Below are 115,343 nucleotides of genomic sequence, written 5' to 3'. Positions count from 1 at the left end.
CCGTACAACGCCGCCAGGGCTGCGTAGTAGACGAAAATGTTGTGGTCCTTGGAACCGTAACCGACGGTGTAGCCCGGGTGCATGTTCAGGTTGGCCAGACCGAAGCGCGACGGCGAGATCATCTTCGCGGTCTCGGTGGCGGCTTCCAGCGGACACTGGGTGGCGACGACGAAATGCAGGGTCTTGGTGGCCGGGTCGTACCAGCCGTTGCCGTTGTCCGGCTCCATCGCGGCAGGTTCGATCGACGGGGTCTTGTAGCGCTCGTCGAACACCAGCCAGTTGTCCGGCGGAGTGTCGATCTCTTTCTTCATGCGGTCGGCGTAGAACAGGCCACGCTCGGTCAGGTTGCCGTGCAGGTTCGGCTGGGAATTCCACACCGGGCGACGGTTTTTCAGCATCGGGAACAGGATCGAGTCCTTGAGGCTGGCGAACTCGTCTTCATCCGCCGATGTCGGGCCACCGACGCGCACGTAGCGGAAACTGCCATAGGGATCGCCTTCGTAGAACGGCACTTTTGCACCGTAACGAATCGCTTTGTCATTGAATTTGAGTTTGTTCTTGGCCTGGCGGAAACGCTCGAAATCGTTCCAGATCAGGATCGCCACCGGGTGACCGATGAACATCGGCACCTTGCCTTCCGGCAGCAATGGATCCGGCGCGTGCTCTTCCGGGAATACGATGCCGTCCTTGTCCAGGTCGGCCGCAGTGACAATGCGGTCAGGCTGCAGATCGGCGCCGAGCCACGACAGGTCATAGCCGTCGTAGATGCGGTCGGCCTTGATGGTTTTCAGCAACATGGCATGGCCTTGCTGCTGGGGCCAGCCCGGCATGTCCTTGGAACGGATGTCGCGGGCAAACACTTTGCTGCCGCAGACCTTGGACAAGGCATCGTTACGCTGGCGCGCCTTGCCGTTATTGCCGAGCCACTGCTCGGACGGCACGGTCACGCTGTTTTCCATCAAGGCAGCCAGCGCCTGACTGCTGAGCGGCGTGAGCGTAACGCTCACACCCGCCACCAGCCCGCCCTGAAGGAACGAGCGCCGGGATATTTCACGGTTGGACATGGATCATCCTCTGGGCGGTTATGGATCCGCCCTTCTGGTTATCTACTGGGAATCTCGAGTCTTGCAGAAGCCCTTTTTGGCTAAACAAAGGGCGTGATGACAGTGCAAAGCTGACCGAAAGGTTAACTTTAAAGGTTTCTGCGCTCGCAGCAAACAACCAGTTACAAAAATCTGACTAAAGAATCAAAAATCAATGTGGCATTGCATCGCAGCGACCCGATGACGCAGAGGATATTGCCGCGCGGACTACTCGCATTCGTCGCGAGACAAGAGAGGAGGAATTTGGGAAAGGTCAAATTTCAGACACAAAAAACCCCGGCCTTTCGACCAGGGTCTTTGCTATCGACTCCGAATCAACCAACGGTTGCTTTCGGTGTTTCAAGGCGTTCAGTGGTCCTTGAAACAGATATGGCGCAGCGGACGGGACTCGAACCCGCGACCCCCGGCGTGACAGGCCGGTATTCTAACCGACTGAACTACCGCTGCGTATCGCTTTGAGCTGATGCTCAAGTAACTCGTTTGACTGAAAGCTTCGGTGCTTTTCAATCGCGAACCAGACAGTGTCTGACTCGTTGAATATGGCGCAGCGGACGGGACTCGAACCCGCGACCCCCGGCGTGACAGGCCGGTATTCTAACCGACTGAACTACCGCTGCGCGTCGGTGGAGGCACTTTCAGCCTACCTCTTGCTTTCGCAAGTCTCTCGGGGAGTGGTGGGTGATGACGGGATCGAACCGCCGACATTCTGCTTGTAAGGCAGACGCTCTCCCAGCTGAGCTAATCACCCGTTTGCATCTCCGAGGCCGCGAAATTTACGCAGGTAGCGAACCTAAGTCAATAGCAGGATTGAAGTTTTTCTCAAAAAGACAAAAACATGTCATTCCGAGTAGATCATCTTCTTGGTCATACCGCCGTCGACCACGAATTCCTGCCCCGTCACAAACCCGGCATTCTTCGACAGCAGCCACGCCACCATCGCTGCCACATCCTCGACCGTCCCTACCCTGCCCGCCGGATGCTGGGCATGATCGGTATCGGTCAGCGGTTCGGCGCGCCGTGTAGAAGGATCCCGCGCGTCGATCCAGCCTGGACTGACCGCATTGACACGAATCTCCGGCCCGAGGCTGATTGCCAACGCATGAGTCAACGCCAGCAAACCGCCCTTGCTCGCTGCATAGGCTTCGGTATCGGGTTCTGACTGCGCCGCACGGGTCGAGGCCAGATTGACGATCGCCCCGTTGTGCGCCCGCAGATACGGCGCACAGTGCTTGGCCAGCAACATCGGCCCGCTGAGATTCACCGCCAGCACCCGGTTCCAGTAGGCCAGATCCAGGCTTTCCAGAGTGATGTTGTGCGGATCGGCCACCGCCGCGTTACACACCAACGCATCCAGACGACCGAACTGCCCCAGCACTTCCGCGACGCCGAGCGCCACCTGGCTTTCATCCGCCACGTCCATGGCGATGAACCAGGCATTTTCACCCAGCACTTTCGCCACTTTGGAACCACGCGCCCGATCCAGATCAGTCAGCACCACCTGCCAGCCTTCGCTGATCAGCCACGCTGCGATCCCCAGACCAATGCCGCGAGCGGCACCCGTGACCAGCGCAACGCGGCCATGGGTGCCCGTATTTGGCGTGGACAACTCGATCACAACGCCGCCAGACCGCGCGCCAGGTCGGCTTGCAGGTCAGCGACGTCTTCCAGACCGACCGCGATGCGGATCAGGCTGTCACGAATCCCCGCCGCTTCACGCTCCTGCGGCGCCAGACGGCCGTGGGACGTGGTGCTCGGGTGAGTGATGGTGGTTTTGCTGTCACCCAGGTTGGCAGTGATCGAAATCAAACGGGTCGCGTCGATAAAGCGCCAGGCGCCCTCTTTGCCACCCTTGACCTCGAAGCTGACGACCGCGCCAAAGCCCTTCTGCTGACGCTGGGCCAACTCATGCTGCGGATGGCTCTTGAGACCGGCGTAATGCACTTTCTCGATGCCATCCTGCTGCTCCAGCCACTCAGCCAACTGCTGGGCGTTGGCACAGTGCGCCTTCATCCGCAGATTCAGGGTTTCCAGACCCTTCAGGAAGATCCAGGCGTTGAACGGGCTCAGGGTCGGCCCGGCAGTCCGCAGGAAGCCGACGATTTCTTTCATCTGCTCGCCACGACCGGCCACCACGCCACCCATGCAACGGCCCTGGCCATCGATGAACTTGGTGGCCGAGTGCACAACGATGTCTGCACCGAGCTTCAGCGGCTGCTGCAACGCAGGCGTGCAGAAGCAGTTGTCGACCACCAGCATCGCACCCTTGGCGTGTGCGATTTCCGACAGCGCGGTGATGTCCACCAGTTCAGCCAGCGGATTGGACGGCGACTCGACGAACAGCAACTTGGTGTTGGACTTGATCGCCGCATCCCAGGCCGACAGATCCGCCAGCGGCACGTAGTCGACCTCCACGCCGAAGCGCTTGAAGTACTTCTCGAACAGACTGATGGTCGAACCGAACACGCTGCGCGACACCAGCACATGATCGCCGGCGCTGCACAGACTCATCACCACCGCCATGATCGCGGCCATGCCGGTCGCAGTGGCTACGGCTTGCTCGGCGCCTTCCAGCGCAGCAATGCGCTCTTCGAACGAGCGAACGGTCGGGTTGGTGTAACGCGAGTAAACGTTGCCCGGCACTTCCCCGGCAAACCGTGCAGCGGCGTCGGCGGCTGTACGGAACACGTAGCTGGAAGTGAAGAACATCGGATCACCGTGCTCGCCTTCCGGCGTACGGTGCTGACCGGCACGTACGGCCAGGGTATCGAACGCTACGCCTTCGAGGTCGCTGTCCAGCCGACCGGCATCCCATTCCTGACTCATGCTGTCACTCCTTGCCCTGTTCTCGATAAATAAAAGTCTTTTGCCAGATACAAAACCGGCCCCTAAGGGCCGGTTGAAACTCAGTTGTTGTACAGATCGATGATCGCACTGACCGCCTGGGTCTTGACCTTCGAGGCATCGTTGCGTGCCTGTTCGATCTTGTTCAGGTAAGCCTCGTCGACGTCGCCGGTGACGTACTTGCCGTCGAACACTGCGCAGTCGAAGTTTTCGATCTTGATCTTGCCGCCGCCGACCGCTTCGATCAAGTCAGGCAGGTCCTGATAGATCAGCCAGTCAGCGCCGATCAGGTCAGCGACATCCTGAGTCGAACGATTGTGTGCGATCAGCTCGTGAGCGCTCGGCATGTCGATGCCATACACGTTCGGGAAGCGTACAGCTGGAGCGGCCGAGCAGAAGTAGACGTTTTTCGCGCCGGCTTCGCGAGCCATCTGGATGATCTGCTTGCAGGTGGTGCCGCGAACGATCGAGTCGTCCACCAGCATCACGTTCTTGCCGCGGAACTCCAGCTCGATGGCGTTGAGCTTCTGGCGTACCGACTTCTTGCGCGCGGCCTGGCCGGGCATGATGAAGGTACGGCCGATGTAACGATTCTTGACGAAGCCTTCGCGGAATTTCACACCCAGGTGGTTCGCCAGTTCCAGTGCCGCAGTGCGGCTGGTGTCCGGAATCGGGATGACCACGTCGATGTCGTGCTCTGGACGCTCGCGCAGGATCTTTTCGGCCAGCTTCTCACCCATGCGCAGACGAGCCTTGTAGACCGAAACGCCGTCGATGATCGAATCCGGACGCGCCAGGTAGACGTGTTCGAAGATGCACGGAGTCAGGGACGGGTTGGTCGCGCACTGACGGGTGTGCAGCTTGCCGTCTTCAGTGATGTAGACCGCTTCGCCCGGCGCCAGGTCGCGAATCAGGGTGAAGCCGAGCACGTCCAGCGAAACGCTTTCGGACGCGATCATGTACTCGACGCCTTCGTCGGTGTGACGCTGGCCGAACACGATCGGGCGGATGCCGTGCGGATCACGGAAGCCGACGATGCCGTAACCGGTCACCATCGCCACGACTGCGTAGCCACCGACGCAACGGTTGTGCACGTCAGTCACGGCAGCAAACACGTCTTCCTCGGTCGGCTGCAGCTTGCCGCGCTGGGCCAGCTCATGGGCGAACACGTTGAGCAGCACTTCCGAGTCGGAACTGGTGTTGACGTGACGAAGATCGGATTCGTAGATCTCTTTGGCCAACTGTTCAACGTTGGTCAGGTTGCCGTTGTGCGCCAGGGTGATGCCGTACGGCGAGTTGACGTAGAACGGCTGGGCCTCGGCCGAGGTCGAGCTGCCGGCAGTCGGGTAACGGACGTGGCCGATACCCATGTGGCCGACCAGGCGCTGCATGTGACGCTGCTGGAACACGTCACGCACCAGGCCATTGTCCTTGCGCAAGAACAACCGGCCATCATGGCTGGTCACGATACCGGCAGCGTCCTGGCCGCGGTGCTGGAGCACGGTTAGCGCGTCATACAGCGCCTGATTGACGTTCGACTTACCGACGATACCGACGATGCCACACATGCGACGCAACCCCTACTTAATGGATCTGAACTGAACAACACTCACTGAGGCGTTTTGGCCGACGGCAAGAGTTGCTCCTTGAACGGAATATCAGCGGGTACGCTGATTCCGCTGGCAAGCCACTGACTGCTCCACCCGAGAATCAGGTTCTTGGACCAGTCGGCGACCAATAGAAACTTTGGCACGAGCTGTGATTCTTTCCACCACCCGTCCTGCTGTACCGGCCCGAGGCTCAACAGCCCGACCGCCACGACCACCAGCAACACGCCACGCGCAGCGCCGAAGGCCATGCCGAGGAATCGATCGGTCCCGGACAACCCGGTGACGCGAACCAACTCGCCGATAAGATAATTGATCATTGCGCCCACGATCAGTGTGGCGACAAACATGATGGCACAGCCCGTGATCACACGAGCCGACGGTGTTTGAATGTATCCGGCGAGGTACTCGGACAGTGAGCCACCGAACATCCAGGCAACCGCTCCTGCGATGATCCAGGTCACCAGCGATAGTGCTTCCTTGACGAAGCCGCGGCTCAAACTGATCAAAGCGGAGATGGCGATGATTGCAACGATCGCCCAGTCAACCCAGGTAAATGGCACAGTGCAGCCTACAGACGGATAAGGCGGCGCATTTTAGCAGAGCGCATGGCTGTCGGTAAGCTGCGATTGTCAGTGCATTTCAATCGAGGTGATAGTTTTCAGCCACGCTCGGGCTGGAAGCGCACCACAAACCCCTTGAGGTTCTGCTGGCGGCTCAGCAGATCGCGCAAACGATCGGCTTCGGCGCGCTCGATCAGCGGACCGACAAACACCCGATTCTTGCCATCGGCGGAGCGGATGTAAGCGTTATAACCCTGACTGCGCAGGGTTTTCTGCAGGCTTTCGGCGCTGGCGCGGCTCGACAGACTGGCCAGTTGCACCGACCAGCTTACCGATAGGCCGTTGGCATCGACGCGGCTCTGGGTGGTGTCCGGCTTGGCAGACAGTGCGGCGATCGGCTGAGCCGGGGCAGCAGCCGGCTTGGTCACGGGAGCAGGTGCCGGAGCAACCGCGACTGGCTTGGCTACCGGCGCTGGAGCCGGTGTCGGCGCAGCAGGCGCAACCGGTGCCGCTGGCGCCGTTTGCTCGGCAACTTCGTAATCGCTAGGCACCGGCTCCTGAGGCAGAACCTGTGGCTCAGGCACCGCTACCGTCTCCATCTGAATCTGCGCCACGGCAGGGGCCTTCGGAGCAGCCGGCGCATCGACGGTCACCTGACGCTGTTCGTCCTGACGGGAAAACAGCATCGGCAGGAAAATCACCGCCAGCGCCACCAGCACCAGGGCACCGACCATGCGCTGCTTGTACGCTTTATCCAGCAAAGCCATTTGCCGCTTCCTCCGTGGAGCGCCGGGCCAGCCATTCAAGGGCCTCGGCGACACAATAAAATGATCCGAACAGCAAGATCTCGTCGTCGCTGGTGGCCACTGCGCACTGCCCTTCCAGGGCGGCCGCCACGCTGTCATAAGACGTGACCGACGCACCAAGGTTCTGCAATGCAACATTCAATTCAGCCACCGGACGCGCTCGCGGTGAATCCAGTGGTGCCACCGCCCAATGCTGGACGCTGGCATTCAACTCACCGACCACCCCATCCAGATCCTTGTCCGCCAACAGGCCGAACACCGCCAGGCGCTTGCCGACCGGCGGGCGAGCCGCCAGACGCCGGGCCAGATACTCCGCCGCGTGCGGGTTATGACCGACATCCAGCAACAGGTTCAGGCGCTTTCCATTCCATTCGAACGAGCGACGATCCAGACGACCGACCACGCGAGTTGCCTGCAAGGCCGCAACAATCTGTTGAGCATCCCAAGGCAGACCGAGCAACAGATAAGCCTGCAACGCCAACGCAGCGTTTTCCATCGGTAGATCGAGCAGCGGCAAATCCCGCAGCTCGACAACCTGACCGTCAGCACCGGTGCCGCGCCACTGCCAGAATTGATCAGTGATGCCGAGATCGAAATCACGCCCTCGCAGGAAGAACGGGCAAGCAAGCTCGCGCGCCTTGTCCAGCAAAGGTTGTGGAGGATTCAGATCGCCGCACAGCGCTGGTTTGCCCTGACGGAAAATCCCGGCCTTCTCGAAGGCCACGGATTCGCGAGTGTTGCCCAGATAATCGGCATGATCGACACCAATGCTGGTGACCAGCGCGATGTCGGCATCGACCACGTTGACCGTGTCCAGACGCCCGCCCAGACCGACTTCAAGCACCACTGCATCGAGCCCGGCCTGTTGAAACAGCCAGAACGCCGCCAGGGTGCCCATTTCGAAGTAAGTCAGGGAAGTCTCACCACGCCCGGCCTCGACGGCCGCGAAGGCTTCGCACAGCTGTGCATCAGTGGCTTCGACGCCATTGAGCTGCACCCGCTCGTTGTAACGCAGCAGGTGCGGGGAATTGTAGACACCAACGCTCAGGCCCTGCGCCCGCAGCAGCGAAGCCACGAAAGCGCAGGTCGAACCCTTGCCGTTGGTGCCGGTGACCGTAATCACCCGAGGCGCCGGCTGGCCCAGCCCCATGCGGGACGCTACCTGTTGCGAACGCTCCAGCCCCATGTCGATGGCCGAGGGATGCAACTGCTCGAGGTAGGCGAGCCACTCGCCAAGGGTGCGCTCGGTCATACGTTGGCAGGCACCGGCGGAACGACGATCGGCTCGATCGGCGCGGCAACGAAGGTCGGCGTCGGCTGGCCGGTCAGTTGCGCCAGCAGGTTGCCCAGACGTGGACGCAGCTCGCGGCGGTCGATGATCAGGTCGATTGCGCCGTGTTCCAGCAGGAACTCGCTGCGCTGGAAGCCTTCCGGCAGTTTTTCACGAACGGTCTGCTCGATCACGCGCGGACCGGCGAAGCCGATCAGGGCTTTCGGCTCGCCGACGATCACGTCGCCCAGCATCGCCAGACTGGCGGAAACGCCGCCGTAGACCGGGTCGGTCAGTACGGAGATGAACGGAATGCCTTCTTCACGCAGACGTGCCAGCACAGCCGAGGTTTTGGCCATCTGCATCAGCGAGATCAGGGCTTCCTGCATCCGCGCGCCACCGGAGGCGGAGAAGCAGACCATCGGGCAACGGTTTTCCAGGGCGTAGTTGGCGGCGCGCACGAAGCGCTCACCGACGATGGCGCCCATGGAGCCGCCCATGAAGCTGAATTCGAACGCCGAAACCACGACAGGCATGCCCAGCAGGGTGCCGCTCATGGAAACCAGTGCGTCTTTCTCGCCGGTCTGCTTCTGGGCAGCCACCAGACGATCCTTGTACTTCTTGCCGTCGCGGAATTTCAGACGGTCAACCGGCTCCAGGTCGGCGCCCAGTTCAACACGACCTTCGGCATCCAGGAAGATGTCGATGCGTGCACGTGCGCCAATACGCATGTGGTGGTTGCATTTAGGGCAAACGTCCAGGGTCTTTTCCAGCTCCGGACGATACAGCACGGCCTCGCAGGACGGGCATTTGTGCCACAGACCTTCAGGCACCGAGCTCTTCTTGACCTCCGAACGCATGATCGAAGGGATCAGCTTGTCTACCAACCAGTTGCTCATGCTTTCTTTCTCCAGTACCGGCGGCCCGAACGCTCTGGTTCGCGGCCCCGCGTATGCCCTTCAGCTAAATTCATGTGTGGCGATGATCGATGGACTGCCGGGTCAGCGGAACTGACCTGCGTACAACCCGAAAAGACCCTCAGCCTCTTTTCTACAGAGCTGTGGACGGCGGCAGTCTGCCAGCCGTCACATCAACGTACGGCGTTGATGAACGCCCGAATCTTTGCGTGATCCTTGATGCCCTTGCTCGCCTCTACCCCGCCACTGACGTCCACGGCGTACGGCCGCACCCTTGCAACAGCATCGGCGACGTTCTCCGGTGTCAGGCCACCAGCCAGAATCAGCGGCTTGCTCAAGCCTTGCGGAATCAATGACCAGTCGAACGCCTCGCCGGTTCCGCCAGGCACGCCTTCGACGTAGGTATCGAGCAGTACGCCGCTGGCGCTCGGGTAGGCATCGCAGGCGGCGGCGATGTCATCGCCCGCCTTGACCCGCAGGGCCTTGATATATGGCCGGTGCCAGCCTTCGCACTCGGCAGCGGTTTCATCGCCGTGAAATTGCAGCAGATCCAGCGGCACGGCATCGAGGATTTCCCCGAGCTCGCAACGGCTGGCATTGACGAACAGTCCCACCGTGGTCACGAACGGCGGCAACGCGGCGATGATCGCCCGCGCCTGCTGCACCGTAACCGCACGTGGACTTTTAGCGTAGAACACGAACCCGATGGCATCGGCCCCGGCCTCGACGGCTGCCAACGCATCTTCTATGCGGGTAATCCCGCAAATCTTGCTGCGAACGGCCGACATGTCGATAAAAACCTCAAGGCAAATCCGGGAAAGTCCCGGATGGTAACAAATGCATTCGAGGGCGTCAGCCGTCAAGTTCCGAGAAACCCGTAAGGAAATGTGGCCCGATGAAACGCTCGGGCAACGGGAACTCGTCGTGGTACTCGACCTGCACCAGATACAGCCCGAACGGATGCGCCGTGACCCCGCCGGAGCGCCGCTCGCGGCTTTCCAGCACTTCTTTCATCCACTCCGGCGGCCGCTCGCCGGCACCGATCGTCATCAGCACCCCGGCGATATTGCGCACCATGTGATGCAGGAAGGCATTGGCGCGGATGTCCAGCACGATCATTTTGCCGTGACGGGTCACACGCAGATGATGCATCTGTTTGATCGGAGACTTGGCCTGACACTGACCGGCACGGAACGCACTGAAATCATGGGTACCTATGAGGTACTGCGCGGCTTCAGCCATGCGCTCCACGTCCAGCGGACGATGATTCCAGGTGATTTCTTCATTGAGATGCGCCGGACGGATCTGATCGTTGTAGATCACGTAGCGATAGCGCCGGGCAATGGCCTTGAACCGCGCATGAAAGTGCGCAGGCATGACCTTCGCCCAACTGACACTGATGTCGTGGGGCAGATTGATGTTGGCGCCCATGACCCAGGCTTTCAGTGAGCGGTCGACCTGGGTGTCGAAATGCACGACCTGCCCACAGGCATGCACACCGGCGTCGGTGCGCCCGGCGCATTGCAGCGAGATCGGCGAATTGGCGACCTTCGACAAGGCTTTTTCCAGGGTTTCCTGCACGGTGAGCACACCCGTGGACTGGCGCTGCCAGCCGCTGTAGCGCGAACCCTTGTACTCAACGCCCAGGGCGACGCGAAAAAAGCCTTCGGGGGCCATTTCGGCGGCCGGGTTATCTATGTTTGCCAAGTCGGTACAGCCTGCTGATCTACAAAGGCGGGCATTATAAGGCGGCGCACCGGGGATACCAGACCCAAACAAAAACGGCAGCCTCGATGGGCTGCCGTTTTGTTTACTGCCGAACGCTGACTCAGGCCAGGTGCGAAAGCATTTCCTTCGCTTCGCTCTTCTGCTTGTCATCACCCTCGCTGAGCACTTCGTTGAGGATGTCGCGCGCACCGTCGTTGTCGCCCATGTCGATGTAGGCCTGGGCCAGATCGAGTTTGGTGGCGGCTTCGTCGGTACCGGCGAGGAAGTCGAAGTCCTCGTCATTCAGATCACCACCCAACGCTGCGTCGGCTTCGGTGAAGCTCGGCTCGTTGATGCTGCCCGACAGGCGATCCAGCTCGGCATTGACGTCGTCCAGCTCGGCGGCGAAGGCATCCGGTTCAGCCGGGGTCGCATCCATTTCGTCGGCCAGGGACAGGTCGAAATCGGCCGGCAGCTCCAGATCATCCAGCGGCGCTTCAGCCACCACTGGCGGCTCGACCGGCGGCAGGTCCTTCACGCTCTCGTCGAGATCCAGCAGGAAATCGTCGTCAGCCAGTTCAACCGGTACAGGCGCAGGATCAGCCCCGAGATCCAGGTCCAGATCGAAGTCAGACAGGTCGTCGAGGTTTTCCTTGATTTCGGTCTGTTGCTGCAGCACCGACTCGAAGCTCAGGTCGTCATCGGCCGGGAATTCGTCCAGCTCGACCGGCGCTTCAGGTTCGACAGCAGCCACAGGAGCGACAGGCTCCACCGGTTTGATGTTGTCGAGATCATCCAGGCTCAGGTCAAAAGCGCTGTCCAGATCGTCGTCCACCTTGGCGGCTGGCGCTTCTGGCTCATCAAGCAGCAAGTCCTTGACGTAATCCTCGTCCAGCTCGGCCGCAATGGCCGCTGCCGCCAGACCGGCAGCCGCAACGACCGCCATGGCCGGAAAGCGGCTTTTCAGCTCTTCGACCTTGGCGAAGTTGTCGCCATTGGCAACCAGTTGGCGCTCCTGGCCGACGAAAGCATCACGATCACCCTGGCGACCGTAGACTTCCATCAGTTTCAGACGCAGGTCACTGCGCTGCGGCTCCAGGCTGACGCCCTCCTCCAGCAACGCTGCTGCCTGATTCAGGCGGCCGCCATCGATGTGCGACTGCGCCTTGTCCAGCACGTCGTCGGAACGCTCGGCAGCCGGGGCTACCAGCGGCGCGGCGATCGGTTCCGCCATCACCACCGGAGCCACCACAGGGGCAGGTGTCGGGGCTGGAGCCGGTGCAGGCGCAGGCGTGAGCTTGACGCTTGCCGCCGGCACTTCCAGGCCTTCGAAGCTGTCTTCCGGCAGATCGAGCTCTGGCGAGAACGACTGCTCTTCCAGGGCGCGAGCCATGCGCAGGTGTTTCTCGGCTTCCTGTTGCGCCTTGCGACGACGGGCCAGCAGCAACAGCAGAAGCAGGAACACCACCGCACCACCACCGACCAGACCCAGCAGGATCGGGTTGGTCAGCAGTTCGTTGAAGGTCTTGTCTTCGTCGGCAGCAGGCTTCGGCTCGACCACTGGCTCAACCGGTGCCGGTGCGGCGGCTTCAGGCGCAGGTGCAGCAGGTGCCGCTTCGGCCGGAGTCGCCGGTGGAGTCGCTGCCAGTTCCGCAGTAATGGCCGGAACCGGCGCAACGGCTGGCGCAGCCGCGTCAGCTGCCGGCGCCGGGGCAGTGCCCGGGCCTTCAGCCTGCATTTTCGCCAGTTGATTGTTCTTCAGTTCAATCAGACGTTGCAGTTTGTCCAGCTGGCTTTGCAGATCAGCCATGCGGCTTTTCAGTTCTGCATTGTCACGACGGGTGGTGTCGAGGCTTTCCTGGGTCACCGCCAGTTTGTTGCTCAGGGCCTTGGCATCGCCAGCCGGGCCTTTGCCGCGCCCCTTGGCACCTTCAGCGGAGACCAGGCTCAGATTGTCCTTGGCATTCTTCGCAGGACCGGTGTTGGCGCGACCGCGATTGGTGGCATCCAGTTGCTGCTGACCGGTGCCTGGCTTGGCCACGTAACGACGCCCCTGACGCCAGGCCTCGTTTTGTGCGGCCACTTCGGCAATCGCTTTCGACTGCGGCAGCGCAGTGCTTTGCACCTGATCCGGCAGACGCAACACCTGACCGGTTTTCAGGCGGTTGATGTTGCCGTCGATGAATGCGTCAGGGTTCAGAGCCTGAATCGCCAGCATGGTCTGCTGGATCGAACCGCCAGTGCGCGCCTTGGCTGCGATTTCCCACAGAGTGTCGCGCGGCGTGGTGGTGTGGCTCGGATGCGTTGCACCCGTGGTCGGCGCGGTGATGGTTTGTGCCGGCGCAGGCTGAGCGGCGGCATCAGCGGTCTGCGGCGAGAACTTCGACGGATCCAGTAGCACGCTGTAATCGCGCAGCAGTCGGCCGTTCGGCCACATCACCTGCACGAGGAATTTCACCATCGGTTCCGACAGCGGCTTGCTCGAGGTTACGCGCAGCACGCTTTTGCCGCTGGCGTTGAGCACCGGAGTGAAGGTCAGATCATTGAGGAAGGCCTGGCGATCAACGCCGGCCTTGGCGAAATCTTCCGGCGAGGCCAGGCTCGGCACCACTTCGGCAGCGGTGAGATCCTTGACATCGAGCAGCTCGATTTCCGCCACCAGCGGCTGGTTCAGGGTCGACTTCAGGGTCAGCTCCCCGAGCCCGAGGGCATGCGCCATACCGGAGGACAGCGCCGAGGCGGCCGCTATTGCTAACACCAGTTTGCGAACTTGAACCATAGCCTCTTCCTTTGTTTGAACGTTCCTCGGCGAGCGAGAAGATGTTGATTGTCGCTGCCGTAAGGCATTGCGCGCGACGACGACAGCATGCCGCGCGCGATCATTTCTTTGATGCCCCGGAAAGTCCCGGAGGGTATTACGTCATCAAGCGGTCTGGCCAAGCATAGCGCCCGGCTAGAATCAGTCGACAAATTGTTGCCAAGTATCTTTTACAGCAGGTCTTTTATCAACAACTCGGCCACTTGCACCGCGTTGAGCGCCGCGCCTTTGCGTACGTTATCTGACGTCAGCCACAGATTAAGTTCCGACGGCTCGTCGACACCGGCGCGCACCCGCCCGACATAGACCACGTCCTGCCCCACCGCGTCACCGACCGCGGTCGGGTAATCGCCGGCCTCGACCAGCTCGATCCCCTCGGCGTCTTCAAGCGCGGCATTGACCTTTTCCAGGTCGACCGCGCTCGCTGACTGCAAGGTCACGCTAAAGCTATCGCCAAAAAACACCGGGGCTTGAACGCAAGTTGCGGAAATCTTTAATGAAGGTTTGGCCAGCACCTGACGCAGCTCGCGCACCAGACGCTTTTCCAGCAGCGTGTGGCCGTGCGCGTCCGGCGTGCCGACCTGAGCCAACAGGTTGAACGCCATCTGCCGATCGAAGAATGTCGGCTCCAGCGGACGCATGTTCAGCAGCTCCGTCGTCTGGCGAGCCAGCTCGGCAACCGCTTCGCGGCCCTGGGCGGAAACGGCCAGATTGGCGGTGACATGCACATATTGCAGATCGACCAGATCGAGCAACGGCGCCAGCACCACGGCCAGCGTAGTGGCCGACGGGCTCGGGCTGCTGACCTGGAACGGCACTTTCAAACCGGCCAGCAAATCGGCATTGGCCTCAGGCACCACTTGCGGTGCCTGATCCGCCGGCAAGGCGCCGGACAGATCCACCAGCGAGCAACCCGCCGCATGGGCGCGAGCCGCGTAGCTCAGGGTGATGGCCGGGCCGGCGGCAAAGAACGCCAGTTTGACCTTGCTGAAGTCGAACTCGTCGACTTCGCGCACGCGCACGTTCTTGTTGCGAAACAGCACCGAGCTGCCGGCGGATTCGCTGCTGGCCAGCAGGTGCAGGTTGCCGACCGGAAAGTCGCGCTCCTCGAGAATCTGCACAAGGGTTTCGCCGACAATACCGGTGGCGCCGATCACGGCAATATCAATGGGCTGGCTCATGGTGCGACCTCTGGTGGAACGGGGGGAGCGGCACTTTACCGGGTGGCTGCCAGACAGGCAAAAAAAACCCGCGCCTCTTGCAAGGCGCGGGTTCGTTCATTGCTTCAAGCGATCAACGCTCCAGCAGGATCCGCAGCATGCGACGCAGCGGCTCGGCCGCGCCCCACAACAGCTGGTCGCCGACGGTGAACGCGCCAACGAACTGCGAACCCATGTTCAGCTTGCGCAGACGACCGACCGGTACGTTCAGGGTGCCGGTGACTTTCGTCGGGCTCAGCTCCTGCATGCTGATTTCACGATTGTTTGGCACCAGCTTGACCCAAGGGTTGTGCTGGCTGATCAGCCCTTCGATGTCGGCGATCGGCACGTCTTTGTTCAGCTTGATGGTCAGCGCCTGGCTGTGGCAACGCATGGCACCGATGCGCACGCAGATGCCGTCGACCGGGATCGGGCTCTTGAAGCGGCCGAGGATCTTGTTGGTCTCGGCCTGGGCCTTCCACTCTTCGCGGCTCTGGCCGTTCGGCAGTTCCTTGTCGATCCACGGGATCAGGCTGCCGGCCAGCGGTACGCCGAAGTTTTCGGTCGGGTACGCGTCGCTGCGCATGGCTTCGGCCACACGGCGGTCGATGTCGAGGATCGCGCTGGCCGGGTCGGCCAGTTGATCGGCAACAGCGGCGTGGGTCGCGCCCATCTGCTTGATCAGTTCACGCATGTTCTGCGCGCCGGCACCGGAGGCCGCCTGATAGGTCATGGCGCTCATCCACTCGACCAGACCGGCCTCGAACAGACCGCCCAGGCCCATCAGCATCAGGCTGACGGTGCAGTTGCCGCCGATGTAGTTCTTGGTACCCGCATCGAGCTGCTGGTCGATGACCTTGCGGTTGACCGGATCGAGGATGATGACGGCGTCGTCGTTCATCCGCAGGCTGGAAGCCGCGTCGATCCAGTAACCCTGCCAGCCGGCTTCGCGCAGCTTCGGGAACACTTCGCTGGTGTAGTCGCCGCCCTGGCAGGTCAGGATCACGTCGAGGGTCTTCAGCTCTTCAATGCTGTAAGCGTCCTTGAGCGGAGCAATGTCCTTGCCCACGGACGGGCCTTGGCCACCGACATTGGAAGTGGTGAAAAACACCGGCTCGATAAGATCGAAATCCTGCTCTTCCAGCATCCGCTGCATGAGCACGGAACCGACCATACCGCGCCAACCGATCAGACCTACACGTTTCATCGCAACTACACCTTCTTGAAAAGTGGGCCGCTGCTTTGTATTGAATTTCGCAGCGGGCCCGAGAGATTACAGATTCCGCAGCGCGGCGACTACTGCGTCACCCATTTCCTGCGTACCGACTTTAGTGCAACCGGTCGAAAAGATGTCGCCGGTGCGCAGGCCTTGATCCAGCACCACGCTGACCGCTTTCTCGATGGCATCCGCGGCTTCGTGCAGATTGAAGCTGTAACGCAGCATCATCGACACCGACAGAATGGTCGCCAGCGGGTTGGCAATGCCTTTGCCGGCGATGTCCGGCGCCGAACCGTGGCAAGGCTCGTACATGCCCTTGTTGTTGGCGTCCAGCGAGGCCGACGGCAGCATGCCGATGGAGCCGGTGAGCATCGACGCTTCGTCGGACAGGATGTCGCCGAACATGTTGTCGGTGACGATCACGTCGAACTGCTTCGGTGCGCGCACCAGTTGCATGGCGGCGTTGTCGACGTACATGTGGCTCAGTTCGACCTCAGGGTAATCCTTGGCCACCTGCTCGACCACTTCACGCCACAACTGACTGGACGCCAGCACGTTGGCCTTGTCCACCGAGCACAGTTTCTTGCCACGGACCATGGCCATGTCGAAACCGACACGGGCGATGCGGCGGATTTCGCTTTCGCTGTACGGCAGCGTGTCATAGGACTGGCGCTCGCCGTTTTCCAGGGTACGGGTGCCGCGCGGCGCGCCGAAATAGATGCCACCGGTCAGCTCACGGACGATCAGGATGTCCAGGCCGGAAACGATTTCCGGCTTCAGGCTCGAGGCATCGGCCAGTTGCGGATACAGGATCGCCGGACGCAGGTTGCCGAACAGGCCCAGTTGCGCACGGATTTTCAGCAGACCGCGCTCAGGGCGGATGTCACGCTCGATGGTGTCCCATTTCGGGCCGCCCACGGCGCCCAGCAGCACGGCGTCAGCGGCGCGGGCACGGTCCAGGGTTTCATCGGCCAGCGGCACGCCGTGCTTGTCGATGGCGGCGCCACCGATCACGTCATGGCTCAGCTCGAAGCCCAGGCTGTACTTGTCGTTGGCCAGCTCCAGCACCTTGACCGCTTCGGCCATGATTTCCGGACCAATACCGTCGCCTGGGAGAATCAGAATCTGCTTGCTCATGCTTTCCTCGTGTCTTCAGTCGGTGCGCCAGCGACTGGCGCGCCCGGAAAAATACTTATTGTTCCAAGATTACTTTTCAGCCCAGAGCACCAGTACATCTGTACTGAACGAACCATCGGCCTCAATCTCAAAATATTCGCGCACTTCATTGCCCATCGATTGCTGCAACTGGCGGATCGCGGCGCGCATCACCTCGGGCGTGCGCATGCGCTCGACCCAGCTGTTGTACTCCAGACGCAGGCGCTGACGCGTGGTGCTGCGGGTGTGCAGACCGGCCTCGCTGACCTGACGCAGCCACTCACCGGCAGAATAATCGCGCACATGACTGGTGTCGCGCAGCACTTCGACGCTCTGCAGATAGGTGTCGAACAACGGACTGCCCGGCGACAACACATCAATGAACGCCGCCACGCCACCCGGTTTCAGCACCCGACGCACTTCGCGCAGGGCCACGCCGAGGTCGCTCCAATGGTGCGCCGAGTAACGGCTGAACACGAAGTCGAACTCGCCATCGGCGAACGGCAGGCGCTCGGCCGCACCGTTGACCGTGGAAACGTTGCTCAAACCACGATCAACCGCAGCGGCGGCCACCACGTCGAGCATTTGCTGCGACAGGTCGTAGGCCACCACTTCCTTCACCAGCGGGGCGACGTGAAAACTCACGTGCCCGGCGCCGCACCCCAGGTCCAGCACCCGAGCCTCGCCCTGCCCCGCCAGCTCAGCCTGCAGCAGCGCAAATTCAGTGCCTTGAGCGTGAACGGCGCTGCTCAGGTAGGCGGCGGCCTGTTCACCGAATTGCTTCTGTACAACCTGACTGTGCTGGGCGGTGCTGGTCATGGGGACTTCCTTTTTTGGGGTTTCAACCTTTCAAATTCACGCGTCGCGGAACAACCACGGCTGGCTCGCACGATGCTTGGCTTCGAACGCCGCAATCGCATCGCCGTCCTGCAAGGTCAGGCCGATGTCGTCCAGGCCGTTGAGCAGGCAGTGTTTGCGGAACGCGTCGATCTCGAAGCGGTACACCTTGCCGCTCGGGCTGGTCACGGTCTGCTCGTGCAGATCAATCTGCAACTGATAGCCCGGCGCGGCCTCGACCTGCTTGAACAGTTCGTCGACTTCCGCGTCGCTCAAGATGATCGGCAGCAAGCCGTTCTTGAAGCTGTTGTTGAAGAAGATGTCTGCGTAGCTCGGCGCGATGATGCTGCGGAAACCGTATTCTTCCAACGCCCACGGCGCGTGTTCACGGCTGGAACCGCAACCGAAGTTTTCGCGGGCCAGCAACACGCTGGCGCCTTGATAACGCTCGGCGTTGAGCACGAATTCCTTGTTCAGCGGACGCTTGGAGTTGTCCTGATACGGCTGGCCGACATCCAGGTAACGCCACTCATCGAACAGGTTCGGGCCGAAACCGGTGCGCTTGATCGACTTCAGAAACTGCTTCGGGATGATCTGGTCGGTGTCGACGTTGGCACGATCCAGAGGCGCGACAAGACCAGTGTGCTGGGTAAAAGCTTTCATGCTGCGCTCCTTTAGATCAATTCACGAACGTCGATGAAACGACCATTCACCGCCGCCGCAGCGGCCATGGCCGGGCTGACGAGGTGGGTACGGCCACCGGCGCCCTGACGGCCTTCGAAGTTACGATTGGACGTCGAGGCGCAATGCTCGCCGGACTCCAAACGGTCCGGGTTCATCGCCAGACACATCGAGCAACCCGGCTCGCGCCATTCGAAACCGGCTTCGAGGAAGATCTTGTCCAGACCTTCGGCCTCGGCCTGCGCCTTCACCAGACCCGAGCCCGGCACCACGATGGCCTGCTTGATGGTCGACGCGACCTTGCGGCCCTTGGCGATCACCGCAGCAGCGCGCAAGTCTTCGATGCGCGAGTTGGTGCAGGAACCGATGAAAACGCGGTCGAGCTGAATGTCGGTGATCGCCTGATTGGCGGTCAGACCCATGTATTTCAAGGCGCGGACGATCGAGTCGCGCTTGACCAGATCCATCTCCTTGGCCGGGTCCGGCACGTTCTGATCAACAGCCAACACCATTTCCGGGGAAGTGCCCCAGCTGACTTGTGGCTTGATCTGCGCAGCGTCGAGTTCAACCACAGTGTCGAAATGCGCGTCGGCGTCGGACACCAGGTTTTTCCAGGATTCGACCGCCAGATCCCACTCGGCGCCTTTCGGTGCGAACGGACGACCCTTGACGTAATCCACAGTCTTCTGGTCCGCCGCCACCAGGCCCACACGGGCGCCGGCTTCGATGGACATGTTGCAGATGGTCATGCGGCCTTCGATGGACAGATCGCGAATCGCGCTGCCGGCGAACTCGATGGCATGGCCGTTACCGCCGGCGGTGCCGATCTTGCCGATCACGGCGAGAACGATGTCCTTGGCGGTCACGCCGAACGGCAACTGGCCTTCGACGCGCACCAGCATGTTCTTCATTTTCTTGGCGACCAGGCACTGGGTGGCGAGCACGTGCTCGACCTCGGAAGTACCGATACCGTGGGCCAAGGCGCCGAATGCGCCGTGGGTCGAGGTGTGCGAGTCGCCACAGACCACGGTCATGCCTGGCAAGGTCGCGCCCTGCTCCGGGCTGATCACGTGGACGATGCCCTGACGCACGTCGTTCATCTTGAATTCGACGATGCCGTATTCGTCGCAGTTGTCGTCGAGGGTCTGAACCTGCAAACGCGAGACCTGGTCGGCAATGGCGCTGATGCCGCCCTTGCGCTCCGGGGTGGTCGGTACGTTGTGGTCCGGGGTCGCGATGTTGGCATCGATGCGCCATGGCTTGCGCCCGGCCAGACGCAGGCCTTCGAAGGCTTGCGGCGAGGTCACTTCGTGGATGATGTGACGATCGATATAGATCAGCGCCGAACCATCGTCGCGCTGCTTGACCAAATGCGAATCCCAGAGCTTGTCGTAGAGCGTTTTGCCGGCCATCAGACGTTTCCTCATCAGCTTGTTTCTATGCCCTGGGCTTATCAATAACCCTTTGGCTTGTGAGGCCGATCCTATGGGGTTAGATTGAATAACTCAAATTCATATTTTTTATGCTTTGGATAACCAACTGGAATACGAACATGGATCTGGCCAACCTCAATGCTTTTATCGCCATCGCCGAGTCCGGGAGCTTCTCCGGCGCGGGTGAACGCCTGCACCTGACGCAACCGGCGATCAGCAAACGCATCGCCGGGCTGGAGCAACAATTGAATGTACGGCTGTTCGACCGGCTGGGCCGTGAAGTGGGCCTGACCGAGGCCGGCCGGGCTTTGCTGCCACGGGCCTATCAGATTCTCAACGTGCTGGATGACACCCGCCGCGCCCTGACCAACCTCACCGGCGAAGTCACCGGCCGCCTGACTCTGGCCACCAGTCACCACATCGGCCTGCACCGTTTGCCGCCCCTGTTGAGGGAATACACCCGCCGTTACCCACAGGTGGCGCTGGATATTCAGTTCCTCGATTCGGAAGTGGCCTACGAAGAAATTCTCCATGGTCGCGCAGAACTGGCGGTCATCACCCTGGCGCCAGAGCCGCACACACTGGTCAAAGCGACGCCGGTCTGGGATGACCCGCTGGATTTCGTGGTCGCCCCGGAACACACATTGATCAGCAACGGCGCTGTCACATTGGCCGATATTGCCGGTCATCCGGCAGTTTTCCCCGGCGGCAACACCTTTACCCACCATATTGTCCAACGCCTGTTCGAGGCTCAGGGCCTGACGCCGAACATCGCCATGAGCACTAACTATCTGGAAACCATCAAGATGATGGTGTCGATCGGCCTGGCCTGGAGCGTTTTGCCGCGCACCATGCTCGATGAACAGGTGACGCGCATACCTTTGCCGGGCATACAGCTCAGTCGCCAGCTAGGCTATATCCTGCACACCGAACGGACGCTGTCGAATGCTGCACGGGCGTTTATGGCCCTGCTGGACGCGCAAATCGATCTGCCAGGGACTCTCGGCTGACTTGTGCTACTCCTATAGAGCTGCCGTCCCCTGTGCCTAACGCCCAAATCAGCTCAAGGCCCCTTAACAATGCCGAAATCTGTTGACCGTATTCCGCCGATGCCGCGTATTCAGGCCATTGATCCACGGCGTTCCGAACAGAGCTGGGAGAGCGCGCCGCAATTGCTCGCGGCGCTCAACGGCGCCCGCCTCGGCGCCTGGTATTGGGACATCGAGCGCGGGCAGATCAGTTGGTCGCGGGGCACCCAGGCCCTGTTCGGCTTCGATCCACGGCAGCCGTTGCCGGAAGACCTGGAATACCTCGACCTGCTGCCACCGGAGGACCGGGCGAAAACCATTCGCGCGTTCCACGCGGTGATTGCCGGCGCGCCGCTGGAACAGGCGATGCACCACCGCATTCGCTGGCCCGACGGCAGCCTGCACTGGCTGGAGATCAATGGCAGCCTGCTGCCGGACAAACATGGTCGCCCCCGAATGATCGGGGTGATCCGTGAAATCACCCACCAGCGGCAACGGGAACAAGCCCTCAGCAGCTCGGAGAAACGTTTCGCCACACTGTTTCACCTGTGCCCGAACATGGTGCTGCTGACCCGCCAGGAAGACGGCCTGATCAGCGAGGCCAACCAGTATTTCGAGAGTCTATTCGGCTGGCCGGTGCAGAGCGCCATCGGGCGCACCACCCTGGAACTGGGCCTGTGGGTGCATCCCGAGCAGCGAGCGGAGCTGGTCAAGAAAACCAAGGCCAAGGGCGAGCTGATCAGCATGGAGGTGCAGTTCCGCGCCAGTAACGGTCAGGTTCACGACGGCATTCTCAGTGCGCAAAAGGTCGAACTCGAAGGCCAGCCATACCTGCTGAGCACCTTTCTCGATACCACCGAACGCAAAGCCGCCGAACACGCCCTCAAGGATAGCCAGGAACGCCTCGATCTGGCACTTGACTCGGCGCAGCTCGGCACCTGGGACTGGCACATACCCAGCGGCATGCTTTACGGCTCGGCCCGGGCCGCGCAATTGCACGGGCTTGAGCCGATTCCGTTTCACGAATCGTTCGACGAATTCTTCGAAGGCGTACCCGGCGAGGAACGCGACAGCATGCGCGACGCCTATCGCAGCCTGCGCGAGGGCCCGGCGGGCAACTATCAGCTGACGTACCGCGTGCAACTGCCGGACGGCAGCTCGCGTTATCTGGAAAGCCGCGCCCGCCTCTATCGCGACGAAAACGGCGCGCCGCTGCGCATGGCGGGCACCTTGCTCGATATCACCGATCAGGTCGAGCGCGAACAACGGCTGGTGGCCTCGGAAGAAAAATTCGCCACCCTGTTCCAGGTCAGCCCCGATCCGATCTGCGTGACCCGCCAGGAAACCGGGGAGTTCATCGAAATCAACTCCAGCTTCACCCAGACTTTCGGCTGGAGCGCCACCGATGTCATCGGCCATACCGCCGAAGAAATCGGCCTGTGGGACGCCTCGGCGAAAAGCCTGCAACGCATCGAACGGGTGATCCGCGAACAGGGCCTTAGCAACGTCGCGATCATCGTCCAGCACAAGGACGGCCAATCGCTGACCTGTGTGATTTCCAGCCGCCAGATCAGCGTCGGCAATCAGCCGTGCATCGTCACCACGCTGCGTGACATCACTCAGCAACAGCGCTCGGAAGCGGCGCTCAAGGCCAGTGAAGAGAAGTTCGCCAAGGCATTTCACTCCAGCCCCGACGCGATCACTATCACCGAACGCGACACCGGGCGTTATCTGGAGGTCAACGACGGTTTCTGTCGCCTGACCGGCTACCGCGCCGACGAAGTGGTGGGCAAGACCGTGTATCAGGTCGGCATCTGGGCCGAGGAAAAACAGCGCTCGGGATTGCTCGCCGAGCTACAGATCAAGGGCCGCGTGCATCATCAGGAAATGCTCGGGCGCAACAAACGCGGTGAATTGCTGACGGTGGAAGTTTCGGTCGAGCCGATCACCCTCAACGAAATCGCCTGCCTGCTGATGACCGCCCGGGACGTCAGCCTGCTGAAGAACGCCGAAGCGCAGATCCGCCATCTGGCCTATCACGACCCGCTGACCAACCTGCCCAACCGCGCATTGCTGATGGATCGCCTGAGCCAGCAGATCGCCCTGCTCAAGCGCCACAATTTGCGCGGCGCGCTGCTTTTTCTCGATCTGGATCACTTCAAGCACATCAACGATTCGCTCGGCCATCCGGTCGGTGACACGGTGCTGAAAATCATCACCGCGCGCCTCGAAGCCAGTGTGCGCATGGAAGACACCGTGGCGCGGCTCGGCGGCGATGAATTCGTGGTGTTGCTCAGCGGGCTGGAAGGTACGCGCAACGAGGTCAGCGTTCAGGTGCGGGAGCTGGCGGACACCATCCGCGAATTGCTGTCGGAACCGATGTTCCTCGACGGCCAGCGCCTGCAAGTGACGCCGAGCATCGGCGTGGCACTGATTCCCGATCATGGCTCGACCCCGACCGACCTGCTCAAACGTGCAGACATCGCGCTGTACCGGGCCAAGGACTCCGGGCGCAACACCACGCAGATGTACCACAACACCATGCAGAAAGCGGCCAGCGAACGGCTGCGCATGGAGACCGATTTGCGCCTGGCGCTGTCCCGCGGCGAATTCAACGTACATTTCCAGCCACAAGTGGACGCCCGGGACAACCGCATCATCGGCGCCGAAGCGCTGGTGCGCTGGAATCACCCGGAACTCGGCGCACAATCGCCGACCGAATTCATCAAGGTCCTGGAAGACAGCGGGCTGATCCTTGAGGTCGGCACCTGGATTCTCGATGAGGCCTGCGATGCCTTCAAGCAATTGATCGCCGACGGCCTGATCGATCCGCTGGCGTTCAGCCTGTGCGTGAACATCAGTCCCCGGCAATTCCGCCAGAACGACTTCGTCGAACGTATCGAACACAGCATGACCAGCCATGGGCTGCCCTGCTCGCTGCTGAAACTGGAAATAACCGAAGGCATCGTGATCCAGAACCTGGAAGACACCATCAGCAAGATGCGCCGCCTGAAAAAGCTCGGCGTGAGCTTCGCCATGGACGATTTCGGCACCGGTTATTCATCGCTGACCTACCTCAAGCGCCTGCCGGTGGACACCCTGAAGATCGATCAGTCCTTCATCCGCGACGCCACCAGCGACCCCAACGACGCCGAGATCATCCGCGCCATCGTCGCAATGGCCCGCAGCCTGGAACTGGAGGTGATCGCAGAAGGCGTGGAAACCCCCGAACAACTGGCGTTCCTGCAAGGGCTGGGCTGCCATTTGTATCAGGGGTATCTGCACAGTCGGCCGGTGGCGCTGGAGGTGTTGAAAGGCTTGCTGGTTTGACAGGCACAAAAAAGGGCGCCTTTCGGCGCCCTTCTTGTCGGTCGGCTTATTGCAGAGCCGGCTTCTGCGCCCCGTTGATCGGGATGCGTTTGGCTTTCGCTTCTTCCGGGATCACGCGCAACAGATCGATGCTCAGCAGGCCGTTGCTCAGGCCGGCAGCCTTGATCTCGATGTGATCGGCCAGGCGGAAGGACAGCTTGAATGCACGCTGGGCGATGCCCTGGTGCAGGAAAGTGACGCCTTCGTTCGCGTCACGCTTGCCGCCACTGATGGTCAGCACGCCCTTCTCGACTTGCAGCTCCAGGTCTTCTTCCTGGAAACCGGCCGCCGCCACGACGATGCGGTATTGATCGTCACCGTGCTTTTCGACGTTGTAAGGCGGATAGCTGCTGCCTGGCTCGTTGCGCAGGGCTGTTTCGAACAGGTCGTTGAAACGGTCGAAACCTACCGAGGAACGGAACAGTGGAGCAAGGGAAAATGCAGTACTCATGGTTCAAATCTCCTGAAAACAATCAGCAAGGTTTTTTGTCTCCGCGACCCGAATTCGGCATCGCGTACCCCTTAGATAGGGACCTGCGTTTTGTTTTCAAGAGATTATTCGAAGATTTTTTCAAGCCGCTTCGGCGACCGGCAAGCCCAGCAAGCGCGAGACCTGATCCGGCTCGGTCTCACGCCGAAGCACGGTAAACAGCTCGGTGGCCTCGGGATAATTTCGGGTCAGCATCGCCAGCCATTGCTTCAGGCGGCCCGGCGATTGGCGCGCAGTCATCTGCGCTTTGGCTTGCAGCCAGAAGTCCTGGATCAGCGGCATCAGCTCGGCCCAGGTCATCTCGACGACTTCCTCGCCGGCACGGGCGGCAGCGATCTGTTTGGCCAGATCGGGACGCGAAACCAGGCCGCGACCGAGCATGATGTCCTCGACACCGCTGATTTCCCGGCAACGGCGCCAGTCTTCGACGCTCCAGATGTCTCCGTTGGCGAACACCGGCACTTTGACCACGTCCTGAACGCGCGGGATCCATTCCCAGTGGGCCGGCGGCTTGTAGCCGTCCATCTTGGTCCGGGCATGAACCACGATATGCTCGGCGCCGCCTTCGGCCAGCGCCGTGGCGCAGACCAGCGAGCCGTCCGGGCTGTCGAAACCCAGGCGCATCTTGGCGGTGACCGGGATGTGCGCCGGTACCGCACGTCGCACGTGTTCGACGATCTGGTTGAGCAGTTCCGGCTCCTTGAGCAGCACCGCACCGCCACGGGATTTGTTGACGGTTTTCGCCGGGCAGCCGAAGTTCAGATCGATCACTTCGGAACCCAATTCGCAGGCCAGCGCAGCGTTTTCCGCCAGGCACACCGGGTCGGAACCCAGCAACTGCACGCGCAGCGGCACGCCGGAAGCGGTGCGGGCACCGTTGAGCAGTTCAGGGCCGAACTTGTGGAAATAGGCCGGAGTCAGCAACTGGTCGTTGACGCGGATGAACTCGGTCACGCACCAGTCAATACCGCCGACACGGGTCAGGACATCGCGCAGGATGTCGTCGACCAACCCTTCCATCGGCGCCAGAGCAATTTGCATGGGAAACACACACTCAAGGAAAAACGTGCGGCAGTTTACTGGGTTTCGCGGGTTAAACCCATGTCCGCTGTCTGGATGGCCGGACCGTAACCTTCAATGAACTCGGCGGGCATGCGCTTGGGCTTGCCGGTGGACAGTTCGATGCAGACGAAGGTGGTCTGGGCGCGCAGCAGCGTGGTGTTGTCGCTGGGGCGGATCAACTGGAAGTGACGGGTCATTTTCAGGCGCTGATCCCAATCGACGATCCAGGTCGCCAGTTGCAGTTCGTCACCTTCGTAGGCGGCCGCCAGATAATCGATTTCGTGCCGCACCACCGCCATCGCCCGATCCAGACGCCGGTACTCGACCAGATCCAGACCCAGCCGCTGCGAGTGGCGCCAGGCGCAGCGTTCGAGCCAGGACACATAAACCGCGTTGTTCGCGTGCCCCAGCCCGTCGATGTCCTCGGCGCCCACTTGCAGATCAATGGTAAACGGCGTTGCCCGATCCCAGCCCATGCCCTACTCCCGGTCAAATGATTCAACCGGGGCAGTGTAACGGATGACTAGGCCGATTGCCGCGCCTGAAGGCTGCGCCCGGCCAGCAGTGATAACACGCCATCAATCACCCGAGGGTCGGCCAATACCCGCTGATGGCCGCCGGCTTCCAGGCGCAGCAGTCGGCTGTCGAACCAGGATTCGTGGATCAGTTGGGACTCCTTGACCGAGACGAAGGTGTCGTCTTCGGCATGCACGATCAGGCCTGGCATATCCAGTTGATAGTGAGCGACATCGAGGGTTGCGGCGCGCATGCCGACGTCCTGTTCAACCTGGCGGATGAAGGCAGAACGAGCTCTGGGCGGCATGCCGACGTAGCGGGCGAATCCACGCAATACACCCAGAATTCGGGCCGGTGCGGCAATGCTGACCAGGGTTTCGGTGCGCAGACCCAGTTGCACCGCGAGCATGGCGCTGGCGCCGCCCATGGAGTGGCCGATGACGGCTTGCAGCGGAGGCAATTCAGCGGCGGCTTCGAGCATGGCCCGCGCGAACAGCACGACGTTGGCTTCGCGTCCCGGTGATCGCCCGTGGGCCGGGCCGTCGAGAGCGACGACGGTGTAACCTGATTCGACCAACGCGGTAATCAACGCGGCAAACTGGGTCGGCCGCCCTTCCCAACCGTGCATCAGCAGAACCGTCGGGCCTTGCCCCCAGCGCAATGCAGAGAGGCCGAAACGCAAAGTGATCCGCTCGGATTTAGCCAGCAGCGGCAGTTCCCAATCCCGCGGTGAATTTGCGCGGGGCGTCATGAATGCCAACCGCATTTTGCTTGCCACCAGTTTCGGTGCAAACCAGCCCAAGGTGCCATTAACGCCGCGAACCCACTTCAACGTGCTCATCGCTCTCTCCTCAGGCTTGCTGCCTTCAGGTCAACGCACCGCCGATTTGGCAGCGCGCAGCAATCGATCGGACAAATCACCAGGCCCCAACGCCCTTGAGAGCGCCAGACCACCTACCATCAAGGCCACGTCGGCCAACGCTTTATCGATGTCTTCAGGGCTTGAAGCCAACTGCGCAATCATCAGTTCCAGGTGCTCGTTCAGCGCTATGCGGAATTCTTCCGGCAGCCGTCCCAGCTCGCCGATTGAAGCCGGAATCGGGCAGGCCGAGTCACTGGAATCACGGTGCTTGCGCGACAGGTAGAACGCGGCCACCAGGGCGCGGCGCTCTTCGCCGGTCAACTCAGAGTCCATGTCGGCAATCAGGTCCCGGCGGCGACCCAGCAACTGCTTGAACGCCTCAAGCATCATCGCGTCCTTGCTTTCGAAGTGCGCATAGAAGCCACCGACAGTCAGGCCGGCGGCGCCCATCACTTCACCCACGCTCGGCTCAGCCGGGCCACGCTGGATCAGAGCGGCGCTGGCAGCCTTGAGGATGCGTTCGCGGGTTTGAGCTTTTTTGTCGTTCATCGTTGCCTCCGAATATTACGATTAGAATATTATTCTCATAATAATATTCTGCAAGTCGAAAATATGACCGCTGGTCTGAAGCACAGTTTAAGGAAAAAGGAGATTTGGCCAAACGCCAGACAAACAAAAGGGCCATTCAATAATTGAATGACCCTTATAAATCCCGCAAGGCGGGTAATCGTGGCGTCCCCTAGGGGACTCGAACCCCTGTTACCGCCGTGAAAGGGCGGTGTCCTAGGCCACTAGACGAAGGGGACACAAACCTTCTATACAACTGATCAGTGCTGAGATCTGATCGATTCAAGGCCGGTGTGGCCAGACCTTGAACTGTAAATTGGTGGAGCTAAGCGGGATCGAACCGCTGACCTCCTGCATGCCATGCAGGCGCTCTCCCAGCTGAGCTATAGCCCCGGATTTTTCGCCTCGCGGCGGAGCGACTACTTGTAACATCGCTTCTGTAAAACTGGCGTCCCCTAGGGGACTCGAACCCCTGTTACCGCCGTGAAAGGGCGGTGTCCTAGGCCACTAGACGAAGGGGACGCAAACCCTTCTATACAACTGATCAACGCTGAGTGTTGATCGCTTCGAAGCCGGTGTGGCCAGGCTTCGAAGTGTAAATTGGTGGAGCTAGACGGGATCGAACCGTCGACCTCTTGCATGCCATGCAAGCGCTCTCCCAGCTGAGCTATAGCCCCTCATCGTTGATGTCATCGCTGAGGACGGGGCGAATCTTAAGGGCGTATCGAAAGCCTGTCAAACTTATTTTTGAAAAATTTCAAAATTTTTTGTCGGCATAACAATCACTTACCGCCCTCCCCCCGTAAATTCGGGGGAAAACGCCGAAGGACGGGATCAAAAGATCCTGGCCTGCGGCGCGTCCTGCAGAGTCAAACGCAATCAGGCGATAGCGCCCAACAGCTTTTCCCACTCTTTGTTTTCTTTCTTCGACACGCCGCCCAGCAAGTCAATCGCCTGGCGCAGACGGAAACGGGTCAGATCCGGCCCGAGGATTTCCATCGCATCGAGCACCGACACCGAGCTCGCCTGACCGGTGATCGCCGCAAACATCAACGGCATCGCATCACGCAGCTTCAGCTCGAGAGATTCGACCACCGCCTGAATCGTCGCGGTGATGCTGTCCTTCTCCCACTGACGCAGGCTTTCCAGTTTCCACAGGATCAACTGCATCAGTTGACGAACCTGATCACCCGAGAGCTTTTTCGACTCGAACAGCTTGGCATCAGGATTAACCCCGCCAGCGAAGAAGAACCCGGCCAGCGGTGCGACCTGGCTGAAGGTTTCGACGCGGCCCTGAACGTGTGGCGCGATCTTCATCATGTATTCGGAGTTGAACGCCCACTTCTGTACGCGAGCGGCGAACTCTTCCACCGGCAGGTCACGCAACCACTGGCCGTTGAGCCACGAGAGTTTCTCGATGTCGAAAATCGGCCCGCCCAGCGACACGCGCTTGAGGTCGAAGTTGTCGACCATCTCCTGCAGCGAGAACTTCTCGCGCTCATCCGGCATCGACCAGCCCATACGGCCCAGGTAGTTGAGCATCGCTTCCGGCATGAAGCCCATGCGCTCGTAGAACGTCACCGAGGTCGGGTTCTTGCGCTTGGACAGCTTGCTCTTGTCCGGGTTACGCAGCAGCGGCATGTAGCACAGCTCCGGTTGTTCCCAACCGAAGTATTCGTAGAGCAGGATCAGCTTCGGCGCCGATGGCAGCCATTCTTCACCGCGCAGCACGTGGGTGATGCCCATCAGATGGTCGTCGACCACGTTGGCCAGGAAGTACGTCGGCAGACCGTCGGTCTTCATCAGTACTTGCATGTCCATGCGATCCCACGGGATCTCGACATCGCCACGCAGCATGTCCGGCACCACGCAGACGCCTTCGGTCGGCACTTTCATGCGGATCACATGGGGTTCGCCGGCAGCCAGGCGGCGCGCGACTTCTTCCTTGGACAGCAGCAATGCACGGCCGTCGTAGCGCGGGGTTTCGCCGCGTGCCATTTGCTCGGCGCGCATCTGGTCCAGCTCTTCGGCGGTGCAGAAGCACGGGAAAGCGTGACCCATGTCGACCAGTTGCTGGCAATACTTCTGATAGATGTCGCCGCGTTCGCTCTGGCGATACGGACCGTGCGGGCCGCCTACGTCCGGGCCTTCGCTCCAGTCGATGCCGAGCCAGCGCAGAGCGTCGAAAATCTGCTGTTCGGACTCGCGGGTCGAACGCAGTTGATCGGTGTCTTCAATGCGCAGGATGAACTCACCGCCGTGCTGCTTGGCAAAGCAGTAGTTGAACAATGCGATGTAAGCGGTACCTACGTGGGGATCCCCGGTAGGCGATGGCGCGATGCGAGTGCGGACGGTGGTCATGGCATGTCTCGAAAAGAATGAAAAGCAAAGAACAATCAAGCGGCGAATGGTAACAGGCGACACCCGCCCCGCTCCAGCGGGCAGGGCATTTAAGCCAATTTTGCGTCTGTAACGCCCGTAGGCCGTGGTGAATGGCTGAATATCAGCAGACGGCATTTACCGTTCATCGGCTGTATGCCAGATTCGCCTGCTGATAACTTTCCTTACAATTCCTCGACTACAGTTTGCCCATGCCTGCCCAACTCAAGCGTCGCCTGTTCATTTTCCTGCTGCTCGTCCTGCTGATTGCCGGGGGCTTTTTCGCTCATTGGTTTTTCAAGGGGCGCTTTTATGAAAGCACCGACAACGCCTATGTCCAGGGTGAAATCACCCGCGTGTCGAGCCAGTTGAGCGCGCGCATCGACGAAGTCCTGGTGCAGGACAACCAGCACGTGGAAAAAGGCCAGTTGCTGGTGCGTCTCGAAGGCGACGACTTCCGCCTCGCCGTCGATCGCGCCATTGCCGCCCTCGCCACCCGTGAAGCCGAGCGCCTGCAGGCCCAGAGCAAACTGACTCAACAATCCAGCCTGATCGCCGCCAGCGAAGCGCAAGTGGCAACCACGCAAGCGACACTGGGCCGTTCGCAAATCGATCTGTCCCGCGCAGAAGCCCTGCGCAAACCCGGCTTCGTTTCCGAGGAACGGGTCACCACCCTCTCCGCCGACAACCACATCGCCCGCTCGCAAGTGGCCAAGGCCCAGGCCGATGCGCAGAGCCAGCGCCAGCAGGTCAGCGCACTGAATGCCGAGATCAAGCGCCTCGACGCACAGATCGCCAACGCCCGCGCCGACCTCGCCCAGGCCGAACTGAACCTGACCCGCAGCGAAATCCACGCACCGATCAGTGGTCTGGTCGGCCAGCGTGCTGCACGCAATGGGCAGATTGTTCAGGCCGGCGCGTACCTGCTGTCGATCGTTCCGGACGAAGACATCTGGGTGCAGGCCAACTTCAAGGAAACCCAGATCGGTCACATGCAGCCGGGCCAGAAGGCCGAGCTGGTCTTCGATGCTTACGGCGATACGCCGATCGAAGCCCGGGTCGACAGCCTGTTCGCGGCTTCCGGCGCGCAATTCAGCCTGTTGCCGCCGGACAACGCCACCGGCAACTTCACCAAAGTCGTGCAGCGGATTCCGGTCAAGCTGACCTTCAAGGCCGACAACCCGCTGCACGGCAAAATCCGTCCGGGCATGTCGGTCACCGCCACCGTGAATATCAAAGACGCCCCAGACAATGGCCGGTGATCAACTGATCCGTCCGGTCGGCGAACCGACCCGGCGGGACTGGATCGCAGTGATGAGTGTCATGCTCGGCGCCTTCATGGCGGTGCTCGATATCCAGATCACCAACTCGTCACTCAAGGACATTCAGGGCGCCCTGTCGGCGACCCTGGAAGAAGGCTCGTGGATTTCCACCTCGTACCTGGTGGCGGAAATCATCATGATCCCGCTGACCGCGTGGCTGGTGCAGTTGCTTTCAGCGCGAAGACTGGCGGTGTGGGTCTCGCTGGGGTTTCTGATTTCGTCGTTGCTGTGTTCGATGGCCTGGAGCCTCGACAGCATGATCGTGTTTCGCGCCATGCAGGGCTTCACTGGCGGTGCGCTGATTCCGCTGGCATTCACCCTGACCCTGATCAAACTCCCCGAACACCACCGCGCCAAAGGCATGGCGATGTTCGCCATGACTGCCACCTTCGCGCCGTCCATCGGCCCCACCCTCGGTGGCTGGCTCACGGAAAACTGGGGCTGGGAGTACATCTTCTATATCAACATCCCGCCGGGGCTGATCATGATCGCCGGGCTGATGTACGGACTCGAGAAGAAAGAAGCCCATTGGGAGCTGCTGAAAAGCACCGATTACACCGGCATACTCACCCTGGGCATCGGCCTTGGTTGCCTGCAGGTGTTTCTTGAAGAAGGCCATCGCAAGGACTGGCTGGAATCGAGCCTGATCGTGACGCTGGGCAGCATCGCCCTGCTAAGCCTGATCACCTTCGTGATCGTGCAGATCTCCAAGCCCAACCCGCTGATCAACCTCGGCATCCTGCGCAATCGCAACTTTGGGCTGTCGAGCATTTCCAGCCTGGGCATGGGCGTCGGGCTGTACGGCTCGATCTATCTGTTGCCGCTGTATCTGGCGCAGATCCAGAACTACAACGCCTTGCAGATCGGCGAAGTGATCATGTGGATGGGTGTGCCGCAGCTGTTCCTGATTCCGCTGGTGCCGAAGCTGATGAAATTCGTCTCGCCCAAATGGCTGTGCACTTTGGGATTCGGACTGTTCGGGCTGGCGAGTTTCTCATCCGGCGTGCTCAACCCGGACTTTGCCGGGCCGCAGTTCAACCAGATCCAGATCATCCGCGCCCTCGGCCAGCCGCTGATCATGGTGACCATTTCGCTGATCGCCACGGCTTATATCCTGCCGCAGGATGCGGGTTCGGCGTCGAGCCTGTTCAACATCCTGCGCAACCTCGGCGGCGCCATCGGCATCGCCCTGCTCGCGACGTTACTGGATGCACGCACCAAGACCTACTTCGATTACCTGCGTGAAGCAGTGGTGCCGACCAACCCGCAGGTGGCCGAACGACTGGCGTCGATGACCGATCGCTTTGGCAGTGACACGGCGGCGCTGGGGAAATTGAGTGACATCGTCCATCAGCAGGCGCTGATCATGGCCTACAACGATGCGTTTCATTTTGTCGGGATTGCGCTGGGGATCAGCATGTTGGCGATCTTGCTGACCAAGAAGCTGCCCGCCGGCCTGAAGGCCGGCGAGGCTCATTAACCTTGACTGATCGTTCCCATGCCCGCGTGGGAACGATCAGTCAGACTGCCAATAGCCGCTCGCGCATTTTCGCAATCTCGTCGCGCATCTGCGCCGCCGCTTCGAATTCCAGGTCGCGGGCCAGCTGGTACATCTTCTCTTCCAGTTGGCGAATGCGCTTGGTGATCTCGCTCGGCGAGCGCAATTCGGCTTCGTACTTGGCATTTTCTTCGGCGGCCTTGGCCATGCCTTTGCGCTTCTTGCTGCGCGAACCAGGCACGGTGGCGCCTTCCATGATGTCGGCGACGTCCTTGAACACGCCCTTCGGCGTAATGCCATTAGCCAGGTTGAAGGCGATCTGCTTGTCGCGACGGCGCTCGGTCTCGCCGATAGCACGCTCCATCGAACCGGTGATGCGATCCGCGTAGAGAATCGCCCGGCCATTGAGGTTACGTGCCGCACGGCCAATGGTCTGGATCAATGAGCGTTCGGAACGCAGAAAGCCTTCCTTGTCCGCATCGAGAATCGCCACCAGTGACACTTCCGGCATGTCCAGGCCTTCACGCAGCAGGTTGATCCCCACCAGTACATCGAACGTGCCCAAACGCAGGTCGCGGATGATTTCGACCCGCTCGACCGTGTCGATGTCCGAGTGCAGATAACGCACACGGACGCCGTGATCAGCCAGGTAATCGGTCAGGTCTTCGGCCATGCGCTTGGTCAGCGTGGTGACCAGTACTCGCTCCTCCACTGCCACACGCTTGGTGATTTCCGAAAGCAGATCGTCAACCTGGGTCAGCGCCGGGCGCACTTCCACTTGCGGGTCGACCAGACCGGTCGGGCGCACAACCTGTTCGATCACTCGTCCGGCATGTTCGGCTTCGTAGTTGCCGGGCGTGGCCGAGACGAAAATCGTCTGCGGGCTCACCCCTTCCCACTCGTCGAAGCGCATTGGCCGGTTGTCCAGCGCCGATGGCAGGCGGAAGCCGTACTCCACCAGCGTTTCTTTACGCGAACGGTCGCCCTTATACATCGCGCCGACCTGCGGCACGCTGACGTGGGATTCGTCGATTACCAGCAAGGCGTCGGCCGGCAGGTAGTCGTAGAGGGTTGGCGGAGCCGCACCGGCCGGACGCCCGGACAGGTAGCGCGAGTAGTTTTCGATGCCGTTGCAGTAGCCGAGCTCGAGGATCATCTCCAGGTCGAACCGGGTACGTTGCTCCAGACGCTGGGCTTCGACCAGTTTGTTGTTGTTACGCAGGTATTCCAGACGTTCCTGCAGCTCGACCTTGATCCCTTCGATGGCGTCGAGCAGGGTTTCCCGGGGCGTCACGTAGTGGCTTTTCGGGTAGAAGGTGAAGCGCGGCAGCTTGCGGATGACTTCGCCGGTCAGCGGGTCGAACGCGGAAATGCTCTCCACTTCGTCATCGAACAGCTCGATGCGGATCGCTTCGAGGTCGGATTCGGCCGGATAGATGTCGATTACGTCACCGCGTACCCGGAACGTCGCCCGGGCGAAATCCATGTCGTTGCGGGTGTATTGCAGGTCGGCCAGGCGCCGTACCAGCGCGCGCTGATCGAGCTTGTCGCCGCGATCGACGTGCAACACCATTTTCAAATAGGTTTCCGGGCTGCCCAGACCGTAGATGCACGACACCGTGGTAACGATGATCGCGTCCTTGCGCTCGAGCAATGCCTTGGTCGCAGACAGGCGCATCTGCTCGATGTGGTCGTTGATCGACGCATCCTTCTCGATGAAGGTGTCGGACGACGGCACATAGGCTTCCGGCTGGTAGTAGTCGTAGTAGGAAACGAAGTACTCGACGGCATTGTTCGGGAAGAACGACTTGAACTCGCCGTAAAGCTGCGCGGCCAGGGTCTTGTTCGGCGCCAGCACCAGGGTCGGACGCTGCACCTGAGCGATCACGTTGGCGATGCTGAAGGTCTTGCCCGAACCGGTCACACCGAGCAGGGTCTGGTGCGCCAGCCCGGCTTCAATGCCCTCGACCATCTGGCGAATGGCTTCAGGCTGATCGCCGGCAGGGTCGAATCGGGTGACGAGCTGGAATTCAGACATAAACACCTCTGGAATCGCGACACTGGCGGCAAACCGCAGCACCACGAGAAAGACCGCAAACGACCGATGTCGCGCAAGGAAAAACAAAGATTGTGCTGAATGTGGAGCCGATTGCCTCGCCTTTCAAGGCAAACGTCCTACATCCGGTAAAGTCTCCGACAAGTCCATTCGACTAACGGTCGAGAAATAATCGGAAAAACTTACCTGAAAATCCGATTCGCCTGTCGCCATTGATCGATGATGGCCTCTATACTAGCTCCCCGTTTGTGCACCGCTCTAGTGCATTCGGCTGGAGCGCCACACGTCCCTCCACTCTCCATTAGAGCTGCCGTAAAAATGAGCCTGTTCTCCGCTGTCGAAATGGCACCCCGCGATCCAATCCTGGGCCTCAACGAAGCATTCAACGCCGATACCCGGACCAACAAGGTCAACCTCGGGGTGGGTGTGTACTGCAACGAAGAGGGGCGAATTCCACTCCTGCGCGCCGTCATCGAAGCCGAAACCATTCGCGCTGCTCAGCACGCCTCCCGTGGCTACCTGCCGATCGACGGCATCGCTGCTTACGATCAGGCTGTGCAAAAGCTGCTGTTCGGCAATGATTCGCCACTGCTGGCCGCTGGCCGCGTGGTCACCACTCAGGCCGTCGGCGGGACCGGCGCACTGAAAATCGGTGCCGACTTCCTCAAGCAACTGCTGCCGAACGCCGTTGTGGCCATCAGCGACCCGAGCTGGGAAAACCACCGCGCGCTGTTCGAAACCGCCGGTTTCCCGGTGCAGAACTACCGCTACTACGACGCCGCCACCCACGACGTGAACCGTGCCGGCCTGCTCGAAGACCTCAACGCCCTGCCGAACGGCTCGATCATCGTGCTGCACGCTTGCTGCCACAACCCGACCGGCGTCGACCTGAGCCCGGCGGACTGGAACAACGTGCTGGAAGCGGTCAAGGCCAAAGGTCACGTGCCGTTCCTCGACATGGCTTACCAGGGTTTCGGTGACGGCATCGCCGAAGACGCCGCTGCCGTGCGTCTGTTCGCCGAGTCCGGCCTGACCTTCTTCGTGTCGAGCTCGTTCTCCAAGTCGTTCTCGCTGTACGGCGAGCGCGTCGGCGCGCTGTCGATCGTCAGCGAATCGAAAGAAGAAAGCGCCCGCGTTCTGTCGCAGGTCAAGCGCGTGATCCGCACCAACTACTCCAACCCGCCGACTCACGGCGCAAGCGTTGTCGCCGCTGTGCTGAACAGCCCGGAACTGCGCGCTCAGTGGGAAGCCGAACTGGCCGAAATGCGCCTGCGCATTCGCGGCATGCGCGAGCAGATGGTTGCTCTGCTGGCGAAGAAAGCTCCGCAGCGTGACTTCAGCTTCGTCGGTCGTCAGCGTGGCATGTTCTCCTACTCCGGCCTGACCACCGAGCAGGTTCACCGCCTGCGCAACGAGTTCGGCATCTACGCCCTGGACACCGGCCGCATCTGCGTCGCCGCGCTGAACCAGAGCAACATCGAAGCCGTGACGGACGCCATCGTTCAGGTCATCTGATCCGGCGCTGCACTGAAAACGGGAAGCTTTCGGGCTTCCCGTTTTTATTTGTCTGAAGAAAAGCCGCAACACCCACTAGACTGCAAACAGACGCTATCTCAGAGAACCGACATGAAAAACGATGACCTGCGCGCCGATCGCGATGAGCTGGACTACTATCCGCCCCGCACCTCGGGCAAACGCGAAAAGAGCCTGGTACTGCAAGTGGCGGCCGGCGTGTTTCTCGGCGGCCTGGCCCTTTGGCTGGTGCAACTGGCGGCCACAGCGTTGTACGCAAAACTGCTGATGGGGACCTTTACATTCGGTGGCTGAAAACCGTTCAGCAAAAAAATATCCGGCAAAGCTTGACTAGTCTTTTTAAATCAGTAACATACGCACCAATTCCGCAATAGCTCAGTTGGTAGAGCAAGTGACTGTTAATCACTGGGTCCCTGGTTCGAGTCCAGGTTGTGGAGCCAAATACAGAGCCCCTGAATCGAAAGATTCAGGGGCTTTTTTGTGGGCGCTGAGAAAGTCAGCACCATAAAAAGGGCCGATCAGTTTCACAACTGATCGGCCCTTTTCTGTTTCAGAAACAGCGGTCAGACGTGCTCGCTGCTCTTGGCATGCACTTTCGGTGCGCCATGACCGTGATCCGAATCCGGATCGATCACCGGCACTTCATTGCCATCGCAGTCATGCAGCTTGCCGTCGCTGAAGTAGTCCCCTTCACGCAGCGCCGCCAGATCCCGATAACGCAGGGTCCGCTCTTCTGCCGCCGCGAACACCGACTGCTGATCCGAGTTACCCGCCGTGAAGTGGTTGAACGCCAGGTTCAGCAGGATCGCCATGATCGCCGACGAACTGATGCCCGAATGGAAAATGGTCGCGAACCAGCTCGGGAAGTGATCGTAGAAGTTCGGCGCGGCAATCGGGATCATGCCGAAACCGATTGAGGTCGCAACGATGATCAGGTTGACGTTGTTGCGGTAATCGACCTTGGACAGCGTGCGGATGCCGCTCGCCGCCACGGTGCCGAACAGCACGATACCCGCGCCGCCCAGTACCGACGTAGGCACCGCCGCAATCACCCGGCCCATGAACGGCAGCAAGCCGAGGATCACCAGAAAGATACCGCCGGTGGCCACCACATAACGGCTCTTGATTCCGGTCACCGCCACCAGCCCGACGTTCTGGGCGAAGGCGCTCTGGGTGAACGAACCGAAGATCGGCGCAAACATGCTCGACAGCATGTCCGCCCGCAGGCCGTTACCCAGACGTTTGGAGTCGACCTTGGTGCCGATGATTTCACCGACCGCCAGGATGTCCGCCGAGGTTTCCACCAGCGTCACCATGACCACGATGCACATCGACAGGATCGCAGCGAAGTGGAAGGTCGGCATGCCGAAATGGAACGGTGTCGGGAAGCCGAACATCGGCCCTTGGGTAACGCTGGAGAAATCCGCCATGCCAAGGAACACCGCCAGTACCGTGCCGATCACCATCGCCAACAGGATCGACAGACGCGAGATGGTCGAGCTGCCGACCTTGCTCAGCAGCAGCACCAGCACCAGCGTGACCGCCGCCAGACCGATGTTCTGCATGCTGCCGAAGTCCGGAGCATGACTGTTGCCACCCATGGCCCAGCGTGCGGCCACCGGCATCAGCGTCAGGCCGATGGTGGTGATCACGATGCCGGTAACCAGCGGTGGAAAGAACTTGGTGATTCGCGAGAACACCGGCGTGATCAGCAAACCAATCAACGACGCGGCAATCACCGCCCCAAGCACCGACTGAAAGCCGCCCTCCCCGCCACTGCTGACAATCGCCACCATCGTGGCAACGCCGGAGAACGACACGCCCTGCACCAGCGGCAACTGACATCCGAAAAACGGTAAACCCAGGGTTTGCAGCAACGTGGCCAGCCCCCCCGCAAACAATGAAGCAGCAATCAACAGACCAATGTCCGCCGGCGACAACCCGGCAGCCTGACCGATGATCAGTGGCACCGCGACGATACCGCCATACATGGTCAGAACATGTTGCAGGCCGTAAGCCATATTCGCGCCGACCCCGAGGTTTTCGTCCTCGGGCCGTTGGTGTGAAACATGGGGCGTTTTCATGGTGGGGGGTTCCCTGGTTTTTGTTATGCGCACACTGTATTCAATACTCGTGACAAATGTCCATAGAGTTGTATACAACTTATCAGTCACATTATGGATAGGTAGCCACCCAACCTTCTATCCCGCCGCTTCCATCCCCCACAAATCCGGCAACACATCGTTAACTGGCCCCGCGTTTTATCCACCTAGGCTGAAGTGTTCATGGCGACCGACGGTGCGGTCGCACTCTTTTTTATACATATAAAGTATGCATAATGAAGTCATTCAAGATTCAGTTCGACAAAAGCAAGAATGCTGCCAACAAACTCAAGCACAGAGGGATCAGCCTCGCCGAGGCCGAACCGGTCTTTCACGACGAACGAGCGTTGACCATTGAAGACAACGACCATGACGAACAACGCTGGATCACACTCGGCACCGACGCCAAGGGACGTTTGCTGGTCATTGTTTACAGCTATCGGGAGCCGAATATTGTTCGAATCATTTCCGCGCGCAGCGCAACACCCAGCGAGCGACGCCAATACTTTCCGGAGACTTGATCAATGAAGGATGAATACGACTTCACCCAGGGAAAACGGGGCGCCGTCGCCTCCAACAAGGGCAAGACCCGCATCACCATCATGCTCGACGACGCGGTCATCGAGGCTGCACGCAAGGTCGCCGAAGACGAAGGATTTGGTTACCAAACGGTGATCAACAACACTCTGCGCCACGCACTGCTTAACAGCCGTGGCGATGCCGATGAACTCGAGCATTCCATCGGTCAATTCAAGAAAGGCATCACCGCCACCGACCTCAAAAGCCTTGAGAAAAAACTGTCGGCGGCCGTTAACGAAATCCGGCGGGTACTGGAGCCGGATGCCAAACCTTAGACTTCAGGCCGGCTGGATCAAGCGCGCCAGCGCCAGACGTGCACCGGGCTGGTGCGGCAAGCGCAGACCGAACTCCCGTTCCAGCAATTCAATCAGTTCGTCGACATCCGTCACTTCACGCCGCTCGCTCTCGGCGCCGATGCGGTGGATCGCGAAACTGCCATTGTTCAACGTGCGTCGCCAGCCGTCGCCCGTACGCGCGACCATCAGGCGCTGGGCGAACGGTGAGTCCGGATGGGTCGAGACGTACCAGTTGCCAAGGGTGTAATCGATGTCTTCCTGGCGTTGCAGGTCGAACAGGTACATCGGCCGCCATTCGCCGGCGACTCTGGCCCGCAGCATGTAGCCATCGGCTTGTACTTCGATGCGATACGGCTCGTGCGGCGTGGATTGCTCGGCTTCGGTATCGAGCACCAGCGGCGCGGTCGGCACCATGCCGCCGAAGCCGACATCGGTGATATAGCGCACGCCGTCGAGGGTCACCAGGCTCAAACGATGAGTGCGTGCCGTCCAGCTGCCTTCAGGCTGATTCATGACCACACGCCCGCTGATGCCTCGCGCATCGAAACCCAGCTCCAGCAACAAGGCCAGAAACAGATTATTGAGTTCGTAGCAGTAACCGCCACGGGCATCCTCCAGAACCTTGCGCTGGATCGACGGCAGATCGATCAGTACAGGTTCGCCGCTGAGCGTCGAAAGATTCTCGAAGGGAAAGGCACCGGTATGACGCAACTGCAACAGACGCAGGGTCTCAAGGGTCGGTGCCGGGGGCGTGTCGAACCCCAACCGTTGCAGATACTGTTTCAGATTCGTCAGGCGTGGCTCGCTCATTGCTCGGTCCTTAGGCATGGAGACGCGGATCGTTCCGCTGATGGTCGCCATGTATACGGGATCCGGGCATCGAATCGACAATTGATTTCACCAATCGGCCTTGGCGCCTGAACCGGCGGTTGCAACGACGCTGCCCGATGCGGCGTAATAAGACCTCGCCCGAACCACCGAGAGCCACGCCCCATGCACATCACACTGCAAGGCCAGGGCATCGTCCTGCGCCCCCTGCAATATTCCGATGCCGACGCCCTGCTCCACGCCGCCGCGGACGGCGAACTGTGGAATCTCACCGTCACCGTGGTGCCGTCGGCGAGCACTGTCGACAGCTATCTGAAAAAGGCCCTAGACGGGCGTGAGGCAGGCACAGTCATGCCGTTTGCGATCGTGTTGAAGGAAACCGGCGAGGTGATCGGCTCGACCCGTTTCTGGAAGATAGATCCGCTCAATCGCAAACTGGAGATCGGCAGCAGCTGGATCTCGGCGCGCTTCCAGAAAACCTTCGTCAACACCGAAGCCAAGTACCTGATGCTGCGCCACGCCTTCGAGGTGCTCGATTGCGTGCGCGTGCAATTCACCACCGACGAAAACAACCAGAAATCACGCCATGCGATCCTGCGTCTGGGCGCACAGCAGGAAGGCATCGTGCGACACGAGCGGATCATGCCCGACGGCCGCAAGCGCAACTCGGTGCGCTTCAGCATCATCGATGACGAATGGCCGCAGGTGCGCCAGAACCTCGAACAGAAACTCGCCGGATACGAACGCCGCTGATCCCGCTCAGGCGCGATGGCGCAGCCACTGCAGGAAACCTCTTTTCGGCACGGCTACCGGCACTTCCTGAGTCAGCGCCTGCGCCTTGAGCAGGCGGAAATCGAGCAGCGCCTTCATTGCATCGTTGATGTCATGGCGAGCATCCAGGCAAGGCTTGAGATAAGACTTCTCGATGCGATACAGGGCGCAGAATGTCTTGGCAGAAAAGTCGGCCGGCAACGAGGTGTCGGAAAGGATCCCGGCCTCGCCGATCACTTCCCCCGGCCCCATGCGCCCTGATTCGAACGGTACGCCGTGCCGGTTCAACGTCACCGAAACCACGCCGGACTCGATGATGAACAGGTGATCACTGACCTCGCCGCCCGCCAGAATGATCTCGCCGGCACGGAAGGTTTGCAGGGCCATGTTCTGGCTGAAGGTCTCTTTTTCTTCCTGACGCAGGGTGGAAAAGATCGGCGAGCTGTCGAGCAGCGCCCGTGGCCGTGAGAGGTGGGCCGGAGCGGCGGGTTCATCGCTCGACAGCAGATTGACCCCGGAGGCTTGCAGATGCCGGAAAGCCAGATCGAACAACTGATTGCGCACCGCACGCTTCTCGCTCATCGACGCCACGAAGCCGCTGATTTCGTACTCCGCGCCGGCACTGCTCGAACTCTTCAACGCGACGCTTGGCGCCGGGTTGTCCAGCAGGGGGCGACAGCCCTGCATCGCCCGCTCCAGGGCGTCGATCACTGAGTTCGGCCGCGCATGGGGGCTGACCTGTACGCTGACGGCAACACCGAACATGTTGCTCGGGCGACTGAAGTTGATGATCTTGGCCTTGGCCGCCAGCGAGTTGGGAATCACCGCCATGCTGCCCTGTGAGGTTTGCAGGCGCGTGGCGCGCCAGTCGATGTCGGTGACCCGCCCTTCCGTGCCGTCGATGGAAATCCAGTCATCGAGTTGATAGGGCTTGGTGGTGTTCAGGACGATCCCGGAAAACACGTCGCTCAGGGTGCTCTGCAACGCCAGACCGACGATGATCGCCAGTGCTCCGGACGTGGCCAGCACGCCCTTGACCGGCAGGTCCAGCACATAGGCCAGCGCCGCAATGATAGCAATCAGGAAAATCACCGCGCCGAGCAGGTCCTGCAACAGTCGCCCGGTGTGGCCGACCCGCTGCATCATCACCGCCCCAATCAACACCGTCAGCGTGCGCGCACCGAACAGCCACCATCCGATCTGCAACCCGGTCGCCGCCAGATGCAGCGGCACGTTGTCGGCCCATGGCGCCGGCTCCATCGGATTGAGGCCTTCGTTGAACAGCAGCACGCTGAACAGGCTGAAAATCAGCACCCGCACCAGCAGCTTCCATTCGCTGCCGTGGGAGCTGATCAGGCGCCACAGGCCCAGGTCGAGCAGGATCAGGATCAACGCGCAGAACAACGGATGTTCAGTCAGCAGTGACAGCATCAAACAACTCCGACAGAGGTCAATCGCGAGAAGATCGCACAGATTGGGCTTAGTGTAGGAGCAATTGATTTGGCGGGATAAGGGCGATTGAATGCCCCTCTAAAAAAAACTGTGGGAGCCAGCACGCTGACTCCCACAATGTCGATCTACGCGGGCATCCGTCCAAACCGGCCAGACTGGAAATCAACGAACGCCTGGTGAATTTCCTGCTCGGTATTCATCACGAACGGACCGTGACCGACGATCGGCTCATCGATCGGCTCACCACTGAGCAGCAACACCATCGCGTCCTCGCTGGCCTCAAGCGTCAGGCGGTCACCTTCACGCTCGAATAACGCCAGTTGCCCTACGCCTGCCGACTCCTCGCCGTTGATCCGGACCGAGCCACGCAGCACCACCAGCGCGGTGTTGCGGCCTTCGTGCAGCTCCAGCGTCAGCAACTTGCCGGCATTGAGGCGCAGATCCCAGACATCGATGGGCGTGAAGGTCCGGGAAGGCCCCTTGTGACCGTCGAACTCACCCGCAATAAGACGCAGGTTGCCGGCACCGTCCCGGAGGGCGACGTTCGGGATATCGCTGTCGAGAATGGTCTGGTAACCCGGTTCAGCCATTTTATCCTTGGCCGGCAGGTTGACCCACAGCTGCACCATTTCCAGGTTGCCACCCGTTCTGGCGAAATCTGCGGAGTGAAACTCCTCGTGCAGGATTCCGGAAGCAGCGGTCATCCATTGCACGTCACCCGGGCCGATCTTGCCGCCGCTGCCGGTGGAATCGCGATGCTCTACTGCGCCGTCATAAACGATGGTCACGGTTTCGAAACCACGATGCGGGTGCTGACCCACGCCACGCCGTTCAGTGGTCGGCGTGAATTGCGCGGGACCTGCATGGTCAAGCAGCAGGAACGGGCTGATGTGCTTGCCCAGGTTGTCGTAGGAAAACAGTGTACGAACCGGAAACCCATCGCCGACCCAGTGGCCGCGAGGGCTGGTGTAGATACCGATGAGGTTTTTCATGGCGGGCTCCGAATTGAGGTTGATCATGGACTGATCATAAATTCGCCACGTATTTAGTACTAGTCAGTCAAAACCGGCCTCATCGTTCCACTGATGGAACGATACTCCATCCAACGATTCGTGACTTTCAGTCAACAGTACTTTGCCCAGACAGCGGTTTTTCTCAAGGAAGCAGCAGCGGATACTTCCGTCCATTCTCACTGCAACCCTGGAGTTCTAGATGTCTGTTCCCGCTTTCGGTCTTGGTACGTTTCGCCTGCAAGGTCAGGTGGTCATCGATTCGGTGAGCACCGCCCTTGAGCTGGGCTACCGGGTCATCGACACCGCGCAAATCTACGAGAACGAAGCCGAGGTCGGCCAGGCCATCGCCGCCAGCGGCATCCCTCGCGACGAATTGTTCATCACCAGCAAGATCTGGATCGCCAATTTCGCCAAAGACCGTCTGATCGAGAGCCTCAAGAAAAGCCTGCAGAAACTGCAGACCGACTACCTCGACCTGACGCTGATCCACTGGCCGTCGCCGGAAGATCAGGTGCCAGTGAAAGAATTCATGGGTGCCCTGCTGGAAGCCAAACGCCTGGGCCTGACCCGGCAGATCGGTGTGTCCAACTTCACCATCGACTTGATGAAACAAGCCATCGCAGCGGTGGGTGCAGACAACATCGCCACCAACCAGATCGAGCTGCACCCGTACCTGCAAAACCGCAAGGTCGTGGAATTTGCCCAGAGCCAGGGCATCCAGATCACCTCGTACATGACCCTGGCCTATGGCGAAGTGCTGAAGGATCCATTGATTGTCGACATCGCCCAGCGCCTGCAAGCCACCCCGGCTCAGGTCACTCTGGCGTGGGCGATGCAATCGGGTTACGCGGTGATTCCATCGTCGACCAAGCGCGCCAACCTGCAAAGCAACCTCGGCGCCACCGCGCTGACGCTGAGCGACGCGGACATGGCGCTGATTGCGACTCTGGAGCGCGGCCATCGCCTGACCAGCCCCCAAGGCATCGCGCCGCAGTGGGACTGACCGCTCACGCCTGAAGTTGCTGCGCGAGGTCGTGCATGGCCACGCGCAGCAACTCGATAGCAACGTTCAATGCGGCCTCGGGCTCACCGTCCCCGCAGGCCTGTTCGAGTACCCGGCAAGCCGAAACCACGCGCTCGGCACCAATCACATGCGCCCCGCCTGTGATGTGATGTGCCAGATCCTTCAGACCTGCACGATCACCTTCCCGCCCTGATTCCTCCAGACGCTCCAGGTCGGTACGCAGACTGGTCAGCACCTCCTCGCGCAACTGCCCCATGAGCGGGTTATCCGCTCCCGCCAATTGCAACAGCGAACTCAGGTCGAAACCGGGCAATACCTGTTCCTCCGCTCCTGCTACCTGCATTTCGTCGGGCTCTGCGGTCATCAGCGCCAGGTTCAGTTCCCGCAGCAAAACCGGTTTGAACAGGCAATCATCCATTCCGGCTGCCAGGCATCGCTGTTTTTCCTCCAGCTGTGCATTGGCGGTATACCCCAGAATCAGACAAGGCGTCCTGCCTGCTGCCGTCTCTTCTTCGCGAATCGTTCGCGCCAGGTCATAACCGTTGAGCCCGGGCAGGTTGATGTCAGTGATCAGTGCATCGAAAGATTGACCGCGCCACAGATCCAGCGCCTGTTCACTACTCCCGATATCGACAAAGTGGTGCCCGAGCTCGCTCAACTGCCGACACAGCAGCAGACGATTCACCGGATGGTCGTCCACCACCAGTACATCCAGCGACCTCGCTGCCATCACCGTTGGAGTCGCAACGTTCTCATGGCCGGATGACTCCAGCACGGGCAGCTCCAGGCGCAGCATGACTTGTGTGCCTCGTCCGGGTTCGCTGGTCATCCATAAGTCGCCGCCCATCATCCGACACAGGCTGCGGCTGATCACCAGCCCCAGACCAGAACCGCTGCGGGCCGACATCGGCTGGCTGCCGACCTGCACAAAGGGGCTGAACAGGCGTTGCTGATCTTCGGCGCTGATGCCCCGTCCGCTGTCGTCGATGACAACACCGATTTCCAGCAGCCCGTCCGATACGGCGAACACTTGCAGTCGCAGGCTCACATCGCCTTCGTCGGTAAACTTGATCGCATTGCTCAGCAGATTCGACAACACCTGCTTGAAACGCAGGGCGTCGAGCATCACCTCGACATTGCTGCGTTCATCCAGCTCGACATGCCACGACAACTGCTTCTGGCGCGCCACTCCTTCGAAAATCCGACACACCGACAACACCGACTCACGTAGATGGGTGCGTTCGGGAGCCAGCGACAGATGACCGGATTCGATGCGTGCGATATCGAGAATATCGCCGATCAGTGCCAGCAGTTGCTGCCCCGCCGTGGATGCCACCTGAATGGCCGCGCGGTCGGTCACGCCTTCATCGGCATGCTTGAGCGCCAGTTCGAGCATGCCCAGCAAGGCATTCATGGGCGTACGGATTTCGTGACTCATGACTGCCAGAAAGGTGCTCTTGGCCCGGTTGGCGTCATCCGCCGCGTCCTTGGCTTCCTGCAGTTGAAGCAGCCATTGTTGGCGCTGGCGAATCTGCCAGCGCTGAAAGGCAATCCAGCCCAGCGCCAGCAGCAACAGCCCGGACGCAACGGTGAATCCAAGCAGGATCTCCCGTCGATGGCGCTGCCAGTAACTGTCATCGGCAACAGCGTCACGGCCCCAGCGCTCGACCAGATCGTCGAGTTCCTTCGGGGCAATGCTCAGCAGCGCCTTGTTCAGAATCGAATGCAAGACCACCGCATCCGGTGCAGTGGCCAACGCAATCCGGGCGGGCTGGTCCCCCACCGTACCGACTATCCGGGTACGCCCCCGGTACTGACGGGAAATCAGATAGCGCGCCACCATCAACGAACTCAGCGTGGCATCGGCCTGCCCGCTGACAATCGCTTCCATCCCGGCTGCCGGGCTTGGTACTTCGACCAATCTGAGCTGCGGTACTCGCTCCAGCAGGTAATCGCGCAACGGGTGACCGCGATAGATCGCCAACCGTTTGCCGGCCATGTCGTCCAGGGTTCTCACGCCCGACGCCGATACTCCGCTGACCAGCACGAACGGATTGTTCAGATAGGCCCGGGAGAAACGCATTTCGAGTTCACGCTCGCTGCTGGGTGTCACCACGGGCAGCAGATCAAGTTCCCCGGCCTTCAATTGTTCGATCTGTCGGTCCAGTGACTGCCCCCGTACGATCTCGAACTTCAGGCCGCTGCGCTGACTGATCAGGCTCAACAACTGCGCCGTGAGCCCCTGCACTTTTCCCTCGGCATCAAAGAACGTCAACGGGGCGAAATCCTCGATCGCACCGACACGTACGCTCGGATGCCGGTCGAGCCACGCCTGTTCACTGCTGCTGAGACTTACCCGCGCCTGTCCCGACATGTCCGCGCGCCCGGCACTCCAGCGCAGCTCCATGGCCAGGCGCTGCTCCATGGGAATGGCCAGCAAGGCCTTGTCGACCAGTCGTTTCAAGCGTGTGTTGCTGCGAGTCAGGGCAAAGGCGAACGGGTTGGCGTCGAGGCCCGAAGGGCCGGCCAGTTGCAGATCGTTGTGGAAGTTGATGTTGATCAGATAGCTGGCACTGATGAAATCGCCGAGGTACAGGTCATCCCGCCCGAATGCCACTGCGCCGAGGGCATCGAGAATCGAGCGATAACGCTGCAAAGTGGCTTGCGGGTAAGCCTTCTCGATGGTCGAGGCCGGCAGGTAGTCATCCACCATGGCGATGCGCTTGCCTGCCAGATCATCGGGCAACGGTTCGTCGAGCCGGGTCACCCACATCGGCTGATCTTCGGCATAGGCGCGAGACAGCATCAGCTCGGGATCGGCAATCTCATAGTTGTTCGAGGTGCCCAGCAAATCCAGTTCCCCGGCCTTGAGAGCGGCCATGGCGCTTTCGCGGTCGGGGTAGCACCAGACCTCGATCCGGACATTCAGCACCTGTGCGATCGCGTCGGCGTATTCGGCCGTGAGGCCTTCCAGTTCATGCCGGTTGCGGGTCAATTCAAAAGGAGGATAGTCCGGCCCGGAAGCGCCGATGCGCAATACCGGGTGTGCCCGGAGCCACTGGCGATCCTGCTCGTCGAGGCGTACCTGCACGCCCTCCAGCCGGGTGCGGGAGATGATTTCCAGTTTTTGCACAGCCCCGGATGCCTGCACAGCGTTTGCCAAAAGGAAGATCATCAGAAGAATGCATCGCAGCGGCCTCATCATCGGGCAGGCTCTCAAAGCAGATGGTTGCGTCTGGCGAACTCACGCAACACCACCTGTGAGCTGACCCCGAGCTTGAGCATCAGGCGAGTCTTGTAGGTACTGATGGTTTTGTGGCTCAGGTTCATCTCCCGAGCGATGTCCTTGTTGGGCTTGCCATGCGCCAATTGCACGAGAATGTGTAACTCGCGATTGGACAATCCTTCGATTTGCTGCCGCTCGTCACTGTGCACACCGGAGTGCCCTGCGTTGACCTCAGGCAATTCCTGAAAATAGCTGTAACCCGAACGGACTGCCTTGATCGCACTCTGCAACTGCTGCAACTCGGCAGACTTGGCCACAAAAGCCATTGCACCTGCACGTCGGCAACGCACCAGGTAGCTGTTCGGATCGGCCGATGAAAAAATCACGACTTTGCAGACCAGCCCGAGGGCGTTGATCCGGTCCAGCACTTCAAGACCGCCCATTCCCTTGAGCTTCAAATCGAGCACGATCAATGTCGGCGCGTGGGCACGGATCATCGGCACCACGTCGACGCCACTCGAAGCGACATGAATCGGTTTATAGCCCAACGACTCCAGAACTATTCTGACGGCCTCGGCTACCACCGGGTGATCATCGACGACCAATGCTGAATCCATGACCACTCCCGGGCGAATACATGTCGATGACGCCACCGATCCTGCATGAACGGGACTACTGGTAGCTGCGCTACGACTGTTACACGGGACGCAAGTCGAAACACCTGTCAGACCTGACAGTTGCGCCATCGGCCGATCTGTGATCTGGCGCTCCATCACGCGAGGGATTTTGCCGGGCACATACGCGATGAACGCTCACGGGAAGCCTCGGCCGACGCCATCAACTGTGTGATGGCGCTCATTGAGGGCAGCGCTTCGTTACAGGTGGTGATCTTCGGCCGAAAGTATCCGGGAACAGCCGATGAGTTCAGCGCTTCGCCATAGACCAGTGCATGCCGGACCTGCGCCAGATCGAACAGAAATCCGTGCAGATCCGGTATTCCACCTGCCAGTTGAGAGTCGGTCACCAGCACATCGAACGGCTCGCAGCCGTAATCGATCAGTGACAGCAGTTCGGTGAAGTTCTGCACCGGTGCGATGCGGTAGTAATCGAGGGCATTGAACATCCGCTCGATCTTCATTCGGTGAAAATGCCGGGTGTCGGCGATCAAAATGCGCAAGGTTTTGTCGGCCATCGTGGAAGTCCCACCAGTCGCTTCAAGTGGCGGCAAGACTACCCAAGCATCGAGGCATACTCTGTAGGACTATTCCGAAAATAACCGTCACTCATCCGGATTGACGGCCACCCATGCCAATGCCGGAAGATGGGCGTTCGCCTGGTTACTCCGTGGTACTCGGACTCCAGAACGCCTGTACCACCAGGTTCGACGTTGAAATCCGCTTCACCAGTGCGTCCAGTTCATCGCCGTCCACCGATGTCGTTGCGAGCGTGGCTTCGATCTCGATTTCGTCGGCACCGAAGGCGTGCACATCGACGTCACTGGCCGGGTAGTTGCTGCGTTCGAGCTCGGCTTCAAGCAAGGCGAACACGGCGGTCTGCTGCGAGCGCCGGGCAATCACATAGACGATGTTGGTGACTTCCGCCGAAACCACATCCAGCGGCTGGCGGTTGATGTTGTTGACGATCGGCCGCAGCAAGGTATTCGCGGCGAGAACGAACAAGGTGCCGAGCACGGCTTCGGCCAGCAGGTCGGCACCGGCACAGGCGCCGACCGCCGCCGAGGTCCAGAGTGTGGCGGCGGTGTTGAGACCGCGCACATTGCCCTCTTCGCGCATGATCACACCGGCGCCGAGAAAACCGATCCCGGACACCACGTAGGCGACCACCCGAACCGCGCCTTCCGCCCCGCCGAGCCGGTTGGCCATGTCGACGAAAATCGCCGCACCGACAGCTACCAGCACGTTGGTGCGCAGACCTGCAGTACGTTGCCGGTACTGGCGCTCGAAACCGATCAGGCCGCCGAGAATAAACGCCGCGCTGAGGCTGACCAGGGTGTCGAGCAGCGAATCGAGGTTGATGTTGTTGATGGCTTGCATGTTGAACTCCTTGAAACCGCCCCCCTTGCTCCCACAAGGGGGGGAATCATTCCTGTTACTGCCAGCCGAAGCGGCGGATGTAGAAGCCTTTCACGGCCTGGGTCAGTGCCATGTACGCCAGCAGGATCACCGGCAGGAACACGAAGTACATCGACGGCAGCGCCTGCAATTTGAAGTAGTGCGCCAGCGGCCCCATCGGCAGGAAGATGCCCACGGCCATGATGATTCCGGTCATCACCAGCAGCGGCATGGCCGCGCGGCTCTGCAGGAACGGAATCTTCGGCGTGCGGATCATGTGCACGATCAGCGTCTGGGTCAGCAGCCCCACCACGAACCAGCCGGACTGGAACAGGGTCTGGTGATCCGGGGTGTTGGCATCAAACACGTACCACATCAAGGCGAACGTTGTGATGTCGAAGATCGAACTGATCGGGCCGAAGAACAGCATGAAGCGCCCCACATCCCCTGGCTGCCAGCGTTGCGGCTGCTTCAGCATTTCGTCGTCGACGTTGTCGAACGGGATCGCAATCTGCGAAATGTCATACAGCAGGTTCTGCACCAGCAGGTGCATCGGCAGCATCGGCAGGAACGGAATGAACGCACTGGCCACCAGTACCGAGAACACGTTGCCGAAGTTCGAGCTGGCGGTCATCTTGATGTACTTGAGCATGTTGGCGAAGGTCCGGCGCCCTTCCAGCACGCCCTCTTCCAATACCATCAGGCTCTTTTCCAGCAGGATGATGTCGGCCGCTTCCTTGGCGATGTCCACCGCGCTGTCCACGGAAATACCGATATCTGCGGTGCGCAGCGCTGGCGCGTCATTGATGCCGTCGCCCATGAACCCGACCACGTGGCCGTTACCCTTGAGGATGCGCACGATGCGTTCCTTGTGGGTCGGCGTCAGCTTGGCGAACACGTTGGTGGTCTCCACCGCCACCGCCAGTTCCGCGTCGCTCATGCGTTCGATGTCGTTGCCCATCAGCAGGCCTTGCTGAGCCAGGCCCACTTCGCGGCAGATCTTGGCGGTCACCAACTCGTTATCGCCGGTCAGTACTTTTACCGCAACGCCATGCTCGGCCAGCGCCTTGAGTGCCGGTGCGGTGCTTTCCTTCGGTGGGTCGAGGAATGCCACATAACCGATCAGTGTCAGTTCCTGCTCGTCGCCCAGGCTGTAAGTGTCGCGACCTTCAGGCATCGACCGTGCCGCCACCGCTACCACGCGCAAGCCTTCAGCGTTGAATGCTGCTGTTACCTGACGAATTCTCGCCAGCAATTCATCGCTCAAGGCTTCGTCGACTTCACCGTGACGAACCCGGGTGCACACCGACAACACTTCTTCCACCGCGCCTTTGCAGATCAACTGATGCGGTTGGCCGTGTCCTTCGACCACCACCGACATGCGCCGGCGATTGAAATCGAACGGGATCTCGTCGACCTTGCGATACGCCGTGCCGACCTTCAGTTCACGGTGGACCTCCACGTGTTCCAGTACCGCCACGTCGAGCAGGTTTTTCAGGCCGGTCTGGTAGTAGCTGTTCAGATAGGCCATTTCCAGCACGTCATCAGAGTCCTCACCCCAGACGTCGACATTGCGCGCCAGGAAGATTTTGTCCTGGGTCAACGTGCCGGTCTTGTCGGTGCACAGCACGTCCATGGCGCCGAAGTTCTGGATCGCGTCCAGGCGTTTGACGATGACTTTCTTGCGCGACAGGAACACCGCGCCCTTGGCCAGAGTCGAGGTGACGATCATCGGCAGCATTTCCGGGGTCAGGCCCACGGCGATCGACAATGCGAACAGCAGCGCTTCGGTCCAGTCACCCTTGGTGAAACCGTTGATGAACAACACCAGCGGCGCCATGACGAACATGAAACGGATCAACAGCCAGCTGACTTTGTTCACCCCTTGCTGGAACGAAGTCACCGCCCGATCGGTTGCCCCGACCCGCAGCGCCAGCGCACCGAAATAGGTGCTGTTGCCGGTGGTGAGAATCACCGCCACCGCTGTCCCGGACACCACGTTGGTGCCCATGAACAGGATGTTTTCCAGCTCCAGCGGGTTGCGCGTATCGCGATCCGCCTGGCGGGGGAATTTCTCTACCGGCATCGATTCGCCGGTCATCGCCGCCTGGCTGACGAACAGATCCTTGGCGCTGAGCACCCGGCAATCGGCGGGAATCATGTCGCCGGCCGAGAGCACGATCAGATCGCCCGGCACCAGTTGCTTGATCGGCAGTTCAGTGCGCGGCGCATCCCGGCGCAGCACGGTCGCGGTGTTGCTGACCATCGCCTTGAGCGCGTCCGCCGCCTGGTTGGATTTGCTTTCCTGCCAGAAGCGCAGCAGGGTCGAGAGCACCACCATCGAGAAAATCACGGTGGCGGCTTTCAGGTCATCGGTCAGCCACGAGATCACCGCCAACAGGGTCAGCAGCAGGTTGAACGGGTTTTTGTAGCAGTGCCACAGGTGGGTCCACCACGGCAGCGGTTGCTCATGCTCGACTTCGTTGAGGCCATGCTGTGCACGCAGCACATCGACTTCGAAATCGGTGAGTCCGTCGGTGTGGGTGCCGAGGTTCGACAGCAGCACGCCGCTGTCGCAATGGGCGGCGTCCACCAACGTATTGGCCAGGGTGGGCGGCACTTCACGGCTGACCGTGGTGTCGCGAAGACTTTCCAGCACGGCCAGACGACGGAAGTGCCGGGCGATGTGACGGGTCCGCAGAAAGCCTGCGAAAAATTCCTTGAGCGTAAGTTTCATGGCTGTTGCCCCTATGGTCAGCCGGGAAACCGTCAAGCAGGTACGTCCAGCCCTCTTGCACCGAAAAATTCGGCACGGCAAGGGTTGGCGCGCCAGTCAAAAAAGACAGGCGTGTCGATAGGGCTGCGATTGCGACAATGAAGTCGAAACCACGCTCTTTTCAGCGTCGATGAGAAGGACGTCGAGACATGGTCTCAGCTGACCATGATCGGGATGCCGCTGCTCGCTGTTCGGCGAGACAACGGCACAAAGGAATGCGCGTTATCTTGCCGAGAATCTGCCGGTTACAAGGACCGGCCGACAACTGTCACTCGAACAAGTACCCACTGTGGGTCTCCGCTATTGATGAAAACGCGCGAAGCTTACGCCCCGATGCCTGGAGAGTAAACCCGTAAAAGGAATGAGATTGGGGGATGTGGAGGTCATTCAGGAAGGGTTCAGGATTGGCCTCGAAACGACTCCCGCGCTCGGCGCGGGAGTCATCAGGAAGTCATCAGCTGGCAGTCGCCAGCAACAAATCCATCACCGAACGGCTATGCCCACGGTTCTTGCCGTGCTCATACAGCGAGCCGGCAATTTCGTCCGCACGGATCGGCAGGATCGACAGCAGCGTATCGCTCAGACCGTGGCTGGCCTGGCAGAAGCCCTGCATGTACAGACCGGCCTTGCAGCGCTCGTCGGTGATCAATTTGTAGTTGCGATCGACCTCGAAGTCGCCCAGGTACTCTTCCAGCGGCGCCAGCAGCTTGCGGTGCATCTGACGTTCGTAACCGGTGGCCAGTACCACGGCGTCGTAGACACGCACGGTGACTTCGCCCGTGGCGTTGTTGCGCACCGCCAGTTCGATGCCGCGCTCGGTAGCGGTGGCTTTCTCGACAGTGGTCAGGGTGCGGAACGCATGGCGCGCAACGCCGGAGACTTTCTGGCGATAGAAGATGCCGTAGATGCGCTCGATCAGGTCGATGTCCACCACCGAGTAGTTGGTGTTGTGGTACTCGTTGACCAGACGCTCACGCTCGCTGCTCTGCTGCTGGAAGATCAGGTCGGTGAATTCCGGCGAGAACACCTCGTTGACGAACGGGCTGTCATCCGCCGGCTTCAGCGCCGAACCGCGCAGGATCATGTCGACCTGCACCGAGGGGAACGAATCGTTCAGGTCGATGAAGGCTTCCGCCGCGCTCTGACCGCCGCCGATGATCGCGATGCTCATTGGCTGGTTGTTGACGCACGGTTGTTTGGCCATCTCTGCCAGGTATTGCGAGTGATGGAATACCCGGGCATCGCCCTTGAGCGCCTTGAACGATTCGGGAATGCGCGGGGTGCCACCAGCGCTGACCACAACGGAACGTGCGGTGCGCACGAATTGCTGGCCGTCGGTGCCACGGGAAATCACTCGCAACGCTTCGACCTGATGGTTGTGCAGCACCGGCTCGATGGTCAGCACCTCTTCGCCATAACGACTCTGTTCGGTGAACTGCGCGGCGACCCAGCGCAGATAGTCGTTGTACTCCATGCGGCACGGGTAGAAGGTGCCGAGGTTGATGAAGTCCACCAGACGACCGTGGTGCTTGAGGTAATTGACGAACGAGTACGGGCTGGTCGGGTTGCGCAGGGTCACCAGATCCTTGAGGAAGGAAATCTGCAATTCGCTCTGGGTCGACAGCGTATTGCCGTGCCAGCTGTAGGTCGGTTGCTTGTCGAGAAACAGCACATCCAGCTCGCCGAGGGTCGGAGCACGCTCCTGCAGAGCGATGGCCAGCGCCAGGTTCGAAGGGCCGAAACCGACGCCGATCAGATCGTGAACGATGGGCGATGCAATTGCCTGTGTCATTTCCAGTGTCCTCTGGATGAACCCCCGAACAGCGCGGAGGAAGAGCTTGGGTGACCGGCCGGCCCGGGACAGGACAACAGGTCGTCTGTTGAGTAGGAACGAGGACAGTGAAATAAAATTTAACGCAGGGGCTTCAGTGAGCATCCCATTGCTTGATTCGCTGGCGGCAATGCTTCATGGCGTTGACGATGTGCTTTTCCACCAGGGCCTTGGAAATGCCAAGGCGTTCGGCGATCTCGGGATGGGACATGCCTTCGATCTTGCGCAGCAGAAAACTGTCGCGGCACAGCGGCGCAAGCTCGGCCAATGCGCGTTGCAACATGTCCAGGCGCTGACCATGGTCGAGGGTGCTGTGGGGGGACGGGGTGAAATAGCGCTCTTCGCTGTCGAGCACTTCCAGCGATTCGACCTGACGCAGGGCATTGCGCCGATGATCATCGATCACCAGATTCAACGCGGTGCGATAGAGGAAAGCCCGGGGTTGTTCGATCGGCGTATCGCTGGAACGCTCCAGTACCCGCACATAGGCGTCATGCACCACATCTTCGGCCACCTGTCGGTTGCCGAGCTTGGCGTTCAGGAAACACACCAGCTCGCGATAGTAGTTTTCCAACATGACTCCCGGCCGCTCGAGTGCGGGTCCTGTCCTTGAGCACACCGTTTTTTCGGGCCCCGCGAAGCGGTAGCACGATGGTGGCAACGTGAGGCGCGTAATTTATAGTAATTCTCATATAGATTTAAAGTGGTGATTCTCCTTCGCTGACAAATAGCCCGTTCCCGCAACCTGTAACTTCGTGTGTGAACACTTAAATTCCCTTGCACATGCATCGTTTACAGGACAGCTCCCCCGTGTCTGTCGTGCCTTGCGACAGCGTTCAGCGACCGACCGAACCTGTTCACCTGCTGAACGACGGGCCGAATTCCACTGGCCGGAACCCTGCATGAAACGTCCCCTCCCCGCCCGCCGTGCCCTGTTCGTTGCCCTTTGCCTGATCCCCGTCATCGCGGTTGCCGCGTGGCAGGTACTGCCGCCCGGTCGTGAAACGCTTGCCACCGTTCAAGTGACCCGTGGCGACATCGAAAACAGCGTGACCGCCCTGGGCACCCTGCAACCACGTCGCTATGTGGATGTCGGTGCGCAGGCGTCCGGGCAGATCCAGAAAATTCACGTCGAGGCCGGTGATGTGGTCAAGGAAGGCCAGTTGCTCGTGGAAATCGACCCCTCCACGCAAAAGGCCAAGCTCGACGCCGGTCGGTTCTCCATCGAGAACCTGAAGGCGCAGTTGCAGGAACAACGCGCCCAGCATGAGCTGGCGCAGCAGAAATACCAGCGTCAGCAGAAACTCGCTGCCGGGGGCGCCACCCGCGAGGAAGACGTCCAGACCGCCCGGGCCGAAGTACGCGCCACCCAGGCCCGGATCGACATGTTCCAGGCACAGATCCGTCAGGCCCAGGCCAGTCTGCGCAGTGACGAGGCCGAGCTTGGCTACACACGCATCTACGCGCCGATGTCCGGCACAGTGGTGGCCGTGGGTGCCCGGGAAGGCCAGACACTTAACGCGCAACAACAGACCCCGTTGATTCTGCGGATCGCACGGCTTTCCCCGATGACCGTGTGGGCCGAGGTTTCCGAAGCCGACATCGGTCACGTCAAGCCGGGCATGACGGCTTACTTCACGACCCTCAGTGGCGGCACCCGGCGCTGGAGCAGCACCGTGCGGCAGATCCTGCCGGTGCCGCCGCGTCCGCTCGAACAGAGTCAGGGCGCCAGTCCCACCAGTGGTCGCAGCGGTAGCGAACGGGTGGTGCTTTACACGGTATTGCTGGATGTCGAAAACACCGACAACAGCCTGATGACCGACATGACGGCCCAGGTGTTCTTCGTTTCACAGCAGGCGCAAAACACCCTGACCGTGCCCACCGCTGCCCTGCAGCGCAGCAGCCGTGCGGAATGGCAATCGGCGCAGGTCGTCGCCGCCAATGGCGAGATTCAATCCCGGGAAGTCCGGATCGGCATCCGCGACCGCTTGCGCACGCAAATCCTCGAAGGGCTTGCCGAAGGCGATCACGTCCTGAGCAGTCCGGCCACCGGCAACGGAGGCTGAATGCAAACGCCCCTGATTGACCTGCAGCAGATCCGCAAAGCCTACGGCGGCGGCGACAGCCCGCTGGTGGAAGTGCTGCGCGGCATTGATCTGTCGATTCATGCCGGCGAATTCGTGGCGATCGTCGGTGCATCCGGCTCCGGCAAATCGACACTGATGAACATTCTCGGCTGCCTCGACCGTCCCAGCAGTGGCGAGTACCTGTTTGCCGGGGAAAATGTCGCCCGGCTGGACACCGACGCCCTGGCCTGGCTGCGCCGCGAAGCGTTCGGATTCGTGTTCCAGGGTTATCACCTGATCCCGTCCGGTTCAGCCCAGGAAAACGTCGAGATGCCGGCGATCTATGCCGGCACTCCCGCCACCGAACGTCACGCCCGGGCCCACGCCCTGCTCACCCGCCTGGGCCTCGGCAGCCGCACCGCCAACCGGCCGCACCAGCTCTCCGGCGGACAACAGCAGCGGGTGTCAATTGCCCGGGCGCTGATGAATGGCGGCCATATCATTCTTGCCGACGAACCCACTGGTGCGCTGGACAGCCACAGTGGCGCCGAAGTCATGACCCTGCTCGATGAGCTGGCGGATCAGGGCCACGTGGTGATCCTCATCACCCACGACCGCGAAGTCGCGCAACGCGCCAAACGCATCATCGAAATCCGCGACGGCCTGATCATCAGCGATACCGCCAACCCGCAATCGCCTGCCACACCCGCCGCCGGTTCCGGCACATTGCAAGCCGTGGATCTGCGCGAGCGTCTGACCACCGGCAGCACCCAGAGCGGCGCCTGGAAAGGCGAACTGGTGGATGCCGTGCAAGCGGCCTGGCGCGTCATGTGGGTCAACCGCTTCCGCACCGCGCTGACCCTGCTGGGGATCGTCATCGGCGTCGCGTCCGTGGTGGTCATGCTGGCGGTGGGCGAAGGCAGCAAGCGCCAGGTGATGGCGCAGATGGGGGCATTCGGCTCCAACATCATCTATCTCAGCGGCGCGGCGCCCAACCCGCGCACACCGCCGGGCATCATCACCCTCGATGACGTCGCCGAACTGGCCGCCCTGCCTCAGGTTGAACGCATCATGCCGGTCAACGGCGCCACCGCCGGCGTGCGTTTCGGCAATGCCGACCACACCAGTTACGTAGGTGGCAACGACACCAACTTCCCGACCATCTTCAACTGGCCGGTGATCCAGGGCAGCTATTTCACCCAGGCCGATGAAGACAGCGCCGCTGCCGTCGCGGTGATCGGGACCAAGGTGCGCGACAAACTGCTCAAGGACGTTGCCGACCCTGTCGGTCAGTACATCCTGATCGAAAACGTGCCGTTCCAGGTGCTCGGGGTGCTCGCGGAAAAAGGCTCCAGCTCCGGCGACTCGGACAGTGACAACCGGATCGCCGTGCCCTACTCCGCCGCCAGCATGCGCCTGTTCGGCAGCCGCAATCCGGAATACGTGGTGATTGCCGCGCGGGATGCGCGCCGGGTCAAGGAAGCCGAGCACGCCATCGAACTAGCGATGCTGCGCCGGCACAACGGGAAGAAGGATTTCGAGCTGACCAACAACGCCGCGATGATCCAGGCCGAGGCCCGTACCCAGGGCACGCTGTCGCTGATGCTCGGGGCGATTGCCGCCATTTCCCTGTTGGTGGGTGGTATCGGCGTGATGAACATCATGCTCATGACCGTGCGCGAACGCACCCGGGAAATCGGTATCCGCATGGCCACCGGCGCCCGTCAGCGCGACATTCTGCGCCAGTTCCTGACCGAAGCGGTGATGCTCTCGGTGGTCGGCGGCATTACCGGCATCAGCCTGGCGATGCTGGTCGGCGGTGTGCTGCAACTCAGCGGTGTGGCCATGGCGTTCCAGTGGATCGCTGTGATCGGCGCCTTCGGTTGCGCGCTGGCCACCGGCGTCATCTTCGGCTTCATGCCGGCCCGCAAGGCCGCCCGGCTCGACCCGGTCAAGGCCCTCACCAGTGAATGATCGACCTATGAAAGCCCACCTGACACTTCTCGCCGCCAGCGTTTTGCTGGCAGCCTGCGGCAGCCCCGCGCCGCGCCCCGACAGCGGCCTGCAACCACCGCCGGCATGGCAATCGCCGGAACATCCGGGCGCCAGCCAGAGCGATCGACAATGGTGGACGCACTTCGGCAGCACGGAACTCGATCAACTGATCGACCAGGCAAGACTGGGCAGCCATGACCTGGCCGCCGCCGTCGCCCGGGTCAGGCAGGCCCAGGCCGGTGCGACCATCGCCGGTGCCCCGCTGCTGCCGGAAATCAAGGCCGGCCTGAATGCCAACCGGCAGAAACTCCTGCACGGCAAAGGCTACAGCCAACTCGATGTGAACCCGAACAAACGCTCGCTGGATTATTACGATGCCGAGTTGAGCGCCAGTTACGAAATCGACTTCTGGGGCGGCAAACGCGCCGCCCGGGACAGCGCGGTGTTCGCCGTGCAGGCCAGCGAGTTCGATCGCTCGACGGTAGAACTGACCCTGCAAAGCGCCGTCGCCAACAGCTACACCCAGGCCTTGGCGCTGCGTGAGCAGGCGCGAATTGCCGAGCTCAACCTGGCCAATGCGCAGAACGTGCTGCATCTGGTGCAGACCCGCTACGACGCTGGCGGCGCCACGGCGCTGGAGCTGGCTCAGCAAAAAAGCCTGGTCGCCGAGCAACAACGCAAACTGCCGTTGACTCAACAACAGGCGCGCGAGGCCCTGATCACCCTGGCTGCATTGCTCGGCCAACCCGTGCAGGAATTGCCGTCGCCCAAGCAGTCGTTCGCCCGATTGCAATGGCCGGACATTGCCAGCGGCGTACCCAGCGAGCTGCTGCAACGACGCCCGGACATCGCCAGCGCCGAAGCAAAACTGGCCGCTGCCCAGGCGGATGTCACCGTTGCCCGCGCCGCCATGCTGCCCAAGCTGACGCTGACCGCCAGCCTGGGCACCGGCGCCGACCTCGCGGCGGATTTGTTGCGCACCACTTTCTACAATCTGTCGTCGGGCCTGGTGGCGCCGATCTTCAACAACGGTCGCCTCAGCGCCGAGCGCGACAAGGCCACGGCGCGTCAGGAAGAGCTGCTGGAAACCTATCGCGGCGCGATCATCAATGGCTTTGCGGACGTCGAAAAAGCCCTCACGAGCATTCGCGCCCTCGATGAACAACGTCAGTGGCAAAGCGAAGAACTGCGCCAGGCACAGACCGCGTTCGACATTGCCCAGAGCCGCTATCAGGCCGGTGCCGAGGATCTGCTGACGGTGCTGCAGACCCAGCGCACGCTGTACGCCGCCCAGGACTTGAACGTGCAACTGCGGCTGTCACGCCTGCAGGCCAGCATTGCGCTGTACAAGGCGCTGGGCGGGGGCTGGCAAGTGATCTGAAAACAGCCCGGTTCAAGGCAAAAAAAATCGCAGCCCGGTGGCTGCGATTTTTTTGTCTTCAGAGCTGTCGCCCTTTGACCTTCAGATGCCTGGCGTACCACGGCCGCTGCGGAATCCGGCGAAACAGATCGGCCATGTTGTTTTCATCGCCGAAGGTGATGCGCAGTGCCAGTTTCATGGTTTCCGGGTCCATCTCCACCGAGCGCCCCACCTGCAGGCCGGGAACGGTGCTGCAACCATGGGTGTCCGGGCCGAGCCACGGGTCATCGACCTCGACCCATCGTCCCGGCGCAAACCATGGCACGCCATTGACCTGCAGACGGCTCACTTCACCCGGATGGAAGCGTTCGTGAGCGCGATACCAGTCCTCGATGCGGTCGTCGATCCAGCCATGGAAACGCCAGAACACCGGGTTCACATGGGAGGAAAACGGGTCGCCGAGGAAGTCGTTTTCGGCGGCGTACCAACGGGCCGCGAAGTCCGCCTGATCCCGGGCCATCGGCAGCGGAATATCGTTGGAAGGATCGCGCGCCACTGACGCCCAGCGCATGTGCAGCCAGTCGTGCAGGCCCAGTTCGACTTCCGAGCCGAACTGGCCGAGGGTCAGTTTCGAGAGATAGCGCGGATCGGTGTACTGCGACTCCCAGACCTGGAAGTTGCTGTGATAGGTCTCGGCGGCCTTGATGTCGCTGACCCACTTTGTGTATTCGTCATCGCCCTCCGCCAGCCAGGTCGGCGGCAAGGCGTTGCCGTCGTGGTTGTCGAAATAGCGGGCAAAACCCTGACGGTCACGTTCCAGTTCCGGTTGCGGCGCGGGAAATCTCGACCACGACGGCAGATCCTGCATCGAACGGGCGACGCCCAGCATGTGCCGATGCATGAAGAAAAAATCGACGCCCGAACCGTTGCGATCCTTGCGCGGGCCACGCGCATCGCGCTCCTTGTCCCGGGGGCCGGGTTGCCAGCCGATGCCGCGCAACGCGTCGCGTTTTTTCTCCGACAGCTTGTGCCACTTGTCCCGCGAGGCATGCCAGAGCTGGTGAAACAGGCGATGTTCGGGCGACACCAGCCACGCCAGCAATGTCGGGTTCAGGCCGGTCCGCTCGCGGGCCTCGGGGAAGCGGCGCTTGATGGCGATGAAACGATTGTCGAGTTCCGGCAGAGCCAGCGGCCGGTCCAGCCGCAGCACCTGCCCGGTAAACGTACCGCTGCCGGCATTGCCGAAGGCCGCCCAGACTTCGTCCAGCTTGACCCTGAACTCATAGACTGCCGGCGCTTGCGGCATGTCCGTACGCATCAGGCGCCAGTAAAGCTCCGCGCCATTGCCAGGGGCCAGATCGCCAATGACTTCATAGTGCGGCGAGCCGTCGGTACGCAAGCGAGGGCCGGTATCGAGACACCCGCGCAAACCACGCCCGCGCTGGGCAATATCGAGAAACAACTCCAGGCCTTCACGGGGCAGGCCGTCGAGTCCGGCATTGGCCCCCGTGAAGCGGATGTCCCAGATCCCGCGCAGGTTGTCGGCCAGTTGCTGCCCGGCGGTGTCCGCCAGATCGACCGTGGCCTCGCCCGGCGTGATCGGCTCCTCCTCGCGGGTCAGCTCACGATGTGCATAAAAAGCGGCAGGCAGCGCAGCGCCCGTGAGTGCCATGCCCGCCATGAACCAGCGTCGAGAGATCGTCATTGCCCTACCTGTGTCAGCCATGAAGCAGGCTTTATCCAAGCTAGAACGTTTGCTGGATCGGTAAATTTATCGCTGTCCGAAAAGAACCTCTTCATGCCCGGCTGTCTTCGCCCGTTGTTTTGCCGCCACGCTAAATTCTTTGTCGCCTCAGTCGTTCCTCCCAGATAGCAAAGGCCCCTGCGCCTGTAACTCGACGGCGAACCTGAATGAGATGGCAATGACAAAACCGCGTTCGAAAAAGGCTCTATACATCGGCCTGCCGCTGGCCATGGCAATCAGTGCCGGCGCAGGCTTCCTGGCCTGGGATTACTGGTTCAGGGACAACCCCGGCTACCCGGTCAAGGTGATGAAACAGGCCACCGAACTGCAGGACCGGATCCTGTCCTTCGACAGCCACATCACCGTGCCCCTGAGTTTCGGCGCTCACGGCAATGAAGCCGACAAGGATGGCTCCGGGCAGTTCGACCTGATCAAGGCCAATCGTGGACGGTTGTCCGGCGCGGCACTGACCGTGTTCGGCTGGCCGGAGATGTGGAACGGCCCGAACGCGCCGCACCGCCCTACCGACGGTTTCGTCGAAGAGGCGCGCAATCAGCAGGAGGTGCGTTACAAGATCATTTCCGGGCTGGTGCGCGACTTTCCCAATCAGGTCGGCATCGCCTACACCCCTGACGATTTCCGCCGACTGCACGGCGAAGGCAAGTTTGCGATCTTCATCAGCATGCTCAACGCCTACCCGCTGGGCAACGACCTGAGCAAACTGGACTTGTGGGCCGGTCGTGGCATGCGCATGTTCGGCTTCAGCTACATCGGCAACAACAGCTGGGCGGACTCTTCGCGCCCGCTGCCGTTTTTCAATGATTCCCCGGATGCGCTCGACGGTCTCTCCGATATCGGCAAACAGGCCGTGCACCGCCTCAATGACCTGGGCGTGATCATCGATGTCTCGCAGATGTCGACCAAGGGCCTGGAACAGGTCGCGCAACTGAGCCGCACCCCGCTGGTGGCTTCGCACTCGGCGCCGAGAGCGGCCGTGGACATTCCGCGCAACCTCAGCGACAAGGAATTGCAGCTGATCAAGAACAGCGGCGGCGTGGTGCAGGTGGTCGGCTTTTCGCAATATCTCAAGCCGCTGACCCAGGGCACCCAGGACAAGCTCAACGCGTTGCGTGCACGTTTCGATCTGCCGCCACTGCCGAACCTGGCCATGGCCCTGATGCCGGGCGACCCGATCATCACCGCCTGGTCGGAGCAGAAACTCGGCCAGTACGCCAGCGGCCTGTACGGGATTCTCGAAGAAGAGCCGAAAGCCACCCTCAAGGATCTCGGCGACGCCATCGACTACACCGTGCGCAAGATCGGCATCGACCACGTCGGCATCGCTTCCGACTTCAATGACGGCGGCGGCATCAAGGGTTGGGAGAACGTCGGCGAGATCCGCAACGTCACCGCCGAACTGATCCAGCGCGGTTACTCCGAAGCGGACATCGCCAAGCTGTGGGGCGGCAATTTCCTGCGTGTCTGGGAACAGGTACAGAAAGCCGCCAGACCCGCGCTGCTTTCGCGCCAGGACACGACCCGACCATGACCGACCGCCGCACTTTCCTGAAACAGGCCGGCGTACTGGCGGCCACCCTGCCGCTGGGCGTCAGCCTGGCTACACCGGCCCGGGCGGAGGATCCGCAGGCCTCGCCGCAAGACAAATGGGCGACCCTGCGCGGGATGTTCGAACAGGATCCGGACGCGATCCACTTCGCCAACTTTCTGGTGACATCGCACCCAAGACCCGTGCGCGAAGCCATCGCTCGCTACCGTGCGGACATCGACCGCAATCCGGGCCTGGCCATGGATTGGGATCTGGGCGTCACCGAACAGCGCGAGGAGAACGTGCGGGTCTGGGCCGGCAAATACCTGCAGGCCAGGCCGAGCCAGATCGCCCTCACCGGCAGCACCACCGAAGGTCTGGCAATGATCTACGGCAGCGTGCAGGTGCGCCCGGACCAGGAAATCCTGACCACGGTTCACGAGCATTACTCGACCCGCAACATCCTCGATTTCCGCACCGCCCGCGACGGCACCCGGGTGCGCAAACTCAAGCTGTTCGAGAACCCGCAAGACGTGTCGATGGACCAGGTGCTCGACACTATCAATCGCAATATCCGCCCCGAAACCCGCGTCCTCGGCATGACCTGGGTGCATTCGGGCAGCGGCGTGAAACTGCCGATCGGCGACATCGCCCGCCTCGTCGACGAACACAACCGGAATCGGGACGACAAGGACCGGATCATTTACGTGGTCGACGGCGTGCACGGTTTCGGCGTCGAAGACCTGGATTTCCCGCAGATGAATTGCGACTTCTTCATCGCCGGCACGCACAAATGGATGTTCGGCCCGCGCGGCACCGGCATCGTCTGCAGTCGCAGCGACGAAGTGAAATACGTCAGCCCCAGCGTGCCGACTTTTTCCGAAGCCACGACCTTCGCCAACACCATGACGCCGGGCGGCTATCACGCCTTCGAACACCGCTGGGCGGTGGACGAAGCGTTCAAGCTGCACCTGCAACTGGGCAAGGCCGACGTGCAGGCCCGCATCCATCAGCTCAACAGTTACCTGAAACAGCGTTTGCAGGAACAGCCAGGAATCGAACTGGTGACGCCGGTCGATCCGAAGTTTTCGGCCGGTTTCAGTTTCTTCCGGGTCAAGGGTCGCGACAGCGATGACATCGCCGCCCGCCTGATGAAAAACCGCGTGGTCTGCGATGCGGTCAGCCGCGACGTCGGCCCGGTGATCCGTACCGCGCCCGGCCTGCTCAACACTGAAGCCGAAGTAGACCGTTTCCTCGATTTGCTGGGCAAGACGCTGCGCGCCTGAACCCTGCGCCCCGGTTTCCTTTACACAGAGACGACCCATGAAAAAGCCTCACGCCTCAACCGCCTTCAAGGCGTTGCCCGCCCTGGCCCTGACCGCCCTGTGTGCGGCCCTTCTGCCCGGCACTGCCTCGGCCGCCACCCCGCCGGCCCCCGGCAAGGTGTTCAAGGACTGCAAGGACTGCCCGGAAATGGTGGTCCTGCCGACCGGCAGTTTCACCATGGGCACACCGGACGACGAAGTCGGCCGCGAACCCGACGAAGGCCCGCGCCATCAAGTGACCTTCACCCGACCGTTCGCCATCAGCCGCTTTCAAGTGCTGGTCGGCGAGTGGGACGCCTATGTCCGCGAGACCGGCGCCAAGCCCTATGACTTCGATGATCGCCCGGGCCGTCGCTGCACCGCTGGCAAGCCGGAATTCAAGCAGACAAAACGCGATCCGGCCGTGTGCATGAACGTCGCCGAAGCCCAGGGCTACATCGACTGGCTGTCGAAAAAGACCGGCCACAGCTATCGCCTGCCGAGCGAATCGATCCGCGAATACGCGGCCCGTGGCGGCAGCACCGGCCCGTTCCCCTTCCCGTTCGATGAAGGCAGCGATTACCAGATCTCCAAGCATGCCAACACTTACGGCGCCGCCGACAGTTACAACTTCACCTCCCCGGCCGGCACCTTCCCGGCCAACGCCTTTGGCGTGTACGACGCCCACGGCAACGTCTACGAGTGGACCGCCGACTGCTATCACAAGGATTACTCCGGCGTGCCCGACGACGGCCGTCCATGGACCCAGGAGAACTGCGAACGCCAGGTCATGCGCGGCAACGACTGGGGCGAGGCACCGGTGTTTTCCCGCTCCGGCAACCGCAACAGCAGCTGGCCGACCAGCAAGGGCGACTGGCTCGGTTTTCGCGTAGTGCGCGACCTCTGATCCGGCCTGTCAGCGACCGCAGCCTGTCTGCGGTCGTTGTTAAAGAAACCCCGTGACCATTCGTTTTCCTTACATACCGGCACTCCCTCCGCACCGAAGCAGGAATCCTCCATGACCAAGCCAACGCGTGGGGCGATCAACGAATTGTTCGCCCTGCTCAAGCCCTTCCGCCTGATTGTCTGCGTGTCCATCGTGCTCGGCATGATCGGCGGCCTGAGCGTCACCGTGCTGCTGGCGACCATCAACAACGCCTTGCACTCGTCCGACGGGCTGACCCGTACCGTGGTGATGATTTTCGCCGGGCTGTGCGCCCTGGCCTTGCTGACCACGATCCTGTCCGACATCGGCACCAACTATGTCGGTCAACACATCATCGCCCGCCTGCGCAAGGAGCTGGGGGAGAAGGTGCTGTCGGCGCCGATCGACCAGATCGAGCGCTACCGCAGCCATCGCCTGATCCCCGTGCTGACCCATGACGTGGACACCATCAGCGACTTCGCCTTTGCATTCGCACCGCTGGCCATTTCCATGACGGTGACCCTGGGCTGCCTCGGCTACCTGGCCATGCTGTCCTGGCCGATGTTCCTGATGATGCTGGTGGCGATTGCCATCGGCACCACCATCCAGGCGATTGCCCGGGCCAAGGGCATGCGCGGTTTCTACGCCGCGCGCGACTCCGAGGACGAACTGCAAAAGCACTACAACGCGATTGCCGAAGGTGCCAAGGAACTGCGCATCCACCGTCCACGCCGCCAGCGCATGTTTGTCTCGGGCATCCAGAAAACCGCAGAAAAGATCTGCGATACCCAGATCCGCTCCATCAACACCTTCGTGATTGCCAAGTCGTTCGGTTCGATGCTGTTCTTCGTGGTGATCGGCATGGCGCTGGCCCTGCAATCGTTCTGGCCGAGCGGTGACCAGGCGGTGATGAGCGGTTTCGTGCTGGTGTTGCTGTACATGAAAGGCCCGCTGGAACATCTGGTCGGCACGCTGCCGATCATCAGCCGCGCACAGATCGCGTTCCGCCGGATTGCCGAACTGAGCGAACAGTTCTCCTCGCCCGAGCCACACCTGTTGCTGGAGGATCACGGCAGCAAACCCGGCGTGGTCAGCCACCTGGAACTGAACAACGTGCGCTACGCCTTCCCGCCCGTCCCCGGCAGCGAGCCGTTCCGCCTCGGGCCGGTCAACCTGCGCATCGAGCAAGGCGACATCGTGTTCATCGTCGGTGAAAACGGTTGTGGCAAGACCACCCTGATCAAACTCCTGCTGGGCCTGTATGCGCCCACCGAAGGTGAAATCCGGGTCAACGGCCAGCCGATCACCGCCCTGAACCGCGACGACTATCGACAGAACTTCACCACGATCTTTGCCGACTACTACCTGTTCGACGACCTGATCCAGGGTGACCGCGAAGTGCCGCAGGACGCCACCCGCTACCTCGAACGGCTGGAGATCGCGCACAAGGTCAGCGTGCGTGACGGCGCCTTCAGCACCACCGACCTGTCTACCGGCCAACGCAAGCGCCTGGCGCTGGTCAATGCCTGGCTCGAAGAGCGTCCGGTGCTGGTGTTCGACGAATGGGCCGCCGACCAGGACCCGACATTCCGGCGGATTTTCTACACCGAACTGCTGCCCGACCTGAAACGGCTGGGCAAGACCATCATCGTGATTTCCCACGATGACCGTTACTTCGACGTCGCCGATCAACTGGTGCGCATGGAGGCCGGCAAGGTCAAAAGCGAACTGCAAACCGCTTGATCGATGAAGCCGCGGCCAGACCGGAAAAAATATTTCCGGTTTACCGCGGCTTCCTCGTCTCAATCAGACAAATAAGAACCATTAACAACTATACCTGCCAAGGTCTTAATCACATGTCCGCATCCCGCTTCATGCTTCGACCACTGACCCGAGCCCTGCTCATGCACGGTGCCTCCCGCTCTCGCCTGGCCACCACTGGCCTGGGACTGGCAATGACGCTGGCCGTCACCCCGTATGTCCAGGCCCAGGAATGGACCCTGAACATCCCGGCGCAGCCACTGGCCCAGGCCCTGCAATCGCTCGGTCAGCAGACCAGCCTGCAGATCATCTACAGCCCGGAAAGCCTGCAAGGCCTGCGTTCCACCGCCCTCAGCGGCCGATACGCAGACGACAGCGCAATCGCGGCCATGCTCAAGGGCACCGGCATCCGTCACCAGCGTGACGGCAACACCGTGACCCTGCTGGCACCCGCCACCGGCAGCGCGATGGAACTGGCACCGACCAACATCAACGGCCAGCGCCTGACAGAGACCACCGAAGGCAGCAACTCCTACACCACCGGCGGCGTGACCATCGGCAAGGGCGTGCACTCGCTGAAGGAGACCCCGCAGTCGGTCACGGTCATGACCCGCAAGATGCTGGACGACCAGAACCTCAACACCATCGAACAAGTGATGGAAAAGACCCCGGGCATCACCGTTTACGATTCGCCCATGGGCGGCAAGTATTTCTACTCCCGCGGTTTCCGCATGAGCGGCCAGTACCAGTACGACGGCGTGCCGCTGGACATCGGCAGCAGCTACGTACAGGCCGACAGCTTCAACAGCGACATGGCCATTTATGACCGCGTCGAAGTGCTGCGCGGTGCCGCCGGCATGATGAAAGGCGCAGGCGGTACGGCCGGTGGCGTCAACTTCGTGCGCAAGCGCGGCCAGGACACCCCGCACACCCAACTGTCGCTTTCGGCAGGCTCGTGGGACAACTACCGCGGTCAGGTCGACACCGGCGGCCCGCTCAACGACGCCGGCACCATCCGTGGCCGCGCCGTGGTCACCCAGCAGACCCGTCAGTACTTTTATGACGTGGCCAGCCGCAAGGACCAGATTTACTACGGCGCCCTGGACTTCGACCTCAACCCCGACACCACGCTGGGCCTGGGCATGGCCTATGAAGACGTCGACGCCACACCTTGCTGGGGCGGTCTGCCGCGCTACGCCGACGGCTCCGACCTGCACCTCAAGCGCTCCACCTGCCTGAACACCTCGTGGAACAACCAGCGCAGCAAACGCGCCACCTACTTCGGCGACGTGAAACACCAGTTCAACGACGACTGGTCCCTGAAGGTGGCCGGGGTCTTCTCGCGCAACACCCAGGACATGGAATACGCGTTCCCGAGCGGCGCGGTGCCGGTCGGCGCCACCAGCTCGAACACGCTGATGCTGGGGAGCATCTACGACTACGAGCAGACCGACTACGGCTTCGATGCCTACGTGGACGGCAAATTCGACGCGTTCGGCCAGCAGCACGAAATCACCGTCGGCGCCAACGCCAGCCGCTCCCGCAAGGATGACTTCTACGCCGTGGCGGCCCTGCCACAGCGCCAGAACGTGCTGGACCCGAACCATCACCTGCCCAAGCCTGACGAAAGCTACTACCTGGCCAATGCCTCCCGGGGCGGTCCGGTAGACATCAGCATCAAGCAATACGGCGTTTACTCCACCGCCCGCCTGAAACTGGCCGACCCACTGACCTTCGTACTGGGCAGCCGTGTGAGCTGGTACAAGTCCGACTCCGACTCCGTGCAGTACTTCCGCGGCGAAGGCACCCCGGTCAATACCAAGTCCACCGAAACCGGACAGGTCACCCCGTTTGCCGGGCTGTTGTTCGATCTCAACGACAACCTGACCGCGTATGCCAGCTACACCGATATCTTCACCCCGCAGGGCGGCTACAAGACCATCGACGGCGGCACCCTCAAACCGCTGATCGGCCAGAGCTACGAGCTGGGGATCAAGGGCGAGTGGTTCGACGGTCGCCTGAACAGTTCCTTCAACCTGTTCCGCACCATTCAGAAAGATGCGGCCCAGGATGACCCGCGCTGCGAAGACAGCTCCTGCTCGCTGAACTCCGGCAAGGTCCGCGCCCAGGGCTTCGAAGCGGAAGTCAGCGGTGAAGTGATCGATCGCCTGCAACTGCTAGCCGGCTACACCTACACCCAGACCAAAGTGCTGGAAGATGCCGACGCCACCCAGGACGGCGTGGTCTACAACTCCTACGTGCCGCGCCACCTGCTGCGCGTCTGGGGCGACTACAGCCTGAGCGGTCCTCTGGATCGCGTCACCATCGGTGCCGGCGTCAACGCCCAGAGCGGCAACTACCGCACCTCGCCACTGGGCGGTGACAACATCACCCAGTCGGGTTACGCGGTCTGGAACGGTCGCATCGGCTACCGCATCGATGACACCTGGTCCGTCGCCCTCAACGGCAACAACCTGTTCGACAAACGCTACTACGCCACTGTGGGCACCGAAGGTTTCGGTAACTTCTATGGCGATCCGCGCAACTTCGTGATGTCGGTCAAAGCCGACTTCTGATTGCAGCGATCATGAAAAAACCCCGCATTGCGGGGTTTTTTTTGGCCTGCGATCGGGTCTGTGGCTCAGTTCAAAACGCGATGCAGCGCACGGCTCAGGGTTTCGTGTACCTGCAGGACATCGGGCATCACCGACGCCAGCCTGAGCAAGTCGTGCGTCAGCCCCTGGCAATGCTCGAGCTCGACGCTCACACCGTGCTCACGCAACTTGTCGACATACGCCTGCCCCTCATCGAGCAGCGGATCGAACCCGGCCAGCACCACAATGGCCGGGGCGACACCCCGCAGATCTTCGGCCAGCAACGGCGAGAAACGCCAGTCCAGATAATCTTCCGGGGTGCGCGCGTAATGCCCATAAAACCAGTCCAGTGTCTCGTCTTCGAGCAGATAGCCTTCGCTGAACAGGGCCCGCGAATCATGGGCACGCGAGGCGTCGGTAACCGGATAGCACAACAACTGAGCCTTGGGCGCGATGGCCACGGTGTGCGGCTGGACCACCGCTTGCACCGCCAGTACCGTGGCCAGCGTGGCCCCGGCGCTGTCACCGCCGAACGCGACCCGGCCCGGGTCCAGGCCCAACGACGCCGCGTGTTCGGCCAGCCACGACAAGGCGTCCTCACCGTCTTCCAGCGCCGTCGGGAAACGGTGCTCCGGCGCCAGTCGATAGCCCACCGAGAGCACCGCGCACGGCGTGCGCCGGCAGAACTCGCGGCACACGCCGTCATGGGAATCCAGGCTCCCGACCACAAACCCGCCACCGTGGAAATACACCAGCACCGGCATTGGCGCTGACTCACCGTGCGGGCGATACAGGCGCAGCGCCAAAGGCGCACCGTCCCGAGCGGTCGCGCTGATGGCTTGCACGTCCAGGTCCTCGGGCGCCGTCCAGCGCAACTGCGCGGTGGTCTGTTCGAAGGTATCCCGGGCCTGGGCCGGGGTCATTTGGTGCAGCGCCGGCAGACCGGCCTCCTGGCTGTCTTGAGCCAGGTCGAGAAAGGCTTCCAGATCAGGGTGTAACGACATCGCGAAGATCCTTGTATCAGCAAAAAAGGGGCGCGCCTCGGCAACGCCCCCCAAAAATGATCCAGCGTGCGAGGGTCAGCCCACACGCGCCATGCAATGCTCGATCAGCGCTTCAAGTTCACGCTGGTAATCCTGCATCAAGGCGTCCATGGTGCCGGCCCGGTAACGCTGGCTGCTGTAGATGCAGCGCAACGCCAACTGGCCGTCATACACCTGGCCGACAATTTCCAGCCAGTTGCCCAGGTTCGCCGTCAGGCTGTAGTTGTCACCGGTTTCTTCCAGCGCCGGCACCAGCAGGGCCTGCTCGTCGAAGCTCTGGTCGAACTGCCCCAGGTAGTTGAACGTCACCCGCGCCTGCGGCAGATCCGCCAGTTGCCGGGACACCTCGGCGCCCGCCAGATGACGCAGCACGCCATACCCGATGCCCTTCTGCGGCACCGCCGCCAGTTGCGCCTGTACGTCGATGATCGAACGTCCGATATCGTCGCTGTCCGGACGCAACCGTACCGGGAACATGCTGGTGAACCAGCCAAGGCTGCGGCTCAGGTCGATGGACTCGAACAGATCCTCGCGGCCGTGCCCTTCCAGCAGAATCAGCGCCGATGGCTGGCCGCTCCAGCGGCACAGCGCCCGGCCGAGTGCCGACAGCAGCAGGTCGTTGATTTGCGTGCGATAGACCGCCGGCGCCTGCTTGAGCAATTGTTCGGTGTGCTCGCGGGACAACTTGAGCCGCGCCTGCGCCTGCTGGCGCACCTGGTTCTTGCCACGGTAGTTGTCGCACGGCAGGTCGACGCCCGGCTGATCCAGTTGCTCCAGCCAGTACGCCAGTTCCTGCTCCGCAATCGCCGGGGCCCGGGCCTGCAAGGCCTCGGCAAACGAACGGTAGCTGCTGGTACGAATCGGCAGTTGCGGCGCCAGACCCTGCACACACGCTTCATAAGCGGTTTTCAGGTCATCGAGCAGGATCCGCCAGGACACGGTGTCGACCACCAGGTGATGAATCACCACCAGCAGTCGCGCCTGACCGTCAGGCAGGGCGACATGCATCACCCGCCAGACCGGCCCGTCGTCCAGCTTCAGACTGCGCTGGGCGAGGTTGGCCAGCGCTTCGACCTGTTCGCTGTTCTCGGCTTCACGGCGCCAGAGCACCGCATCGCCCTGTTCGCTGGCGGTGCAGTAACGTTGCAGCCAGCGACCGCCCTCCTGAGTGAAGCGCAGGCGCAGCGAGTCGTGGTGTTGCTCGATCCAGCCCAGAGCCTGTTCGAGCGCATCCAGATCCAGTGGCTGGCGCGCACTCAACAGCAGTGACTGGTTGTAGTGATGGGCTTCGGACATGCCCTCGGCGAAGAACCACTCCTGGATCGGCAACAGATTGAACAACCCCTCGCCCGCCATTTGCGTGACGTCCACCATCGGCTGTCCGGCGCCCTCCTTCGTCACGTTCTGTTCGACGATGCCGGCGATGGTCTGATAGCGCATCAGATCGCGCAGCTTCAGTTCCATCTGCAAGGTCGGGTGGTTCCTGACCCGGGAAATGACCTGCAGGCTGAGGATCGAGTCGCCGCCCAGTTCGAAGAAGTTATCCGTGATGCCCACCTGCTCGACTTGCAGCACCTGGGCCCAGATCTCGGCCAGCAGTGTTTCCTGCTCGTTGCGCGGGGCGACATATTCCTCGCTCTTGAAGTCCGGCTCCGGCAGCGCCTTGCGGTCGAGCTTGCCGTTGGGCGTGACCGGGAAAGCACTCAGGCAGACAATCTGCGCCGGCACCATGTACTCCGGCAGCGAGGCGCGCAGCCCGGCCTTCAGCTCATCGCCTACGTCTTCACCCGTTGGCGTCACGACATAACCGATCAGTTGCTTGCCGGACGCATTGTCCCGGGCGATCACCAGCGCATCGGTCACACCCTCCAGTCGGCGCAGGCTGGCCTCGACTTCACCCAGCTCGATGCGGAAACCGCGCACCTTGACCTGATGGTCGATGCGCCCGACGTAATCGACCACGCCGTCCTGACGCAAACGCACCAGGTCGCCGCTGCGATACAGGCGCTCGCCGGCCGCGAACGGATTGGGCACGAAGCGCTCGCCGGTCAGATCCGCACGGCCGTGGTAACCACGGGCAACCCCGTAACCGCCGATGTACAGCTCACCGGCAAAACCTGGCGGCAGCGGGTTCAGATCTTCGTCCAGCACGTACAGCGAACGTGCCCCGACGGCACGCCCGATCGGTGCATAGGCCGCTTCACAATGCTGGCTGACCGGCACCTTCCAGAGCATCGGCGTGACCACGGTTTCCGTCGGGCCATAACCGTTGGTGAAATACTCGGGACGCAGGGCCGCTTTCACCTGTTCGAAGGTCTGGTCCGGCACGGCATCGCCGCCGAAGCAGTAGATGCGCACCGCTGGCGGCGCGATGCCGCTGGCCGCCGCGTACTCCGCCAACTGCTTGAGATAGGCCGGCGGGAAGCAGGCGATGGTGACGCCATACTCGTGCAGGGCGGCGTAGGTCTGCTCCGGCGTCCACAGGCAACCGTCGCGAATCACCAGACGGCCACCGCTGTAGAGCGTGCTCAACCAGCGCTCATGGGCACCGTCGAAGGCGAATGACATGAAGTGCAGCTCGCAGCTGCTGGCGTCCATTTCATACAGTTCGGCGATGGCCTGGCAGTGCATGCTCAACGGCCCTTGCGTGACTGCAACGCCTTTTGGCCGACCGGTGGAACCGGAGGTGTAGACCAGATACGCCAGCCCCTGCTCCTGAACGCGGCAGACCGGTGCGTGATCGGGGTAACGGGTCTCGTCGAGATGATCGATCTCCAGGCGCAGCAGTCCCTCGGGCGCCGGCAACGTGGCGCGCAGGCTGCTCTGGGTCAGCAACAGGGCCATGCCCGAATCCTCGATCATGTACGCCAGTCGCTCAGGCGGATAATCGATGTCCAGCGGCACGTACGCCGCACCGCTCTTGAGCACGGCGAGGAAGCTGACGACCATTTCCAGCGAGCGCGGCAGCGCCACGCCGATCACCACTTCCGGACCGGCCCCGTGTTCGGTCAGGCAGTGGGCCAGACGATTGGCCCGCTGTTCGAGTTCGCCATAGCTCAGGCTCAACCCGGCGCACTGCAGGGCGATAGCCTCTGGCTGCTGCTGCGCATGCCGGCTGATCAGCTGCGGCAGCAGCACCGGCTCGTGGCTGGAGACCGGTTCGGCACTCCAGGCCTGGATCGCCTGCCACTGCTCGTTCGACAGGCGCTGCAGATTGCCCAGTCGCTCGTAAGGCGCACGCATCATCGCTTCGAGGGTGTTTTCCAGCGTCAGGCGAATGCCTTCCACGGCCTCGGCGCTGAAGTGGCTGCGCAGGTACAGGTACTCGATCGACAGCTCGTCCCCGAGCATCACCGCCAGGTCCATCGGTACGTTGGTCACGCCGTGGCCGATGGATTTGCCGAAGGTCAGGTCGGTGTCGTTTTCTTCTTGCAGGCGATCATCGATCGGGAAGTTCTCGAACACGATGATGCTGTCGAACAGCGCCTGGCCACCGAGGTTGGACCAGCGCTGCACATCGGCCAGCGGCGCCTGGGAATAGTCACGGATGTCCAGGTTGTAGGCCTGCACCTCGCCCAGCCAGTCCGCCAGTCGCTGATCGGCCTGCGGCGTCTGGATGATCGGCAAGGTGTTGATGAACAGACCCAGCATATTGCCGACATTCGCCAGCCCTTCGGGACGTCCCGAAACCGTGGCACCGAACGTGACCGTGCGCTGCCCGGTGTAGCGCTGCAACAGCAGCAGCCAGGCACCCTGAATCAAGGTGTTGGGGGTGATGCGCAGGTCGCGGCAGAACTGCAGCAGACGCGCGGTTTGCGCCTGATCCCAGTTCGAGTAGATCGCGTCGTGGCCGGAGACATCGGCCGAATGCCGCGGATGAATCGCCTGGCTCAACGCCGTCGGCTCGTTGACCGCCGCCAGACGCGCTTTCCAGAACAGCTCCTGCGCGTCCTGGTCCTGTGCCTGCAACCAGGCGATGAAGTCACGGTAACGACCGTTCTCACCGCTGACCTTGCCCTTGGAGTAGTACTGCAAGACTTCGCCGAACAGCCGCGAGCTGCTCCAGCCGTCCATCAGGATGTGGTGGCTGGTCCAGATCATCTGATAGCGGTCATCGCTCAGGCGCAACAGCGTCACTCGCTGCAGGCGTGCCTGGGACAGGTCGAAGCCGAGGGCACGATCATCGCTGGCGAACCCGGCGATCAACTCATCGCTGACCTCACGGTCGCGCCAGTCGAGCACCTGCATTTGCAGCGGGGCCTGGCGATGGACCACTTGCAACGGCTTGGCCAGCCCGTCCTGCCAGTGGAAACTGGTCCGCAGGATCGCCTGGCGATCGATCACAAACTCCCAGGCGCCCCGGAAGCGCTCCACATCCAGGCCCTGGATCGGCAGGCTGACCTGGTTGACGTAGAGGCTGCTGCCATTGTCCGAGAGCGTGTGGAACAGCATGCCCTCCTGCATCGGCGACAGCGGATAAACGTCCTCGATCAGATCCGCCGGCACCGGCAACGCATCGAGCTGCGCCTGCTCCAGTCGCGCCAGCGGGTAGTTGTCTGGCGTACCGTCGGCCTGCTGCGCGGACTCCAGCGACGCCACCATCGCCAGTTTCTGCACGGTCTGCTGCTGGAACAGATCCTTGGGGGTAAAGCGGATGCCCTGCTGGCGCGCACGGCTGACCAGCTGGATGGAGATGATCGAATCGCCGCCCAGGCTGAAGAAGTTATCGGTCACACCGACCCGGTCAATCTTCAGGATGTCTTGCCAGACCACGACCAGTTGCTGCTCGAGTGCCGTGGACGGGGCGACATAGTCCCGGGCCGACTGATTGACGTCCGGTGCCGGCAGGGCCTTGCGGTCCAGTTTGCCGTTGGGGGTCAGCGGCAGCGCGTCGAGGTACAGCCACTGCGCAGGCACCATGTAATCGGGCAGGTGCGCCTTGAGGGCGGACTGCAGCGATTCGCTCAGCTCATCCTGTTCCTGAAGGCTGAGGCCGGAATGGGTCGGCACCACATACGCCACCAGTTGTTGGCCGCTGAGGCCGTCCACCGCCAGCACCACGCCTTCGCGCACGCTGTCATGGGCCAGCAGGCGCGCTTCGATTTCACCCAGTTCGATGCGGAAACCGCGCACCTTGACCTGATGGTCGATGCGCCCCACGTATTCGATCCGGCCGTCATCGCCCAGGCGCGTCAGGTCGCCGGTGCGGTACATCCGCTCGCCGTTGGTCGAGGCCGGGTTCGGCACGAAACGCTCGGCGGTCAGGCCCGGACGGAACAGGTAACCACGGGTGATGCCGTCGCCGGCCAGGTACAGCTCGGCCGCTACCCCGATCGGCGCCGCTTGCAGTTGCCCGTCCAGCAGGTACGCCGCGGTGTTGACCAGCGGGCGGCCGATGTTCGCCTGGCCGCCGGCTTCGCGGCGGGTCCAGGTCGAATACGTGGTGTCTTCCGACGGCCCGTACAGGTCGTAGACGTGCTCGACCGACGTCTCGCGGTACAGGCTGTCGACCACACTTTGCTTGAGCGGCTCGCCGGCCAGATTGATGATGCGCACGCCATCTGGAATATGTCCGGCGCGGTGCAAGGCCGCGATGGCCGACGGCACGGTATTGATCAGGCGCACCTGATCGCGCTCCGGCAGGTCCGGCAGTTCCAGGGCATTGCGCGCCATGACGATCGAACCGCCGCGCGCGAGGGTGACAAAAATCTCCCACACCGACAGGTCGAAGCACACCGACGTCGAGGCCAGCACGCCTTGCAGGTCAGCCTCGCTGTAGACGTCGGCGGACCAGTGGATCAGCGCCTGGACGTTACGGTGGGCAATCGCCACGCCTTTGGGTTTGCCGGTGGAGCCGGAGGTGTAGATGACGTAGGCCAGACTGGCCGAATCGGCCCGCACCTCAAGGTTGTCGCTCGCGATATCGGCAAAGGCCTCGCCGCCCGCCTCCACCAACACCACCTGCGCGTCGATCTGCGGCAGTTGCGCCAGCAGCGATTGTTGCGTCAGCAGGACCTTCGCCTGACTGTCTTCCAGCATGTACGCCACGCGATCGGCCGGGTAGTCCGGATCCAGCGGCACGTAGGTGCCACCGGCCTTGAACACCGCCATCAAGGCAATCACCAGCTCCGCCGAGCGCGGCATCGCCACGCCCACCCGAACCTCGGCGCCGACGCCCAGCGTCGACAGATGACGGGCCAACTGGTTGGCCCGGCGATTGAGTTCGGCATAACTCAGGGCCACACCGCCATGGCTCAGGGCCACGGCCTGCGGACGGGCCTCGACCTGCGCCTCGAAGCTTTGATGAATCAGACGTTGCGACGGATACGCGGCGTGGTTGTCGTTCCACTGCGCCAGCGTGGTGTGCTCCGCACTCGACAGCATTGCGACTTCACCCAGCAACCGTTGCGGTGCGTCGAGGAACTGCTGCAGAACAGTTTCCAGGTGCGTGGCCAGTCCGACCACGCCGCGCTCGGAAAACTGCTCGGTCAGGTAGTTGAAGTCCAGACTCAGGACCTCGCCGGCACCGGCGATCAGGGTCAGGCCGTAGTTGGTCTGCTCGCGGTGCTCCAGACCACCGAAGCGCAGGCCGCCCGGGTTGGCTTCCAGGGTTTCCGAGACCGGATAGTTTTCGAATACCAGCAGGGTGTCGAACAACGCTTCGCCATTGAGTTCGGCCAGACGCTGAATGTCCTGCAGCGGTGTCTGTTCGAAGTCGCGCAGCAGCAGGTTCTTATCCTGCACGCTTCGCACCCAGTCGCGCACGCTGACGCCCGGCTGCGGGCTGGCGATCACCGGCAAGGTGTTGATGAACAGCCCCAGTTGCTGCTCGATGCCCGGCAAGTCCACCGGACGCCCGGACACCGTGGCACCGAAAGCGACCGTGGCCTGACCGGTGTAGCGCTGCAGAATCAGCAGCCACGCCGCCTGCACCAGGCTGTTGAGGGTGACTTGCTGCTGCCGGGAGAAACTGTTCAGGCGACGGGTAAACGCGGCGTCGAAGGTCAGGCGATGCACACCCTTGCCCGCGCCCGGCTGAACCTTGCCCGGACACGCCGAAGCCAGTCGCGTCGGCTCGTCCAGTTCGGCCAGTTGCCCGCGCCAGAAATCCTGCGCGGCGGTTTTGTCCTGGCCTTGCAGCCAGGCCAGGAAGTCGCGATAACGCCCCTGCGCGCCCGGCACCGGATGGCCGGCGTAATCCTGCAGCACTTCACCGAACATCCGCGAGTTGCTCCAGCCATCCATCAGGATGTGGTGGCAGGTGAAGATCAGACGATGGCGATCATCCGCCGTGCGCAACAGGCACAGGCGCAGCAGCGGCGGGTTCTGCAAATCGAAACCGCGCTCCAGGTCGGCCCGTGCACGGGCCTCCATGGCCACGGCCAGATCCGGCTCGTGGCGCAGGTCCACTTCCGGCATTTCCAGGGTCAACTGGCGATGGATGACTTGCAGCGGCGTATCGAGGCCGTCGCGGCCCCAGATGAAACCGGCACGCAGCACTTCATGACGGTCGACGACCCGCTGCCAGGCTTGCTGGAAACGCGCCACGTCGAGCCCTTCGATGTCCAGCAGCATCTGATAGACATAAGCGCTGGCATCGGCGTCGTAGAGACTGTGGAACAGAATCCCCTGCTGCATCGGCGCCAGCGGATAGATGTCTTCGATCCGCTGGGCAGTGATCGGCAGGCTGTCCAGATGCGTCTGGGACAACCCGGCCAGCGGCACGTCGGACGGCGTAAGGCCGCCGCTCGATGGGCTCAGGCAATGCTCGATCAGCTCGGCCAGCGCCTCTTCGTAAGCCCGTGCCAGGGCATGAATCGTCGAGTCTTCGAACACGTCGCCGCTGTAAGTCCAGGTCAGGCTCAGTTGCCCCTGGTAAACCCGGCCGTCGATGCTCAGGGTGTTGGCCATCGGCGCGTGCTCGTCCTGCCCCGCGCCCTTGTCCTCGGTGGCCGGCACCCACAGCGCGCCCTCATCGAAGTTGTTGTCGAACTGGCCGAGGTAGTTGAACGTGACTTTCGGCTGCGCTGCGCCACCCAGTGCGACTTGTGCTTCGTCACTGCCCAGATAACGCAACAGACCATAACCGATGCCCTTGTCGGGGATCGCGCGCAGTTGTTCCTTGATGCCTTTGATCGAGGCTTCGAAACCGGCGCCCGGGGTCAGGCGCACCGGGAACATGCTGGTGAACCAGCCCACCGTGCGACTCAGGTCGACGTCATCGAACAGGCCCTCACGGCCGTGGCCTTCGAGTTGCACCAGGGCACTGTCGGCGCAGGTCCACTCGCACAGCACCTTGGCCAGCGCAGTCAGCAACAGATCGTTGACCTGGGTGCGATAGACCGCCGGCGCCTGTTGCAGCAACTGCCGGGTGCGCTCGGCATCCAGACGGGTATCGACGCTGCGCTCGAAACGGTTGCTCGACTGACCTTGCGGGTTGTCCAGCGGCAGCTCGATAGCGGCCCCTTCCAGTTGCCCGCGCCAGTAATCCAGCTCGGCTTCCAGCCCGGCGCTGTGCGCATGCTTTTGCAGGCGCTCGGCCCAGTCCTTGTACGCCGTGGTCTTGGCTGGCAGGCGCACGGCCTGGCCCGATATCAGTTGTTGATAAACGGTTTGCAGGTCTTCCAGCACGATCCGCCAGGACACCCCGTCGACCACCAGGTGATGGATCACCAGCAACAGACGCTGACTGGCGTCCGGCAAATCCACCAGCGCCGCACGGATCAGCGGACCGTCGTGCAGATCGAGGCTGCGTTGCAATTCCTGGCACAGCGCAGGCAACGCCTCGCTGTCCTGCAAGGTGACCGTGCGCAGCAGTTCCGCGCTCGGTTCGGCTGCAGCGTGAGTCTGTTGCCAGCCGTCCCCGGTGTCGCGATAACGCAGACGCAACGCGTCATGGTGCCGTTGCAAATGCTGCAACGCCTGCTCCAGCGGTGCAGCCGCCAGCGGCGAGGCCGGGGTCAGCAGGATCGACTGGTTCCAGTGATGACGCGCCGGAATATCGCTGTGGAAAAAATATTGCTGGATCGGCGTCAGCACCGCTTCGCCCAGTACATCGCCCTGGGTCGCGAGCACGCCGTCGCTCTGCTGCGCGACCGTGGCCAGACGCTGCACGGTCTGATGCTGGAAGATGTCCTTGGGCGTGAAACGAATGCCCGCCTGACGGGCGCGGCTGACCACCTGAATCGAAATGATCGAATCGCCGCCCAGTTCGAAGAAGTTGTCGTTGAGACCGACACGCTCGACCTTCAGCACGTCCTGCCAGATCGCGGCCAGTTGCTGCTCCAGCTCATTGCGCGGTGCGGCGTAGGCTTCCTGGGACTGAACGACCTGCGGCTGCGGCAATTGTTTGCGATCCAGCTTGCCGTTGGCGGTCAGCGGCAGGCGTTCAAGGAATGCCCAGCTCACCGGCACCATGTAATCGGGCAAGTCATCGCGCAACCGGGCCTTGATCGACTCGCGCAACGTCGCCTCGGCATCGGCGTCCAGCGTCTCGTTCGCTACGATCCAGGTCGCCAGTTGCTGCCCGCTCGGACCTTCCACCGCGAGCACCACCGCTTCGCGCACGGCAGGGTGCTTGAGCAGTTGGGTTTCGATTTCCCCCAGCTCGATGCGGAATCCACGGATTTTCACCTGGTGGTCGATACGACCGATGTACTCGATCACCCCGTCGCCACGCAGGCGCGCCAGGTCGCCGGTGCGATACAGACGCTCGCCGGCCTTCGGGTTGAACGGGTCCGGAACAAAACGCGTGGCGCTCATGCCCGGCTGATTCAGGTAACCCCGGGCCAGGCCGGCACCGGCAATGTACAACTCACCGATGCAGCCTTGCGGTACCAGGTTCAGCGCGTTGTCGAGCAAGTACCACGACAGGTCGACAATCGGCTCGCCGATCGGGCTGCTGTGGCTTTGCTCAAGATCGGCCATGGACAGCGGACGGTAAGTCACGTGCACCGTGGTTTCGGTGATGCCGTACATGTTCACCAGCGTCGGTGCGCGGTCGCCGAAACGCTCGAACCACGGGCGCAGGTTCTGCACTTCCAGGGCTTCGCCGCCGAACACCACATAACGCAACGCGTTGTCCCGCGAGGATTCGCTGGCCAGTTGCATCAACGGCTTGAACGCCGACGGCGTCTGGTTCAAGACCGTGACGTTTTCATCGCACAGCAGTGTGTAGAACTCTTCCGGCGAGCGGGTGATGTCGTGCGGCACGACCACCAGTTTGCCGCCGTACAGCAGCGCACCGAAAATCTCCCACACCGAGAAGTCGAACGCGTAGGAATGGAACAGCGTCCAGCTGTCGTCCGGACCGAAACCGAACCAGTGGTCGGTGGCGCTGAACAGGCGGATGACGTTGCTGTGCGGCAGCAATGCGCCTTTGGGTTTGCCGGTCGAACCGGAGGTGTAGATCACATACGCCAGGTTGTCCGGCGTGGTTCGGCAGACCGGGTTTTCGCTGTGGCCCTGCTCCGGCGGCTGGCTCAGGTCCAGGCAGGCAAGTCCCGGTGGAATCGGCAGTTGTGCCTGCAAGTGCCCCTGGGTCAGCAGCAGCGCGATGCCACTGTCTTCGATCATGTAGCTCAGGCGGTCTTGCGGGTAGCTCGGGTCCAGCGGCACGTAGGCACCGCCAGCCTTCAGCACGGCGACGATGGCAACGATCATGTCCAGCGAACGCTCGACCGCGACACCGACCCGCACATCCGGACCGACACCGCTTGCAATCAAGCGGTGTGCCCACTGGTTGGCCCGGCGGTTGAGTTCGGCGTAGGTCAGTTGTTGCCCGGCACAGGTCACGGCGACCGCCTCGGGATGCCGCTCCGCCTGGACCTCGATCACCTGATGGATGCACTGCTCGACCGGATGCTCGACCCGGGTCGGGTTCCATTGGGTCAACAACTGCTGCTGACGCGCGTCATCGAGCATCGGCAACTGGCCGATGCAACGCGACGGATCTTCGACGATGGCCTGCAACAGCGCGTTCCAGTGCTGGGCCAGGCGCTCGATGGTGGTGGCGTCGAACAGGTCGGTGGCGTACTTGAGCACCGCTTCGATGCCGTGGGCCTGTTCGGTGGTATTGAGGGTCAGGTCGAACTGGGCGGTCTGGCTCTGCCATTCCAGCGGCTCGATGCTCAGGCCGTTGAGACGCGTCTCCACACTGCTGCGACGTTCCGCCTGATGGTTGAACATGACCTGGAACAACGGACTGTGGCTCAGGCTGCGGCCCGGCTCCAGCGCTTCCACCAGCTGTTCGAACGGCAGGTCCTGATGGGCCTGGGCTTCCTGCGCGGTCTGTTTGACCTGACGCAGCAACTCGATGAACGGGGTCTGGCTGTCAATGTCGGCCTTGAGCACCTGGGTGTTGACGAAGAAGCCGATCAGGCGCTCGATTTCCACCCGGCCACGGTTGGCCACCGGCACGCCGACACGGATGTCCGCCTGGCCGCTGTAACGGTGCAAAAGCGCCTGGAACGACGCCAGCAGCAAGACGAACAGGGTGACGTTTTCCTGCCGCGCGAAGGCTTTCAGGCCTTGGGTCAATTGCGCATCGAGAATCAGGTTGTGGCTGGCCCCGGCAAAGCTCTGATCGACACTGCGGGCGCGGTCGAGCGGCAGTTCCAGCACCGGCTGTTCGCCACCGAGTTTTTCCTGCCAATAGGCCAGCTGCCGCGCCTGCTCACCGGCCTCCATCCACTGGCGCTGCCACAAGGCGTAGTCGGCATATTGAATCGGCAGCGCCGGCAGGCCGGCGTCGTGACCGAGGCTGAAACCGGCATACAACTGCACCAGTTCTTCGATCATCACTTGCAGCGACCAGCCGTCGGAGACGATGTGGTGCAAGGTCAGGACCAGCACATGGTCGTTCGGGTTGACCTGCAGCAGGGCCGCGCGCAACAGCGGGCCTTGCTGCAGATCGAAAGTCTTCTGGCTCTGGGTCTGGACGAACGCCTGGATCGAGGCATCCGGGTCGCTCGCCAGCTCAGGGCTCAGCGGGTAAGTCTCCAGTGCAAACGACCCTGCCGGCAGGATCGTTTGCAGCGGTTGCTCGGATTCCTGGGAGAACACCGTGCGCAAGGTTTCGTGTCGTTCGATCAGCGCCTGAAGGCTGCGCTCCAGCGCGGACACATCCAGCGGCCCCTGCAAGCGCAGGGCCGTGGGAATGTTGTAGGCCGCGCTGTGCGGCGCCCATTGCCAGAGAAACCACTGGCGCTGCTGGGCGTAGGACAGCAGCAGCGGCTCTTCGGCCGTGCGCTTGAAAACCGGGGCAATGTCAAAGAGGTTGACGCCTTTCTGCTTGAGCAGAACCGCCAGAGCCTTTCTTTGCTTAGCCGAAAGTTGTCCTACCGACTCGATTAACTCTTGCACGCGTTTTTCCCTCTCAAGAAATCAGTTTTTCCAGATCATCGAGGGATAGACGTTTGAGGGCCTCCAGGGATTTAGCCAATTCATCCTGAACCGGCGACATTTCGACGCGCAGCGCCTCGATCCGGTTGCAGAACGCTTTCAGCGTATCGGCTTCGAACAGCTCCTTGAGCGGCACCTTGTCGCCCAGACGCTCCTTGATCCGGGTCACCACCAGCGTCGCCAGCAACGAATGGCCGCCGAGCTGGAAGAAGTTGTCCGCCAGGCCCACGCGCTCGACTTCCAGCACCTCTTGCCAGACCGTCGCCACTTCCCGTTGCAGGTCCGTCTGCGGCGCTTCGTACTGCTGCTGCGCCGGGCTCGCGCCCAGGGCCATCAGCGCCTTGCGGTCGAGCTTGCCGTTCGGGGTCAACGGCACCGCCTCTATCACATGCAGATGCCCGGGCACCATGTGCGCCGGCAAACGACTGGCCAATGCCCCGCGCAGACGTTCGATCAACGCCGCCGGATCGCTCACCGCTTGCGCCGCCACGACATAACCGTGCAGGAGCTTGCCCGCCGCGCCGTCCTGGGCCAGCACCACCGCTTCGCGAACTTCATCCTGCTCAAGCAAGCGCGCTTCGACCTCGCTGAGTTCGATACGGAAGCCACGGATCTTCACCTGATGGTCGGCACGCCCGAGATACTCGATGTTGTCATCCGCGCCCTCGCGCACCAGATCCCCCGTGCGGTAAAGCCGCTCGCCGTTACTGGCATACGGGTTAGGCACGAAGCGCTCGGCGGTCAGGCCCGGCCGCATCAGATAGCCCCGGGTCACGCCGGCACCGCCCAGGTACAGCTCGGCGGCTACGCCGGCCGGCAATACGTTCAGTTGAGTGTCGAGCAGGTACGCCACGGTGTTGGCCAGCGGCCGGCCGATATTGGCCTGACCGTGCGCGGTGCGCAGGGTGAACGTCGAATAGGTGGTGTCTTCCGACGGCCCGTACAGGTCATAGACCTGCCGGACCGCCGTGGTCGCATACAGGGTGTCCACCAGGCTCTGCTTGAGCGGTTCACCGGCCAGGTTGATGGTCGTGACCGACGCCGGAATCTGCCCCGCCCGTTGCAGCGCGGCAATCGCCGACGGCACCGTGTTGATCAGCGTGACCCGTTCGCTGGCCGGCAAGTCCGCCAGGGCCAGCGCGTTGTCCGCCAGCACCATGCAGCCGCCGCTGGCCAGGGTGACAAATATCTCCCACACCGACAGGTCGAAGCAGATCGACGTCGAGGCCAGCACGCCGCGCAATTGTTCCTCGCGGTAGACCCCTTGCGACCACTGGATCAACGCCGAGAGGTTGGCGTGGCTGATGGCGACGCCTTTCGGCTTGCCGGTGGAACCCGAGGTGTAGATGACATAGGCCAGGTTCTGCCCGGTGATACCGGCCACCGGCGCGGTGGAGGGATAACCGGCCAGCCACTGCTCGCCCGCCTCCACCAGCACCACCCGGGCACTCAATGTCTCGGGCAGCATCGCCTGCGCCGCCGGCTCGGTCAGCAGCACCGCGGCGCGGCTGTCGTCGAGCATGTGCAGCAAACGTTCCTGCGGGTAGTCCGGGTCCAGCGGCACATAGGCGCCACCGGCCTTGAGAATCGCCAGCAGCGCCACCAGCATGTCCGGGGTGCGGCGCATGCACACGCCGACCCGCACTTCTGCCCCCACGCCCAGCGTTTGCAGCTTGTGCGCCAGACGATTGGCCCGCTGGTCGAGCGCGCGATAGTCGATCTGCTGTTCGGCATACACCACCGCCGGTGCGTCAGGTCGTTGCGCGACGCGTTCTTCGATGAATTCCAGCACCGTGCGCGGCGCCAGCGCCGTAACATCGGCCTTGCCCCATTCAATCGCTTGCCCGCGCTGCGAGTCATCGAGCAATTGCAGCGCGCCCAGTGCCTGGGTGGCGTTGTCGAGGAACTGGTGCAGCAGACGTTCGAGCTGTCGGCTCAGATCGACAATGGTCGAGGCCGAGAAACAGGCCTGATCGTAACTGACACCCAGGCTCAACTCACGACCGGTGACCGCCACCAGTGTCAACGGGTAGTTGGTCTGCTCCTGTCGGCGGATCGCCGAGAACACCAGACCGGTGTCCGGGCCCTGTTGCAGGGCTTCGGCCATCGGATAGTTCTCGAACACCAGAATGCTGTCGAACAACGCCCCGGCGCCGAGTCCGGCCCAGCGCTGAATGTCATACAGCGGCGTGTGTTCGTGTTCACGCAGCGCCAGGTTGAGGCCCTGCACGTGCTGCAACCACTGCTCCACCGACAGGTCGGCGGACGGCGCGGCCACCACCGGCAAGGTATTGATGAACAGGCCGATCTGCTGTTCGACGCCGGGCAAATCGGTCGGGCGACCGGCGACCGTGGCACCGAAGGCCACGTGATCCTGACCGGTATAACGCTGCAACAGCACCAGCCACGCCGCTTGCACCAGGGTGTTGAAGGTGACTTTCTGTTCCCGGGCAAAGCGGTTCAGATCTGCCGTCAGCTGCTCGCTGAACACATGCTGGTGATCGGCATAACCGCCGGCACCGGCCAGCGGCGCAGGTACGGCACTGGCCAGTCGCGTCGGCTCTTCAAGCTCGGCCAGCGCCTGCTTCCAGAACGCCTGACTGGCCGGCTGATCACGCTGGCCCAGCCATTCGATGTAATCACGGTAACGCCCCTGAGCGCTGGCCGGGCTCATGCCCGCGTAACGCTGCAACACCTCGCCGAACAACTGCGAAGTACTCCAGCCGTCCATCAGGATGTGATGACAGGAGTAGATCAGGTGATGCGTCGACTCGTCCGTACGCACCAGGGCAACCCGCAACAGCGGCGCACCGCTCAGCTCGAAACCGTTGGCCAGATCGTCGCCGGCCAGTTGCTCCAGAGCGCTGTCGAGGTCGTTGCGGCCACGCCAGTCCTGCATGCTCCATGGCATCTGCACGTTCTGGCGAACCACTTGCACCGCCGCAGCGGCATCGCTCGGCCAGACAAACGCCGTGCGCAGAATGTCGTGGGCGTCGAGGGTCTGCTGCCAGGCCTGACGGAAACGTTCGACCTGCAGATGCTGCACGTCGACCCGCAACTGGTTGGTGTACGCCGGGCTGTCGGGATCGTTGAGGCTGTGGAACAGAATGCCTTGCTGCATCGGCGACAACGGATACAGGTCGCTGATTTCCCGTGCCGGGATCGGCAGTGCCGAAAGTTGCGCCTGAGTCAGGGTCGCCAGACTGAAATCCGACGGCGTGACGCCAGCGTGGCTGCTGTCACAGCAGTGCTCGATCAAGCGCTCCAGCTCGATCCGGTAAGCGTCGGCCAGCGCCTGCATCGTTTCGACGCGGTACATCTGCGCACCGAACGTCCAGGTCAGTTCCAGCTCGCCGCCATACACCTGACCGTCAATGCTCAGCCAGTTGCCCAACGGCGCCGAGGCGTCCTGATTGGCCCCGGTGCTGTCACCGGACGGCACGAACAGCGCACCCTCGGCGGCGCTGAAATCGCCGTCGAACTGCCCCAGGTAGTTGAACGTCACCCGTGGCGGCGCCAGCGAACGCAACTCGGCCGCGTCACTCAGATAGCGCAGCACACCGTAGCCGATGCCTTTGCCCGGCACGGCGCGCAGTTGCTCCTTGATCGCGCACAAGGATTCACCGGGCGTCGCCTGCGGCGTCAGGCGTACCGGGAACAGGCTGCTGAACCAGCCCACGGTACGGCTCAGATCGAGATCGTCGAACAGGTCTTCGCGACCATGCCCTTCCAGCTGGATCAGCACCGACGGCTGCCGGCTCCAGTCGCACAACACCCGCGCCAGCGCAGTGAGCAACAGATCGTTGATCTGCGTGCGATAGGCGGCCGGTGCCACCTTGAGCAACTTGTGGGTCAATGCCTGGCTCAGGCGCGAACTGACGCGCTGCGCCTGATCCTGAGTCTGCACGTCCTGGGCAAAGTCCCGTGGCAACTCGGCGTCGCCGTCGCTCAGGGTTTTCAGCCAGTACGCGCGCTCCGCGTTCAGCGCTTCACTCTGCCCGTAACGATGCAGATGCTCGGCCCAGCTCTGCAGCGAGCTGCTCTTGCCCGGCCACACCAGCGGTTGGCCGGCGGCCAGCGCGGTGTAAGCGGTTTGCAGATCCTCCAGCAGGATGCGCCAGGACACGCCATCGACCACCAGGTGATGGATCACCAGCAACAGGCGTTGCTCACCGCCCGGCAGATTCGCCAGCACCGCACGCAGCAATCGCCCTTGTTGCAGGTCCAGGCTGCGCTGCGCCAGATCCGCCAGCTCGGTCAGTTGCTCCAGGTTGTCCAGCTCGCGCACCCATAGCCGTTCGGGGTCGCGTTGCGTCTGGAAAGTGGCCTGCCACCCATCGCCCGACGCCTGGAAATTCAAGGTCAGCGCATCATGCTGCTCGACCACGGCCGCCAAGGCGGCTTGCAAATGTCCGGCATCGAGCGGCACCTGCGGTTGCAGCATCAGCGACTGGTTCCAGTGGTGGCGCCGGGCAATCGGGGTTTCAAAGAAGCGTGCCTGAATCGGCAACAAGGCCAGTTGCCCGCCGACTTTCTTCGGCGCTGACGCGACAGGTTTGGCTTCGATCAGTTTGGCCACTGCCGCCAATTGGCCGACGGTCTGTTTCTCGAACAGTTGCTTGGGGCTCAGCTTGATGCCCTGACGCTTGGCCCGGGCAATGATTTGCAGGCTGAGGATCGAGTCCCCGCCCAATTCGAAGAAGTTGTCGGTGCTGCCCACACGCTCAAGCTTGAGCACATCGGCCCAGATCGCCGCGAGTTTTTCCTCCACCTCGCCCACCGGCGCAACATAACGCTGCGTCACCACACCCGGCACCGGCAAGGCGCGCTTGTCCAGTTTGCCGTTGGCCGTCAGCGGCAATTGCTCCAGCACGACAATCTGCGCCGGCACCATGTAATCCGGCAGACAGGCTTGCAGTTGTTCGCGCAGGTTTTCGGGCGTCAACGCTGCGCCCGCCGTTGGCACACACCAGGCCACCAGTTGCAGGCGTGCCGGGTCGTCATCCATCGCCAGTGCAAGCACCGCTGCTTCGCTGACACCGTCCAGACCGAGCAGCACCCGGGCGACTTCCGCCGGCTCCACCCGATAGCCGCGCACCTTGACCTGATCGTCGGCGCGACCGATGAATTCCACTGCCTGCTGGCGATTGCGGCGCACCCGGTCGCCACTGCGATACACCCGCGCACCGTCCGGCCCGAACGGATCTGGCACGAAACGCTCGGCTGTCAGGCCCGGTTGACCGAGATAGCCGAGGGCGACACTGTCACCGCCGATGTAAAGCTCACCCGCAACCTGATCGGCCACGCTGTTGAGCACATCGTCGAGCACATACACATGGGCCCCGGCCAGCGCCGTGCCGACCGGCACGCTGCGCACACCCGGTTCCAGCGAACCGACTTCATGGGCCAACACACCCACGGTGGTTTCACTCGGGCCGTAGTGGTTGATGATCCGGCAGCCCGGCTTGAGTTGCCGCACACGCTCCACCAGCGCTGGCGAACAGGCTTCGCCGCCGACGATCAGCGCCTGCTCCGGCAGCACGTCTGCCGCACGGGATGCCTGCAGCAACGCGGCCAGATGCCCCGGAACAATCTTCAGCATGCCCACCCGATGGCTGGCCATGTACTCGGCGAAACGATCGGGATCGAAGCCCAGTTCTTCCGGCAACACATGCAGCAAGCGGCCGGAACACAACGCGCCGAACAGCACGGTGAAACCCAGGTCCGCCGCAATGGTGGAGACCAGCGCCATGCTGGTGTCTGCTGCCGGTTCGAGACGCTTCAGCACCCCGCGCACATAGCTGGCCAACGCACCGTGGCTGACCAGCACTCCCTTGGGCTGACCGGTGGAACCGGAGGTGTGAATCACATAGGCCGGGGACTGCGCCGACAACTCGCTGACAGGCGCCGAATCCGGCTGCTGTTGCCATTGCTGCGCCTCGAATACCAGGCCACGGCAACCGGCGACCGCCAGTTCCGCCACCCGCGAATCACCTTCAGCGCACACCAGCACCCGCGCCTTGGCAGCGCCGAGCATCTGCTGCAAGCGCGCCGTCGGGGCCTTGACGTCCAGCGGCATGTACACCGCGCCGGCCTTGAAAATCGCCAGCACGCAGGTCAGCCAGTCCAGCGAGCGCTCCAGCAGCACGGCGACCGGTTGACCGGCGACCGCGCCCTCGGCCAGCAGATGATGCGCAAGACGATTGGCAGCCTGATCCAGTGCCTGAAAGCTCAGCCCGCCGTTCAGGTCACGGGCGGCCATTGCCTGCGGCTGGCGCGCAACTTCGCGCTCCCAGTGTTGCAGCACCGGCAATGCCGCTTCACGCGGCGCCGCGAGAGCGCTCGGCAACGCGGTCGCCACGGTGTGCAATGGTGCTTGCGGCGCCTTCAGCAGTGCACCGAACAACCCGAGCAACGCCGGGACGAAGCCTTCGACGGTCGCGTGCTGATAGAGGTCGCTGGCGTAGGTCATCTGCCCGTGGATCAGCGTGCCGTCGTCGGTGATGTCCAGCGCCAGATCGAAGTGGGTGCCATCCTTGTCCAGCGGGTATTCCGCCACGCTCAGGCCCGGCAGCGCCATCGAGCGTTGCTTCTGCATGCCGACGTTCTGGTTGAACTTGGCCTGGAACAACGGGTTATGTCCCAGGGTGCGTTCGGCGATCAGTTCGTCCACCAGTTGCTCGAACGGCAGTTCCTGATGGGCCTGGGCGCCAAACGATGCCTCACGCACCCGCGCCAGCAGGTCCTCGAAACTGCCCCGCTCGTCCACCTCGCAGCGCAGCACCTGGGTGTTGACGAAGAAACCGATCAGCCCTTCGACTTCGGCGCGGCTACGGTTGGCATTGGGCACGCCGACGCGGATGTCACGCTCCCCGGCCTGACGCGACAGGAACAGCGAAAAACCGGCGAGCACCAGCATGAACAGGCTGATGCCTTGCGCACGGGCGAAGCCGTTGAGCTGACGCGACAGGTCCGCGCCGAAATCGAAGCTCAGGGTCCGGCCTTCAAAGCTCTGGGTCAGCGGTCGAGCGAAGTCCGGGGCGACCTCCAGCAGCGGATGTTCCTCGCCCAGTTGCCCGCGCCAGTAGTCGAGCTGACGTTCGTCCTCGCCGGCTTCCAGCCAACGTCGCTGCCAGATGGCGTAGTCGGCGTATTGCAAGGCCAGTTCCGGCAATTGTGGCTCGCGCTCCAGGCTGAACGCCTGATAACACTGCACGAATTCCTTGACCATCACGTCCATCGACCAGCCGTCGGAGACGATGTGATGCATGCTCACCACCAGCACGAATTCATCGTCGGCCAGGCAAAACAGACTGGCGCGCAACAGCGGACCATGACGCAGATCGAACGGCTGCGCCGTCACCTTCTGCACTTGCTCGGCCAGGGCCTGCTCACGTTCCTGCGCGGCAACACCGGTCAAATCGATGCGTTCCAGCGCGACACCCTGGGATTCGAGAATCACCTGATGCGGCTGGTCACCGTCGGTGCGAAACACCGTGCGCAGCACTTCATGACGCGCCATCAGATGATCCAGCGAGCGGGTCAGCGCCGACTCGTCCAAACGCCCTTTCAGGCGCAGGCCGGCCGCCATGTTGTACGCGGCGCTCTGCGGTTCGAGCTGCCAGAGAAACAGCAGACGCTGCTGGGCGAACGACAACGGAATCTGCGCACAGTCGTGACGACTGACCGGCAGCGGCAACAGGCTGAAATCCTTGCCTTCCTCGCGCAACTTGGCCAGAAACTGCCGGCGCTGCTCAAGCGGCAAACCGACGAACCTTTTAGCGATACGCTCCGCCATGTTGCCGCTCATACTTCTTCTCCTTCCAATTCATTCATGAACAGGTCCATGTCGGACCAGTCGTTATCCGTTGCACCCTCGGCCAGCTGTGCCACCGCCTGAGCCAGATCGCCGAGCAACGGTTGTTCGAACAGGTTGCGCAGCGGCAACACCACGTTCAGTTGTTTCTTGATGCGGCCGATCACCTGGGCCGCCAGCAGCGAATGGCCGCCGAGTTCGAAGAAGTGATCGTCCAGCCCGACCCGGGGCACTTGCAGGACATCCGTCCAGATCTGCGCCAGGGCTTGTTCGATGTCCGATTGCGGGGCCCGGTAGTCGACCTGCAATTGATCCACGTCCGGCGCCGGCAGGGCCTTGCGGTCGAGCTTGCCACTGGGGGTCAGCGGTAATTGCGCCAACAGCAGCAGATGGCCCGGCACCATGTAGTCCGGCAGCCTGGCTTGCAGCGCCGTCCTGATCTGCTGACGGAACGCCGACTGCCCGGCCGCGCCCTCCAGCACGTCCTGATCGACCACCAGATACGCCACCAATTGCTGACTGCCATTCAACGGCAAGGCCAGCACCACCGCCTCGCGGATGCCCGGGCATTGCTGCAGGCGCGACTCGATCTCGCCCAGTTCGATGCGGAAGCCACGGATCTTCACCTGATGGTCGACCCGACCGACGTATTCCACGGCACCGTCGGCGCGCAAACGGGCACGATCCCCGGTGCGATACAGGCGTTCGCCACAGGCAAACGGATCGGCGATGAAACGTTCGGCGCTCAGCACCGGCTGGCGGTGATAACCCCGCGCCAGGCCCGGGCCGCCGATGTACAGCTCGCCCACCGCGCCTTGCGGCAGCAGGTTCAAATCATCGTCGAGCACGTACAGGCGACGGCCAGCCAGGCCATGGCCAATCGGGATGCCACGCCACGACACGGCGTCTGCGGTGAGCGTCGAGCAGTCATGGATGGTCGACACCACCGTGACCTCGGTCGGCCCGTAGGTATTGAGCAGGCGCACATGACCCAGCCCGGCCTGTTGCCACAGACGCAGACCGTCCACCGCCATGGCCTCGCCGCCCACGTGAATCTGGCGCAGCGCACCGAAGTGCGGCGGCGGATTGGCCGCGTATTCCTGCACCAGCCAATACCAGTACGCCGCCGGCAAGTCGGCCAGGGTAATGCCGTGTTCGAGGATGGCTTGATGCAATGTCGCGCTGTCCCACAGACGCGCGTCGCGCAGCACCACGCCGGCACCGTGGCACAGCGGCGGGAAAAACTGCTCGACGAACCCGTCGAAACTGCTGGTCGCGAACTGCAGCACCCGGTCGCCTTCGCGCAGGTCGCTGTAGTCGATGGCGCGCTCGATGAACTCGCTCAGGGCGGCGTGACTGATCGCCACGCCTTTGGGCCGGCCGGTCGAACCGGAGGTGTAGATCACGTAGGCCAGGTTTTGCGGCGCGACGGTCACCGGCAGATTGTCGCTGGCGCCGCTGTCCGGCAGCGTGTCCAGGCACAGGCTTTCCACGCCGTCGAGGGTTGGCAGAGCGGCCAGTGACTGGCGGTCGGTCAACAACAGCTTTAATCCGCTGTCGTCGAGCACATGACGCAGGCGCTCGGGCGGGGTTTGCGGATCCAGCGGCACGTAGGCGCCGCCGGCCTTGAGCACGCCGAGCAAGGCGACCGCCAGTTCCAGCGAACGCCCCAGCGCCACGCCGACCAGCACGTCCGGGCCGGCACCCTGCGCACGCAGTTGGTGGGCCAGACGATTGCTGCGCCGGTTCAGTTCGGCATAGCTGATCGAAGGCGCCGGGTCGCTCGCCAGAATCACCGCCAGCGCATCGGGGGTACGCTCCACTTGTGCCTCGAACAGGGCCTGAATGCCGACCTGCGGAGGGCTGGTTTCGGCGACCTGAACCAGGCCTTCGCGCTCGGCAACGGCCAGCATCGAAACCTCGCCGATCAATTGCTGCGGATCGCGGCAGACCGATACCAGCACGTTGCGCCAGTGCTCGGCCAGCGCGGCAATGGTGGACGCGTCGAAAATGTCGGTGGCGTAGGTGAACGCGGCGAACAGTTGCTCGCCCTCTTCCCGGGTATCGAGCATCAGGTCGCTGGTGGCCGCATGCTCGCGGCCGCTGCCGGTCAGTTGTTCCTCGGTCAGGTAACCGACCTGCAAGCCGGCCGTCAGCTGCGCCTGCTGCAAATCCGTCACCAGCGGCTGATGGTTGAACATCACCTGGAACAGCGGGTTGTGACTCTGGCTGCGGGCCGGCTGCAACGCCTCGATCAAGGCATCGAACGGCAGATCCTGATGGGACTGCGCGCCGGCGGCGGCCTGGCGCACGCTCTGCAACAGATCGGCAAAACGGGTATTGGCAGTGACCACACTGCGCAGGATCTGCGTATTGACGAAGAAGCCGATCAAGCCTTCGGTTTCACTGCGGGTACGGTTGGCGATCAGGCCGCCGACGCGGATGTCAGTCTGGCCGCTGTAGCGATGCAACAAGGTCTTGAACGCCGCCAGCAAGACCACGAACAGGGTCACCCCCTGACGTTGTGCGAGGTTTTTCAGCTCCTGCCGCAGGTCGGCGTCGATCACCGTTTCCAGACGCGCACCACGGTGACTGGCCTGGGCCGGGTAGGCACGATCGGTCGGCAGTTCAAGCACCGGGTGTTCGTCACCCAGTTGTGCACGCCAGTAGTCGAGCTGACGCTCGCCCTCGCCCGCCTCCAGCCAACTGCGTTGCCACAGCGCGTAGTCGCGGTAGTGCACGGTGATCGGGGGCAATTGCGGCTCCGTTCCCGCCACCAGCGCCGCGTAGGTGCGCATGAATTCATCGATGAGAATGTTCATCGACCAGCCGTCGGCGATGATGTGGTGCAACGTCAGCAACAGCACGTGTTCCTGCGCGTCCAGCCGCAGCAGGCGCAGGCTCAGCAACGGCCCGTTCTCCAGATCGAAGGCTTGCGTGGCCTCGGCCATCATGTGTTGCCGGGCCAGTGGCCAGCGCTGGTCCTCGGGCAACGCGCTCAGGTCAGTGAAGGCCAACTTGACGGGTTGCGGTTCGGCGACTTTCTGGAAGGCTTGTTCGCCCTCCTGACCGAACGTCGTGCGCAGGCACTCATGCCGCGCCACCAACCGACTGAACGCCTGCTCCAGCGCCTCGGGCTGCAACTCACCGCTCAGGCGCACGGCCATCGGCAGGTTGTAGGCGGCACTTTGCGGGTCCATCTGCCAGAGAAACCACATCCGCTGCTGGGCATAGGACAGGCCGTCGCGCTCGGCGACCCCGATGCAGGCGGTCATGGGCAGTTGCGCAAAATTGATCCCTTCACGGGCCATGCCGGCGAGGAACAAACGACGTTTGTCCTGAGGCAATTCGATAAAGCGGCGGGCTAGTTTCTGTGCGTCTGCGGCATTCATGCATTGGGTCCTTGCTGATCGGCGGCGTGACCAGGAGGCCCGGTCGTATCAACAAGAACGAATGACAAACGCAATGATTTAGCGGGGCCGGGCAATCCCCGGGCGACAACCAAAGGGATCGACACACAAATGCCGAAGCCGGTACAGAACCGGCTTCGGCACCCTTTCACTCAAGCGGCGCGACCGTTCAGAGCGCGTCCTGCGAATGCCCCTCGGCCATGGCGACGATGACCTTGCGCGGGCCTTCGAACGGCGAGCGGGCATGGGCCGACAACATGTTGTCGAGCATCAGCACATCACCTTCCTGCCACGGGAAACTGATGGCGCATTCATCAAGTACCGCGCGGATCTGGCTCAGGACCTCATCTTCAATGGGCGAGCCATCGCCGTAGTAGACATTACGCGGCAAGTCCTCTTCATCGACGATGTCCAGCAGGCTCTCGCGCACCTCCGGTTGCAGGTTGGAAATGTGGAACAGGTGCGCCTGATTGAACCAGACCATGTCCCCGGTGACCGGATGCTGCGCCACGGCCTGACAGGTCTGGCGGGTGCGCAGTTCTCCGTCGTCCTTCCATTCGCAAATGATGCCGTGGGCCTGGCAATAGGCTTCGACTTCAGCCTGGTCGTCGGTGTTGAACACATCCTCCCAGGCCACATCCAGCCCGTTGCCGAAATTGCGCACGTACATCAGGCCCTTGCTGACGAAACGTTCGCGGATCGCCTGGGGAATCCGCCGATACACTTCGCGACTGTCGGCAATCGGCGTTTCGCCGCCGGATCTGGCCGCGATCATGCTGTAGAACCAGATCTTCATCGGCCAGTCCCGGGAATAGGCCTGCTCGTTGTGCAGCGGAATACTCTGGTGCGCCGGGTATTCGGTGGAGGTGTACACGCCCTGGGTCACGTTGGTGCGTGGCGTGGAGCCAAACTCGTAGTTCAGCAGCGGATGGCCGAAGCTCGCCGCGAATTCGCGAAAGCGTTCTGCACCGTCCAGACGGAACCCGCGAAACAGCAGGCCGCCATCGCGCAGCAAATGCTCATCCACCAGCTCTTTCAGTTCATCGAACACCGCCAGCAAATCCGTATCGGCATCGCTCGCCTCCACCAGCAGCGGCAGGCGACCGCGTTGCGGCAACAACGGACGGACGGAAAATCCCTCAGCAACAGCCATGACTGGCCTCCTCAAAACACTCGATAGGTGAACCGCGCTTCACAGCGCCGGTGCCGCCGACAGCGCATGGCGCCGGTGATGGACTTCCAGGTGACTCTTGAGCGTGCGGATGACCCGGGCTTCATGTTCATGAATGAAGAAGTGCCCACCGGTCATCATGTCCACCGAGAAGCTGCCAAGGGTCTCTTTGCTCCAGCCGATCAATTGTTCGGTGGTCGCCCGGTCTTCCTTGCCGCCCAGCACATGCACCGGGCAATTGAGCAGTGGCCGTTCTACAGGCGTGAAGCGGCCGCACATCATGAAATCGGCACGCAGCACCGGCAGCGTCAGGCTCATCAGTTCCTGGTTGGCCAGCACTTCCTCGCTGGTGCCTTGAAAGGTACGCAACTGGTCGATCAATTCCTCGTCACTGCGCGCCTCGGCGAAACCGCGGTCGTAATCGCTGCGCATGCTCGGGGCGGCCGTACCGGACGCGAACAGCGCCACCGCTTCGGGCGCGCCAAGATCGCGAAAGGCATGGGCCAGCTCGCACGCCAGCAGCGCGCCCAGGCTATGCCCGAACAACGCATACGGCGTTTGCAATGTGGGTTTGAGCTCACGGGCCAGTTGCCGGGCCAGCGCCCGCATGTCGATTTGCAGGGGCTCGTCGTAGCGCGCGCCGCGCCCGGGCAACTCCACCGGTTGCAGTTGCATCCACGACGGCAGTTGGCGCCGCCAGCGGCTGTAGACCATGGCGCTGGCGCCCGAATAGGGCAGGCACAGCAGTGTCAGCTTTGTCACCGCGTTTACCTCAATGGGTTATCTGTAAAAGAGAACGGATGAGGTACGACGGGAATTAGTCCGCTGCGTCGATCACTTCAAGTGACGGAAACTCTGCACCGCCGACGCCAGCACCACCGCCCCGGCCACTATCGCCAGCCAGAACCCGCTGCGGGCACCGAACGCATCCACCAACGCGCCGGAACCGGCAGCGCCGATGGCCACGCCGATGCTCAGGCCGGTCACCAGCCAGGTCAGGCCTTCGGTGAGTTTGGCCGGCGGCACGATACGTTCGATCAATGCCATCGCCACGATCAGGGTCGGCGAGAAGAACAGCCCGGCGATGAATACCGCCAGGGCCAACCCGAAAATGTTGGTCGCCAGCAACAGCGGCAGCGTGGTCACTGCGGTCGCCAAACCGCCATAAAGGAACAGACGCGGCAACGGCAACTTCGAGCGCATCGCCCCGAACGCGATGCCCGCCAGGCAGGAACCGATGGCATACACCGACAACACGATGCTCGCCGCCGCCGGTTGCCCCTGCTGCTGGGCGAACGCGACGCTGACCACATCGACCACGCCGACGATCATGCCCATGGCGACCATCAACAGCAGCAGCCATTGCACGTCGGTGGAACGAATGATCGAGCCCTGATGATGGGATTCATGAGGATGCACCGGCGGCTCGGTGCCGCGCTGGGCGACGAATGCTGTCACGCCGATGGCCAGCATTATCAGCGCTGCCAGTGGCCCGGCCTCGGGAAACACGCCGACGCACAGCCCCACCGACAGCGGTGGCCCGACAATGAAGCAGACTTCGTCGAGCACCGATTCCAGCGCATACGCGGTCTGCAATTGCGGCTGGCCGCGATAGATTTCCGTCCAGCGCGCCCGCACCATCGCCGACATGCTCGGCATGCAACCGGCCAGCGCGGCGCAGACGAACAGCGTCCAGTTCGGCGCCTGCAAACGGGTGCACAGCAGCAACATCAGCAACGCCCCGCCACCGATCAGCGCCGACACCGGCAAGATCCGCCCCTGACCGTAACGGTCCACCAGCCGCGACACCTGCGGCGCACAGAATGCCGTGGCCAAGGCAAAGGTCGCCGCCACGCCACCGGCCAGCGCATAGCCGCCGGTCAACTGCGAAAGCATGGTGATCACGCCGATGCCGGTCATGGAAATCGGCATGCGCGCGATCATCCCGGCCATCACAAAGGCCCGGGCGCCGGGGGCGTTGAACAGTTCGCGGTAAGGGTTTGCCATCGGTTGTTGCCTCATCAGGGGCGGCCAACTTGCCACAAAGCCTGAAGGGCGGGAAAGCGAGGAATTGTTGGTGGAATGTGAAGTCCCTGTGGTGTGCAGGGCCAATCGCTGTGGCACGAAGCTGTCGATCTTTTCATGTCTGCGGATGAACTCTCGTCGCCAGCCATCAGTCAGCTAAGTAAGCCCTCAACCCAAGGCGCGACCCTGCATGCAGATTTCCCTCGCCCGCCAAGTGGCTCTTGTCACCGGCGCCAGTTCCGGCATCGGCCACGGTGCCGCCAAAGCCCTGGCCGCGGCCGGTGCCGCCGTGGTCATCAACTACAACCGCCAGGCCGAGCCGGCCGAAGCGCTGGCCAGAGAGATCGTCGCCGACGGTGGTCAGGCCATCGCCATCGGCGCCGATGTTTCGAAGGAAGAGGATGTGGAGCGACTTTTCCAGCAAGCCCTCGACGCTTTCGGAACGCTGGACATTCTGGTGGCCAACTCCGGTCTGCAAAAAGACGCGGCGGCTGTGGATATGTCACTGGCCGACTGGAACACCGTGATCGGCGTCAACCTCACCGGCCAGTTCCTCTGCGCCCGCGCCGCGCTGCGGATCTTCAATCGCCAGGGTATTCGCGAAGGCGTGTCCCGGGCCGCCGGCAAGATCATCCACATGAGCTCGGTGCATCAGCGCATTCCGTGGGCCGGGCACGTCAATTACGCAGCGTCCAAGGGCGGCGTCGATCAATTGATGCAGACCCTGGCCCAGGAAGTCAGCCACCAGCGCATCCGCATCAACGGCATCGCGCCGGGGGCGATCCGCACGGCGATCAATAAGGACGCCACCGAAGGCGACGCCGGCCAGGCTTTGCTCAAACTCATTCCTTACGGGCGCATCGGCGATGTCGAGGACGTGGCCAACGCGGTGGTGTTCCTCGCCTCCGATGCCTCCGACTACATCGTCGGCACCACCCTGTTCATCGAAGGCGGCATGAGCCTCTATCCGGAGTTCCGTGGCAATGGCTGAGCATCCTTCCGAACGACAAAGCCCCATCGACGCCCACGGCATCATTGGCGACATGCGCAGTGCGGCGCTGGTCAATGACAAGGGCAGCGTGGATTTCTTCTGCTGGCCGGAGTTCGACAGCCCGTCGATCTTCTGTTCGCTGCTGGACACGCCCGATGCCGGGATTTTCCAGTTGGCCCCAGACCTGCCCGACGCCCGCCGCGAGCAGATCTACCTGCCGGACACCAACGTCCTGCAAACCCGCTGGCTCAGCGACCATGCCGTGGTGGAAATCACCGATCTGCTGCCCATCGGCGACAACGATGAGGCGTTACCGGTTTTGATCCGCCGGGTTCGAGTGGTCAGCGGGCAGGCAACGTTTCATCTGCGTTGTGCCGTTCGGCATGACTACGCCCGTGCTGAGACTCACGCCGCAATCGACAAGAAGGATGTGCTGTTCAGCGCCAGTGGCCAGCCGACACTGCGGCTGGCTTCTGATCAAACCTTGAGCGTCGATAACGATGCGGCAATCGGGCAATTCACCCTCGAGCAGGATGAAACGGCAGCGTTCATGCTCGGCGCCAGCGACGATCCGCGTTTTGCCGAAGGAGCCGCCAAGCTGTGCATCGAGCGCACGCTGAAGTTCTGGCGCGACTGGATCGGCCAGTCCAACTATCGCGGGCGCTGGCGGGAAATGGTCAACCGCTCGGCCCTGGCCTTGAAGTTGCTGACCTCGCGCCAGCACGGCGCAATCCTCGCCGCCGCCACCTTCGGCCTGCCGGAAACCCCCGGCGGCGAACGCAATTGGGATTACCGCTACACCTGGATCCGCGACGCCTCGTTCACCGTTTACGCCTTCATGCGCCTGGGCTTTGTCGACGAAGCCAACGGCTACATGCGCTGGCTGCGCGGGCGGGTCAGCGATTGCAGCGGCCAGCCGATGAAACTCAACATCCTCTATGCCATCGACGGCCGCCTGGAACTGCCAGAAACCGAACTCACGCACTTGTCCGGGCATGGCGGCGCGAAACCGGTACGCATCGGCAATGGCGCCTACGACCAGATTCAACTGGATATCTTCGGCGAACTGATGGATGCCGTTTACCTGGTCAACAAGTACGGCGACGCGATTTCCCACGAAGGCTGGAAACATGTGATGGAAGTGGTCGATCAGGTCTGTGAGACCTGGCAGACCAAGGATGTAGGCATCTGGGAAATGCGCGGTGAGCAACATCACTTTCTGCACTCGCGGCTGATGTGCTGGGTGGCGCTGGACCGGGCGATCCGCCTGGCCTCGAAACGCTCGCTGCCGGCGCCGTTCGCCCGCTGGGACCAGACCCGCCAGGCCATTCATGCCGACATCTGGGACAACTTCTGGAACGAAGAGCGTGGGCATTTCGTGCAATACCAGGGCGGCACCGCACTGGACGGCTCGATGCTGTTGATGCCGCTGGTGCGTTTTGTCAGCGCCAAGGATCCGAAATGGCTGGCGACACTGGAAGCCATCGAAAAACACCTGGTGCGGGACGGCATGGTTTATCGCTATCGCAATGACGATTCGGGGATCGACGGCTTGTCCGGCACCGAGGGCGCCTTCGCCGCGTGCTCGTTCTGGTACGTGGAATGTCTGGCAAGGGCCGGGCAACTGGAAAAGGCCCATCTGGAGTTCGAGCAACTGCTGCGTTATGCCAATCCGCTGGGGTTGTACGCGGAGGAATTCGACAACCGTGGCCGGCATCTGGGCAATACGCCTCAGGCATTGACGCATCTGGCGCTGATCAGTGCGGCGAGTTTTCTGGATCGCAAGTTGAGTGGGGAGAAGAATTACTGGCAGCCGTAGTCATCCTTATTCGCCAGAGCCTGTAAGAAAGATCTCAACCCCAATCGCCGCTTGTAGGATAGCCACCTACGATCGGCAAACACTCCCGAGCCTTGTCGTTGCAGGGCTGGCCCACACAATCGATTCCTTTCGATACAACTGGTTGATGGCAAGGCCTACAAAAACCTGCCAACCCCGTTTAACGCTTGGCTTGCAACTCGCACTTACACCCCGAAATACCTTGTTGCCAGCTGTTACATCCCCCCCTACCATCCACCGCAACGGGCACAGCGGAGCTGTCCAATAAAAACCCGATTCAAGGAACCAGAATGAGCCAACGCATCCACCGCCAGATCGACACCCCTCTGCGCACCGGCCTGAAGCGCGACGAACTGTGGGACGCCGCCGACAAGGGCCTGATCAAATGCTGGGAAATCGGCCGCCAGCGTGCCGCCCGCTTCCCCGACCTCGCCCAGCGCTGCTGTGCCGATGAACTGCCGGTACTGGGTTGGAAAGGTGGCGTGAGTCGCAGCCTGAAGAAGAATGAAAAGTACGGATCGCTGAAATATCTGGCTCAGTGGCAGGGATTGCGTGGGGAAGATTTGGATATTGATCTGGGTTCCGAGCGGGTCATGACCTGCTCGCGAACGAAAATGGTGGTGACGTTTACCCCGGATCGCAGCAAGTATTTCAATCAGGTGGCGGAAGCCGAGGCTTAAGGAGAAGCGCAATGGTCGATCTGCATCAAGAGTTTCAAAACAGCAGTTTCTTTCATCAGGCCCGAATCGACCGTCGCTCTGCTGACGCGCTGGTTGGAATCGCTGCCGGGCTTGCCGCAGACGGCAAGATCAATCAGCAGGAAGCAGAATTTCTCAAGAACTGGATTGAAACCCACTTGATCCATCTGAGTGATCCGGTCGTCAACATCCTCTACAAGCGTCTCGCCGACATGCTGAGTGACGGCGTTCTAGATGCAGATGAGTCAGCCGAACTGCTGGAGATGCTTCACCAATTCGCAGGACTCTCAGTCGGCGCACAACAGCCCTTCGTTGCCTCAACCTCTCTTCCGCTCGACAACCCTGCTCCCGCATTGAGCTGTGCTGATCGTGTTTTTCTGTTCACCGGTGTCATGGCCTACGGCCCCCGCAAGGACTGTGAGGCGCTGATTGTCGAGCGAGGTGGCCTGATCGGGGGCTCTGTCAGCAAAAAGATTCATTATCTGGTGGTAGGCAGCATCGGTAATGATCAATGGCTTCACAGCAGCTATGGCACCAAGATCAAGAAAGCCGTTGAGCTTCGCGACAGCGGCGTACCGATTGCCATCATCAGCGAAGACCATTGGCAGAAGGTGTTATTCGGATAACGGGAGAGTGAGATGAAACAAGCCGTGATGCAGTTTTGCAAGACTGAAAGTCTGACCATCGCCTATGAGCATCACGGCCCGGAAAACGGCACGCCGGTCATCCTCCTCCACGGCTTCCCCTACTCCCCCCGCGCCTACGACGAAATCGCCCCGCCTCTCGCCGCCGAGGGTTACCGGGTGATCGTGCCGTACTTGCGCGGCTACGGACCGACCCGTTTCAACAGCCCGGACACGCTGCGCTCCGGCCAGCAAGCGGCGCTGGCTCAGGATCTGCTGGACCTGATGAATGCGCTGGGTATCGAACAAGCGACGCTGTGCGGTTATGACTGGGGTGGTCGGGCAGCGTGCATTGTGGCGGCGTTGTTCCCGGAGCGGGTGCGGGGGTTGGTGACGGGCGATGGCTACAACCTGCAAGACATTCCGCATTCGATCCAGCCGCTGGATCCCGAGACCGAGCATCGCTTCTGGTATCAGTACTACTTCCACACGCCCCGTGGCGTTGAAGGGCTGACGCAGAATCGACGGGCGCTGTGCGAGTTGCTGTGGCAGTTGTGGTCGCCGACCTGGGCGCGGAACGCCGAGCGTTTTCCGCTGAGCGCACCGGCGTTCGACAACCCGGATTTCGTCGAGGTGGTGATTCACTCTTATCGCCATCGCTTCATGTATGCGCCGGGCGATCCGGCGCTGGAGGGGATGGAGCAGGCGCTGGAGAAACAACCGGCGATCGGCGTTCCGACGATTTCGCTTTGCGGTGCCGATGATGGTGTAGGCCCGGCGCAGGCGGACGATGAAGATGTTCATCACTTCACCGGGATTTACGAGCGGCGGGTGCTGGCGGGTGCCGGGCATAACATTCCCGAGGAAGCACCTGAGCAAACACTCAAGGCAGTGCTGGATCTTCTGTAAAACAAGCGCTCCCAATCATCGCTGCGAAAGAGTTTGACTGGCAATTGTAGTGGCATATAGCTACTCTCATTGGATCCACATCAAACATATCTACCGCCTCTCCTCAGTCGGGGGGAAGCGCTACGCGCATGACAAGGACTGGTTTACATGGGTGAAAATCCTGGCATCGAAATTGAACTGCCTATTGACCAAGGCGAACAGGCACATCAGCCCACTCCGAAAAACCTCTTGGCGCAGGATGTTTACAAAAAGATCGTCGAGCATCTTCACCACAGCCTCGGCAAAACACCCTCTCTCGACAGCCAGTCCGACGACCTAGACGACTACCGAAGCCATGAGGCAATTCTGATTGACGGTGGGCGAGGCACCGGGAAAAGTTCGGTTCTGGTCAACCTCACTACCTATCTCAAAGATGACCATAATCTGTTGATTCTCAAACCGTTGGATCCGACACTTCTGGAAAACGGTGACGACCTCCTGCTCAATGTGATCGTTGCCGCACTGATGAGGGACAAGACTGTTCGCAGCGCGCTGCTAAACCATGAAAAGGAAGCAGAGGCCTTTTATGAGCAACTGCATAAACTGGGTGCTGCACTGGAAGGTATCCAGAAGCAGAAAGAGCAATATGGCCTGGATAAACTTCGGGCATTCATGGGCAACCAGTCTCTTGCAGAAAATGTTCACCTTCTGCTGAAAAAAACTTTGCTATTGACCCGAAAGAAGTTGGTAGTTCTGCCGATTGATGACGTTGACACCTCGCTGCAATTGGCATTTGAAAACATAGAGGTTGTTCGCAAGTACTTGACATCACCTTTTGTAGTACCGCTGATCAGTGGTGACCTCAGCCTCTATGACGAAGTTATCTGGCGCGAGTTTCATGGACGACTCACTCACCAAAAAGCCGCTATTGAAAAAGAAGCTCAAACCAGAGCCAAGGATCTTGCAGAAGAATACCAGCGCAAAGTATTGCCCCTGCCAAGACGAATCAAACTTCCGGCGCTGACAAGCTATCTGCAAAATCAGAAAATCATCCTGACCGATAAAGGCTCAAAGATCTTTCCACTCGCCATGCTCCAACATTGGCTTGACGCATTACTAAATGAGCGTGTCAACGGCGAGGAAAACAGTCGTCTTGAAAACCCGTTGCAGACTGTTCGGGAAATGACCCAATTCATCAATGGTTGCAAACACCTGATTCCAACGCTCAAGGACCACCTCGGCCCGGACATGGGCATTTATTCGCCTCAAACCCATCCTTCCATGCTCAGACGTATATTGTTCATGCCGTTGGATATTGCCTTGGCCGTGCAGGAATTCGAAGAAGATATAAAAAAAGCTGCCACCTTCGAAAATGAACCGCACCGAAGAGACGGCCGGACGGGTAAAGAACGAGCATACCGGGCATTGGGGGTCAGAACGGCGAACATTCCCGAAAAACTAAAAAATGATTTCCCTCCTTATATCCAACAATGGCAGAAAGTCATTTCTGACTATTTCCAGTACCATCGCAAAGGCGGAGCCGTTTACTTCACGGCTTTCACCAATGAAAAATGGAATACTGAAAACAACGACGGTAAGAAAACATCCGTATTGGCTCACGACATGTTCCAACCGCTGGAACAGAACAATAAAAAATACGAATACTTTGATAGCATCTCCGGCTTAAAAAAAACCTGGTCCGAAATATTTTCCCCAATTGTTCCTCAAGCCTGGATAGAACGAATTCCAGAATCGACCATCCTTCCCTTTCCCGTACCTGAAAAGGGCCAGCGAATTCACGCCAGGCCCTCTTCCAGCTGGTCGCTAAGCCCCTATGTACCTGAGCACTTGCAAGGCAAGGCAGAACTGGCTAGGCAATTGCTTGTACACTGGAGTTTCTTCTCTCCCAACCAGCGTGCAAATCTGGTATTTCACGGGCGGATTTTCGAACTGATTATTGCCAGCCTTGTTCGGGATATTTCAGAGCTTGAAATCACAGAGATCCTCAACCGCCCGCCTTTCCACTCGATACCGGCGCTGGCTCATACCAACACAATCAATCTCTCTGAAGACTTCGACGCTACCGAAGATGAATCCAGGGAAGAAACCAGTACGGTAGACGCACTCAAGGGTGACCAGGAAACAGCCGAAGCTATAGTTAACTTGGCGAATGAAATCAACGAGTGGCGCCACAAGAATAATATCCTTGTGCCGCACAGTTGGCTGATTCATAACATCTTCAACAAAGCCTTCAACCAGATCAGTATATTCTCCACCAACAAAAAACCAAATAACCCTTCATTGTTTGAGATCATCGACTCGGGCATGCGCATGTTCAACTCCGTATGGTCGGCGTTCGGCAGCTTTGAAAAAGGTGAAGTCTTTGGCCTGCCTCGGATTATCGCCTACGTCAACATGTCAAGCTCTAGCAACAACTTCGAACAGCACCCCCATTATCGACAAAATATCTTGCCTTTCCTGCAGAGAATCAATGAACGAGGGCAGCACCACGACTTCAAAACCGGCTCATACACTTTTGCTCTGGAGTCCCACCCTCTCCGCATAATGTTTAGAAATTTGCTAAACAATAAAAACCCACAGAGCACTGACATAAATAAACCCGGAAACGAACGTAAGGTGTCATTAAAAAAATCACACCCTAGTATGGCCGCCGTTATGGGACCAGTGGCAGCAGTGGGAGCAGCGGGACCAAGGGGAGCAACGGGAGCAACGGGAGCAACGGGAGCAACGGGAGCAACGGGAGCAATGATTGAAGCCGCAATGGAATCCTTCCAAAATCTTGCACCCCAAAACACTACAAAAAACACAATTAAAAGCAAAAACACCGCCGCTTCAACAAAACTTAACCGAATCATAAATGCTACTGCCAGAAAAAAAGGCCTGATTCTAAAGATCAGCACCATAAAAGCCCTTAGCCCCGACGCTATGTTCGACTTCCTAACCACGGTTAATACCCAATGCGAGGGTATGGTCTTAAAAGAATTTCTAGACGTAATAAGAGGAAAAAAATTCGTCGAGTCAGGCACTCCGCAGCGTCATCTAAGTTATATGCATGAACAATATCAGTTACGCAAAAACGCCACCCTTACTCAGTCCGGCCCCGTTTGATGCTCGACCAATCACTATTCGAACTCGCCAGCGCCACATGCTTCTCCAGTACCTCCCTGGCGCAGACCCTGCGCTCGCAGCTCCTGGCAGCACCTGACCTGAGTGATCCGGCCCGGCACGACTCGTTTCACGCAGCCTGCCTGCGTAATCTGCGTCTCGATCTTGATGCCGATTACCCTCGCCGGTTTCGTATCAACGACATGGATATGGCAATTGAGACCCTGTGGCCTCGCAACATCTTCCTTGAATCGCAGGGGGGACGGTTGGACATGCTCGACGGCCTGTTCGATCAACTGTTTCTGGAAAACGGTGATGTCATTCAGTACCGCGACGATCGTGTGCAGGCATATGTGCGATGCGCGGCGCGCCTTGACCCTGCATTGCTGGCCGGTTGGCGGATTGCCAAGCGCCTACGACAACAACCGAGGCTTGGATGCAATGACCTGTCGAGGATCGTGGAGGCTCAACAGCCGTTTTTCAGCCCACGTGCGCAGACAGGCAAAGCGTTTGCGGAAAACCATGTGCACTTGGGTGGAGTCCATTATGACGGCCTGGTGTTGATGTCGGGCTTGACCGCGCCGTTGAAAGAGCTGGCGAATGAACCCGCCCTCAAGGTACTTCCCTCCCTGCAACGGCTGACACAAAGACTGTTGATGGAAGTTGGCACTGAGCCACTTCATTCAAAACAGGTTCGGGAAATCTGCACCAAGAGTCTCGGCAGCCGCTGGAAAATCGAACCGCCCATCAGCATCAACTGGAAATGGCTGGCTGAAAAACAGATGGAGCCTGCAGATGTTCTGCATCCGCATTGGCAACGGCAGAAAATTGCCCGAGCGTTGGTCAAGGGCGATACCGGCAAGGCATGGTTGTGGTTTGTGATCTGGTGCTGGACCCGCTATCAGGATCCCGCCTGCACCAGCGAACTTCGCATGGCCTTGTTTTATCTGCTCAATTCGCTGACTCACATGCGCCGACAACTGCTGATGGATGGCCAGGGGCTCACCCGTTTTGTAGATGTCTACAACAATCAGGCGCGCCGCAATTTAGGCTGGAATCAGCAGTACACCGATGCTGCGCGGCGTATCTTTCACGGTGAGAGCGATGTAGCGGAGATCAAGGTTGTCCATCACCAGTTTTCGCCCCAGGCGGTCGTTCAGTGGCTGGGCCATCTGGGCACCGCCATTGGCCTTGAGTCGGCACCAAAACTCCGGCAAGTACCCTTGGCAAAACAACTGGCAATGCGCAATGCGTTTGAACGCTGGCACTTCTGCATTCACCTCATTCGCGATGAACTCAGTCGAGACAATCCTTCAAACGTCTGGCAGGAAGCCAACAAGCTGCAAAGTAAACTCGCCAGCAATGCTTCTTGGGAACGTGAAGAGCTGATCAATACGTCGTCGCTGTGGCCCGGACGGCTACAACCAGCCCGCTGGATACGAGGTCTGGATGTGGCGGGAGATGAAAATGCGGTGAAGACCGAAGTCTTTGCCCCCGCGATCAGATGGTTGCGCCAAGGCCTGCAATCCAAACCTTTTCTGGCGGCTCCCGCATCGGGAATGCATCTGAGCATTCACGCTGGCGAAGATTATGCCCATCCACTTTCGGGGATGCGCCACATCGATGAAACCGTCGAATTTTGTGAAATGCGTTCGGGTGACAGGCTCGGACATGCCCTGGCGCTTGGTATAGAACCCAAAATGTGGCTGGATCGACATGGTGAAGCCGTTCTACCGCTTGATGAGCATGTCGACAATCTGGTCTGGGCCTGGCATCACGCTTGCGAAATGAGTCCCCACCTGGACTTGGCCGCGCAGATTGTTCCAAAACTTGAACGCACATTGCGTCGACTCATCCCCTACCTTTCTTGGCGAGGTAAAGAACTACCCCACCCGACAATAGAAGCGCTTTTTGACGCATGGCGGATGCGGCGCAACTGCTATCACTATGTAACCCGCAACAAAATTGCTCCTTTTGAAGACGCCAAATTCAATATTGCAGTGCCTGACCGACAAGAGTTCGAGCAACATTCCGAAAAAGACCTTACCCACCCCGTCAAGCTGTATATGCAGCGTTGGCGAGCACTTTCGTACCGCCGCAATGGTTTGAACGACGCTCTCTGGCCACCCGTAGATCAAGAACAACAAGTGCCTTGCAAGGTTCGAATTCGCCAGTCGGGTCATGAATCCGACAGTCACTATCGAACAGAAGGGGATTTGAACCTGATTACCGTCACAGAGACCTCCAACGAAGTTCTGTTCATGCATGCACTACAAGACTGGCTGCTCGACCGCTATGACCGCCTGGGGCTGGTCATTGAAGCCAACCCGACCTCCAACGTGTACATCGCACGCCTGAAATGTCACAGCGAGCATCCCGTTTTCCGATGGTATCCGCCCGATGAAGGCACCCTGGCCAAAGGCGCGAAAAACAATCTGTTCGGATTGCGCCGCGGCCCCATCAAGTTCTGCGTCAACACCGACGACCCGGGCATCATGCCCACCACGTTGCGCACTGAGTTTGCGCTCCTGCGGGAGGCGGCCCAGACACATGAGGTGTCGAGGACCCAGGCCGAGGAGTGGCTGGAGCGCATCCGCCTTTTCGGTCTGGAGCAGTTCCACCAGAAGCATGAGTCGCTGTGGGGATGAGTTGGACCTTCGCCCCCGCAAGCACACTGAAAACAGCTGACCACCCCATTGACCGGGATGAAAAGGAATCCGAATGTTCTTACGCCAAAAACCCCTGCCCAAGCCGGATCAACTCAAGGCGTTTCTTGACGCACTGCAATTGATCAACGGAGGGAACCAAGACAAGGGCTCCCTCAAGCGCATCGTCGCGGAAATGAATGCCTTGATCCACGCCAGCGTCGACTACTACGACACAGCGAGAAAGAAGCACAGTTCGCGCGCAAACCTGATGCGCAAGACTGCGCTCCTGTTCGGCACCCTGGGGGTGCTCGCCCCGCTCCTGGGCAGTGTCGACGCCGTCTTCAAAGACTATGTGAACCTGGGTTATCCCGCGCTCGCCATTGCGGGTGCGGCCATGCTGGTCGACAAAACCTTCGGCTACACCCGAGGGCATATCCGCTATGTGATTGCCCGGCTGGAACTGAGGCACCTGATGACCAACTTCCAGGTGCAGTGGGCCTTGTGGCTGGCCCAAAACCCTCAGGACCCACTGGGGCCCGATCAGTTGAAGGAAGCAGGAGAACGTCTGCAGGCCTTCATCGACAAGGCGCACGACATTGTGATGGCAGAGACCGCCGTCTGGGGAATCGCGGTCGTCGAAGACATGCAGGAACTCAAGAGCCTCATTGGCAAAGGTTCCCCGACCAAGCCAGACACCCAAAACGCCGCAGGCTGATCGTCAGCGGATCTACACCGTTGCCGAGTCTGGCGCCGTACTGACCGAAAACCGCTCCCGATACGCCTGCGGCGTCACACCCATGGCCCGCAGGAAACTGCGACGCAACGTCTCTTCGCTGCCAAACCCACAATTGGCCGCGACCCGTTTGATCGGCAATCCGGTATCGCTCAGCAAGCGGCGGGCGGTTTCGACGCGGATCAGTTCGATGGCGCGGGCCGGGGTCTGGCCAGTGTCGGCGCGGTAGTGGCGCACGAAGCTGCGTTCGCTCATTCCGGCCTGTTCGGCGAGGGTCGGGATGCCCAGATCGCAAGTCAGGTGTTCGGCAATCCAGGCGTGCAGGTCGTCGAAGCGGTTGCCCTGTTTTTGCAGTGACAGCGTCACGCTGAATTGCGACTGCCCGCCCGGGCGCTTGAGGAACACCACCAGTTGCCGGGCGACGTCCAGGGCCATGTCGCGACCGAGGTCGTCTTCGACCATGGCCAGTGCCAGGTCGATGCCGGCGGTGACGCCCGCCGAGGTCCAGACCGGGCCGTCATTGATGAAGATCGGATTGGGCTCGACCTGCAAGCGCGGGTGTTGCTGTGCCAGTTGCTCGCAGCGGGTCCAGTGGGTGACGACCCGGCGACCGTCAAGCCAGCCGCTGGCGGCCAACAGAAATGCGCCGGTGCAGACCGAGGCCACGCGCCGGCATCCGTTGGCGTATTCACGCACCCAACTCACCAACTCGACATCTTCGGAAGCCGCATACACGCCCCAGCCTCCGGCGATGATCAGGGTATCGCTGGCCTGTTCCGGCAGCGGTTCGGTCAGCATCGCCAACCCGGCGGAAGAGTTCACCGCCCCGCCGCCGCTGGAAATGACCGTTGGCGCGTACGGCGCAGGCAAACCCTGCTGGCGGGCGATGTCGTTGGCCGAGGCGAAGACCTGCAACGGCCCGGTGACATCAAGCAATTGCACATTGGCGAACGCGAGTACGTGGATGGTTTTCGGCATTTGGCGTAATTCGAGGGTTGATTGGCGTATGCGCCAAAACCTACGCGCCTACAGTGAAGCCGTCTACCCCCTTTTCACGGAGATGAATCATGGCGTTGCAGATCGGTTTTCTGTTGTTTCCCCAGGTGCAGCAACTCGACCTGACCGGCCCGTATGACGTGCTGGCCTCGTTGCCGGACGTGCAGGTGCATCTGGTCTGGAAGGATCTGGTGCCGGTGACGTCCAGCACCGGGCTGCTGCTGAAACCGACCACCACCTTCGAGGACTGCCCGGATCTGGACGTGATCTGCGTTCCTGGGGGCGCCGGGGTCGGGCCGTTGATGGAAGATGAGCAAACGCTGGCGTTCATCAGGTCGCAAGCGGCGCAGGCGCGGTACGTGACGTCGGTGTGCACCGGTTCGCTGGTGCTCGGCGCGGCAGGTCTGTTGCAGGGCAAACGGGCGACCACGCACTGGGCGTATCACGATCTGCTGCCGACACTGGGTGCGATCCCGGTGAAGGATCGGGTGGTGCGTGACGGCAATCTGTTTACTGGGGGCGGCATTACGGCGGGGATCGATTTTGCGCTGACGCTGGCGCAGGAACTGGTCGGTGTCGATACGGCGCAACTGGTGCAGTTGCAGCTGGAATATGCGCCGGCGCCGCCGTTTGATTCGGGTAGCCCGGAGACGGCACCGAGTGCGGTTGTTGAAGAAGCCCGCAAGCGTGCAGCGCCGTCGTTGAGGCTGCGCACTGAAATAACCGAACGCGCGGCGGCGAAGCTGAACCTGCGCTGACATTTCAGCCAAACACAAAGCCCCGTGGGAGCGAGCTTGCTCGCGATGAAGGCGTGTCAGTTAATTTTTGTGCAACTGACCCACCGCCATCGCGAGCAGGCTCGCTCCCACAGGGGTTACTTGCCCTCCTTCACCACGGATTGGCGCTGTCCCTGACTTCCCCTACACCTTCACTTGTCCCCTCGCCCCCACCCGTGTAGAAAGCCTGTCCACAAATCGTGCACAAGGACTTTCCATGACAGCTTTGCCATGGCTCTATCTCGGGCTTCTCAGCCTTGGTTACGGATTGGCGCTGAGTTTCGGCCAGCTCGGCTGGCTGGCGCTGATCTCCATTGCACTGCTGGTTTTCGCCGGTTACGCCGTGCGCCAGCAAACCGTGCCGGTTGGGCGTTTTCTCGGTCATGGCCTGTTTATCGTGCTGGCCGTGGCGCTGGCCCTGCACTGGCTACCGGGCTTCTATAACGGCCGGGCCATCCCGGCGCAGCGCTTCACCGACAACGCCGTGCCGTTCTCGATGTTCGTGAATCTGGACAAACCGCTGATTGGCTTCTGGCTGTTGCTGGTCTGCCCGTGGATCGTCGCGCGGCGGTCGTTGCGCCTGACCGTTTACGCCACCGCACTGGCACTGACGTTGAGCGTGATTCTGGCGCTGGGCGGCGCGGTGTTGCTGGGCATGATCACCTGGGCGCCGAAATGGCCGGATCAGGCGTGGCTGTGGGTGCTGAACAACCTGCTGCTGGTGACGCTGGTCGAAGAAGCGCTGTTTCGCGGCTATATACAGGGCGGCTTGAGCCGGCAATTCAAACACCTGCCCTACGGCGACAACCTCGCGCTGTTGCTCGCATCCCTGCTGTTTGGTCTGGTGCATGTGGGCGCCGGCTGGCAATGGGTGTTGCTGGCGGGTCTGGCGGGGCTCGGCTATGGTCTGGCCTACCGGTTTGGCGGGCTTGCTGCCGCGATCGCCACGCACTTTGGCCTGAACCTGCTGCATTTCGGCCTGTTCACCTATCCGATGCTTGCGGGCTGAGGCAAGCCCCGTTTTGCGACGCCGTACTTATAAATGAAAAAAAACTTCAACAAATCGCCGACCCCGCCGACAACCTTTCAAAGCCTTGCGGATTGAAAAACCATGCGTAATAACCAGCCCATTACACAACGCGAACGGACTTTCCCGGCTCAGCAACGGTTGATTTCCACAACCGACGCCAAAGGCGTGATCACCTACTGCAACGACGCTTTCGTCGAAATCAGCGGGTTTTCGCGTGAGGAACTGATCCGTGCGCCGCACAACCTGGTTCGTCACCCCGACGTCCCGGCTGCGGTGTTTTCGCACATGTGGGGCACACTGAAACAAGGCTTGCCATGGATGGGCATTGTCAAGAATCGCTGCAAGACCGGTGATCATTACTGGGTGAACGCCTATGTAACGCCGGTGTTCGATGGCAGTCAGGTGGTCGGTTACGAGTCGGTGCGGGTCAAACCGTCCGCCGAACAGATCCGCCGTGCCGAAGCGCTCTACCAACGCATCAACCAGGGCAAGTCGGCGATTCCTTCGAGCGACAAATGGCTGCCGATCGTGCAGGACTGGCTGCCGTTCATTCTGGTCAGCCAGTTGAGCTTCATGATCGGCGCCACCCTGAACTCGCAGTGGGGCTTCGCCCTCGCCGCCGGTCTGTCGGTGCCGCTGGGTCTGTTGGGCCTGCAATGGCAACAACGTGGGCTCAAGCGCCTGCTGCGTCTGGCCGAGCAGACCACGTCCGACCCGCTGATCGCGCAGATGTACACCGACAGCCGTGGCGCCCAGGCGCGTCTGGAGATGTCGATCCTCAGCCAGGAAGCCCGCCTGAAAACCTGCCTGACCCGTCTGCAGGACACCGCCGAGCACCTGACCGATCAGGCCAAACAGTCCGACGCCCTGGCGCACAACAGCTCCAGCGGTCTGGAACGTCAGCGCGTGGAAACCGAACAGGTCGCCACCGCCGTCAACCAGATGGCCGCCACCACCCAGGAAGTGGCGAGCCACGTCCAACGCACCGCCGACGCCACCCAGGAAGCCAACCGCCTGACCGGTCGCGGCCGCGACATCGCGGGCGAAACCCGCGAAGCCATCCAGCGTCTGTCGGTCGTCGTCGGTGAAACCGGCCTGACCGTGACCCAACTGGCCAAGGACAGCGATGAAATCGGCGGCGTAGTCGACGTGATCAAAGGCATCGCCGACCAGACCAACCTGCTCGCGCTCAACGCTGCGATTGAAGCAGCGCGGGCCGGCGAGATGGGCCGTGGTTTTGCCGTGGTCGCCGACGAAGTCCGCCAACTGGCGCAACGCACCAGCGAATCCACCGGCCAGATCCACGCCCTGATCGCCAAGCTGCAACAGACCGCATCCAGCGCCGTACAAACCATGGAAGCCGGCCATCGCCAGGCGGAAGAAGGTGTGGCGCGGGTACTGGAAGCAGACCAGGCCCTGGTCGGCATCAGCGAAGCGGTGGCCAACATCACCGACATGACCACCCAGATCGCCGCCGCGACCGAAGAGCAAAGTGCCGTGGCTGAAGAAATCAGCCGCAACATCAGCAACATCTCGGAACTGGCGGACCAGACCTCGGAACAGGCGCATAACTCGGCGTTGCTGAGTGAAGAGCTGACCAAGACTGCCAACACGCAGTATTCGTTGGTGGAGCGGTTTAACCGCTGATTGGATGGTTGATACGAAAAACCCGGATAGCGAGAGCTTCCGGGTTTTTTAATGCCTGTCTGACATGAATGTGGTCAGCACCGCCCTCTTCGTGGGCAAGCCCACTCCCACAGGGTTTCGCTTTGGCCACAAGATCTCGCAACACCACCATCATTGTGGGAGCGGGCTTGCCCGCGAAGAGGCCCAGCCTGCTGGCGAAAATCTCATTCGAAAAGCGCGGACAGTGCCTACAACTGAATCGGACCCAACTGACTGGCACGCGATGAAGCCCCGCTCTACTTTGTGGTTCAAATCTATTCACACGGGCTAGCCAGCATGAATACATCAACTACGCAGAATCCGATGGGCACGACGGACAAACCTGTGAGAAAGGAAGTCCGGGGTGAACAGACATTCCTTGATGTGCGGCGAGCGGCACGTGATGGGCAGAAAGCGTTCGATAAATTTGTGATCACTGGCAGGCTGTGACCTTTTGATATCGATGAAAAAACCGGAAGCCAAACGCTTCCGGTTTTTTGTGCCGTTTACTCCTTCGGCACGAGGTTATCGAGCGCCTGATTCACCGCCAATTCACCCAACATCACGACTTGCGCAATGCCCAACAGGGTCTTGCGGTTCGGCCCTTCCAGCAGGCCGGCAAAGTCACCGAGCATGACCGTGGCTGACGCGAGGGATTCGCAGGCGTTGGCCAGCAAGGACTCCGTGTCAATTTGCGGGTTGACCATGAACATGTCGTTTGGGGTGTAGGGCGTGGCCATGATCTTGGTTGCGGGGGTCAAGTAATAGTCGAGGGCGCGTTCGGCCGCGTCGTGGAGCTTTCTTGAATCGGGAAATTCGTAGGGGGACACCGGATCTTCTAACGGTGGAATGACGGTCGTGGACATCAGCTAAAACTCCGGATAAGAGTCGCTTGAGGATTTGTGTAGACGGCTGCCAAACAGTGAGGGGACAAGCCCCCTCACCGAGGCGGCAACTACCGCGAGACGTGATGGTTATCCAGCACACGATTGACCAGCAGCTCACTCAGCATGATGACCTGCTGCAGTATCTGCATCGCCTTGCGCTGCGACGGATCGACGGTGTTGCCGAGATCCCGGGCCATGTCGCTGGCCGACGACAGCGTTTCGCACGCTTCGACCAGCAGCGTTTCGTCATCCACCGTTGGATTGACCAGATAGATCCTGCCCGGCTTGCGCGACGGCTTGGACGTCTTCTGCGCCCCGGGATCGAGGTAATGATTGATCGCCCGCTCGGTGGCCGTTTTTATGTTTTCGGCTTCGAGTGCTGCGTCGTAGGGGATTGAATCGGTTTCTGGTGGGTTTGGCGTGATTTTGAACATACGGACTCTCTATCTTGAAGGAATTGAAGAGCCGTCACTTT

At 61.3% G+C, this 115,343-nt stretch carries 75 protein-coding genes and 8 tRNA genes (1 of these 83 running past the window's edge); 30 read left to right on the top strand and 53 right to left on the bottom strand.

What is annotated here, in order from left to right; translation table 11 throughout:
- The 20 genes from M5B44_RS08280 to leuC form a co-directional block, all read right to left on the bottom strand.
- On the bottom strand, positions 1 to 1,064 hold the 5' end (the start) of the coding sequence (locus M5B44_RS08280) for a xanthine dehydrogenase family protein molybdopterin-binding subunit (RefSeq protein WP_119427449.1). Its footprint begins 1,768 nt before the window's first position; 1,064 of the gene's 2,832 nt are visible here — the first part of the coding sequence; the start codon lies at positions 1,062 to 1,064; the stop codon falls past the left edge of the window.
- Positions 1,065 to 1,473: 409 nt separating this feature from the next.
- Positions 1,474 to 1,550 (bottom strand) — tRNA-Asp (locus tag M5B44_RS08275).
- A gap of 93 nt (positions 1,551 to 1,643) precedes the next feature.
- Positions 1,644 to 1,720, bottom strand: a tRNA-Asp gene (locus tag M5B44_RS08270).
- A 55-nt stretch (positions 1,721 to 1,775) separates the two neighbouring features.
- Positions 1,776 to 1,851 (bottom strand) — tRNA-Val (locus M5B44_RS08265).
- A gap of 90 nt (positions 1,852 to 1,941) precedes the next feature.
- Entirely contained in the window at positions 1,942 to 2,718 is a 777-nt protein-coding gene (locus tag M5B44_RS08260) for an SDR family oxidoreductase (RefSeq protein WP_134826080.1), read from the bottom strand.
- The gene (locus tag M5B44_RS08255; protein WP_085712007.1) at positions 2,715 to 3,926 is read right to left on the bottom strand and encodes an O-succinylhomoserine sulfhydrylase; all 1,212 of its coding nucleotides are present in this window, start codon (positions 3,924 to 3,926) and stop codon (positions 2,715 to 2,717) included. The genes M5B44_RS08260 and M5B44_RS08255 overlap by 4 nt, the downstream gene beginning before the upstream one ends.
- Before the next feature lie 80 nt (positions 3,927 to 4,006).
- Complete coding sequence (gene purF, locus M5B44_RS08250) at positions 4,007 to 5,512, bottom strand: amidophosphoribosyltransferase (protein ID WP_007956466.1); 1,506 nt, start codon at positions 5,510 to 5,512, stop codon at positions 4,007 to 4,009.
- A 41-nt stretch (positions 5,513 to 5,553) separates the two neighbouring features.
- Positions 5,554 to 6,114, bottom strand: coding sequence for a CvpA family protein (locus M5B44_RS08245; RefSeq protein WP_007956464.1), 561 nt, complete (start codon positions 6,112 to 6,114; stop codon positions 5,554 to 5,556).
- A gap of 98 nt (positions 6,115 to 6,212) precedes the next feature.
- Positions 6,213 to 6,881: an SPOR domain-containing protein gene (locus tag M5B44_RS08240; RefSeq protein ID WP_248738794.1), complete on the bottom strand. Its 669-nt coding sequence runs from the start codon at positions 6,879 to 6,881 to the stop codon at positions 6,213 to 6,215.
- Positions 6,865 to 8,172, bottom strand: a complete 1,308-nt coding sequence (gene folC, locus M5B44_RS08235; protein ID WP_248738793.1) for a bifunctional tetrahydrofolate synthase/dihydrofolate synthase — start codon at positions 8,170 to 8,172, stop codon at positions 6,865 to 6,867. Before folC ends, M5B44_RS08240 begins: the two co-directional genes overlap by 17 nt.
- Positions 8,169 to 9,089 carry an acetyl-CoA carboxylase, carboxyltransferase subunit beta gene (gene accD, locus M5B44_RS08230; RefSeq protein WP_248738792.1) on the bottom strand — a complete coding sequence of 307 codons (921 nt, stop codon included), beginning with the start codon at positions 9,087 to 9,089 and terminating at the stop codon, positions 8,169 to 8,171. Before accD ends, folC begins: the two co-directional genes overlap by 4 nt.
- A gap of 191 nt (positions 9,090 to 9,280) precedes the next feature.
- Positions 9,281 to 9,895 (bottom strand): phosphoribosylanthranilate isomerase, encoded by a 615-nt coding sequence (locus M5B44_RS08225; RefSeq protein WP_039771595.1) that lies wholly within the window; start codon positions 9,893 to 9,895, stop codon positions 9,281 to 9,283.
- 64 nt (positions 9,896 to 9,959) lie between these two features.
- The gene (truA, locus tag M5B44_RS08220; protein WP_085712002.1) at positions 9,960 to 10,784 is read right to left on the bottom strand and encodes a tRNA pseudouridine(38-40) synthase TruA; all 825 of its coding nucleotides are present in this window, start codon (positions 10,782 to 10,784) and stop codon (positions 9,960 to 9,962) included.
- A 151-nt stretch (positions 10,785 to 10,935) separates the two neighbouring features.
- Positions 10,936 to 13,593 carry a FimV/HubP family polar landmark protein gene (locus M5B44_RS08215; protein ID WP_248738791.1) on the bottom strand — a complete coding sequence of 886 codons (2,658 nt, stop codon included), beginning with the start codon at positions 13,591 to 13,593 and terminating at the stop codon, positions 10,936 to 10,938.
- A gap of 209 nt (positions 13,594 to 13,802) precedes the next feature.
- Positions 13,803 to 14,813 carry an aspartate-semialdehyde dehydrogenase gene (locus tag M5B44_RS08210; protein ID WP_248738790.1) on the bottom strand — a complete coding sequence of 337 codons (1,011 nt, stop codon included), beginning with the start codon at positions 14,811 to 14,813 and terminating at the stop codon, positions 13,803 to 13,805.
- 112 nt (positions 14,814 to 14,925) lie between these two features.
- A complete protein-coding gene (gene asd / locus M5B44_RS08205) occupies positions 14,926 to 16,038 on the bottom strand; it encodes an aspartate-semialdehyde dehydrogenase (RefSeq protein ID WP_011333354.1) in 1,113 nt (370 codons plus the stop codon).
- Positions 16,039 to 16,104: 66 nt separating this feature from the next.
- Positions 16,105 to 17,187, bottom strand: coding sequence for a 3-isopropylmalate dehydrogenase (leuB, locus tag M5B44_RS08200; protein WP_114882105.1), 1,083 nt, complete (start codon positions 17,185 to 17,187; stop codon positions 16,105 to 16,107).
- 69 nt (positions 17,188 to 17,256) lie between these two features.
- Positions 17,257 to 18,024, bottom strand: coding sequence for a class I SAM-dependent methyltransferase (locus M5B44_RS08195; RefSeq protein WP_115077206.1), 768 nt, complete (start codon positions 18,022 to 18,024; stop codon positions 17,257 to 17,259).
- A 36-nt stretch (positions 18,025 to 18,060) separates the two neighbouring features.
- Positions 18,061 to 18,705, bottom strand: a complete 645-nt coding sequence (gene leuD, locus M5B44_RS08190) for a 3-isopropylmalate dehydratase small subunit (protein WP_134826071.1) — start codon at positions 18,703 to 18,705, stop codon at positions 18,061 to 18,063.
- A gap of 11 nt (positions 18,706 to 18,716) precedes the next feature.
- On the bottom strand, positions 18,717 to 20,135 hold the full coding sequence (gene leuC, locus M5B44_RS08185) for a 3-isopropylmalate dehydratase large subunit (RefSeq protein WP_248738789.1): 1,419 nt from the start codon (positions 20,133 to 20,135) through the stop codon (positions 18,717 to 18,719).
- A gap of 140 nt (positions 20,136 to 20,275) precedes the next feature.
- Here leuC and M5B44_RS08180 point away from each other — a divergent pair, with 140 nt between their 5' ends.
- The gene (locus M5B44_RS08180; protein ID WP_248738788.1) at positions 20,276 to 21,166 is read left to right on the top strand and encodes a LysR family transcriptional regulator; all 891 of its coding nucleotides are present in this window, start codon (positions 20,276 to 20,278) and stop codon (positions 21,164 to 21,166) included.
- A 69-nt stretch (positions 21,167 to 21,235) separates the two neighbouring features.
- On the top strand, positions 21,236 to 24,514 hold the full coding sequence (locus M5B44_RS08175) for a PAS domain S-box protein (RefSeq protein WP_085711995.1): 3,279 nt from the start codon (positions 21,236 to 21,238) through the stop codon (positions 24,512 to 24,514).
- 46 nt (positions 24,515 to 24,560) lie between these two features.
- On the opposite strand, the gene M5B44_RS08170 is transcribed toward M5B44_RS08175, so the two are convergent.
- The 10 genes from M5B44_RS08170 to gltX form a co-directional block, all read right to left on the bottom strand.
- A complete protein-coding gene (locus tag M5B44_RS08170) occupies positions 24,561 to 25,004 on the bottom strand; it encodes an Hsp20 family protein (protein ID WP_114882100.1) in 444 nt (147 codons plus the stop codon).
- A 120-nt stretch (positions 25,005 to 25,124) separates the two neighbouring features.
- Positions 25,125 to 26,084, bottom strand: coding sequence for a tRNA dihydrouridine synthase (locus M5B44_RS08165; protein ID WP_085711993.1), 960 nt, complete (start codon positions 26,082 to 26,084; stop codon positions 25,125 to 25,127).
- 35 nt (positions 26,085 to 26,119) lie between these two features.
- Entirely contained in the window at positions 26,120 to 26,581 is a 462-nt protein-coding gene (locus M5B44_RS08160; protein ID WP_134826065.1) for an acyl-CoA thioesterase, read from the bottom strand.
- Positions 26,582 to 26,628: 47 nt separating this feature from the next.
- Positions 26,629 to 27,462 carry an alpha/beta fold hydrolase gene (locus M5B44_RS08155; RefSeq protein ID WP_114882098.1) on the bottom strand — a complete coding sequence of 278 codons (834 nt, stop codon included), beginning with the start codon at positions 27,460 to 27,462 and terminating at the stop codon, positions 26,629 to 26,631.
- Between the two features lie 30 nt (positions 27,463 to 27,492).
- Positions 27,493 to 28,032, bottom strand: coding sequence for a TetR/AcrR family transcriptional regulator (locus tag M5B44_RS08150; RefSeq protein WP_007956432.1), 540 nt, complete (start codon positions 28,030 to 28,032; stop codon positions 27,493 to 27,495).
- Positions 28,033 to 28,213: 181 nt separating this feature from the next.
- Positions 28,214 to 28,289: transfer RNA gene (locus tag M5B44_RS08145), tRNA-Glu, on the bottom strand.
- 78 nt (positions 28,290 to 28,367) lie between these two features.
- Positions 28,368 to 28,443 (bottom strand) — tRNA-Ala (locus M5B44_RS08140).
- Between the two features lie 53 nt (positions 28,444 to 28,496).
- Positions 28,497 to 28,572 (bottom strand) — tRNA-Glu (locus tag M5B44_RS08135).
- A gap of 79 nt (positions 28,573 to 28,651) precedes the next feature.
- Positions 28,652 to 28,727: transfer RNA gene (locus M5B44_RS08130), tRNA-Ala, on the bottom strand.
- Positions 28,728 to 28,929: 202 nt separating this feature from the next.
- Complete coding sequence (gltX, locus tag M5B44_RS08125; RefSeq protein ID WP_085711989.1) at positions 28,930 to 30,411, bottom strand: glutamate--tRNA ligase; 1,482 nt, start codon at positions 30,409 to 30,411, stop codon at positions 28,930 to 28,932.
- A 230-nt stretch (positions 30,412 to 30,641) separates the two neighbouring features.
- On the opposite strand from gltX, the gene M5B44_RS08120 reads away from it, so the two are divergent.
- Positions 30,642 to 31,691 (top strand): HlyD family secretion protein, encoded by a 1,050-nt coding sequence (locus M5B44_RS08120; RefSeq protein WP_248738787.1) that lies wholly within the window; start codon positions 30,642 to 30,644, stop codon positions 31,689 to 31,691.
- Positions 31,692 to 31,740: 49 nt separating this feature from the next.
- A complete protein-coding gene (locus M5B44_RS08115) occupies positions 31,741 to 33,231 on the top strand; it encodes an MDR family MFS transporter (RefSeq protein WP_192553567.1) in 1,491 nt (496 codons plus the stop codon).
- 40 nt (positions 33,232 to 33,271) lie between these two features.
- Here M5B44_RS08115 and uvrB read toward each other — a convergent pair whose 3' ends face one another.
- Positions 33,272 to 35,287, bottom strand: a complete 2,016-nt coding sequence (gene uvrB, locus M5B44_RS08110; protein WP_248738786.1) for an excinuclease ABC subunit UvrB — start codon at positions 35,285 to 35,287, stop codon at positions 33,272 to 33,274.
- Positions 35,288 to 35,623: 336 nt separating this feature from the next.
- Here uvrB and M5B44_RS08105 point away from each other — a divergent pair, with 336 nt between their 5' ends.
- From M5B44_RS08105 to M5B44_RS08095, 3 genes are all read left to right on the top strand, one after another.
- The gene (locus M5B44_RS08105; RefSeq protein ID WP_007956422.1) at positions 35,624 to 36,820 is read left to right on the top strand and encodes an amino acid aminotransferase; all 1,197 of its coding nucleotides are present in this window, start codon (positions 35,624 to 35,626) and stop codon (positions 36,818 to 36,820) included.
- Between the two features lie 111 nt (positions 36,821 to 36,931).
- Positions 36,932 to 37,132 (top strand): hypothetical protein, encoded by a 201-nt coding sequence (locus M5B44_RS08100; protein WP_065257405.1) that lies wholly within the window; start codon positions 36,932 to 36,934, stop codon positions 37,130 to 37,132.
- Between the two features lie 70 nt (positions 37,133 to 37,202).
- Positions 37,203 to 37,278: transfer RNA gene (locus tag M5B44_RS08095), tRNA-Asn, on the top strand.
- A 123-nt stretch (positions 37,279 to 37,401) separates the two neighbouring features.
- On the opposite strand, the gene M5B44_RS08090 is transcribed toward M5B44_RS08095, so the two are convergent.
- Positions 37,402 to 38,922, bottom strand: coding sequence for a nucleobase:cation symporter-2 family protein (locus tag M5B44_RS08090; protein ID WP_085711984.1), 1,521 nt, complete (start codon positions 38,920 to 38,922; stop codon positions 37,402 to 37,404).
- 254 nt (positions 38,923 to 39,176) lie between these two features.
- Between M5B44_RS08090 and M5B44_RS08085 the strand changes: the two genes are divergently transcribed.
- Entirely contained in the window at positions 39,177 to 39,461 is a 285-nt protein-coding gene (locus tag M5B44_RS08085) for a BrnT family toxin (RefSeq protein WP_248738785.1), read from the top strand.
- Positions 39,462 to 39,464: 3 nt separating this feature from the next.
- On the top strand, positions 39,465 to 39,794 hold the full coding sequence (locus tag M5B44_RS08080) for a BrnA antitoxin family protein (protein ID WP_248738784.1): 330 nt from the start codon (positions 39,465 to 39,467) through the stop codon (positions 39,792 to 39,794).
- A 3-nt stretch (positions 39,795 to 39,797) separates the two neighbouring features.
- On the opposite strand, the gene M5B44_RS08075 is transcribed toward M5B44_RS08080, so the two are convergent.
- Positions 39,798 to 40,625 carry an arylamine N-acetyltransferase family protein gene (locus tag M5B44_RS08075; RefSeq protein WP_248738783.1) on the bottom strand — a complete coding sequence of 276 codons (828 nt, stop codon included), beginning with the start codon at positions 40,623 to 40,625 and terminating at the stop codon, positions 39,798 to 39,800.
- A gap of 183 nt (positions 40,626 to 40,808) precedes the next feature.
- Between M5B44_RS08075 and M5B44_RS08070 the strand changes: the two genes are divergently transcribed.
- Positions 40,809 to 41,396, top strand: coding sequence for a GNAT family N-acetyltransferase (locus M5B44_RS08070; RefSeq protein WP_248738782.1), 588 nt, complete (start codon positions 40,809 to 40,811; stop codon positions 41,394 to 41,396).
- A gap of 6 nt (positions 41,397 to 41,402) precedes the next feature.
- On the opposite strand, the gene M5B44_RS08065 is transcribed toward M5B44_RS08070, so the two are convergent.
- A complete protein-coding gene (locus M5B44_RS08065; RefSeq protein ID WP_248738781.1) occupies positions 41,403 to 42,845 on the bottom strand; it encodes a mechanosensitive ion channel family protein in 1,443 nt (480 codons plus the stop codon).
- 146 nt (positions 42,846 to 42,991) lie between these two features.
- Positions 42,992 to 43,858: a pirin family protein gene (locus M5B44_RS08060; protein ID WP_248738780.1), complete on the bottom strand. Its 867-nt coding sequence runs from the start codon at positions 43,856 to 43,858 to the stop codon at positions 42,992 to 42,994.
- Between the two features lie 220 nt (positions 43,859 to 44,078).
- Between M5B44_RS08060 and dkgB the strand changes: the two genes are divergently transcribed.
- On the top strand, positions 44,079 to 44,882 hold the full coding sequence (gene dkgB, locus M5B44_RS08055; RefSeq protein ID WP_248738779.1) for a 2,5-didehydrogluconate reductase DkgB: 804 nt from the start codon (positions 44,079 to 44,081) through the stop codon (positions 44,880 to 44,882).
- Positions 44,883 to 44,886: 4 nt separating this feature from the next.
- Here the strand turns inward: dkgB and M5B44_RS08050 are convergent, their stop codons facing one another.
- From M5B44_RS08050 to M5B44_RS08020, 7 genes are all read right to left on the bottom strand, one after another.
- A complete protein-coding gene (locus tag M5B44_RS08050) occupies positions 44,887 to 48,108 on the bottom strand; it encodes an ATP-binding protein (RefSeq protein ID WP_412546964.1) in 3,222 nt (1,073 codons plus the stop codon).
- 11 nt (positions 48,109 to 48,119) lie between these two features.
- Positions 48,120 to 48,746, bottom strand: coding sequence for a response regulator transcription factor (locus M5B44_RS08045; protein ID WP_248738777.1), 627 nt, complete (start codon positions 48,744 to 48,746; stop codon positions 48,120 to 48,122).
- A gap of 155 nt (positions 48,747 to 48,901) precedes the next feature.
- A complete protein-coding gene (locus M5B44_RS08040; protein ID WP_248738776.1) occupies positions 48,902 to 49,321 on the bottom strand; it encodes a chemotaxis protein CheY in 420 nt (139 codons plus the stop codon).
- A gap of 145 nt (positions 49,322 to 49,466) precedes the next feature.
- The gene (locus M5B44_RS08035) at positions 49,467 to 50,183 is read right to left on the bottom strand and encodes an MgtC/SapB family protein (protein WP_085711975.1); all 717 of its coding nucleotides are present in this window, start codon (positions 50,181 to 50,183) and stop codon (positions 49,467 to 49,469) included.
- Between the two features lie 55 nt (positions 50,184 to 50,238).
- Positions 50,239 to 52,938 (bottom strand): magnesium-translocating P-type ATPase, encoded by a 2,700-nt coding sequence (gene mgtA / locus M5B44_RS08030; RefSeq protein WP_248738775.1) that lies wholly within the window; start codon positions 52,936 to 52,938, stop codon positions 50,239 to 50,241.
- A gap of 493 nt (positions 52,939 to 53,431) precedes the next feature.
- Positions 53,432 to 54,769: a lysine N(6)-hydroxylase/L-ornithine N(5)-oxygenase family protein gene (locus M5B44_RS08025; protein ID WP_114882083.1), complete on the bottom strand. Its 1,338-nt coding sequence runs from the start codon at positions 54,767 to 54,769 to the stop codon at positions 53,432 to 53,434.
- Positions 54,770 to 54,902: 133 nt separating this feature from the next.
- On the bottom strand, positions 54,903 to 55,385 hold the full coding sequence (locus M5B44_RS08020) for a sigma-70 family RNA polymerase sigma factor (RefSeq protein ID WP_134826047.1): 483 nt from the start codon (positions 55,383 to 55,385) through the stop codon (positions 54,903 to 54,905).
- Between the two features lie 325 nt (positions 55,386 to 55,710).
- On the opposite strand from M5B44_RS08020, the gene M5B44_RS08015 reads away from it, so the two are divergent.
- From M5B44_RS08015 to M5B44_RS08005, 3 genes are read left to right on the top strand one after another with little or no spacing between them, the layout of a single operon-like run.
- A complete protein-coding gene (locus M5B44_RS08015; protein WP_248738774.1) occupies positions 55,711 to 56,874 on the top strand; it encodes an efflux RND transporter periplasmic adaptor subunit in 1,164 nt (387 codons plus the stop codon).
- Positions 56,875 to 58,848: a MacB family efflux pump subunit gene (locus tag M5B44_RS08010; RefSeq protein WP_248738773.1), complete on the top strand. Its 1,974-nt coding sequence runs from the start codon at positions 56,875 to 56,877 to the stop codon at positions 58,846 to 58,848. It begins immediately after the preceding gene.
- A 7-nt stretch (positions 58,849 to 58,855) separates the two neighbouring features.
- Positions 58,856 to 60,250: an efflux transporter outer membrane subunit gene (locus M5B44_RS08005; RefSeq protein WP_248738772.1), complete on the top strand. Its 1,395-nt coding sequence runs from the start codon at positions 58,856 to 58,858 to the stop codon at positions 60,248 to 60,250.
- A 58-nt stretch (positions 60,251 to 60,308) separates the two neighbouring features.
- Here M5B44_RS08005 and M5B44_RS08000 read toward each other — a convergent pair whose 3' ends face one another.
- The gene (locus tag M5B44_RS08000; protein WP_248738771.1) at positions 60,309 to 61,934 is read right to left on the bottom strand and encodes a PvdJ/PvdD/PvdP-like protein; all 1,626 of its coding nucleotides are present in this window, start codon (positions 61,932 to 61,934) and stop codon (positions 60,309 to 60,311) included.
- Positions 61,935 to 62,151: 217 nt separating this feature from the next.
- Here M5B44_RS08000 and pvdM point away from each other — a divergent pair, with 217 nt between their 5' ends.
- The 5 genes from pvdM (at position 62,152) to M5B44_RS07975 (ending at position 70,085) form a co-directional block, all read left to right on the top strand.
- Complete coding sequence (gene pvdM, locus M5B44_RS07995) at positions 62,152 to 63,522, top strand: pyoverdine-tailoring dipeptidase-like protein PvdM (protein ID WP_114882077.1); 1,371 nt, start codon at positions 62,152 to 62,154, stop codon at positions 63,520 to 63,522.
- Positions 63,519 to 64,805 (top strand): aminotransferase class V-fold PLP-dependent enzyme, encoded by a 1,287-nt coding sequence (locus M5B44_RS07990; RefSeq protein WP_248738770.1) that lies wholly within the window; start codon positions 63,519 to 63,521, stop codon positions 64,803 to 64,805. The genes pvdM and M5B44_RS07990 overlap by 4 nt, the downstream gene beginning before the upstream one ends.
- Positions 64,806 to 64,842: 37 nt before the next feature.
- Positions 64,843 to 65,730 (top strand): formylglycine-generating enzyme family protein, encoded by an 888-nt coding sequence (locus M5B44_RS07985; protein WP_248738769.1) that lies wholly within the window; start codon positions 64,843 to 64,845, stop codon positions 65,728 to 65,730.
- Between the two features lie 111 nt (positions 65,731 to 65,841).
- A complete protein-coding gene (locus M5B44_RS07980) occupies positions 65,842 to 67,491 on the top strand; it encodes a cyclic peptide export ABC transporter (RefSeq protein WP_085711964.1) in 1,650 nt (549 codons plus the stop codon).
- A gap of 113 nt (positions 67,492 to 67,604) precedes the next feature.
- Positions 67,605 to 70,085, top strand: coding sequence for a TonB-dependent siderophore receptor (locus M5B44_RS07975; protein WP_248738768.1), 2,481 nt, complete (start codon positions 67,605 to 67,607; stop codon positions 70,083 to 70,085).
- Positions 70,086 to 70,150: 65 nt separating this feature from the next.
- On the opposite strand, the gene M5B44_RS07970 is transcribed toward M5B44_RS07975, so the two are convergent.
- The 7 genes from M5B44_RS07970 to M5B44_RS07940 all read right to left on the bottom strand — a co-directional run bounded on the left by M5B44_RS07970 (position 70,151) and on the right by M5B44_RS07940 (position 97,952).
- Complete coding sequence (locus M5B44_RS07970) at positions 70,151 to 71,107, bottom strand: alpha/beta hydrolase (RefSeq protein ID WP_248738767.1); 957 nt, start codon at positions 71,105 to 71,107, stop codon at positions 70,151 to 70,153.
- Positions 71,108 to 71,182: 75 nt separating this feature from the next.
- Positions 71,183 to 83,509 carry a non-ribosomal peptide synthase/polyketide synthase gene (locus M5B44_RS07965; protein WP_248738766.1) on the bottom strand — a complete coding sequence of 4,109 codons (12,327 nt, stop codon included), beginning with the start codon at positions 83,507 to 83,509 and terminating at the stop codon, positions 71,183 to 71,185.
- Positions 83,510 to 83,522: 13 nt separating this feature from the next.
- Positions 83,523 to 91,358 carry a non-ribosomal peptide synthetase gene (locus M5B44_RS07960; RefSeq protein ID WP_248738765.1) on the bottom strand — a complete coding sequence of 2,612 codons (7,836 nt, stop codon included), beginning with the start codon at positions 91,356 to 91,358 and terminating at the stop codon, positions 83,523 to 83,525.
- Entirely contained in the window at positions 91,355 to 94,756 is a 3,402-nt protein-coding gene (locus M5B44_RS07955) for an amino acid adenylation domain-containing protein (protein WP_248738764.1), read from the bottom strand. The genes M5B44_RS07960 and M5B44_RS07955 overlap by 4 nt, the downstream gene beginning before the upstream one ends.
- Before the next feature lie 187 nt (positions 94,757 to 94,943).
- Complete coding sequence (locus tag M5B44_RS07950; protein WP_248738763.1) at positions 94,944 to 95,927, bottom strand: TauD/TfdA family dioxygenase; 984 nt, start codon at positions 95,925 to 95,927, stop codon at positions 94,944 to 94,946.
- Positions 95,928 to 95,966: 39 nt separating this feature from the next.
- A complete protein-coding gene (locus M5B44_RS07945) occupies positions 95,967 to 96,707 on the bottom strand; it encodes a thioesterase II family protein (RefSeq protein ID WP_085711957.1) in 741 nt (246 codons plus the stop codon).
- Between the two features lie 72 nt (positions 96,708 to 96,779).
- Positions 96,780 to 97,952 carry an MFS transporter gene (locus tag M5B44_RS07940; RefSeq protein ID WP_114882068.1) on the bottom strand — a complete coding sequence of 391 codons (1,173 nt, stop codon included), beginning with the start codon at positions 97,950 to 97,952 and terminating at the stop codon, positions 96,780 to 96,782.
- A gap of 208 nt (positions 97,953 to 98,160) precedes the next feature.
- On the opposite strand from M5B44_RS07940, the gene M5B44_RS07935 reads away from it, so the two are divergent.
- From M5B44_RS07935 to M5B44_RS07900, 8 genes are all read left to right on the top strand, one after another.
- Positions 98,161 to 98,961: an SDR family oxidoreductase gene (locus M5B44_RS07935; protein ID WP_248738762.1), complete on the top strand. Its 801-nt coding sequence runs from the start codon at positions 98,161 to 98,163 to the stop codon at positions 98,959 to 98,961.
- Positions 98,954 to 100,780 (top strand): glycoside hydrolase family 15 protein, encoded by a 1,827-nt coding sequence (locus M5B44_RS07930; protein ID WP_248738761.1) that lies wholly within the window; start codon positions 98,954 to 98,956, stop codon positions 100,778 to 100,780. Before M5B44_RS07935 ends, M5B44_RS07930 begins: the two co-directional genes overlap by 8 nt.
- A 308-nt stretch (positions 100,781 to 101,088) precedes the next feature.
- Positions 101,089 to 101,478 carry a hypothetical protein gene (locus M5B44_RS07925; protein ID WP_248738760.1) on the top strand — a complete coding sequence of 130 codons (390 nt, stop codon included), beginning with the start codon at positions 101,089 to 101,091 and terminating at the stop codon, positions 101,476 to 101,478.
- 11 nt (positions 101,479 to 101,489) lie between these two features.
- Positions 101,490 to 102,122, top strand: a complete 633-nt coding sequence (locus tag M5B44_RS07920) for a BRCT domain-containing protein (RefSeq protein WP_248738759.1) — start codon at positions 101,490 to 101,492, stop codon at positions 102,120 to 102,122.
- A 12-nt stretch (positions 102,123 to 102,134) separates the two neighbouring features.
- On the top strand, positions 102,135 to 103,028 hold the full coding sequence (locus M5B44_RS07915) for an alpha/beta fold hydrolase (RefSeq protein WP_248738758.1): 894 nt from the start codon (positions 102,135 to 102,137) through the stop codon (positions 103,026 to 103,028).
- 147 nt (positions 103,029 to 103,175) lie between these two features.
- Positions 103,176 to 106,136, top strand: a complete 2,961-nt coding sequence (gene rdrA / locus M5B44_RS07910) for an antiviral RADAR system adenosine triphosphatase RdrA (RefSeq protein ID WP_248738757.1) — start codon at positions 103,176 to 103,178, stop codon at positions 106,134 to 106,136.
- On the top strand, positions 106,136 to 108,781 hold the full coding sequence (gene rdrB, locus M5B44_RS07905) for an antiviral RADAR system adenosine deaminase RdrB (protein ID WP_248738756.1): 2,646 nt from the start codon (positions 106,136 to 106,138) through the stop codon (positions 108,779 to 108,781). Before rdrA ends, rdrB begins: the two co-directional genes overlap by 1 nt.
- A gap of 73 nt (positions 108,782 to 108,854) precedes the next feature.
- Entirely contained in the window at positions 108,855 to 109,496 is a 642-nt protein-coding gene (locus M5B44_RS07900) for an SLATT domain-containing protein (RefSeq protein ID WP_248738755.1), read from the top strand.
- A gap of 12 nt (positions 109,497 to 109,508) precedes the next feature.
- Here the strand turns inward: M5B44_RS07900 and M5B44_RS07895 are convergent, their stop codons facing one another.
- Positions 109,509 to 110,492, bottom strand: coding sequence for a GlxA family transcriptional regulator (locus M5B44_RS07895; RefSeq protein WP_248738754.1), 984 nt, complete (start codon positions 110,490 to 110,492; stop codon positions 109,509 to 109,511).
- Positions 110,493 to 110,581: 89 nt separating this feature from the next.
- On the opposite strand from M5B44_RS07895, the gene inhA reads away from it, so the two are divergent.
- The 3 genes from inhA (at position 110,582) to M5B44_RS07880 (ending at position 113,963) form a co-directional block, all read left to right on the top strand.
- Positions 110,582 to 111,268 carry an isonitrile hydratase gene (gene inhA, locus M5B44_RS07890; RefSeq protein WP_248738753.1) on the top strand — a complete coding sequence of 229 codons (687 nt, stop codon included), beginning with the start codon at positions 110,582 to 110,584 and terminating at the stop codon, positions 111,266 to 111,268.
- Positions 111,269 to 111,503: 235 nt separating this feature from the next.
- Positions 111,504 to 112,295: a CPBP family intramembrane glutamic endopeptidase gene (locus M5B44_RS07885; RefSeq protein WP_248738752.1), complete on the top strand. Its 792-nt coding sequence runs from the start codon at positions 111,504 to 111,506 to the stop codon at positions 112,293 to 112,295.
- 102 nt (positions 112,296 to 112,397) lie between these two features.
- Positions 112,398 to 113,963: a methyl-accepting chemotaxis protein gene (locus M5B44_RS07880; protein ID WP_085711948.1), complete on the top strand. Its 1,566-nt coding sequence runs from the start codon at positions 112,398 to 112,400 to the stop codon at positions 113,961 to 113,963.
- Between the two features lie 524 nt (positions 113,964 to 114,487).
- Here M5B44_RS07880 and M5B44_RS07875 read toward each other — a convergent pair.
- Both M5B44_RS07875 and M5B44_RS07870 read right to left on the bottom strand, forming a co-directional pair.
- Entirely contained in the window at positions 114,488 to 114,847 is a 360-nt protein-coding gene (locus M5B44_RS07875; RefSeq protein ID WP_248738751.1) for a DUF6124 family protein, read from the bottom strand.
- Positions 114,848 to 114,936: 89 nt separating this feature from the next.
- Positions 114,937 to 115,302, bottom strand: coding sequence for a DUF6124 family protein (locus M5B44_RS07870; protein ID WP_248738750.1), 366 nt, complete (start codon positions 115,300 to 115,302; stop codon positions 114,937 to 114,939).
- Positions 115,303 to 115,343: the final 41 nt, after the last annotated feature.

It is taken from the genome of Pseudomonas sp. MWU12-2029 (assembly GCF_023242425.1).
GTDB lineage: Bacteria > Pseudomonadota > Gammaproteobacteria > Pseudomonadales > Pseudomonadaceae > Aquipseudomonas > Aquipseudomonas kribbensis.
This window is presented reverse-complemented; position numbering and strand designations above follow the sequence as displayed.

Coding starts and splice junctions, on each gene's coding strand:
- truA (WP_085712002.1), bottom strand. CDS start 10,784: ATGGCCCCCGAAGGCTTTTTTCGCGTCGCCCTGGGCGTTGAGTACAAG.
- M5B44_RS07985 (WP_248738769.1), top strand. CDS start 64,843: ATGAAAAAGCCTCACGCCTCAACCGCCTTCAAGGCGTTGCCCGCCCTG.
- M5B44_RS08240 (WP_248738794.1), bottom strand. CDS start 6,881: ATGGCTTTGCTGGATAAAGCGTACAAGCAGCGCATGGTCGGTGCCCTG.
- M5B44_RS08045 (WP_248738777.1), bottom strand. CDS start 48,746: ATGGATTCAGCATTGGTCGTCGATGATCACCCGGTGGTAGCCGAGGCC.
- M5B44_RS08075 (WP_248738783.1), bottom strand. CDS start 40,625: ATGAGCGAGCCACGCCTGACGAATCTGAAACAGTATCTGCAACGGTTG.
- M5B44_RS08070 (WP_248738782.1), top strand. CDS start 40,809: ATGCACATCACACTGCAAGGCCAGGGCATCGTCCTGCGCCCCCTGCAA.
- M5B44_RS08225 (WP_039771595.1), bottom strand. CDS start 9,895: ATGTCGGCCGTTCGCAGCAAGATTTGCGGGATTACCCGCATAGAAGAT.
- M5B44_RS08090 (WP_085711984.1), bottom strand. CDS start 38,922: ATGAAAACGCCCCATGTTTCACACCAACGGCCCGAGGACGAAAACCTC.
- uvrB (WP_248738786.1), bottom strand. CDS start 35,287: ATGTCTGAATTCCAGCTCGTCACCCGATTCGACCCTGCCGGCGATCAG.
- M5B44_RS08040 (WP_248738776.1), bottom strand. CDS start 49,321: ATGGCCGACAAAACCTTGCGCATTTTGATCGCCGACACCCGGCATTTT.
- M5B44_RS07895 (WP_248738754.1), bottom strand. CDS start 110,492: ATGCCGAAAACCATCCACGTACTCGCGTTCGCCAATGTGCAATTGCTT.
- M5B44_RS07960 (WP_248738765.1), bottom strand. CDS start 91,358: ATGAGCGGCAACATGGCGGAGCGTATCGCTAAAAGGTTCGTCGGTTTG.
- dkgB (WP_248738779.1), top strand. CDS start 44,079: ATGTCTGTTCCCGCTTTCGGTCTTGGTACGTTTCGCCTGCAAGGTCAG.
- M5B44_RS08105 (WP_007956422.1), top strand. CDS start 35,624: ATGAGCCTGTTCTCCGCTGTCGAAATGGCACCCCGCGATCCAATCCTG.
- M5B44_RS07900 (WP_248738755.1), top strand. CDS start 108,855: ATGTTCTTACGCCAAAAACCCCTGCCCAAGCCGGATCAACTCAAGGCG.
- M5B44_RS07975 (WP_248738768.1), top strand. CDS start 67,605: ATGTCCGCATCCCGCTTCATGCTTCGACCACTGACCCGAGCCCTGCTC.
- asd (WP_011333354.1), bottom strand. CDS start 16,038: ATGAAACGTGTAGGTCTGATCGGTTGGCGCGGTATGGTCGGTTCCGTG.
- M5B44_RS07915 (WP_248738758.1), top strand. CDS start 102,135: ATGAAACAAGCCGTGATGCAGTTTTGCAAGACTGAAAGTCTGACCATC.
- M5B44_RS08035 (WP_085711975.1), bottom strand. CDS start 50,183: ATGCAAGCCATCAACAACATCAACCTCGATTCGCTGCTCGACACCCTG.
- M5B44_RS08085 (WP_248738785.1), top strand. CDS start 39,177: ATGAAGTCATTCAAGATTCAGTTCGACAAAAGCAAGAATGCTGCCAAC.
- M5B44_RS07990 (WP_248738770.1), top strand. CDS start 63,519: ATGACCGACCGCCGCACTTTCCTGAAACAGGCCGGCGTACTGGCGGCC.
- purF (WP_007956466.1), bottom strand. CDS start 5,512: ATGTGTGGCATCGTCGGTATCGTCGGTAAGTCGAACGTCAATCAGGCG.
- pvdM (WP_114882077.1), top strand. CDS start 62,152: ATGACAAAACCGCGTTCGAAAAAGGCTCTATACATCGGCCTGCCGCTG.
- M5B44_RS07980 (WP_085711964.1), top strand. CDS start 65,842: ATGACCAAGCCAACGCGTGGGGCGATCAACGAATTGTTCGCCCTGCTC.
- M5B44_RS08120 (WP_248738787.1), top strand. CDS start 30,642: ATGCCTGCCCAACTCAAGCGTCGCCTGTTCATTTTCCTGCTGCTCGTC.
- rdrB (WP_248738756.1), top strand. CDS start 106,136: ATGCTCGACCAATCACTATTCGAACTCGCCAGCGCCACATGCTTCTCC.
- M5B44_RS07880 (WP_085711948.1), top strand. CDS start 112,398: ATGCGTAATAACCAGCCCATTACACAACGCGAACGGACTTTCCCGGCT.
- inhA (WP_248738753.1), top strand. CDS start 110,582: ATGGCGTTGCAGATCGGTTTTCTGTTGTTTCCCCAGGTGCAGCAACTC.
- M5B44_RS07940 (WP_114882068.1), bottom strand. CDS start 97,952: ATGGCAAACCCTTACCGCGAACTGTTCAACGCCCCCGGCGCCCGGGCC.
- M5B44_RS07920 (WP_248738759.1), top strand. CDS start 101,490: ATGGTCGATCTGCATCAAGAGTTTCAAAACAGCAGTTTCTTTCATCAG.
- M5B44_RS08020 (WP_134826047.1), bottom strand. CDS start 55,385: ATGTTGGAAAACTACTATCGCGAGCTGGTGTGTTTCCTGAACGCCAAG.
- M5B44_RS08100 (WP_065257405.1), top strand. CDS start 36,932: ATGAAAAACGATGACCTGCGCGCCGATCGCGATGAGCTGGACTACTAT.
- M5B44_RS08255 (WP_085712007.1), bottom strand. CDS start 3,926: ATGAGTCAGGAATGGGATGCCGGTCGGCTGGACAGCGACCTCGAAGGC.
- M5B44_RS08025 (WP_114882083.1), bottom strand. CDS start 54,769: ATGACACAGGCAATTGCATCGCCCATCGTTCACGATCTGATCGGCGTC.
- M5B44_RS08150 (WP_007956432.1), bottom strand. CDS start 28,032: ATGAACGACAAAAAAGCTCAAACCCGCGAACGCATCCTCAAGGCTGCC.
- gltX (WP_085711989.1), bottom strand. CDS start 30,411: ATGACCACCGTCCGCACTCGCATCGCGCCATCGCCTACCGGGGATCCC.
- M5B44_RS07970 (WP_248738767.1), bottom strand. CDS start 71,107: ATGTCGTTACACCCTGATCTGGAAGCCTTTCTCGACCTGGCTCAAGAC.
- folC (WP_248738793.1), bottom strand. CDS start 8,172: ATGACCGAGCGCACCCTTGGCGAGTGGCTCGCCTACCTCGAGCAGTTG.
- M5B44_RS08015 (WP_248738774.1), top strand. CDS start 55,711: ATGAAACGTCCCCTCCCCGCCCGCCGTGCCCTGTTCGTTGCCCTTTGC.
- M5B44_RS07950 (WP_248738763.1), bottom strand. CDS start 95,927: ATGGCTGTTGCTGAGGGATTTTCCGTCCGTCCGTTGTTGCCGCAACGC.
- M5B44_RS08210 (WP_248738790.1), bottom strand. CDS start 14,813: ATGAGCCAGCCCATTGATATTGCCGTGATCGGCGCCACCGGTATTGTC.
- M5B44_RS08010 (WP_248738773.1), top strand. CDS start 56,875: ATGCAAACGCCCCTGATTGACCTGCAGCAGATCCGCAAAGCCTACGGC.
- M5B44_RS08215 (WP_248738791.1), bottom strand. CDS start 13,593: ATGGTTCAAGTTCGCAAACTGGTGTTAGCAATAGCGGCCGCCTCGGCG.
- M5B44_RS07925 (WP_248738760.1), top strand. CDS start 101,089: ATGAGCCAACGCATCCACCGCCAGATCGACACCCCTCTGCGCACCGGC.
- M5B44_RS08160 (WP_134826065.1), bottom strand. CDS start 26,581: ATGGGCTGGGATCGGGCAACGCCGTTTACCATTGATCTGCAAGTGGGC.
- M5B44_RS08060 (WP_248738780.1), bottom strand. CDS start 43,858: ATGAAAAACCTCATCGGTATCTACACCAGCCCTCGCGGCCACTGGGTC.
- M5B44_RS07885 (WP_248738752.1), top strand. CDS start 111,504: ATGACAGCTTTGCCATGGCTCTATCTCGGGCTTCTCAGCCTTGGTTAC.
- M5B44_RS08170 (WP_114882100.1), bottom strand. CDS start 25,004: ATGAGTACTGCATTTTCCCTTGCTCCACTGTTCCGTTCCTCGGTAGGT.
- M5B44_RS08005 (WP_248738772.1), top strand. CDS start 58,856: ATGAAAGCCCACCTGACACTTCTCGCCGCCAGCGTTTTGCTGGCAGCC.
- M5B44_RS08195 (WP_115077206.1), bottom strand. CDS start 18,024: ATGACCAGCACCGCCCAGCACAGTCAGGTTGTACAGAAGCAATTCGGT.
- accD (WP_248738792.1), bottom strand. CDS start 9,089: ATGAGCAACTGGTTGGTAGACAAGCTGATCCCTTCGATCATGCGTTCG.
- leuD (WP_134826071.1), bottom strand. CDS start 18,705: ATGAAAGCTTTTACCCAGCACACTGGTCTTGTCGCGCCTCTGGATCGT.
- M5B44_RS07935 (WP_248738762.1), top strand. CDS start 98,161: ATGCAGATTTCCCTCGCCCGCCAAGTGGCTCTTGTCACCGGCGCCAGT.
- M5B44_RS07870 (WP_248738750.1), bottom strand. CDS start 115,302: ATGTTCAAAATCACGCCAAACCCACCAGAAACCGATTCAATCCCCTAC.
- leuC (WP_248738789.1), bottom strand. CDS start 20,135: ATGGCCGGCAAAACGCTCTACGACAAGCTCTGGGATTCGCATTTGGTC.
- M5B44_RS07930 (WP_248738761.1), top strand. CDS start 98,954: ATGGCTGAGCATCCTTCCGAACGACAAAGCCCCATCGACGCCCACGGC.
- M5B44_RS07955 (WP_248738764.1), bottom strand. CDS start 94,756: ATGAATGCCGCAGACGCACAGAAACTAGCCCGCCGCTTTATCGAATTG.
- M5B44_RS08080 (WP_248738784.1), top strand. CDS start 39,465: ATGAAGGATGAATACGACTTCACCCAGGGAAAACGGGGCGCCGTCGCC.
- M5B44_RS08165 (WP_085711993.1), bottom strand. CDS start 26,084: ATGCAAATTGCTCTGGCGCCGATGGAAGGGTTGGTCGACGACATCCTG.
- rdrA (WP_248738757.1), top strand. CDS start 103,176: ATGGGTGAAAATCCTGGCATCGAAATTGAACTGCCTATTGACCAAGGC.
- leuB (WP_114882105.1), bottom strand. CDS start 17,187: ATGAGCAAGCAGATTCTGATTCTCCCAGGCGACGGTATTGGTCCGGAA.
- M5B44_RS08065 (WP_248738781.1), bottom strand. CDS start 42,845: ATGCTGTCACTGCTGACTGAACATCCGTTGTTCTGCGCGTTGATCCTG.
- M5B44_RS08180 (WP_248738788.1), top strand. CDS start 20,276: ATGGATCTGGCCAACCTCAATGCTTTTATCGCCATCGCCGAGTCCGGG.
- mgtA (WP_248738775.1), bottom strand. CDS start 52,938: ATGAAACTTACGCTCAAGGAATTTTTCGCAGGCTTTCTGCGGACCCGT.
- M5B44_RS08175 (WP_085711995.1), top strand. CDS start 21,236: ATGCCGAAATCTGTTGACCGTATTCCGCCGATGCCGCGTATTCAGGCC.
- M5B44_RS08155 (WP_114882098.1), bottom strand. CDS start 27,462: ATGAGCACGTTGAAGTGGGTTCGCGGCGTTAATGGCACCTTGGGCTGG.
- M5B44_RS07875 (WP_248738751.1), bottom strand. CDS start 114,847: ATGTCCACGACCGTCATTCCACCGTTAGAAGATCCGGTGTCCCCCTAC.
- M5B44_RS08050 (WP_412546964.1), bottom strand. CDS start 48,108: ATGATGAGGCCGCTGCGATGCATTCTTCTGATGATCTTCCTTTTGGCA.
- M5B44_RS08000 (WP_248738771.1), bottom strand. CDS start 61,934: ATGACGATCTCTCGACGCTGGTTCATGGCGGGCATGGCACTCACGGGC.